Below are 114,131 nucleotides of genomic sequence, written 5' to 3' on the forward strand. Positions count from 1 at the left end.
TCGCCGTACGGCAATCCGATCCCGGGCCTGGAGGAGTTGGGCGAGAAGGACGGCGCGGACCCGTTCCTGGACGAGGGCATGGTGTCGCTCGCCGACCTCGATCCGGGTGCGGAGGGCAAGACGGTGGTCGTCCGCCGCATCGGCGAGCCGATCCAGACGGACGCGCAGTTGATGTACTCGCTGCGCCGGGCGGGAGTGCAGCCCGGTTCGGTGGTGAGCGTCACGGAGTCGGCCGGCGGGGTGCTGGTGGGCAGCGGCGGTGAGGCGGCCGAGCTGGAGTCGGACGTCGCCTCGCACGTGTTCGTCGCCAAGCGTTGAGCGCGGCGCCGGCCGGACGCCGGGCGTCGTTCGACTCCCCTGACCGCCGGTGTCGTCGAGGTGTTCGCCGGTGTCGTCGGATCGGGGATTCCGTGCCTCGAATCGCAGCGCTCCGGCGCTTCGCGTGCCAGTCTGTCGCGTGAGGCATATGACCTGAGGGGGCGGGATGGTGTGCCGCGGACAAGGGAAGGGCCCCGGCGCCGCACGGCGCCGGGGCCTGTCCTCCCCTGTGCTGACCCGGAGCCCCGAGCTCTCAGGGTCATTCCCCTCGGACCGGTTTCCCCGAGCGGTCCGCCTCCTGCTGAAGATCTCCCCTCGGCGGCGGCGATCATTCCTCGCGCATGGTCACTCGAACGAGGGGTGTTGGCGGCGGACGCGCGTTTTTTCGAATAGGCATTCGATAGCCTGCGTGTGACGGCGCCCCGTGGGCGGCGAAGTGCGGTATGACGGATCGTGCGCGTGGCAGTGCGCGCGGGTGACGGACCGCGTGGGTGACGGACCCCCTTGAGGGCATGCGATGAGCGAAGGCAGTGGGCAGCACAGCGGTACGACGGCAGACACGACGCGTGACCGGACCGGCCGGCCCGAGCGGGAGCGAGGGGTCCGGGCGGAGCGAAGGGGGGTGCCAGGACCTGTGGCGCGACGCATCGACGTGACCGGGGTGGGCGGAGTGCGCCTGGCCGCCTGGGAGTTCGGCGACCCGCCCAAGGGCGACCCGTCGGAGAACGGGTCGGAACCCACGATTCCGGCGCAGTCGTCCGGGGCGCGGGCGACGCCGTCCGGGCCCGCCGACCCCGACCGGACCGCCGGCGTCCTGTTACTGCACGGCCTGATGGGCCGGGCCTCGCACTGGGCGTCCACCGCCCGCTGGCTCTCCGGACGGTACCGCGCGGTCGCCCTCGACCAGCGCGGCCACGGCCAGAGCGAGAAACCCCCACAGGCCGCCTTCACGCGCGAGGCCTACGTCGAGGACGCCGAGGCCGCCCTCGAACAGCTCGGCCTCGCCCCCGCCGTCCTCGTCGGCCACGCCATGGGCGCCCTGACCGCCTGGCAGCTCGCCGCCAAGCGCCCCGACCTGGTCTCCGGCGTGGTCATCTGCGACATGCGGGCCTCCCCCCTCGGCGCGGCCTCGCAGCGCGAGTGGGCCGACTGGTTCGCGTCCTGGCCCGTTCCCTTCGCCACCCTCGCCGACGTCCGCAAGTGGTTCGGCGAGGACGACCCGTGGGTGGAGCGCCCGAACCCGGCGCGCGGCGCGTTCTACGCCGAGGTGATGCAGGAGTCCGCCGACGGCTGGCGCCCCGTCTTCGATCCCGAGCAGATGCTGAAGTCCCGCGAGACCTGGGTCCACGACGCGCACTGGGAGGAGCTCGCCCAAGTCCGCTGCCCCGCCCTGGTGGTGCGCGGCCTCGACGGCGAACTCGGCCGCGCCGAGGCCCAGGAGATGGTCCGCGTCCTCCCGCGCGGTGAGTACGCCGAGGTCGCCGACGCCGGCCACTTCGTCCACTACGACCAGCCGGAGGCCTGGCGGGCGGCGATCGAGCCGTTCCTGGAGGGCGCGCTCACGCGGTGAGGGCCACGGCGTGAGGCCACGGGCGGGCGCCCCCGCGTCCGCGTGGCCGCGGCTCGTCGGCGGCTGCGGCCGTGGCCGGGGCCGCGCGCGGTTCCCCGCGCCCCGTCGCGGTGCCGCGGAGCCCCGCGCCGGGCACCGCGTCCCTTCGCGGCCCGGCCCGACCCGGTCGCCGTCGACGAAGCGGTCGTCCCCCCGGCCCCGTGGGACCCGACGAGCCCGTCGAACATCCCCCATGGGCGGGCCGGGACCGGCGCCGCCGCCGGCGGCCCGCCGGCCGAACCGCCTCCCGAGCCGCCGCACGCACGCGGACGGCGGCGACGGCCGCATCAGAGGTCGTGCGCGAACCCCGCGGGACGACAGCCGACCTCGACGGGCGCGCGACCGCCCCGGACGCGTGGCTCCGCCGCGTCGGCGCGACCGGCCGCGCCGACGCCCGCGCCCGCCCGCGCCGGACGGCGACCCGGCGGGACGCGCCCCTACCGGTCCCGCCCGCACGCGTAGGCGAGCGGTGGGATCAACTCCTCCGCGTCCGGCAGCCACCGGTTCGCCGCGGTGGGCCGGCAGACCCACTGCACGGCCCCCCGCGACCCGAACCGCGTGGGCGGCGCGGCCACGTACGCGCCCTCGCCCAGCGCGACGAGATCGAGCGACCCCGGGGACCAGCCGAGCCTGCGGATCAGCTCCGGCGCCTTCACCGACGCACCCGGCAGCACGAAGAACCGCATCCGGCGGTCCGGTGTCAGCGTCACCGGCCCCAGCGTCGACTCCATCCGTTCCATCCGCGCCAGCGCCAGGCACCCCGCCGTCTCCGGCACGGAGATCGCGTCGAACGTCCGGCCGGTGGGCAGCAGGATCGACGCCGTCGGCTGCGCCTGCCACATCCGGCGCGCGACGGCCGCACTGCCCGTCGCCCGCGTCGCCCGGTCCGGCAGCGCGGGATGGGCGCCGGGCTCCGGACACGCCGCGTCGCCGCAGGAGCACCGCTGCACCCCGTCGACGGCTTCCAGCCAGGTGCCGGGGAAGACGTCCCAGTGACGTTCCTCGACGTAGCGAACAGCGGTCTCCAGCAGGGATTCTCCGCGCTGCTTCGGGATCTGGGCGGCTTCGGTGCCCGCGATGGTCTCTTCCACGATGAACACAACTCCGGGCGTCACCAGGGGTTACGCCCGCCCGCGTGCGCGGGGGAGGAGCACCGGTTCCGGGTCCGGGGCGCATGGGTGCACGGGAGGGGGCGCGCAGGGAGAAGGGGCGCGGCAGCGGGTAGTCACGCTTGGGGGTCGGCTTCCGCCTTTACCCCGGCAATCCTCGCATGCCTCGCATTCTCGTCGTATCCGCGGGGCATTGATCTTCACGGCCGGAACTTCCCGGTGGAAGACACGTCGACTCGGTGCGTGGGAAGGCACCGCAGCCACACGGCGGGCGAGCCGAAGGCGAGCCGCCAGGACAAGGGGGTACTGCCCATGGCCGCGAGGCCTCTCGTCGCGCGGCAGCCGAACGAACGGCTGCAGGCGCTCATCCAGGAAGCGGGTTGCTCGAACGCCGGACTCGCCCGCCGCGTCAACATGTGCGGCGCCGAGCACGGCCTCGACCTGCGCTACGACAAGACGTCCGTGGCCCGTTGGCTGCGCGGACAGCAGCCACGGGGACGCGCCCCGGCGATCATCGCCGAGGCCCTGGGCCGCAAGCTCGGCCGTACGGTCACGATCGACGAGATCGGCATGGCCAACGGCAAGAACCTCGCGTCGGGCGTCGGTCTCCAGTTCTCGCCGACGGTGCTGGGGGCCATCGAGCAGGTCTGCGAGCTGTGGCGCAGCGACGTGGGCCGCCGGGACTTCCTCACCGGGTCGTCCGTGGCCGCCTCGGCGCTGGTCGAGCCGAGCCGCGACTGGCTGATCTCCTCGCCCGACGCGCAGGTGGCGCGTTCGGCGGGCCCCCGGGTGGGCCTGTCCGACGTGGCGGCCGTGAACGCGATGACGCGGGCGCTGGTCGACCTCGACCACCAGCACGGCAGCGGGCACGTGCGTCCGGTCGTCGTGCACTACCTCAACAGCGTCGTCTCCGGCCTGCTCGCCGGCTCCTACCGGGAAGCGGTGGGACGCGAACTCTTCGCCTCGGTGGCCCGGTTGACGGAACTGGCCGGCTACATGGCCGTGGACACCGGACAACCGGGCCTCGCCCAGCGCTACTACATCCAGGCGCTGCGCCTCGCCCAGGCGGCCGGTGACCGCGGCTACGGCGGCTACGTCCTCGCCGCCTCCATGAGCCACCTCGCCGCCCAGCTCGGGAACCCGCGCGAGATCGCCCAGTTGGCGCGGGCGGCGCAGGAGGGAGCACGGGGGCGCGTGACACCGCGCGCGGAGGCGATGTTCCACGCGGCCGAGGCGCGCGGACACGCCCTCATGGGCGACGTACGGGCGACGCAGGCGGCGGCCGGGCGGGCGGTGTCGGCGCTGGAGGCGTCCGACGCCTCCGCCGGGGACGACCCGGCGTGGATCGCGCACTTCGACGAGGCCTACCTGGCCGACGAGTTGGCGCACTGTCACCGCGACCTGGGGCAGGCCGAGGCGGCGGCGCGGTACGCGGAGCAGTCCCTGGCCGGGCACCCGGAGAGCCGGGCGCGGCGGCGGGCCATCGGATATGTGCTGTTGGCCACGGCGCAGGTCCAGCAACGCGAGGTGGAACAGGCCTGCACCACCGGCACGAAGGCGGTGGAGCTGCTGGAGACGCTCCGCTCCAACCGGGGCGCGGAGTACCTGGAGGACCTCCAGCAGCGGCTGGAGCCGTTCCGGGAGGAGCCGGTGGTCAGGGAGTTCGGGGCGCGCCTGGATCTGCAGGCCGCCGCCTGACCGGACGGGGCGCCGGATTCCGACGGCCGGGCGGCGGAACGCCGTCGCGCGGCGGGCGGCGGACGCGGCGCGCGGCGCTTCCGTTCCCCCTCTCACCCCGTTGGGAGGGAGGTCACGTCCTGAGCTGCGTGGCACGGGGTTCCGCGGACCCGGTAGCGTGAGCCGACGATTCCGAAGGTCCCCCATTCGTAGGAGTCCCGGTGACGCAGAGCGGACAGGGCGAGGAGCCCTCGGCGCGGCCCGCGCGCGAAGGCATCGTGCTGCCCTCCGACGGCGGGGAGCCCCTGCTGCCGGGCACGACGCACAACGCCTACGGCGGCGGGCCGCAGTACGGACAGCAGGACCCGTCGGCGGCCGCGCCGACGGGCGGGCAGACCTGGGGCGGGCCGTGGGGTCCCGAACAGCAGCAGCCGGCCGGCCAGGGCTGGCCGCCGCCGGCGGACCAGCAGTGGGACGCCCAGCGGCAGACGGCGCCCGACGCGTGGGGCGGCCCGTCCGGCCCCGCCGCCCCGCTGCCCCCCGAGGGCGCCCCGGCCCCGTCGTACGGCTACGGCGTACCGTCCGCGCCGCTGCCGCCGGCCGACGAGGGCGCCACCCAGTACATACCGCCCGTTCCGTCCGCCCCGGTGGACGAGGGCGCCACGCAGTACCTGCCGCCGGTCGCGGCCGCCGCCCCCGTGGACGAGGGCGCGACCCAGTACCTGCCCCCGGTGGCGCCGGGCGCCCTGCCGCCGGAGACCCCGTCGGAGTCGACCCACTTCCTGGGCCACGCCCCGCGGAACGGTCCGGAGCCGATGCCGGGCGCCGGCCCCGTGCCGGGCGCGGGAGCCCCGCCCGGCGCTCCCCACCCGGACGCCGAGGCCACGCAGTACATCCCGCCGGTGACCGGCCAGGCGCCGTACGGCGGGGGAGGCGCGGACCGGCAGCCGCCGGCCGAGTTCGAGAACCTGTTCCGCGGCGGTCCGGGGGACGACGGCCCGGCCGCGTCCACGGCGCAGATGCCGCGGTTCTCGGAGCCGGAGGCCCCCGGCGGGCACGGCGGCCACGGCGGTCACGGCGCCGGACACGGCTACTCCGCCGACCGGCCCTCCTACTCCCCGCCCGGCACCGGCGCGGGCCGACGCGGTGTGCGGGACGACGACCACGGGGGCGGCCGAGGCGGCCGTACCGGGTCGCGGCTGCCGTTGTTCGCCGCGGTCGGCGTGGCCATCGCCGTCGTCGGGATCGGCGCGGGCGCGCTGCTCGCGGGCGGGGGCGGCGGCGACGAGGGCGACGACGGCAAGACCGTCGCCGCGTCCGTGCCCGCCGGCGAGCAGTCCGCCTCGGCGTCCGCCGATCCGGCCGAGCAGCAGGCGGCCGCGCTGGACGAGCTGCTCGCGGACAGCGGCAGCAGCCGGGCCACGGTGATCAGCGCGGTGGCCGACGTGAAGGCGTGCACCGACCTCGCGCAGGCCGCCTCCGACCTGCGGGACGCGGCGAAGCAGCGCAACGAGCTGGTGACCAAGCTGTCCGGCCTGGGCGTCGACAAGCTGCCGAACCACACCGAGCTGACCACCGCCCTCACCAAGGCGTGGCAGGCCTCGGCGTCCGCCGACGACCACTACGCCGCCTGGGCCGACCAGGTCGCCGGCAACAAGAAGCAGAACTGCAAGAAGGGCACCGCCCGCACCACGCAGGAGACGCAGGCCGGCAACCGGGCGAGCGGCACCGCCAGCACCCAGAAGAGCAAGGCCGCCAAGGTGTGGAACGAGATCGCGAAGAAGTACGGCCTGACGGAGCGCCAGCCGACCCAGCTCTGAGCCGGCCGCCCGGGGCGTCCGCGGTCCCGGGCCGTCCGCGGCCCCGGCGCGCCGGGCTCCCCGGTGCCCCGCGGGCTCACTCGACGTCCGCGTTCTCCAGCGTCTGCGTCACGTCGACGAAGCCGGCCTTGGCGGCCGCCAGCCGGCCCTGCTTCACGGTCTGCAACGTTACGTCGGCGTTGACCAGGCGCGGGTAGCCGATGGCGGCCAGCTTGTCGGAGAACCCCCAGCGCAGGGTCGGCGTCAGCCCGCCCGTGCTGATCTCGAGCCCGTCGTCCAGCGCGCCGCGCACGCTGTCGGCGGTCACCCGGCCGCCGCCCAGCGACTCCACGACCCGCTGGAACACGCGGTACGCGATCCAGGTGGTCTGCACACCGGTGTCCGCCGCGTCGATGCGGGTGTCGGAGAAGGCCTGCTCGCTGATGACCTTCTTCATCGCGTCCCAGCGGGAGTCGCTCGCCACCGGGTACCAGCCGGTGACGTACGCCCCCTCGAACGGGCTCGACGTGCCGCCGGTGGAGTTGAGGACCGTCTGGTCCACGCTGCCCAGCACCGTCGCGGTGCGCACGGCGGGGTGGTCCTCGCGGTTGCGGCGGAAGGAGTCCATGAAGGTGCTGGTGCGGTCGCCGAGCGCGGGCACCACGCAGCCCTTGCCGCCGTCGTCGTGGGTCGCCCGCTCCAGGGCCGCCTCGGCCTGCGCCGAGTACTCCGTGGCGTCCTCCGGGGCCAGCTGGTCGGCGGAGGCGTCGTGGCCGCCCGCCTTCAGACCGGCGTCGAGCATGGCGGGCAGGGCGTCGCCGGCGATGGTGTCGGGGCGGACCAGCGAGACGGGCCCGCAGACCGCGGCGAGCTCCTTGCCGAGGCCGGCCAGCAGCGCGGGCTGGCCGCCGTTCACGGGGTAGGACAGCGGGCTGGTGAACTCGGCGTTGGTGACGCCGTAGCCGCCGATGTAGGGGATGCCGGCGCCCTCCAGCGCGGGGAGGAAGGACTCGGAGTGCTGGCTGTACGAGCCGACGACGGCGACCGCGCCCTCCTTGACCGCGCGCCGGGCGCATTTCGCGGCGTTCACGGTGTCGTTGTGGTCGTTGCAGGTCAGCACCGTCAGCTTGCGCCCGCCCAGCCCGCCGTTGGCGTTGACCCAGCGGGCGTAGGCGCGGGCGAAGGCGGGCATGCCGGGCTTGTTGGTGGCGGCCGTGTCCTCGGGCGCCCAGGTCATGACGATGATCGGGTCGTCCCCGGAGCCCCCCGTGGCACCGGGGACGATCCCGCATCCGGCGGCGAGCGACGCACAGGCCGCCAGCGCCGCCGCCGACAGGACGGTGGCTCTGACGGGCCCGGTGCCGCGGAGGAACCTGGGGAGGGAGGTGCTTCGCGCGTGTCGCTCGCCGGTCATGGACACACACGGTTCCGTCACATCACCAACCCTGGAGTGACCTCCGGTGGACGCACGGTGACGTGCGGGTGAATTGCCGGGGCGGGTGAGGCCGCCGGAACGGGGAACGTACGATCGATGACCGTGCAGCAAGGTTCGGAGAACTCTTCCCGTCGCGGCCGTCGCTCCTCCACCATGGGCGGCATGCCACTCAACGACATGCCGTGGTGGCGCTGGCGCAGCAATGTGCGCTCCGCGCTGCACATGCTCTCCGATCCACTGTTCCAGCGGGAGGTCTGGCTGGCCGGCGCCGACGGGTACGGCGACGTCACCGACGCCGTGTACCGCCTGGTCGAGGACACCTGGCTGGACAACTGGTCCGCCGAGAAGTACGTCGGCACGATCTTCCGCGACTCGCAGGAGGCGGCGCTCGTCGACACGGCCGTGCTGCGCGTGCTGCGGATCATGCACCAGGTCGGCCCGGACGCGCCGGTCTCCGCCTACCTCGACCACCAGGCGTGGCCGGAGGCGGTGCGGGCGGCCCGCGACGCCCACGTCCGCATGGCCGCGGCCGACGGGGAGGACCCGGACGCGCCGCCGCGCACGCTCGAGGTGCTGCGGATCCTCACCCGGTCCGCGTAGGTCCGGGGCCGCGTACGCGGCTCGTGGGCCAGGGGGGCGGGGCCCGCAGGGTCCGTCCTGCGGACGGACTTCCCCGGGGCCCGCACCGGCGTGAGACCCTGTGCTGCATGACTGAGCAGTCCACCCGATCCCCGGCGGCGCCCGCCGACCAGTACGTCCTCACGCTCTCCTGCCCCGACAAGCAGGGCATCGTGCACGCCGTGTCGAGCTACCTCTTCATGACCGGCTGCAACATCGAGGACAGCCAGCAGTTCGGCGACCACGACACGGGTCTGTTCTTCATGCGCGTCCACTTCTCGGCCGAGGCGCCGGTGACCGTGGACAAACTGCGGGCGAGCTTCGCGGCGATCGGCGACTCCTTCCACATGGACTGGCAGATCCACCGGGCCGACGAGAAGATGCGCGTCGTGCTGATGGTCAGCAGGTTCGGCCACTGCCTGAACGACCTGCTCTTCCGCGCCCGTACCGGCGCGCTTCCGGTGGAGATCGCGGCGGTGGTGTCCAACCACACCGACTTCGCCGAGCTGGTGGCCTCCTACGACATTCCCTTCCACCACATCCCGGTGACGAGGGACAACAAGGCCGAGGCCGAGGCCCGGCTCCTGGAGATCGTCCGCGGGGAGAACGTCGAGCTGGTCGTCCTCGCCCGCTACATGCAGGTCCTCTCCGACGACCTCTGCAAGCAGCTCAGCGGGCGGATCATCAACATCCACCACTCCTTCCTGCCGAGCTTCAAGGGCGCCAAGCCGTACCACCAGGCGCACGCGCGGGGCGTGAAGCTGATCGGCGCGACGGCGCACTACGTCACCGCCGACCTCGACGAGGGCCCGATCATCGAGCAGGAGGTCGAGCGGGTGGGCCACGACGTCACCCCGGACCAGCTGGTCGCCGTCGGGCGGGACGTGGAGTGCCAGGCGCTGGCGCGGGCCGTGAAGTGGCACGCCGAGCGGAGGATCCTGCTCAACGGCCGGCGGACGGTCGTGTTCGCCTAGCACCCGTCGCCCGTCGCCCGTCCCTGCGTCCGGCCGGCCGGCTACATCCTGCTCAAGGACGCCGCGGCGAGCAGTACGTCGGTGATCGCCGCGCGGTCGCCCTGCCGGCCCGCCGCGGCCTCCTCCGGCGACACGTGCCCGGCCGCCAGCCGGCAGAACTCGACGTCGTCCAGGGCGACATGGGCCACCTCGTGGTCGGCGGAGCCCACCGCGGCGGGGGAGTCCAGGGGGATGAGCCACTCGCCGCCGCCCAGGCCCTCGATCTCCAGCCGCACGCTGCGGCCGGGCCGTCCGGCGGGCGCCAGGTGCCGGCCGGCGGCCGGTGCGGCGAGCCCCGCGCGACGGCGTTCGGCGAGGACGCCCGGCAGCATGCGGGCGGCCAGGTCGATCATGCCGTGGAGGTGGCGCGGCGCGGGCGGCGCGTAGGGGTAGTCGACCGCCTCCGCGATGTCCTCGGCGTGCACCCAGCACTCGAAGGCCCGGTCGAGCAGCGCGTCCCGCAGCGGCAGCTCGAACCCGCCGTACGGCACCGGCAGCGTGCCGTGGCCGCCGCCCGTGAAGGAGAGCGTGCGGACGACGGCGTGGGTCTGCTCCCGCCACGGTCCCCGCACCGAACGCGTCGGCGGGAAGCGCGAGGCCCCCCAGAACGCCTCCGTCCGCTCGGCGGGCGTCCCCGCCGGCCCGTCCCCGGCCAGCGGGTCGTCGAGGCCCAGGGCGACGGCGACGAGCCCGTCCACCGCCAGCAGGTGCGCGATGACCCCGGCCACGGTCGTCCGGCGGCTCGCCCCGCCCTCGTCGCGGAACCAGCGCAGGCGCACGGGCGCGTGCCACTCGGCGTCCCCGAAGTCCTGGAGCAGGGCGTCCAGGCGCGCGGTCTCGGCGTCGTACGCCGCCGCCCACTCGGGCACCGGGACGCGGGGCGGGCGCCGGTCCAGACAGCCCGCCAGGACGCGGGTGCGCAGGCCGGGGTCCAGGTCGAGGCTCTCGGGGCGCTGGAGCAGGCCGACCGCCTCGCGCAGCCGCCGGGCCTCGTCGGCGCAGGTGCCGCAGGCGCCGAGGTGGTCCTCGACGGCGGCGGTCTCCTCGGCCGAGCAGGCGGCCAGCGCCCACGCGCCCAGCAGCGACGTGAGCACCGGGTGCTCCAGCCGGAGGGGCGCGGGCAAGGGCGTGTCCGCGGGCGTCGTCTTCTCCCCGGCGGTGCGCCGGCCGCCGCCGGGGACCGGGCCGTACGCGCCGGGTCCGTCGCCGTACGGCACGGCGTGCCCCGCGTACGGCCGGAGGTGCTCCGCGTCGCTCACGCCGCACCCCCGTAGCCGGGCGGCGCCCCCGGCGCGGCGGCGTCGTGGGCGGTGGCCAGCAGCTGCAGGCCGAGGCGGAGCCGGCGGCGGGCCTCGTCCTCGGTGACGCCGAGGTCGACGGCGGTCTGGCGGTAGTCGCGGCGCTGGAAGTAGGCCAGTTCGAGGGCGGCGCGCAGGGGGGTCGGCAGGGACTGGACGATGTAGTCGGCGCGGGCGGCGACGGAGGCGCGGCGGACCTTGTCCTCCAGTTCCTCGGCGGTGCCGGGGCCGCCGCGGGCGAGGGCGGCGGTCTCGGTGGCGCGCAGCCGCTGGACGGCGAGGCGGTGGGTCAGGGCGGCCATCCAGGTGCGCAGCGGGCCCTGCCCGGGGTCGTAGGCGTCGGGGTGCTCCCAGATCTGCGCGAAGACCTCGCGGGTGATGCCGTCGGCGGCTCGTTCGTCCCCGAGCACGCGGTGGGCGAGGCCGTGCACGAGCGAAGCGAACCGGTCGTAGAGCTCGCCGAGGGCGGCCGCCTCGCCGCGGGCGAGCCGCTGCTGCATCTTGCGGTCCCAGCGGGGCGGTGCGTCCTTCTCCGCCATACGGCCCCCTCACCGTGCTCGTGCCCGTGTACCAGCGTGCGTCCGCCGTCACCTCGAATGTAGTCGGCACGTCCGATGACGCACGCCCCTTTGTGCCAATGTGCGCCCCCCGCGCGTCGGACGGTGGTATGGGGCACCGGTCACCTGGCGCCGGGGCGGAACGGGACGGCTCCGGCTCGAACCTTCCTGATCGACAAGGATCGAACGGGACTGAATGCGACTGGAACAAGCCTCTTTGCTTAAGTTCCGGTTTTGTGTGCGGTGTTTCGGGGCAACGCCGCTGGGCAGCCGCGCTGCAAGGAAGCGAAGGGACGGCTTCCGTTCACGGCGAGCGAAGGGCGTTGTGGTGGCCTTCAAAGTGACCGGCGGCGAGCGGGGCGAGTGGGCCGTGCTCCGGGTGTCGGGCGAGCTGGACCTGGTGACCTCGCCCGTGTTGCGCCAACGGGTGCACGACGTGGTGGCCGAAGGCCGTCACCGTCTCGTCCTCGACCTCTCCGAGGTGTACTTCTGCGACTCCAGCGGCGTCGGCGTCCTGATCGCCGCCCGCCGCCTCATCCGTTCCTGCCGGGGCCGCCTGCGCCTGATCCTGCCGGCGCGCGGCGTCGTGGAGGACTCCCACGTCAACCGGGTCCTGGGCGCGCTGGGCGTGCGCCGGCTCTTCGACGTGTACGGCGACGTCGAGGAGGCCGTGGACGACGGGACGGAGCCCCTGTCGGCGTGACCGGGGCGGCGGCCGGGAGCGTCGTCCGGAGCGAGCGGCACCCGGCGGGCGGCACCGCTGTGAGCTCCCCCGTCGCCGCCCGCCGCGTCCGGCAGTGGATCACATCACGGCCCGGCCACACGCCTGTCCCGAAATTCCCCCGGTCTTGGCACAACGGCCGTCTTCCCGCTGCCGGAGCGTCGCCGGCGTCGTACGCTCCCTGCCGGAAGCACCCCGACGCGACGACGTAAGGCGGACTCAGAGACATGGTCAGCAGCGAGTACGAGCGCAGGATCGCCGGCCGGTTCGCCACCTTCGACCAGGACGGCAACGGCTACATCGACCGTGAGGACTTCGGCGCCGCGGCCAAGGCGCTGCTCGCCGAGTTCGGTACGCCGGCCCGGTCGGACAAGGGGCAGGCCCTGTACGCCGGCGCCGAGGCCTTCTGGCAGGGCATGGCCGGGATCGCGGACCGGGACGGCGACCAGCGCATCACCCGGGACGAGTTCGTCCACGGCGCCGTCAAGCGGCTGCGGGACAACCCGGAACGGTTCGCCGAGATCGCCCGCCCCTTCCTGCACGCCGCGCTGGACGTCGCCGACGCCGACGGGGACGGCCGCGCGACGATCGAGGACACCGTCCGCGTCCTCAAGGCCCTCGGCGCGAACGAGGAGACCGCGCGGGCGGCCGCGGCGGCGCTCGACACGGACGCGGACGGCAAGGTGGGGGAGGCGGAGGTCGTGCCGGCGTTCGCCCGCTACTTCACCGTGCCGGAGTAGCCCGCCCACTCGCCCACTCGCCCGCGCACCCGGCTCGGCCGGCCCGGGGGCCGCCCGCCTCGGGGCCCCTCCCCGCCGAACACCCTTCCCCTGGGCGGTACTTGGACGCTCCCGACGTGCCGTCGACGAGCGGCGCGCTTCACCGCCCCCACCTCCCCCGGACCAAGGAGCCGGTGCCGGCGGGGCGTTCGACCACCGCGCGGACCCGTTCACCGACCGGTCGCCGAAGCGGGCCCGGGTGGGCACCCGTCGCACCGGCGGCGCTACGGAGAGTGACGATCCGATGACGGTGGACCTGTCGACCGGGACCGGACATCGGGGTGCCGGCCTGCGGTGATGGCGGGCCGTCGGGCCCGGTGTCGCGGATCGTGGCATACCGGAATCACGGAGGGTGAAAAACGGTTGTGTCCGGGCCGTGACCCGTCACGGCCCGGAGTCGGGGAGTCGCTCGGGTACCGTCTGTGAGATGCGAGTGGTTCCGAGCGCGAGCCGTGCCGGCGATGCCCCTGGGGCGGTGCCGGTCGCCGTGGTGCACACCCCTGCCGCCAGGGCGGATGCGCGCAGGAGCCCCGTCTGTTCGACTCCCTGGAGTGAGCGTCGCACAGTATGCCGCACGAGTACTCCTTCGCGCTGGAATATGCCCGAAGCGCTTGTTGGGGTGACTGTACGTCAACCAAGCTGTCTCGTAAGGGAATCACGTTCCGTCACCCTGCCTCTGGCCGTTGTTCTGGCCATGCAGAAAATGGCTACGATCGTGGCCCTCGTCGTCATGGTGCTCGCGTGGCTCACGTGGCGCGCGGCCATGTGTCCGCCGGTTCGGATGGTGTGAGCGGTGCAGGTGCTTCAAGTGCAGCTGGAGATCCGGCCCGACCCCGCTGAGGTGGGTCGGGCCCGGAAGTGGGCCCGTTCGCGCCTCGCCGGGTCCGGGATAGGGGCCGACGAGGCGCTCGCCGAGACGCTGGTCCTGCTCGTCTCCGAACTGGTCACCAACGCCGTGGTGCACACCGGCTGTCCCGCCGTGCTGCGGCTCTCCCTGCCGTGCTGCGCGGGTGAGGGGGCCGGGGAGTGCACCGTCCGCCTGGAGGTGGCCGACAGCAGCGACCGCGCGCCCGTCCCCCGGTGTCCGGGCGACGACGCCACGGGCGGCCGGGGCCTGGCCCTCGTCGACGGTCTCGCGGACCGCTGGGGCTGGACCGTCGAGGGCCCCGGCAAGCGGATCTGGTGCGAACTCGACCGCTGCGCGCGGCCGCGCGTGGAGGCGGTGGAGTGCGGGAGCGCGGCGGGCCGCGCGAGCGGGCCCCTTCCCGAGCCGGCGGTGGCGTATCAGGAGCCGACGTACGAGGGGCTCGCGTACGAGGCCGTGTGACGGCGCCCGGGCGAAGGCGGCGGTGCACGGGTGCAGAAAGCCCTGTCGGTCCGTTCCCGTCGGGCGTCGGTGCGCCCGGGCGTGCTTCCGTGCGCGCCCACGATGAGCAGGGTGTAACTGACAAAACGTCGAACGGGTGTTGACGCCGCGTGTCCAGGTGATCACGCTGGTGGTCAGCGAATCGCCGCGAGGGGACGGCGAGGGCTCCGGTGACGGGAGTCCTCGGCGAGTGCGGGTCGCTGATCCGGCGTCGGATCCCCCGGGGTCGAAGAGGACCGGTGGGGATCTCCCCGCTCGAGCACGGCCGGGAGCGGGGTGGGGGTACGCCGAGTCGGATGGTGGCGTGCGGCGCCGTGCTCGGGGCGGACCGCGGCGCGCCACCATCCGGCGTTCCCGCCGCAGCGGAACGGCCGCCGGCACCCGCGGAGTTCGGCCCTGCCGACGGACGGCTGCCGCCACCACCGGAGTTCGGTCCCGTCGGCGAACGGCTGTCGGGGTCGGCGGAGTCCGGTTCCGCCGGTGAACGGCTCGGGTGCCGTCGGCGGTGGGGGCGCGCACCGGCCTTTTTGTCCACAGGCTGTGGACAACTTCTCGGGATTCCCGTCCCGGCCTCGGAGCGTCCGCGTCTCCACCGGGTCGGGCGCGTGCGCGGGCAGCCGTGGGCCACCGGCGGCGGGCGGCGGGTACGCGCGTCCGTCGCCGGGACTGCCGGTGCGCGCCCGGGACCGGTCGAGGGCGTGCGAGGTGACGGCGGTCGCCGACGGCGCCCACCCCTTCGGGACGACCCGGCCCGGAAGGCGGCGGGAGTGCCGGCACCCCGAGGACATCCCGGACTGCCGGGCGGGGCAGAAGAAGTGACGGACCGTCAGCGAAGACGGGAGGGGACCGGCGCGGCGTCCCCGGCCTCGGTCCGGAACGTCCGCCGGTAGGCCGTGGGCGTCACCCCCAGCGCCGCCTGGAGGTGCTGCCGCATCGACTGGGCGGTGCCGAAGCCGGCGTCCCGGGCGACCTGGTCGACGGACAGGCCGGTGGACTCCAGCAGGTGCCGGGCCCGCTCGACGCGCTGCCGGGTGAGCCACTGGCCCGGGCTGACGCCGACCTCCTCGCGGAAGCGGCGGGTGAAGGTGCGCACCGACATGGACTCCCGCGCGGCCATGTCCCGCAGCTGGATCGGCTCGTGCAGCCGGCCCAGCGCCCAGGCCCGCGCCCCCGTCGTGGTGGCCTGCTGCGGATGCGGGACGGGCCGCTCGATGTACTGCGCCTGCCCGCCGTCGCGGTGCGGCGGCACGACCGTGCGGCGGGCGACCTCGTTGGCGACGGCGGTGCCGTGGTCGCGGCGGACCATGTGCAGGCACAGGTCGATGCCGGCGGCGACGCCCGCCGAGGTCAGCACGTCGCCGTCGTCGACGAACAGCACGTCCGGGTCGACGTCGATCCGCGGGAAGAGCCGCTGGAGGCGCGCGGCGTCGGCCCAGTGCGTGGTCGCGGGCCGGCCGTCGAGGAAGCCGGCGGCGGCGAGGACGTAGACGCCGGTGCAGATGGACGCGAGGCGGGTGCCGGGGCGCAGGTGCGCCAGGGCGGCGGCCAGCTCCTCGGTGAGCACGCCCTCCTCGAAGACCGGGCCGAGTTCGTAGGAGGCGGGGACGACCACGGTGTCGGCGGTGGCCAGGGTCTGCGGGCCGTGCTCGACCTGGATGGCGAAGTCGGCGTCCGTCTCGACCGGGCCGGGCGGGCGGACCGAGCAGGTCACGACCTCGTACAGCGGGCGTCCGTCGGGACCCTTGGGGCGGCCGAAGATGCGGTGCGGGATGCCCAGCTCGAACGGGAGCAGTCCGTCGAGGGCCAGGACGACGACGCGGTGCGGGCGCGGGCCGGGGCTCGGTTCCATGGCCCGATCCTAGCGAACAGTGTCCTTCGGGCCACTCGATGGGCGTGTTCCGGTGCCCGAAGCTCTAGGGCGTGAGCCAGACAACCGAAGCCCCAGCAGCCGGCCGGCGGGACGAGCGGCCGACGCGGATCCACCGCGCGTGGTTCGTCGCCGCCGTCACCTTCGTCACGATCATCGGAGCGGCGGCCTTCCGTTCCCTGCCCGGCCTGCTCATCGACCCGCTGCACCAGGAGTTCGGCTGGTCGCGCGGCACGGTCGGCGCGGCCGTCTCCGTCAACCTCGCGCTGTACGGGCTCACCGCGCCGTTCGCGGCCGCGCTGATGGACCGCTTCGGCATCCGCCGGGTCGTGGCCGTCGCGCTGACCGTGATCGCCGTCGGCTCGGGGCTGACGGTGTGGATGACGGCGGCCTGGCAGCTGCTGCTGTACTGGGGCCTGCTGGTCGGCCTGGGCTCGGGTTCCATGGCGCTGGCCTTCGCGGCGACGGTCACCAACCGCTGGTTCACCGAGCGCCGGGGTCTGGTCAGCGGCATCCTCACCGCGGCCTCCGCCTCCGGCCAGCTGATCTTCCTGCCGCTGCTGTCCTGGACGGTCACCCGGTACGACTGGCGCCCCGCGGCCGTGACGGTCGCCCTCGCCGCCCTCACGGTCGTCCCCTTCGTCTGGCTGCTGCTGCGCGACCACCCGGCCGACGTGGGGATGAAGCCGTACGGCGCGCGGGAGTTCGTCCCCAAGCCGCCCCCGGTCACGGGGGCCGCGCGCCGGACGGTCACGGTCCTGCTCTCCGCCCTGCGCACGGGCCCCTTCTGGCTGCTCGCCGGCACCTTCGCGATCTGCGGCGCGTCCACGAACGGCCTGGTCCAGACCCACTTCGTGCCCGCCGCCCACGACCACGGCATGCCCGTCACGGCGGCGGCCTCGCTGCTCGCGGTGATCGGCGTGTTCGATGTCGTCGGCACGATCGCCTCCGGCTGGTTCACCGACCGTTTCGCGCCGCGCCGGCTGCTGGCGGTGTACTACGCGCTGCGGGGGGTCTCGCTCCTCTTCCTGCCGATGCTGCTGGGCCCCTCGGTCCACCCCCCGATGATCTTCTTCATCGTCTTCTACGGCCTCGACTGGGTCGCCACCGTGCCGCCCACCCTCGCCCTGTGCCGGGAGCAGTACGGCGACGACAGCGCCATCGTCTTCGGCTGGGTCCTCGCCGCCCACCAGGTCGGCGCGGCCCTGGTCGCCTTCCTCGGCGGCCTCGCCCGGGACGTCTTCGGCTCCTACGACGTGGTCTGGTACGCGTCCGGGGCGCTGTGCGCGGCGGCGGCGCTGATGGCGCTGGTGATCAGGCGGCGGCCGACGGCACCGGTCCCGGCGCCGGCGATCGCCTAGGACAGGCCCCGGAGCGGGACCGAGGCCCCCGGGGCGGGCCCGGAGGCGAACCGGCCCGGCGGGCCGCGGTCCCGCCGGCGCTTCCTTCCGGCGCCGCACGGAGGCCCGGGACGACGCGCCGGCCGCCACCGGCGCGCGTGCCGCGAGCGGGGGCGTCAGGCGAGCCGGCGGCGCACGGCCTTCGCGATCCGCTCCGCGTCGCGCGCGACCTCCCGCAGCGTGCCGCTGATCGGCGTGGTGAAGCCGGTGAAGTACAGGCCGGGCGCGTCCTTCGGGGCGCGGGCGCCGTGGCCGAGCGGGAGACCGCGGTCGTCGAGGACGCCGAGGTGACCGACCAGGCCCTCCAGGGCGCGCACGTATCCGGTGGCGGCGACGACGGCGTCGGGCGAGATCCGGGTGCCGTCGGCGAGCAGGACCTCGCCGTCCTCGAAGCCCTCCACGGCGGCCACGATCTCGACCTTCCCCTTGCGCACGGCGTCGATCAGACCGACGTCCTGCACGGGGATCGCCCCCTGCCGGACCCGGGTGTACAGGCCGGTGTCGGGGCGCGGCAGGCCGTGCGCCGTCAGGTCGGGCACGCTGACCCCGGCCATCACCCGGCTGAGCCGGTCGACGAGGCCGACCGGCAGCCGGCGCACGAGGATGCCGCTGTACTGGGCGGCCCAGCCGGCGGTCGACCGGCGCACGATGTGCGGGACGGTCCGCACGGCCAGCCGCACCCGCCCGGCCCCGCTCTCCACCAGGTCGACGGCGATCTCCGCGCCCGTGTTGCCGACGCCGACGACCAGGACGTCCCGGCCGGCGTAGGGCGTGCCGTCGCGGTAGGCGCAGGCGTGCGTGAGGTCACCGGACCAGGCCGTGCGGCCCGGCCAGTCCGGCAGGTGCGGGGTGTGGTTGTAGCCGGTGGCGACCACGACCGCCGAGCCGGTCAGCTCGCGCCCGCCGGAGGCGTGCAGCAGCCAGCCGGTGCCGTCGGGGGTGCGGTCGACGCGGGAGACCTCCACGCCGGTGACGAGCTCCAGCTCGTGGTGCTCGGCGTACTTCTCCAGGTACCGCACCACGTCGTCCCGGGCGGGCCACCGTCCGAACCGGCGCGGCATCGCGAGCCCGGGCAGGGCCGACAGGCGCCGGGTGGTGTGCAGGTGCAGCCGGTCGTAGTGGCGCCGCCAGGACGCGCCGACCGTGTCGGCCCGCTCCACCACGACGGCACGTATCCCCCGGGCCTTCAGCGCGTACGCGGCGGCGAGCCCGGCCGGGCCGCCGCCGATGACGTAGACCGGCCGGTCGGCCGGGTTCGCGGTGGTGATCGCGGACGGGTGCGCGGACGGTGTGGAGTCGACCATGTGCGCGAGCGTAATCACGCACCGAGTTGATGGGTCTCGGTCAAGACCGGAATTGGTTGCGGATTGATCACGCTTGGGGGGATGCCGGCTGCGCCGGTGACGTTCCGCACCGGATGCGGCGGGACCGCGACGCCGGGTCCAGGTGCGCTGGAGCCCGGCGTCGCGGGGACGGCGTCGGATTTCATGACGGGAAACGGACGCCGTGATCGGGGGCCCGCCGTCGGGGACGGACGGACCGGGGGCCCGCCGCCGGGGCGGGCGGGCCGGGCTGGTGACCGGGCCGGGGGCTACTTCCCGGACGTGCCCCTGGCCTTGTGGCCCGTCACCTTCGCGATCCACTGGATGAAGTCGCCCGGGTCGGTGTTGGCGCCGTGGCCCTGGTCCCAGTAGTAGAGGTGGCTGACGTCGTCGCCCAGGGCGTGCGCGGCGGCGGCGAGGTTGGCCGACACCGTGTGCGAGGTGTCGGAGTCCTTGGCGCCGAGCCGGATCCACCAGTGCTTGGCGCGGTGCGGGTTGGCCTTCTCGACCAGGAAGTACATCGGGTTCATCAGCCGCAGCAGCTCGGGGATGTCGCTGTCCGGCCGCTTGCCGGTGAGCCCCGTCGTGTCGTTCTTCTGGCCGTACGCCGTGAAGTGGCGGGCGAGGGTCGTGCCCTTGCCGAACTCGTTGTTCTCGCCGGTCGACAGGTCGAACGCGTCGAACGCGGGGGCGGTCTTCTTGCGGGCGCCGACATGGGTCAGGAAGTCGGCCCAGGAGAAGGTCGCCTTGCCGTTCTTCCAGGTGATGGCGGTGTGCGCGGCGAGGTAGGTCGCGCGCTCGGAGTCCGACAGGGCGGCGAGGTAGGCGGTGGCCGACGGCTCCAGGTACTGCTCGAGCAGGTACGCGTCGTAGTTGCGGGCGGTGAGCGTGCCGAAGCCGCCCAGGCCCTTGAGCTTCAGGCCGGCCTGGTACTCGGCGAACTGCGCCCGGAGTTCCTTCGACACCGTCTGGTCGACCTTCGCGCCCGAACCGGTGGCGTTGGAGCCCCAGTTCCACTCGTAGGCGCCGTCGGCGTGCTCCAGGTCCGTGATCGGGCACCAGGCGCCGGTCGCGAAGATCGCGTCACTGGCGTCGGCCGCGCCGATCTCCTCGAGGTACGCGTCGTAGAGCGGGCTGTCGCCGGAGGCGCCGAGCAGCGCGGAGACGGCGCCGCCCGCGCTGGTGCCCGCGGACACGATGCGGTCGGTGTCGCCGGGGATGCGGCCCTTGTTGGCCCGCACGTACCGCACGGCGGCCTTGAGGTCGACGATCACGGCGGGGGCCACGCCGTAGTACTCGCCGGCGGAGTTCTTCAGGGTGCGGCCGCGGGCGCCGGGCTCGACGACGACGTACCCGGCGGCCAGGGCCAGGAGCTGGTTCGTGTTCAGGGCGCCGCCGTTGCCGTTGGTGTTGCCGTTGGCGCCCGGGGCGCCCGGGGCCGCCGAAGCGCCGGGCGCGGGGCTCGCGGAGGCCGAGGCGCCACCGGCGCCGCCCGTGGGAGCGCCGGACGCGCCGATCCCGGTGGCGTCCGCCACCGAGGACGGCATGTACCCGCCGACGGAGTTCGCGAGGAGGATCGGCGCGTCGCTCGCGTCGACCTCCTCGCCGTCGATCCTGACCGGGACGCTGACGTTGAGGCTCTGGTACTTCTCGTCCACCGGCTTGGCGACGTAGGTGATCGCCTTCCAGAAGTGGTACGTCACGGAGTGCTCGGTGCCGTCCGGGTCCGTGACCGTGGTCGTCAGCTCGGTGTAGGCGTCCGGGTCGAAGGCCAGGGAGCCGGCGGAGTCCCGCGACGAGGACGAGGACGCGGTCCCGCCCGCCGCCTGGGCGCTGAGGGCGATGCCGCCCACCGCCGCGACGCCTGCGGTGGCCCCGATGCCGATGACGACCGACCTGCGCTTGACTGCCCTGTGCTTCACGGTTCGACTCCTCGCTGCTTCCGGCTTGCCCGAGTGAACGTAGCCAGGTTGGCGACAAAATTGCCAACAATCCGCGGTCATTCACGGGGGATGCACAGCTTCGCGGCGGACCCACAGCCGTCTCTCATCCGGGACGGCCGGGGCGGGGGAGGTGTTCAATGACCGGATGACCGGCATCGGAGAGTCGCCCGCCCTCCCGTCCGCCCCTGTGCTCCAGGGCCACGGCCTGTGCCTGCGCCCCTGGGACCCCGGCTCCGCCACCGACGTGGACGCGTGGCGGCGCGGGCACACGGACCCCGAGTTCCTGCGCTGGAACACCCCGCTGCGGACCATCACGGACACCGCCGACGCACAGGAGTCGCTGCGGGCGAAGACCGCGGACATGGCGGACGGGAAGTCCCTGACCCTCTGCGTCACGGACGCCGGCGACGGGACGGTCCTCGGGCAGATCGGCCTGAACGCCGTCGACCGCCTGATGAGCTCCGGCAACGTCGGCTACTGGGTCCTCCCCGAGGCCCGCGGCCGCCAGGTGGCCACCCGCGCCCTGCTCCTCACGACCCGCTGGACCTACGACGAACTCGGCCTGCACCGCCTCGAACTGGGCCACGCCCTCGGCCACGAGGCGTCCTGCCGCACCGCCGAGCGGTGCGGCTTCCGGTACGAGGGGACGCTGCGCGGGGCGATGTGGGAGGCGGGCCGCAAGGACGCCTTCCGGGACGTCCACCGGCACGGACGCCTCGCGACGGACCCCGAGCCGGCCTTCGGAGGGCCGCGGTGAGCGCCGCCGACTGGCGTCTCACGCACGACCTGGACGCCTTCCTGGCCCGCGCCGGCGCGTTCCTCGCCTCCGAGCCCGCCCTGCACACCGTCCCCCTGACGGTGACGGACGCCCTGCGCCGCCGGGGCCCGCACGCGTTCGGCCCGGGCGACCCGCTCTTCGGCACGCTGGAACGGGACGGCGCCGTCCGCGCGGTGTTCTTCCGCACGCCCCCGCACTGGATCAACGTCACCCCCCTCACCGCCGAGGACTCCGACGCCCTCGCCGCCCGGCTGGCCGCCGACGGACACACCCTCCCCGGCGTGGCCGCCGCCCGCGACACGGCGGCCGCCTTCGCGGCGGCCTGGCACCGGCACACGGGCGCGGACGTCCGCCTCCGGCAGGAGCAACGCCTCTACCGGCTCGCCGGGTTGACGGTCCCCGAGCCGGTTCCGGCGGGCCGCCCGAGGATCGCCGCCGCGTCCGACCGGGACCGGCTGGTCGCGTGGTTCGAGGAGTTCTACGCGGCCCTCGGCGAAGGCCACGCCCAGGACAGCGGAGCCTGGGCCGACTCCCGCCTCGCCCACGGCGGGGTCACCTTCTGGGAGACCCCCGACGGCACCCCCGTCTCCATGGCCGGCGTGACCCCGGTGGTGGCCGGCCAGGTGCGGGTGGCCCCCGTCCACACGCCGGCCGGACTGCGCGGCCGGGGCTACGCGGGCGCGGTGACGGCCGAGGTCAGCCGGGTCGCCCGGGAGGCCGGCGCCGCGGAGGTGCTCCTCTTCACCGACCTGGCCAACCCGACGAGCAACGGGCTGTACCAGCGCATCGGCTACCGGCCGGTCGCGGACTTCGCGGTCCACGCCTTCCACGGGTAGCCGCCCACGGGCCCGCCGGCCGCCCCGCGCGCGGGGGTTCGGCGCACGGGGTCTCAGCGCGCGGCGAACTGGACCCGGGTCGTCTGCACGGCCTCCGGCCGCAGCGCGATCCCCTCGACGGTCAGCCGTTCCCCGTAGACGTCGGTGAGCCGGATCGCGCCCCCGCACCCGGTGCCCTGCTCGGAGAGGAAGTAGTTGTACTCGGTGCGGGTCAGCGCGGTCCACCCGCCGTCCGTCCGGACCTCGAGCCGCGCCAGCGGATTGCGGTGGCCGAGCGCCTGGATGCCGCACCAGTAGCGGCTGGAGCCCGTCTTGTAGCGGATGGCGACGGTGCCGGACGTGCTCGGGCTGAGCAGGCTCCACGTGATCGCGATCCGGCCGGCCGAGAGGTCGGCGAGCTCGGCGAAGGCCTGCCTGCTGAGGTCGAGCTGGCCGGGGGCGCAGGGCGCGGGGCACTCGTTGGTGATCCGGACCGTGACGGACGCGCCGCCGGCCGCGCGGACCAGGACGTACGCCCCGCACGCCGCGGACGTCTCGTAGTCGGCGGTGTTCATCGCCGCGGTCATGACGTCGTCGGTGGGTCCGTAGGAGCAGGCGCCGTCGCCGTCGCCGACGTCGTAGGAGGTGGCGACCCCCTGGTAGGTGACGCCGGGACGGATCCGTCCCGCCAGGGGCGCGGCCGCGGACGGCGTGCGGGGGCGGCTCGCGGGCGTGGGCCGCGCGGAGGGGGTGGCCGCGGCGGCCGACGGGCCGGCCGTGGCCGTCGTGCTCGGGGACGCCGACGGCGTGGCGGTGGGGGACGGCCTCCCGCTCGTCGCCGCCGGAGCCGGCGCCGTCGGGCCGGCGGCCGCGGCTCCCGCGGCGGGCCGGGCCGCGGTGTCCCGGGTGTCACCCCCGCCGTCGGGCCGCGAGGCGATCACCAGGGACACGAGGAGCGCGACGGCCACCACGGCGGTCGCCACGGTGACGGCGACGGGCGCGGTGCGCCGGTCGCGGCGGGAACGGCGGGAACGGCGGTGCGAGGGGGAGGCCACGGCTGAGTCCTTCACGCGGGTCCGGGAGACACGTCGTCAGCTGGTCGCCGCCGCCCCGGGAAAGGTTGCCGCCGGCCGGTCACGGGGGCGGACCCGCCCCCGTGCCGCTCAGGGCCACAGCAGTTCCGTGACCCAGCCCCCGTCCTCCCGCCGGTACCTGAGCCGCACGTGCCGCCGCCGTTCCTCCCCCTGGAAGAACTCCACCGCCTCCGCCCGCAGCCGGTACAGCGTCCACGTCGGCGCCTCGGCGGACGGGTCCTGCCGGGCCCGCTCCCAGGCGGCCTCGGACGCGGCCGCCAGCTCCGCCGTCGAACCCAGGACCTCGCTCTGCCGCCCGGTCAGCGCGGCCGCCAGCGCCCCCGTCGACCGGACCCGCAGGTCGGTCCGGGCCTCCTCGGGCGGCGCGACGGCGACCGGGCCGCGCACGCGGACCTGGCGGCCCAGCACCGGCCAGTAGAAGGTGAGGGCCGCGTAGGGCCGGGCGGCGAGGGAGCGGCCCTTGCGGCTCGTCGCGTGGGTCGCGAACGCCCAGCCCCGGTCGTCGGCGCCGTGCAGCATCACGACGCGGGCGTCCGGCAGGCCCTCCTCGTCCACCGTGGCCAGCGTCATCGTGTGCGGTTCGCGTTCACCCGCCGCCGCGGCCTGAGCGAACCAGGCCGTGAACAGCTCCAGCGGTTCGGCGGGCGCCGCGTCCGGGTCGAAGGGCGGCAGCTCGGTCACCTCCGGGTCCCACACCCGCAGCGACCGCAGCACTTCGTGAAGGTCCGTTCCCATGGTCCGAGTATCGGCGGTCGGGTCAGGGCCCGGTACTCGTCCGGAGGGTCCACCGGACCGGGCCGCTCGCCCGTCAGGTACGCGACGTGTTCCTCCTCGCTCCACTCGCTCCACGTCATGCCCGCGCCCCTGGCGACGAGGCGCCCGCCGCCGGTCCTAGAACGCCTGCTGGACCAGCAGGAACGCGCCGATGCCGAGCATCGCCGCGCCGGAGGTGCGGGTCACCGCGCGGGCGGCCGCCGGGCGGGCGCCCAGCAGGGAGCGGGCCAGCACGCCCACCGCCAGGTAGACGGCGGCGCAGCACGCCATGTGCAGCAGGCCCAGAGCGGCCGTCTGCGCGGGGACCGGCAGGCGCGCGTCCCGGGTGACGAGGAACTGGGGCAGCACCGAGAGGTAGAGGAGCAGGCCCTTGGGGTTGAGGCCGCTGATCGTGGCCCCGCGCAGGAAGACGCGCCCCCGGCCCTCCTCGACGGTCTCCCCCGCCTCCGGTACGGCGGGCCGCCGCAGCACGCCCCAGCCCAGCCGCACCAGGTACGCCGCCCCCGCCGCCGTCAGCGCGGTGAGCAGCGCGGGCGATCCGGCGACCAGCACGGCGAGACCGGCCGCCGCCAGCGCCGTGTGCAGCGCGTAGCCGCTCACCAGCCCGGCCACCGCGGCGCCCACCGAGCGGCCGCGGAGCCCGGCGGCGATCACGTACGCCCAGTCGGCGCCCGGGACGCAGACCAGCAGCAGGTCCACCGCGAGGAAGGAGATCAGGGTTCCCGTGTCCATGAGGGGGACATTAGGCGCGATGCGGCCGAAAGTGTTCCCGATGTTTTCGCGGAAGCCGCCTTTGCGGGGGAAGATCTTCCCCATGGACGACGTGGACCGGAAAATCCTTGCCGAGCTCCAGCAGGACGGGCGGCTGACCGTGACCGAGCTGGCCGCGCGGGTGCGGCTGAGCGTCTCGCCCTGCCACCGGCGGCTGCGGGAGCTGGAGCGGTCCGGGGCGATCAGCGGTTACCGCGCGGTCGTGGAGCCGGCCGCCGTGGGGCTGACCTTCGAGGCGCTGGTCTTCGTCTCCATGCGGCAGGAGGACCGGGACACGGTGGCCGAGTTCGAGCGGGCCGTCGGCGAGGTGGAGCACGTGCTGGACGCCCAGCGGCTGTTCGGCGAGCCGGACTACCTGCTGCGGGTGGCCACCGCCGACCTCGCGGCCTTCCAGCGCCTCTACGACGAGCGGCTGGCGACCCTGCCGGGCGTGCAGCGGCTGACGTCGACGCTGGTCATGAAGCACGTGGTGAAGGACCGGCCGCTGCCGGCGTGAGGCCGCGGGGCCGACCGCCGCCGGTCCGTGGCCGCAGGACGAACGCCCGCACAGCGCGGCAGGCGGTGGCCCGCCCGGGGAAACCGGGTGGTCCACCGCCTGCCAGACAGGACGCGCGTGTGTGAGCAAAAAAAGGGGGGGCTGCCGCCGGCTATCTGGTCGGCTTCTTGCCGGTGACGCCCAGGTGGACCAACAGCGCCAGGTTGGGCCTCAGTTCGGCCTGCTTGACGCCCTGGAGGCCCTTCTGGTGCGAGGCGACCGCCGCGAGCATCGCGACCAGGGCGCCCGCGACCGCGGCCGGGTTCACGTCCTTGTCGACGCGGCCCTTGCCCTGCAAGCCGGCGACGGCGTCCGCGAGGGAGGCGTTCACCGAGTTGAGGATCTTCAGACGGAGCTTGGCGAAGCGCTTGTCGCCCTCGGCCGCGCCGAGGTCGACGACGCGGAGGATCGCGTCGTTCTTCTTCCAGAATTCCAGGAACCCGTCGACGAGTTCCTGTGCCGTCTGCCAGCCGGCCTTGCCGACCCACGAGCGACCCTCGAGCAGCTCGGTCAACCCGGCGCCCTCGGCGGCCAGTTGCTCGGCGATCTCCAGGACGGCGCCCTCGACGTCCGGGAAGTACTGGTAGAAGGTCGCGGGCGAAGTGCCCGCCTTCCGGGCCACGTCGATGACCTTGACATCCCGGTACGGAGAGGAGCTGAGCATCTCACTGAGACAGTCGAGCAGCTTCTGCCGCGTCGCCTGCCCGCGTCGACCGGCCACGCGGCCGTCGACGGTACGCACTTGTCCTGTCATGTCGTCAGCTTACCGAGGGGTGATGGGAGCGCGATTCGGCCGACTGCAAATGGGGTGCGAGCGGATGGAGAGGCGGGTGTGCCTGGTCTGCGGCCTGCGCGCACCGCCGTTAGGTTGGCTGCATGGCCGAAAACAGGGCATCGGTGCACACGGACGGATACCCCGAGGGCGTCCCCTGCTGGGTGGACGCGCAGCTCCCCGACGCGGACGCGGGCGAGCGGTTCTACGGCGAGCTCTTCGGGTGGACGTTCCGGGCGGCCCCCGGCGCCTCCGTGTGGGCCCTCCTGGACGGCGAACCGGTCGCCGCGCTCGCGCCCAAGACGGACGGCCGGATGCCCACCGTCTGGACGGTGTCCTTCGCGACCCCGGACGCGGAGGCGACCGCCCGCCGGATCCGGGTGGCCGGCGGACAGGTGCTGATCGCCCCGCTGCCGGTGGACGGCCTCGGCGTCGCCGCCCTCGCCACCGATCCCGAGGGCGCCGTCTTCGGACTGTGGCAGGCGGGCGCCCACCCGGGCTTCGCCGTCCGCCACCGGCCCGGCGCCTTCGCCTGGGCGCAGCTCTACGCCCGTGACGTCGCGACCGCCAACACCTTCTACGGCCACCTCTTCCACGACGCCCTGTTCGGCCCCGGCGCCGAGCCCGACTTCGGCCGGGTGCCGGTCACCGACGTCTTCCCCGAGGTCATGCCGCCGCACTTCCTGGTCCACTTCGGGGTCGAGGACTGCGAGGCGGCGCTGGGCGCCGTGAGCCGGCTCGGCGGGCGGGTCCAGGCGGGTCCGTTCACCGCTTCGTACGGGACGGTGGCCGTCGTCACGGACAATCAAGGGGCGTCGTTCGCGGTGCTGGAGCGGTGAGCCGTCTCGGTTGTCTGCATATGAAATGAGACACCCCCATTGTCCCCGGGTTCGCAACCGGTGGTCCGGCCAGGAAGAATCGGGGTGCGTGCCGCCACGGCGGTGCGGTGGTGAGACGCTGCACTTCGGTCGCGTGCACACATGGGTGACGCGGCTCGTACGGGGAGGTGGCAGGCAAGTGGTGGATCAGCTGACGCAGCACGATCCGCGGCGGATCGGGCCGTTCGAGGTGCTGGGACGGCTGGGGGCCGGCGGCATGGGGCTGGTCTATCTGGCGCGCTCGGCGTCGGGCCGGCGCGTGGCGATCAAGACGGTCCGCACCGAACTCGCCGAGGACCAGCTCTTCCGCGTGCGCTTCACGCGCGAGGTGGAGGCGGCCCGGGCGGTCTCCGGCTTCTACACGGCCGCGGTCGTCGACGCCGATCCGCGCGCCGCCGTGCCCTGGCTGGCCACCGCGTACGTGCCCGCGCCCTCCCTCGAGGAGATAGTGAACGAGTGCGGGCCGCTGCCGGCGCAGGCGGTGCGCTGGCTGGCCGCGGGTGTCGCGGAGGCGCTCCAATCCATCCACGGCGCCGGGCTCGTCCACCGCGACCTGAAGCCGTCAAACGTCCTGGTCGTCGAGGACGGCCCGCGGGTGATCGACTTCGGCATCGCGTCCGGCGTGTCGAACACGCGTCTGACGATGACGAACGTCGCCGTCGGCACCCCCGCCTACATGTCCCCGGAGCAGGCCAAGGACTCCCGCAGCGTCACCGGCGCCAGCGACGTGTTCTCCCTCGGCTCCACCCTCGTCTTCGCCGCCACCGGCCACCCCCCGTTCCACGGCGCGAACCCGGTCGAGACGGTCTTCATGCTGCTGCGCGAGGGCCCGGACCTGGAGGGCCTCCCGGACGAGCTGCGCCCGCTCATCGAGTCCTGCATGCAGATGGAGGCCGTGGGCCGCCCCAGCCCCGCCGACCTCCAGGCCCAGCTCGCACCCCACCTCTTCGGCTCCGGCTCCGACGACAGCGGCACGGCGTCGGCGTGGCTGCCCGAGAAGGCGGTCGCCCTCATCGAGTCCCGCCGCGGCGGCCGCCCGGCCGGCAAGCCGGCCCCGCCCGCCGCGGGCCGCGACGGCGCGGGAACGGCCCCCGCGCCGGCCCGCCCGGCCGTGCCGCCCCCGCCCCCGCACGACCCCGTCGTCCCGGCGCCCGCGCCCGTCGCGGTCGGCGCCCCCGACACCGGGCCCGTCCGGCTGCCCGGCGCGGCGGTCCCGATCGGCCCCGGCCCGCGCGTCGCCGACGTCCGCGCCGCCGCGGCCGTCCGGGCGCCCGCGCCCGAGTCCGGCCTGGTCGCCTCCTGGTCCCGGCCCCGCCCCGGCGTCAACGGCGCCGACGCGACCGCCGCGCCGGCCGCCCCGCCGGCGCCCGCGGAGACCCCGGCCGGCTGGCGCCCCTGGCGTTTCCGCATGTCCAACGACGTCTGGGGCACCCCGGCCGTCGACGGCGACCTGGTCTACGTGACCTCCTTCGAGGTGCACGCCCTGGACGTGGCCACCGGCCGCCGCCGCTTCAAGACCCGGGACGTGGCCTGGTCGATGGCGGTCGCGGACGGCCGTGTCCACGCCTCCGACGGACCCACCCTGTACGCCCTGGACGCCCGCGAGGGCACCGACCTGTGGCGGCTGCCGACGGACGCCTGGGTGTACTGCCTCAGGGCCGAGCGGGGCACGGTGGTCACCGGCACCCGCGGCGGCGGCGTCCAGGGCTGGGAGGCCTCCACCGGGCAGAAGCTGTGGGAGGTCACCGGCTGTCAGACCGACTTCGAGTCCCCGGAGGCCGGCCCCGCCCTGCACGACGGCACGGTCTACCTCTGGCAGGACGCGCGCCTGCGGGCCCTGGACGCCCGCACGGGCGACGAGCGCTGGTCGTACCCGATCGGCGACACGGCCTCCTGCGGCGGCGTCCCGGTGCGGGTCACGGCCGCCCCGGACGGCTACGTCTACCTCTCCGCCGGCACCCGGGTCCTCGCCGTCGACGTGGCGAGCGGCATGGTGCGCTGGCACTTCGAGGCCCCGGCGGTGTTCCTCTCCCCGCCCACGTTCGTCCCCGGCCCGGCCGTCACCGGCGGCGGCGTCTACCTCGCCGACTACCTCGGCACCGTGTACGCCCTCGACGCCACCGACGGCCGCGACCGCTGGCGCATCGCCACCGAGGCCCGTTCCTCGGTCGACCCGGTGCTGGTCGCCGGCGGGCACGTCCACGTCGGCAGCGGCAAGGGCCTCTACACCCTGGACGCGGTCACGGGCACGCCCAAGTGGCGCTTCCAGGCGGGCGGCGACATCGTCGGCGCGCCCGCGGTCGCGGAGGGCCGCATCCACTTCGGCTCCACCGACCACCTGCTGTACACCCTGAAGGCCGACGACGGCCGCCTGCGCTGGAAGCTCGCGACCGGCGGCGAGATCACCGGCTCCCCGGTGGTCCGGGACGGCGTCGTGTACGCGTGCAGCAAGGACCGCTGCGTGTACGCGCTGGACGCGGAGAAGGGGACGGGCACGGCGAGGACGGCCTGAGGCCCGGTCCGCCGCGTCCGAGGGCGCCCGACGCGCTCGGGTCCGTGCCGGTCGGGACGGCCGTCGTACCGAGTGCACGGAAGGGGGCGCCGGACGGCGGCCGTCGCTGAGGGAGCGGCCCGTCCACCGCTCTCCCCGCAGACGCTACGCCCCGTACGGGCCGGTCGCCAGGTAGTGACATGCTCGTGACAGGCGGCCCTTAGGGTCGTGACCATGGAGCGACGGGGACACACACGAGGACGCAGGCTCAGACTGACCGCGGTGGCGGCACTGGTGGTGCTGGCCCTCACCGGCTTCTCCACCGGCCGGGGCCACGGCAGCAGCAGCCACGGCGGCGGCGACGGCGGTGGGGGCGGCGGATGCAGCAGCTCCCGCCAGGACCACGACAGCTCGTCGAGCAGCGGCGGATCGTCCTCGTCCGGCACGAGCGGCTCGCACTACGACGACTACGACGACGACTACACCGACGACGACCACGGCGACGGCACCGGCTCCGGTTCCGGCGGGTCGTCCGCGCTCCAGGACGCCGAGGCGGTCCTGGTCGGCTGCGCCGGCGAGGAGACGCCGTACGCGACGGTCGAGGTGACCAACCCCAACGCCGTCGCCGGCACCTTCACGGTGAACGTCGGCTTCTACGACGCCCGGGGCGACACGGTCGTCCTCGGCAGCGCCGACGTCGACGTGCCCGCGAACGGCACCGCGACCGGGCGGGTGGAGGTGGGCGACAGCAAGCTCCTCCCCCGCATCGACGACTGCGAGGTCGACCTGTACGCCCCGCCGGCCACCTGACCCGCTCGGCACCCCGGCCCCGGCCGGCGGACGGCGGACAGCCCCGTCCGGCGGCCGGGGGCGGGTCGCCCGGTGCGACGCGGTACGGCGCGGACCGCTTCTCCGCCCCCCCCGCTCACCGGCCCGGACGAGGACGACACACGGCCGACTCGCCGTGGAACGGTCTGCGCTCGCCCCTGGACACACCTCGGCCGCGGCGGCTCCCCTCCGCGCCGCCGCGGCCGATCGGTCCCCGTGGGGAAGTGGTCTCTACTTGCCGTCCAGGTCCAGGTCCAGGGCGGGCGGAGCGGGCATGGCGTTGTTCAGCGTGGTGATCGTCTCCTTGCCCGCGGGCTCGCTGGGCATGGCGTTGTTCAGCGTGGTGATCGTCTCGTCCGTCGCCGGCGGCGTGGGCATCGCGTTGTTCTTCGAAGAGACGGTCGCGTCCTTCTTCTGGTCGCTCATGGCCTGAGTTCCTCTGCTGTGGTGACGAGTGCGGAACGCCCGCCCGGGAGCTCCCCCGCGGGCTGCCGGACGGGCGCTCGGAGCCGTGCATCAACTGCCGGACTCCTGGCCGGATCGCCTGCCCCCCGACGCGACGCTCCGACTCGTCATACAGTGCCGGACCGCGATAAACAAACACTGAACGCCCCTGCCCGTGCGGGGAGAAGCGTACCGATCAGCACGTGGACGCGGGCGCGAGGAGCGTGCGCACGACCTCCGCCTCCGGTGCGCCGCTCTGCTCGCAGAGGTTCAGCGCCTCACGCCAGCAGGCCTTGGCCCGGTCCACCTGCCCCAGTTCGGCGAGCGCCCGCCCCAGCAGCGTCAGGACGTTCCCCCGCATCCGGTCGCCGCCGATGCAGCCGAGGGTGAGCGCCAGCTCGGCGTGCTGAGCCGCCTGTGCGGGGCGGCACGCGGCGAGGTGCACCTGCGCGATGCGGAAGTGGGTCACTCCCTCCCACAGGCGCTGCCGGTGGGCGTGGAAGATGTCCAGGGCGTCGGAGAACTGGCCGAGCGCCTCGGCATGACGGTCCGCCTGGGTGAGCGCGACCCCCAGGGCGAAGTGGCTGTTGGCGAGGCGCACCGACCGGCCGATCTCGCTGTGCGCGCTCAGACCGCGCCGCGCGATCTCGACCGCCGTGACGGTGTCGCCCATTCCCAGGTACGCGCGGGACAGGTTGCCCAGAGCGGTGGCCTCGAAGGGCCGGTTCCCCGCCGCCCGCAGGCCTTCGAGGGCCTGGTCGAAGAACGCCTTGCCGTCGGCGAACCGGCCCTGGTGCAGGCAGACGAGCCCCCGGTTGTTCGCCACCCAGCTGACGGCGGTGGCGTCCCGGACGCTCCCCGCCAGGTCCATGGCGACCCGGGCCTCGTCCTCCGCCTGCTGGATGCGGCCGGAGACCAGCAGCACATCGCTGAGGACCGTCCGCGCCCTGCCCTCCGCCCGCCCGTCGCCCATCGCCCGGGTGGCGTCGCACGTCGCCCTCGCCGTCATCTCGTACTGGTGGGAGTTGGCTCCCGACTCGGTCAGGTCCTTGGCCGCCCACAACAGGTCGACGGCCCGGCGCAGTCTCTCCGTCCCCGCCGCCTGCCGCACGCAGGCCAGCAGCGGCCCGGCCTCCGTGTACAACCAGTCGAGGGCCGCCGTCGCCTCGGTGAAACGCAGCCCGGGGTAGCGCGTGGGCTCCAGGTCGTCGACCAGCCGGTCCCTGGGGTGCTCGATCGCGTACACCCGGCCCGTCGTCGCCAGGTAGAAGTCCAGCAGCCGTGAGAGCGCGGCCTCCCGCTCACTCGGCGGCCACTCGTCCCTCTCCGCGCACGCACGCGCGTAGAGCCGGACCAGATCGTGGAACCGGTAGCGACCGGGCGCCGCCGATTCCAGCAGGGAGGTGTCCACGAGGGATTCCAGCAGGTCCTCCGTCTCCTCCACCGGAAGGTCCAGCACCGCCGCGGCCGCCGCCAGCGAGATGTCGGGGCCGTCGGCCAGTCCCAGCAGGCGGAACGCGCGGGCCTGGGCCGGCTCCAGCTGGCCGTAGCCGAGTTCGAAGGTCGCCTTGACGGCCAGGTCGCCGGCCTGGAGTTCGTCCAGCCGGCGGCGCTCGTCCCCGAGCTTCGCGGCGAGGACCGACACCGTCCAGGTGCGGCGGGAGGCGAGACGGGACGCGGCGATGCGGATCGCCAGCGGGAGGAAGCCGCAGGCCGCGACGACGTCGAGGGCGGCTTCCCGCTCGGCGGCCACCCGCTCCTCGCCCACGATCCTCGTGAACAGGGTCAGCGCCTCGTCCGGGGACATGACGTCCAGGTCGACCAGGTGGGCCCCGGCCAGGTCCACCATGCGCACCCGGGAGGTGACCAGCGCCGCGCACCCCTCCGTCCCGGGCAGCAGCGGACGGACCTGCGCCGCGTCCTTCGCGTTGTCCAGCAGGACCAGCACCCGGCGTCCGTCCAGCAACGACCGGTACAGCGCCGCCCGTTCCGGCAGGGTGTCCGGGATCGCCGAGTCCGCCGTGCCCAGGGCGCGCAGGAAGGAGCCCAGCACCGTCTCCGGTTCCGCGGGCCGGGCGCCCGCGCCCTGGAGGTCGACGTACAACTGTCCGTCGGGGAAGGCGGTCCGTGCCCGGTGGGCCACGTGCACGGCCAGGGTCGTCTTGCCGACGCCCCCGATGCCCGCCAGCGCCGACACCGCCATCACCCGGCCGGTCCCGGTCGCTCCGGCCCCGGAAGCGCCCGCCAGCACCTCGCTCAGCTCGGTCACGAAGGACGCCCGACCGGTGAAGTCGGGCACGGTGGCCGGGAGCTGTGCCGGCCGTACCCGCGCCGACGGCGGCTCGGCCGCCGGGGCGGACGGTTCCGCCAGGTCCGGGTCGGCCTGGAGGATACGGCGCTGGAGCTCGCGCAGCCCCGGCTGCGGGTCCACCCCCAGGTCCTCCGCCAGCAGCCGCCGCGTGTCGGCGTACACCGCGAGGGCCTCGGCCTGCCGCCCGCCCCGGTAGAGCGCCAGCATCAGCAGCTCCCGGAACCGCTCCCGCAGGGGGTACGCCGCCGTCAGCGCCGTCAGTTCGGAGACGGTCTCCGCGTGGCAGCCGAGCTCCAGGTCCAGGTCGAGGCGGGACTCCAGCAGGCCGAGGCGCCACTCCTCCAGGCGGACCCGCTGGGCTTCCGCGTACGGCCCCGGCACGCCGGCCAGGGCCTCGCCGTCCCACAGGGACAGGGCCCGCTTCAGCGCGTCCCGGGCTCCGGTCAGGTCCCCGGCCACCCGCGCCTTCTCCGCCCGGGCCGCCAGCTCCTGCGCCACCGCCAGGTCCAGCGCGCCGTCCCCCAGCCCCCGCACCGCGTAACCGCCCGCGTCGCTGACCAGGACGCCCGGGTCGAGGACCTTGCGCAGCCTCGACGCGTACGTCCGCACCGCCGCCAGCGCCTGCGACGGCGGCTCCTCGCCCCACAGGGCGTCGATCAGTTCGGCGGCCGTCGCGGTGCGGCCCTCGCGCAGCAACAGGGCGGCGAGCAGCGCGCGTTGCTGGGGAGAGCCGGTCGCCAGCGACTCGTCGCCGCGCCGGGCGCGCACCGGGCCGAGCACGTCGAAGCGCAACGGGACCGGCTCCCCCGAGGAGCCGGGACGTCTCTGCTCCGGCACGCGCGGTACACGGTCGTCCATGGGGGTCCCCCTAGGCATCCTGAACAACCAGTTCAGTTTGCCCTGTCCATGCCGGAAACGTCACCGTGGGAGACGCCGATCACAGGGGGACCTGTGGGAGACGCGCGCCTCGCGCCCCCTCTTCGCACACATCCGCGCGGAGTCCGGCGAACGGCCCGGCGAGGGAACGGCGTTCTCCGCGCGAAAGCTGACGACTCGTCAATCCATGGGCGGTGCGGTGCTCATGAGCGGTGCCGTCCGGGGTCGTTCCGTCCGCGCTCAGTCCGTGAGGTCGACCCGTACCGTCAGCAGTCCCGTGCCGAGGACCCGTACGGCCGCGCTGTTGTAGCGGGGGAGGAGGCGCAGGCGGGCGCGGGGGTCGTCGTCGGGGAGCAGGTGGGCCGTACCGGTGTGCCACCGTCCGCGGATGCGCACCCGCACCCGGGGGTCGGCCCGGATGTTGCGGACGTACTGCGAGCGCTCGCCGAACTCCGACACCAGCCAGAAGGAGTCCCCGACGCGCCGGCCGCCCACCGGCGTCCGGCGGGGCAGACCGGAGACGCGGCCGGTGGTCTCCAGGAGCGTCTGGAGGGGCAGGCGGCGGGTGAGCGGGTTGGCGACATGCCGTTGGAAGGCGGTCGCGGCACGGAAGCGGAGGTCGTCGAGACGGGACATGGTCTGTCGTGCCTTCCGGTAGGGGCGGGCCTGGGACGCGTCGCCCACCTTGCCACCGGCCGGGCGGGTGGGGGCGGGAGAACGCCGGGACGGGGGTGGGCGCGGTGGCCTGGAGTGGCCCTCCCGTCCGGCACCGTGCACGATGTTTCCGGGCAAAAGGTGTGAATCACCGCCCGTCCACCCCGGGAAAGGACCGCATGGCATGAGCGCCGACGCGTCGGAGGCGACGAGACCACCACGACGGACCCGGAGGCGCGCCGCGACCGCGCTCGCCGGGCTGGCCCTGGCCGCCGCGGGCGCGGGGACGCTCGTCTCCTGCGGTTCGGACGACGGTGGCGGCGGCGCTTCGCCCACCCCCCGCCCCACGGCCCCCGACACCGCCGCCTTCAGCGGCACGCCGCCGTCCGCCCTCGCCTCGCTCGGCGAGTCCGTCAAGGAGTCCGCCCGCGCGGCCGCGTCGGCCGCCGCCTCCTCGGCCTCCGCCAGGGCCTCGGAGTTCGAGGCCTCCGTGTCGGCGGAGGTCGCCCGGGCCAACGCGGCCGCCCAGAAGGAGCTGGCGGACGTCGACGGCCGCGGCAACGCCACCGCCGACGTCTCGCTCACGGGCAAGCCGAAGTCCCAGACGGGCGGTCTGCTCGCCGTCGTCGTGAACATCACCAACAGCACGGACGCCACCGCTTCCTACGCCGTCCAGGTCGACTTCCGCGACTCCTCCGGCAAGGTCGTGGAGACCCGCTTCGTCGGCGCCGAGGACCTCGCCCCGGGCAAGAAGGCGCACCCTCTCGCCATCAGCCGCAAACCCCCCGAGCCGCAGCTGACCGCCGTGGTCGCCAAGGCCCAGCGCTACTGACGCCCACCCGGCTCCCGCACCCGGCGCGGGCACCGGACCGCGCGCCGCCGCACCGCGCGCGGTGGCGACCGGGCCGGCGGACCCCACCACCGCCCGAACGCACCCCGAACGTTCCCCGGGCGCACAGGAGTCCGCCCGGTGTGAGGTCCCTGCGGGCGAGGTGTGATCCCCCGCCGGGCGTGCGCCGGCGCGTGTCGGCCTCCCCGCCGGCGTGATCACAGCACGGGGAAAGCGCACGGCGACGGTGCCGGCGCGGGCCGGACGGCCCTGACCGGCGTGGAGGAGGCGTCGCCGAGGGCGAGCCGGTCCCGGCCCCGTCCGGCCCGGTGACGCCGACGGAGCCGGAGCGGATCACGTGCACGGTCACGGTCGAGTGAGGGCCCGCAGGGCAGAGGCGGCCCCGCCCGCCTCACTCCCGCCCGAGGAACACCGGGTTGGTGAACGCCGCCGGCGCCCCCGGCAGCGGTCCCGCCGCCACCTCGTGCCGCACCTCGGCCCGTACGTACGCCGCGTACGAGGGGGTCGTGCGCCACTCCACGACCCCCGCACCCGACACGGGCAGCGGGGCGCTCGTGAACAGCACGCCCTGGTCGGTGACGAAGCGGACCGTGCAGCGCGGGGCGCCCGTCACCTCCAGGCGGACCGTCACCGGTGCGTCGCGCCCCACCTTCAGGCGCTCCCCGATACCGGCCCGCTCGCCCCGGCCGCCCGTCGCCGTGAACGCCAGCGACACCCTGCTCGACTCGGCGACGTACGACCGCCCGGCGCGGATGCCGTCCTGGACCGCCTCCCGGGTCAGGTCGTCGGCCAGGACCACCGTCTGGGGCAGCCCCACCACGTCCGGATCCCGGTGCGCGTCACTGCTGCCCATCGCCGGGAGCCAGTCCTGCCGGCCCTCCCGCACCCCCGCCACCAGCCTCGCGTCCCAGTCCGCCAGGGCCGTCTCGTCGTCGGGCGTGTAGGGCCCGTTCCACACCTCGACCGCGTCCGCCTCCCCGAAGCCGAACTTCCAGCCGCAGCCGACGCAGGTGGCGTGCGGGTGGGCCGGCACCACCAGGCCGCCCGCCCGGCGGATCCGGCGGGCGAACCGGCCGAAGCGGTTGTCGCGGGCCCGGTAGCGCCAGTCGACGAAGGTCCCGGGGTCCGTGCCCACCGCCACGACGTGCCCGTTCCTCGTCGTGACCTCCTCGCCGAGCAGGACCAGCAGGTCGTCCCCGGCCACGTCCGCCCAGTGGGCGTGCGCCGCGTGCGTGTTGTGCTCGGAGGTGTTGATGAAGTCCAGACCCGCCGCCCGCGCCAGCGCCCCGATCCGGGCCGGTGTGCGGCGGCCGTCGGAGTACCAGGAGTGCAGGTGGCAGTCGCCCCGGTACCAGGCCCGGCCCCGGCCCTTCGCCCGCTCCGGCGGATACGCCGGCCGCACGGCCTCACCCGGTTCGCCGTACGTCAGCGTGACCGTCAGCTCGTACGCCAGGCCCTGCGGCGCCACCGTGTAGGGGCCCAGCACCACGTGCCAGGTGCCCTGGCGCACCGGACCCGGGAGGTACCCCGGCGTGGCGTCGTCGGCGCGGAGGAAGAACTCCGTGCGGGCGCCCCCGGACCAGCCCCGGAAGCCCTCCCCGCCCAGCTCGGTGCCGCGTTCGTCGAAGACGCCGATGTCGAGCGCGTTGCCGGCCGTGCCGGCGGGCACGGACGGGCGGTCGTAGGCGTACGCGACCCTCAGTTCCCGTACGCCCGGGGGCACTTCGACGGGTACGTACACGAAGTCCGGTGCCCCCGGGGGCAGCGTGCCCCGGACGGTCCTCGTCTCCCGGTCCCGGCCGTCGGCCGCGGCGAAGCTCACGCCCCCCAAGGTAAGCGCGGCGGCGGCGCCGGTGACGAACAGCGCGCGTCGTGCGATCCCGTTCTCCTGGTCGTCGTCACACATGTCCGGCACTGTCCCGTGCGGTCCTGAACTCCCGTGGACGGGGAGGGGGTCGGCAGGTGTCCGGACGACGGGCGACGTGCTCCGCACATGCTTTCGTCGCGTCGGGGGAAGGTCCGGAACGTGACGTGAGCCGTCGCACCGCCGTACGGGAGGACGTCCGCCCGGCAGACGGCGGGACTCGTCCGGCGGGACCCGGCGCCGTCGGCGGCCGGGGCGGCCGCCCGGACCCGTTCGGTGGAGGTGCGTGTCGATGACCGAGGAACGGCGGCGGAGACGTACTCCGGGCACCTGGTGGGTCAACCGGCGCTTCCGGCACTTCGACCGGCCCGCGTCGCTGACCTGGCCGGAGGCGGAGTGGGGCCTCGCCCACCTGGCGGAGCGGCTGGGGCCCTGGCACGAGGACACCCGCTTCGCCCGTCTGCGGGTCATGGGCTGGCTGAAGCGGGAGGGGGACACCGCCGCCGCCCTGCGGATGGCGCACGAGGACGTCGCGGGCCGCACCGCCGACTTCGGGCCGGACCACCTGGACACGCTGCGGGCGCGCAGCACGGTCGTGTGGTGCCGCCGCGAGGACGGTGACCTGGACGGAGCCGTCGCCGACGCACGGCTCCTCGTCGAGGACATGACCCGGGCGCACGGCCCCGACCACGAGGACACCCACCGGGAGCGGTGGATCCTCGCCGACCTCATCGGCGAGAACGGCGACCCGCCCGAGGCGGTCCGCCGGCTCACCGCCCTGTACGCGGAGTCGCGGGCGCTCGGCCCGCGCCGCACCCGCTGGACCCGCGTGATCCGCACCAGCCTGGTCGGGGCGCTGGAGCGCAACGGCGACCTCGGTGAGGCCCTGGAACTGCTGGACGTGGAGATCGAGGCCGAGCGCGGCACGATCTACGGCGTCGACGAGAACCTCGGCGACCACGAGATGAAGCGCCTCCAGGAGTGGCGCACCCGGCTGGCCGGGGAACTGGCCGCCGAGCGGTACCGGCGGGAGACGGAACGGCGGCGCGGGGAACGGCGCGACCGCCGCCCGTGACACGCCCTTCGTGACACGGCGCCCGTGACACGCCGTCCGTGACACGCCGTCCGTGACACGGCCCACGCGGCCGGTCCCGCGACGGCACCGGCCGGATGCCGACCGGTCGGTATGGACACGTGGACCGTCCCCCGGTACAGATGAGGACGTCACCCGCGAGAGAGGCCCCCGTACCGAAAGGCCCGCCATGCGCATCGCCGTCACCGTCTTCCTCACCGACGAGACGATCACCCCCACCCGCCTCGCCCGTGAGCTGGAGCAGCGCGGCTTCGCCGGGCTCTACCTGCCCGAGCACACGCACATCCCGGTCGAGCGGACCACCCCGTACCCGGCCGGCGGCGACCTGCCCCGCGAGTACGGCCGCACCCTCGACCCCTTCGTCGCCCTCGGCCAGGCGGCGGCGGTGACGCGGACGCTGGGCCTGGGCACCGGCATCACCCTCGTCGCCCAGCACGACCCGATCGACCTGGCCAAGCAGATCGCGACCGTGGACCACCTGTCCGGCGGGCGGTTCACCCTCGGCCTGGGCTACGGCTGGAACGTCGAGGAGGCCGCCGACCACGGCGTCGCGTGGCGCACCCGGCGCGAACTGGTCCGCGACCGGATGGCGCTGATGCGCGCCCTGTGGGCGCAGGAGCCCACCGCCCACGAGGGCCCCTTCGGCTCCGTCCGGGCCAGCGAGGCCCACCCCAAGCCCGTCCAGAAGCCGCGCGGACCGGTCGTCGGCCCCCGCACCCTGATCGGCGGGGCGGCCGGCCCCAAGCTCTTCGCCCACATCTGCGAGTACGCCGACGGCTGGCTGCCCATCGGCGGGCGCGGGCTGTCGGAGTCCCTGCCGCTGCTGCGCGCCGCCTGGGCCGACGCGGGCCGCGAACCGTCCGCCCTCCAGGTCGTGCCGTACGCCGTCCACCCGAGCCCGGGCAAGCTCGCGCACTACGCGGACCTCGGCATCGAGGAGATCGTGGTGCAGCTGCCCCCGGCGGGGGAGGCGGAGGCGCTGCGGGCGCTGGACGCGTTCGCGCCGTACCTCTGAGCCGCCGCGGGCCCGCGCGTCCGGCAGGAGGGCCCCCTAGGCCGCCGGGGGCCCGAAGACCGGCGGCCGGAGGCCGTCCCCGGTGGGCTCGTCGTCGCCCTGCCGCCACGCGGGGTCCAGGGCGCAGGGCGTGGAGGCGCCGCCGGTGAAGTAGCGGCGGTCCGCGAAGTAGTGGAAGGACACCCGCTCGTCCCCGTCCGAGCGGGAGGCGAACAGGGACCAGTCCCCGGACGCGTCCTTGCGGTACGACGAGACGTCCCAGCCGCTGTCCTTCAGGTGCGCGTGCAGCCGGCGCAGGCCGGGGACCGCCTGCCCGGCGGGCACGTCGTCGAGCGCCCAGCCGTGGCTCACGCGGTAGACGCCGTCGACGGTCTCGTCGGTGAGGCCGCCCCGGTAGCAGGAGTCGGACGCGAGCGTGTTCTCGGGCGAGACGCCCACCTCCTCGACGCCGGGCTCGATGACGCGGGTGAACCCCAGCACCCCGTACGCCTCCTGGGAGCGCTCGACGGCGCGGCCCGCCATCTCCTCGGGCGCGACGCGCGGGAAGTCCGACGGGTCCTTCGTCACCACGGCGATCCACCCGACGAGGGCGAGGACGAGGAGCAGCGGTACGGCGACGAGCGCGGCGCATCCGATGCCGACGGCCCGCGCGGCGCCGCTGCGGTCCGGGACGGAGGGGACGGTGATCTCCTGGGGCATGGGGGAACCGTAGGGCGGCGGGGCCGACCGGCGTATCGGTGCCGCCGCGCAGGCGGAGTGGGCGCCCCTACTCAGAACCTCCGGGGAAATACGTGATCGTATGCTCGGAGAATGACGACTTCCGCGACCTCCGGAACCGGCCCCACCGACCGCCCCGGCGGCGGCACCGGCCCGACCGAGAACTCCCTGCGTCGCGCCCTCAAACGTGCCCGTGACGGCGTCGCCCTCGACGTCTTTGAGGCGGCGGTCCTGCTCCAGGCGCGCGGCGAACACCTGGAGGACCTCGCCGCGTCCGCCGCGCGGGTGCGCGACGCGGGCCTGGAGGCGGCCGGCCGCCCCGGCGTCATCACCTACTCCAAGAGCGTCTTCGTCCCCCTGACCAGACTGTGCCGGGACAAGTGCCACTACTGCACCTTCGTCACCGTCCCCGGCAAGCTGCGGCGCGCCGGGCACGGGATGTTCATGTCCCCGGACGAGGTCCTCGACATCGCCCGCAAGGGCGCGGCCCTCGGCTGCAAGGAAGCCCTCATCACCCTCGGCGACAAGCCCGAGGACCGCTGGCCCGAGGCGCGCGAGTGGCTCGACGCGCACGGCTACGACGACACCCTCGCCTACGTCCGGGCCGTCTCCATCCGGATCCTGGAGGAGACGGGCCTGCTGCCCCACCTCAACCCGGGCGTCATGAGCTGGACCGACTTCCAGCGCCTCAAGCCCGTCGCGCCCAGCATGGGCATGATGCTGGAGACCACGGCCACCCGCCTGTGGTCCGAGCCCGGCGGCCCCCACCACGGCTCCCCGGACAAGGAGCCCGCCGTCCGCCTGCGCGTCCTCGAGGACGCCGGCCGCTCCTCCGTCCCCTTCACCTCCGGGATCCTCATCGGCATCGGCGAGACCCACGAGGAGCGCGCGGAGTCGCTGTTCGCGCTGCGGAAGGTCTCGCGCGCCTACCACGGCGTCCAGGAACTGATCATCCAGAACTTCCGCGCCAAGCCGGACACCGCGATGCGCGGCATGCCCGACGCCGAACTGGACGAACTCGTCGCCACGGTGGCGGTCGCCCGCCACATCATGGGCCCGTCCGCCTGCCTCCAGGCCCCGCCGAACCTCGTCGACAGCGAGTACGAACGGCTCATCGGCGCCGGCATCGACGACTGGGGCGGGGTCTCCCCGCTCACCATCGACCACGTCAACCCCGAGCGCCCCTGGCCGCAGATCGAGGAACTGGCCCGGCGGTCCCGCGCCGCCGGCTTCGAGCTGCGCGAACGGCTCTGCGTGTACCCGGAGTTCGTGCGCCGCGGCGAACCCTGGCTGGACCCCCGGCTCCTCCCGCACGTCCGCGCGCTCGCCGACCCGGAGACCGGGCTGGCGGTGCCGGACGCCGTGGTCGAGGGCCGCCCCTGGCAGGAGCCGGAGGAGGCGTTCACCGCCTCCGGCCGCACCGACCTGCACACCGCCATCGACACCGACGGCCGCACCTCCGACCGGCGCGACGACTTCGACGAGGTGTACGGCGACTGGGACGCCCTGCGCGAGGCCGCCGCCCCGGGCATGGCCCCGGAGCGCATCGACACCGACGTCCGCCAGGCCCTGCGCACGGCGGCCGACGACCCCACCCGGCTCACCGACGCCGAGGCGCTCGCGCTGCTGCACGCGGACGGTCCCGCGCTCGACGCCCTCACCCGGATCGCGGACGACGTCCGCAGGGCGGCGGTCGGCGACGACGTGACCTACATCGTCACCCGCAACATCAACTTCACCAACGTCTGCTACACCGGCTGCCGTTTCTGCGCCTTCGCCCAGCGCCGCACGGACGCCGACGCCTACACCCTCTCCCTGGAGCAGGTCGCCGACCGCGCCCAGCAGGCCTGGGACGTCGGCGCGGTGGAGGTGTGCATGCAGGGCGGCATCCACCCCGACCTGCCCGGCACGGCGTACTTCGACATCGCGAAGGCGGTGAAGTCCCGCGTCCCCGGCATGCACGTGCACGCCTTCTCGCCCATGGAGGTCGTCAACGGCGCGACCCGCACGGGGATGCCGGTCCGCGAGTGGCTGGCGGCGGCCAAGGAGGCCGGCCTGGACTCCGTCCCCGGCACGGCCGCGGAGATCCTCGACGACGAGGTCCGCTGGGTGCTGACGAAGGGCAAGCTGCCGACGGCGACCTGGATCGAGGTGATCACGGCCGCCCACGAGCTGGGCATCCGCTCCTCCTCGACGATGATGTACGGCCACGTCGACCAGCCCCGCCACTGGCTCGGCCACCTGCGCACCCTGTCCCGCATCCAGCAGCAGACGGGCGGGTTCACGGAGTTCGTGACGCTCCCCTTCATCCACACCAACGCCCCGGTGTACCTCGCGGGCATCGCCCGCCCCGGCCCGACCACCCGCGACAACCGCGCGGTCACCGCCATGGCCCGGCTCCTGCTGCACCCGCACATCCCCAACATCCAGACCAGCTGGGTGAAGCTGGGCACGGAGGGCGCGGCCGAGATGCTCCGCTCCGGCGCCAACGACCTCGGCGGCACGCTGATGGAGGAGACCATCTCCCGCATGGCGGGCTCCTCCTACGGCTCCTACAAGTCCGTCAAGGACCTGATCGCGGTCGCGGACGCGGCCGGCCGCCCCGCGAAGCCGCGCACGACGCTCTACGGCGAGGTCCCGGAGGAACGGCAGCGGGCGGCCCGGGCCTCGGACGGGCACCTGCCGGAGCTGCTGCCGGTGCTGGACTGAGGACCGGGGGACAGGAGCCTCACAGTAGGATGATCCGATCCCCGGGTCTCGGGGCTGGATACTGAGGAGAGGCGTGCCCGTGGCTGCCCGACGGCTTCCCTCGTGGGCCTGGGTCACCGGTCTGACGGCCGGTGCGATCGTCGTGGTCGGTGCTCTGACGGTACGGGCCGAGGAGGGCCCGCACCCGACGGCGTCGGCGGCGGCCAAGCCCTCGGCGTCGGCCTCGGCGGGGGCGAAGCCCGCCGCCTCGCCGTCCGCGGTCCCGACGGCGGCACCCGTGCCGGACGGCTCCGGCACGGGCCGCCGCGTCGTCTACTCGCTGGGGCAGCGCCGGGTGTGGCTGGTCGACGCGGACGAGGAGGCCCGCCGCAGCTTCACGGTGTGGCCGGGCACGGTCGACCCCGACCCCGGCCGCTACACCGTGTCCCTGCGCAAGGACGCCACCACGGGCTCCGACGGCGTGAAGATCGAGCACATCGTCTACTTCTCGGCCAAGTCGGGCGTCAACATCGCCTTCTCCAACGCCGTCGACGGCTCCTCCCCGCCGCCCGCCTCCGGCGGGCAGACCGGCGGCATCCGCATGGCGAAGGCCGACGGGTCGGCGCTGTGGGCCTTCGGGGCGACGGGGACGACGGTGCGGGTCGTCGAGTAGCCGGCGACCGCGGCGGCATCCGACGGCCGGCGCCGGGGTCGCCGGGCGGGGTCAGTCGGTGCTCCCGGGCGTCCGCCCGAACGGCAGGTACTGGACGAGCAGCACGACCCCGCTGAGGACGAACACCCGGGTCGCCGCGTCCAGCCCGTTCCAGTCGCCGGACTGCCACATCGCGAACCACTCCCCGCCTATCGCGATGAACCCGCCGCCGAACAGCAGCATCAGCATGAGCAGCCCGTAGGTGGAGACGCGCCGGGCGCGGTCCTCGTCCCGCCGTGCCCAGAACCACGTGCCGGCGATCAGCACCAGCGCGGCGACGGTCTCCCAGGCGATGATCGCGACGTAGGCGGCGTCCTGAAGTCCCTCACTGGTGACGGCCCGCCACATCAGGTCGTCGTCCTTGAAGGTCGTGTCCATCGCGAGGACGTGCCGCACGAACTGCTGGTTGGTCCCGAAATCGGTGATGTTCCCGAAGGCGACGAGGGCCGTGTAGAGGGCCACGGCCGCGGTGAGGAGGGTGGCGGTGAGGGTGAGCGCGCGTGAAGTGGACTTCGTCATGCCGGTCATCTTCCCCACGGGGCCCGCGCGGCCCGTGCGCATTGAGCCACCGTCACGGACGGACCCCCGCCTCGTCCCGTCTTCCGCCTCCCCCGACAGACCGCCCCCAGCCGGGTCATAGCGCCCGCCGTGCCGGCGGTCGGCCCGATCGGTCCTCAACGCCGCGTTCTGGCTCGATTACAGTGACGAGCGTCGTACGTACGGACGGTGCCGGGGAGGACTTGGTGGGTGCGACAGCCGGCGCCGTCTGGGGCCGTACCGAACAGCAGGACTTCCGCAGCAGGGTGCGCGGCACGCTGCTGGGCGCGGCCGTCGGGGACGCGCTGGGCGCGCCCGTCGACGGGCTCGGCCTGGAGGAGATCCGGCAGGCGCACGGCCCCGAGGGGCTCGCCGACCTCGCCCCCGCCCACGGGCGGCGCGGCGCCGTCACCCACCTCACCCAGCTGACCCTCTTCACCGTCGACGGCCTGATCCGCGCCCAGGTCCGCCGTGACACCGGTGCCTGGCACCCGCCGACCGACCTGCACCGGGCGTACCTGAGATGGGCGGCCACCCAGCACGACTGGGGCCCCGACCTGCGCCGCGAGGACAACGGCTGGCTGGCCCGCGAGGAGTGGCTGTACGCCCGCCGCGCCCCCTCCCGCGCCCTGCTGCTCGGACTCGGCGACGACACGATGGGCACCCTGGAGGCGCCCAAGAACGCCGGCGAGACCGGCCCGGAGGCCACCGTCCGCTCCGCGCCCTTCGGACTGCTCGTCGGCTGGGAGCCGCAGCTCGTCGCCCAGCTCGCCGTCGAGTGCGCGGCCCAGACCCACGGTCACCCCGTGGCCTGCCTGTCGGCGGGCGCGTACGCGGTCACCGTGCACGCGCTGGCCCGCGGCGACAGCCTCGACGGCGCGGTGCAGAGGGCGCTCGCCCTGCTGGCCGGCCGGCCGGGGCACGAGCCGGTGTCGGAGGCGCTGCAGCGCGCGCTGGGCGCCGTGCGGCAGGGGCTGCCCGGGCCCGCCCGGGTGGAGGAACTGGCCGGGGCGGGAACGGCCCCGGCGGTGCTGGCCGCCGCCGTCTACTGCGCCCTCGTCGCGGAGGACGTCCGCCACGGCCTGCGCCTCGCGGTGAACCAGGGCGCCCCGTCGGCGGCGACCGGCGCCCTGGCCGGCGGGCTGCTCGGCGCCCTGCACGGCGAGACGGCCCTCCCGCCGGCCTGGCTGGCCGAGCTGGAGGGCCGTCCCACGATCCTGGAGCTGGCCGACGACTTCGCGATGGAGATGACCCAGGGACCGGCCCTCCACACCCCGTCCGGCGCCGCCCCGGGCTGGCTCGCCCGCTACCCGCGGGGTGCCTAGTCCTTCACGGGCGACGGCACCGTGTCCCGGGGCTCCGGCACCGCCGCCGCGCCCGCCGTGTCGTCGTCGTCCGAGTTGATCCGGTCGATGAGGGCGAGCCGCTCCGGGGTGTCCTCCGGCTTCAGGTAGCCGATCAGGACGTACAGCACCAGCGACACCGCCAGCGGCACGGAGACCTGGTACTGCAACGGCACCCCGCCGTCGACGTTCCAGCTGATCGGGTAGTTGACCAGCCAGAAGGCGAGCAGTCCCAGCGACCAGCTGGTCAGCGCCGCCGTGGGCCCGGACCGCCGGAACGGCCGCAGCAGGCCGAGCATCATCGGGATCGCCATCGGGCCCATCAGCCCCGCCACCCACTTGATCACGACGGTGATGATGTCCTTGAACGTGGGCGAGTTGACCTGTGTGGCGGCCGCCATGGACAGCCCGAGGAAGACGACCGTCGCGATCCGGGCCACCCGCAGCCCCTGTCCCTCGCTCCAGGTCCGCGCCCTGCGCCACAGCACCGGCGCGCAGTCCCGGGTGAAGACGGCGGCGATGGCGTTGGCGTCGGAGGAGCACATGGCCATCGTGTGGGAGAAGAAGCCGACGATGACGAGCCCCAGCAGCCCGTGCGGCAGCAGCTGTTCGGTCATCAGCGCGTACGCGTCCGACCCGTCCGGCTTCTGCGACTCGACCAGCAGCGGCGACATCCACATGGGGAAGAACAGGACGAGCGGCCACACGAGCCACAGCACCGCCGACAGCCGCGCCGACCGTTCGGCCTCCTTCGCGTTCGGCGTGGCCATGTAGCGCTGGGCCTGGTTGAGCATGCCGCCGTTGTACTCGAAGAGCTTGATGAAGAGGAACGCCAGCAGGAACACCGTGCCGTACGGTCCGACCAGCGGCTTCTCGTGCCCGTGGAGCGCCGGTTCGTCCCAGGCGCTGACGATGCCGAGGCCCTTGTCGCCGAGTTCCATCACGACCGCGACGAACATCGCGACGCCGGCGAGGAGCTGGATGACGAACTGGCCCAGCTCGGTCAGCGCGTCCGCCCACAGGCCGCCGATCGTGCAGTAGACGGCCGTGATCGCGCCGGTGATGAGGATGCCCTGGTTCAGCGAGATGCCGGTGAACACGGACAGCAGGGTCGCGATGGCGGCCCACTTGGCGCCCACGTCCACGATCTTCAGCAGCATCCCGGACCAGGCCAGCGCCTGCTGCGTCTTCAGGTCGTACCGGTTCTTCAGGTACTCCAGCGGGGAAGCGACGCGCAGGCGTGAGCGGAGCCGGTTGATGCGGGGGGCGAACAGCCTGGACCCGATGGCGATGCCGAGGGCGATGGGGAAGGACCAGGTGATGAAGGAGGTGACGCCGTACGTGTAGGCGATGCCGGCGTACCCGGTGAACATCACCGCGCTGTAGCCGGACATGTGGTGCGAGATGCCGGACAGCCACCACGGCATCTTGCCGCCGGCGGTGAAGAAGTCGCTGACGTTGTCGACCCGTTTGTGGGACCAGACGCCGATGGCGACCATCACACCGAAGTAGCCGATGAGCACGGCCCAGTCGAGACCGTTCATGTGCCCCCTTCCAGGGTCCGCCGCCAGGGTCAGGCATGTGAACTCTGAGTTCGGTGGCATGCCCGCGGCAAGCGAGCGGAAGGTCAAGAGCACGTAAAAAAGTTCTTCTTGATGACCTGTGTTTACATATCTGAACGATCTGGGCGGTCGGCGAGAGACGATCTTGGCCGGAAGTCGTCGGCCGCGACGGTGAGGGGAACGGCCGGCCGTCCCCCCGCGGACCTGGGCGGAGCGAGGTCGGGGCCGGGGCCGGAGCCGAGGCCGGGCGGGGCGGAACCGGCCGCCCCGTTCATCCCGACGGCGCCGGGACCGGACCGGTGCGCCGGCCGGCTCCGGTGGTCACTTCAACTCGTCGGGACACGGCGTGCCCCGGCGGAACTGGTACGGCGCCGCCAGCCGGTACGTCCCCGCCTTCGGCGCGACCAGCATCGTCCACCGGTCGCCGTCCGCGTTCTCCTCCGTCTCGAACAGGCAGCCGTGGACGTTGTCGTACGTCTTCGGCTCGCCCTCGGACCGGTTCCTGGACGCCTCCGTCTCCTGCGGCGGCTTCAGGCTCTTGCCGTCCGCGTCGACGATGCCCAGCCACGGCGAGTACGGGATCCGGATCAGGATCCGCCCCGCCTCGCGCACGTCGATCGTCATCTCGCCCTGCGCCGCCAGCCGCACCTCCGCGTTCGGCTCGGCGAGCGGCGCCGGGTCGTTGACCTGGAACAGCTGCCAGTTGGCGTCGCCCCAGATCTGCTTCAGGTACGGCAGCCCCCGCTGCACCAGCTCCCGCTCCCGCTGCCCGCCGTCCCCGTCGGGCTCGTCCTTGGGCACCACCACGAAGTGCACGGCCCACCGCTGGAGCCACTCGTGGTAGTTCGCGGAGTTGAGGGTGTCGTCGTAGAAGAGCGGGTTGCGCCCCATGTCGGCCTGCCGGTTCCAGCCGCGGGCCAGGTTGACGTAGGGCGCGAGCGCCGACGCCTCGCGGTGCGAGCGGGCCGGCACGACCTCCACCCGGCCCTTCTCCGCGCCGACCTCCTGCAACTCGTTGACCAGCGGCGCCAGCTCACGCGCCCAGGACGCCGCCGGCGTCGTGCGGACGATGTCGTCGACCGACTTGAAGCCGATCCAGCCGACGAAGACGAGCGAGGAGAGCACGATCGTGTACCACTTGACGCTGCGCGGCGCCGCGAACGGCAGCGCCGCCATCAGCACCACGCCCGCGAACACCATCGCCAGCCGGGTGATGTTGGACCCGATCTGCGAGCTGACGACCCACACCACCAGCACCGCGAGCCCGTACACCGCCGACGTGATCCGCACGGTCTTCCAGTCGCGCGGCACCACGGCGAAGACGATCACCGAGAACAGCAGCGGCAACGACGCCGAGCCGACGGACATCGGCTGGGTGCCGGAGAAGGGGAACAGCAGCGCCGAGACCGCGACGACCACGCTCGGGGCGAGCCCCAGCGCCCACGCGCCCGGCCGCCGCTTCTGGAGGAACAGCGCCACCGCCACCAGACCGACGAACAGACCGGCGACCGGCGACCCCATCGTGGCGAGCGCGGCGAGCGGCGCCGCGCACAGCGCCTTCGCCCACCGCTTGTAGCGCCAGCGGTGCGGCCAGCAGAACACGACGGCGACCGCGCCCAGCGCGAACATGGTGCCGAGCCCGAACGTCACCCGTCCCGAAGCCGCGTTGCACAGCAGCGCGAAGACGCCCGCCAGCGCCGGCCACATCGGGTCCCGCACCGGCCGGCAGCGCAGCAGGATCAGCGTCAGCAGCCCCGCCGACAGCGTCCCGGCGACCATCATCGTCGTCCGGACGCCGAGGACGGACATCAGGTACGGCGACACCACGCTGTACGACACCGGGTGCATGCCGCCGTACCAGGCGAGGTTGTACGCGGAGTCGGGGTGCCGGCCGACGAACTCGGCCCACGCGTCCTGCGCCGCCAGGTCCCCGCCGCTGTTCGCGAACGTGAAGAACCAGACGAGGTGCAGCACCCCGGACAGCGCCGTCACCGAGAGCACCGGATGACGCCGGAGCCACCCGCCGGCCCGGCGGGTGACGGCCCTCACACGGGACTCCGGGGGCTCGCCGGCGCCGGCTTCGCGCCGGTCCGCCCCGCCGCCGTCGTCATGGCCGCGTGCCGGGTCCCGGTCGGGGCCGTCCTCATGGTCCCGGTCGTGGTCCCGGTCGGGGCCGTCCTCATGGTCCCGGTCGTGACCGTCGGCCCGGGCCGGGTCGTGACCGCCGTCGTGGTCGCGGTCATGGGTGCCCGACTGCGGCGCGGGCAGGTGCACCCGCGGGCCGCCGTCCGGGTCCGGACCGGTGTCGTCGGCGCGTGTCGGCTCCGCAGTGGCCACCTGAAGGCACTCCCCGTGTCCCGTCTTCCGCTCTCGGCCGCACCGCCCCGTCCGCGCCCGCGTCACGGCCGCGTCGTCGTGACCGCCGACCTGTCCCGTTTCGTGACGCTAGCACGCACCCCGCCGGGCGGCTGCCCTGGCGGGGTGCGGGAGGGGGCGCGGACGGCGTACGGCTCAGCCGATGCGCGTCAGCTTGTCCGAGAAGCCCGGCTCGGCCAGGTCGCTCCGCAGGGCGACCGGAACCTTCACCGCGCCGCTGGTGCCGTCCCCGACGGTGAGCGTGCCCACCTGCGTGCCGGCCTTCGCCGTGTGCGGCACCTCGTCGGCGGCGAACTCCAGCTTCACCGTCAGACCGGCCCAGCCGACCGCCGTGACGTCCTTGGTGACGACCACGGGGGTGTGGCCGCCGAGCTTGTCGTCCACGTACCCGACGACGTCGCCCTTCTTCAGGATCTTCGCGGAGACCAGCCCGTCCTTGGCGGCGGCCAGGGCCGTCTTGCTGACGTCGTTGACCGTCTTGAGGATGGTCGGCTTGTGCTGGCCGAGGACCGCGCCGACGAGGGTGACCGTCTGGCCGCCGACCTCCTTGCGGGCGGCGAAGAGGAGGTTGCCGCCGGCCGCGGTGGTGGAGCCGGTCTTGATGCCGATCGCGCCCATGCGGTAGGGGAGTTCGTTGTAGTTCGACCAGTTGCGCCCGTAGGGGTCCGTCCAGCTGGCCGCGCTGGTGATCGCCACGAGCGCCGGGATCTTCACGACCGCGTTGCCGAGCTTCACCTGGTCCTCGGCCGTGGAGACGGTGGTCTCCTTCAGCCCGGAGGGGTCGGTGTACGTCGTGTGCGTCATCCCGAGTTCCTTGGCGGCGGCGTTCATCTTCTCGACGAACGCGGCCTCCGAGCCCGCGTCCCAGCGGGCCAGCAGCCGGGCGATGTTGTTCGCCGACGGGATCATGACAGCCGAGAGGGCCTGCTGCAGCGTGAGCTTGTCGCCGGCCTTGACGCTGTTGAGGGTGGACTCGCCGGCCTGGTCGTAGCCGCCCTCCTTCTCGGCGGTGGCGTCGACGGTGATGCTCGGGCCGTCCTCGCCCTCCTTGAGGGCGTGGCCCTTGAGGACGACGTACGCGGTCATCGTCTTGGCCACCGAGCCGATGGCGACGGGCTTCTGCTCGCCGAAGCCGCCCATCGTGCCGACGCCGTCGACGTCCATCCAGCCCTGGCCCTCGTCCGGCCACGGCAGCGCGAGCTTGCCGCCCTCGAAGGTGTACGAGTCCTTCGCGGTGAGCGTCAGCGCGGTCGCCGGCAGCGGGCGGACGGCCTGCACGACTGCGAACACGACCACCAGCAGGAGGACCAGCGGCGTCCAGATCTTGACCCGGCGGGCCAGCGTGCGCAGCGGAGTCGGCGGGGGCGGCGGGGTGTTCGTCAGCTCGGCGAGCAGGTCCAGCGGCGGCTTCGGCGGCAGCGGCTGCTGGGTGGTCCGCTCGGGGCCGATCTGCGGGACGACGGCGGTGGCCTCGGCCGGCGCGGCCGGCTCCGCGGGACGGGGCTTGCGGGTCGCGGGGTCGTCGAGGGGCTTGAGCGCGACGAACTTGCTGGTCCGCTCGGCCTCGGCCTCGGACGCGGGCCGGGACGCCGGCTCGGGCGCAGGCTTGGACGTCGGCTCGGCCGCGGGCTCGGACGTCGGGGCGGCGCCGGTGGCGGCCTCGGCCCCGGCCTTCCCGGGGGCCTTCGCCGTGCCCTTGCCGCCCTTGTCGTCCCTGTCGCCCTTGTCGTCCTTCTTGTCCGCCTCCCCCTTCTTGTCCGCCGCCGGGGAGGCGGCCCCGGCGGCCCCGCCCAGCTTCAGCATCGTCGTCGGCTGGTCGACGGCGGGCTCGGCGGGCCGAACGGCCTTGAAGACGGCCGTGGGCTGGTCGACGGGGGAACCGGAGGCGTCAGCGGGGGAGTCGGAGGCGTCGGCCTCGGCGTCCGCGCCGGACGCGGGCTCGTCACCGGGCTCGTCCGACTCGGCGTCGGCCCCGGCGTCGGCCCCGGCCTTGGTCTCGGCGTCGGCCCCGGCCCCGGTCGCGGTGCCGGTCCTGCCGGACTTCGGCCGGTCGTCCTCGTCCTCGCCGGCGTTCGCGTCGGCGTCCTTCGCCGCGGCCTTCTCGGCGTCCGCGTCGGCGGCGTCCTCCGCGTCCTCGCCGGAGTCGACGGCCCACTTCGGCGCGGTCTTCGGCGCGGACCCGGCCGCGGCCGCGGTCTCCCGGCCGGCCTCCGGCGCGGTCCCGCCGTCGGCGGAGCCCTCGGCGTCGCTCTCCGCGCCGGCCTTCCCGGCGTCGCTCTCCTCGGGGTCGTCCGCGTCCGGCTTCTCGTCCGCGGAGGCCACCCACCGGGCCACGGCGGACCGCAGCCGCCCGTCGCCGCCCTCGGACGCGCCGGCGCCCTTCGAGGGGCTCTTCGCGCCGTCGGGGCCGTCGGAGTCCGCGGACGCCTCCGAGGCGTCCTGGACGGCCTCCTCGCGCTCCTCGTCCTCGTCGACGGGGGCCTCGGCCGCGTCCTCGGCCGGGTCCTCGGTCTTCACGTCCCGGACGGAGAACACCCGAGTGGCCGTGTCCACCCCGCCCCGGGACGAGGACGACGCCGAAGTCTCGCTCTCCCGCGCCATCGTGACCCGCGGATCCCGTGCCTCGGGAACCGCGCCCGCGCTCCCCGACGTCGGTTCTGCCGACGACTCGCGCTGCTTCGACCTGTCGGGGGACTCGCCCGCCACCGATGCCTCCTCCATGTGCCGCACGCCACCGGCGTGCTTGTCGAACCGTGAACCGCCGCCCGGGACACCGCTTCACGGCGCTGTCCGAAGCCTCTACCAGTGTCCTGTGCAGAGGGCTTGGCTCCTGCGGTAGACGAGAACGACATACTTACTGGTTCCACTACGAACCGGTCACGCACCCTCGACAGATGAATGTGAGAGGGGTCACCCTGTCTCTCATCCACGCGGGGAGGCATGGATGGGCAGGAGCCGCAGAACACTTCCGGAGGAGCTTCTGCTGCTGGCACTGGACCCGACCACGGGTACCACTGCGCAGCCGCAGTCGCTCGACCTTGGTCTGGCCGGAGCACAGCTAGTGGAGCTGGCGCTGGCCGGACGGATAGCCCCAGACGGGGATCGTATCGCCGTGGTGTCCCCACGGCCGACTGGAGATCCGACACTGGACTGCGCGTTGGAGCTGCTGCGAAGGCGCGGCGCTCCGGTTCGGGCCGTCCACTGGATCGGCGGGCCGCGTCTCGGGCTCCGCCAGACCTACCTCTCGCATCTGGAGCGGTGCGGCATGGTGCATGCCGTGGCGGGCCAGATGTGCGGGGTGCTGCCGACGACTCGCTACCAGGCGACGGACACCGACATCAGCCGGGAGATCAGGGCCCGGCTGGACTCCGCGATCCGCACCGGCGTTCCGCCGGACCCGCGGACCGCGGCGCTCGCGGCGCTCGCGCACGCGGTCGGCCTCGGCAAGCACCTGTACCCGGGGAACGAAGGACGCTCGTCCCGTTCCCGGTTGCGGGACCTGATCCGGCACGACCCCATGGGCGGCCTCGTGGCGCACGCCGTGATGGACGTTCAGAACGGCGCCGCGGCCCAGCCGCGCCGCGGCCCCGCCCAGGCCGGCCGTCAGGCCGGACCGGGAGCGAGGACCGCTCCGGAACCCGCCCGTGGTGTCCCGGCGCAGCCCCGCCGAGGCCCCATGGCGCGCGTCGTGGCCCACTGAGCCGCAGTCCCGCGACACGCACCCGTACCACCCGTACGTCCGCCGCGAAGGCGACCCGCGAGGTCCCGGCCGGCCCCGTACGACCCGTGAGGGACGCGAACCACCGGTCCCCCGCGTCCCGTGACACCCGTCATACCCGCAAGGCCCGTTGGACCCGTTCGGGAGCCGCGCGTCCGCGCGGGGCGGTGCGGAGCCGTACGTCCTCGGGGACGTACGGTGCCACCGCCCCGCGCGGACGCATGCCCGGAGCCGGCCGAAGGGGCCGGACGGGAGAGGAGCCGGAGCGCCGGGGCGCGGCCGGGGGACCGGGACCGGGCACGCGTCGGAGCCGTTGGCGGACGCGAAGGGGCGAAGGGCGGCCGCGGACGGACGCGGAAGCGCCGGACCGGCGGCACCGGCCGCATGTCCACCGTTTTCCAGCGGTGGTGAGCGCCTTGGTGGCAGTCTGCTGAACAGCAGATACGCAAAGTGTCGACGACAGGCATGCAGCCGGAGGTGCACGTCCCGTGGCGTCCAATGTCAATCCCACCGTCCGGCGGCGCCGGCTGGGCCAGGAACTGCGCAAGCTCCGCGAGGACAAGGGCATGACGGCCGAACAGGTCGCCGACCGCCTGCTCGTGTCCCAGTCGAAGATCAGCCGCCTGGAGAACGGCCGCCGCAGCATCAGCCAGCGCGACGTGCGCGACCTGTGCGGGGTCTACGAGGTCGAGGACCAGCGGATCGTCGACTCGCTGATGCAGATGGCCAAGGACTCCCGGCAGCAGGGCTGGTGGCACGCCTTCGGGGACGTCCCTTACAGCGTCTACATCGGTCTGGAGACGGACGCGGCGAGCCTGCGCGTGTACGACCCGCAGGTCGTGCCGGGCCTGCTGCAGACCCGTCAGTACGCCGAGACCCTGATCTCGGGGGCGTTGCCGGAGACGGCGCCCACCGAGATCGAGAAGCGCGTGCAGGTGCGCATGCGGCGGCAGGAACGCATCAGCGCCGAGGAGAACCCGCTGCGCCTGTGGACGGTCATGGACGAGGCGGCCCTGCGCCGGGTGGTGGGCGACAGGTCCCTGATGCGGGATCAGCTGGAGCACCTCGTCGAGCAGTCCCAGCTGCCGCACGTCACCGTGCAGGTGATCCCCTTCGACATGGGCGCGCACCCTGGTCTGAACGGCCAGTACGCGATCCTGGAGTTCCCCGACGCGTCCGACTCCAGCGTGGTGTACATCGAGGGCGTCACCAGCGACCTCTACCTGGAGAAGCCGAACGACGTCCAGAAGTACAGCGTGATGTACGAGCACCTGCGGGCGCAGGCCCTGAACGTGGACCAGTCCCGTCAGTTCATCGCCGACATCGCGAAGGAGTACGCGCGTTAGGGGCCTTCGGGAGGCCGTGGAAGACCTTCCGGTCGGGAAAGTGCCGCACCATACACCTCTGTGCGGCGGGGATGGAAGACCACCTGGAATATGCCAACCGGTCGAGTGAATAGTCGCTTCGCAGGCCGATGCCGGCGAGTAGCGTCGATCACGCCAGCGGGCAACACCACTGGCGCAAACCGTGCCGTGGGCCCGCAGTCGTGCCCCGCGTACGGCGACAGCGACTCCTCACTGCAATACGGAGCAGAAATGGCAATCCGTCAGGGCATCACGGACACGTGGACCAAGTCCTCCTACTCGACCGGCAACGGCGCGTGCGTCGAGGTCAAGTCGCCGGTCGTGGCGGCCATGGCCGTGCGGGACTCCAAGGTCGAGGACGGGCCCGTGCTGGACTTCCCCGCCGACGCGTGGAACCTCTTCGTCGCCTCGGTCAAGGCCTAGGACGAGGATCCGCCGGTCCTCGGCCCCGAGCCGGGGCCGACCGCCTCACACGCACCACCGAGAGCCCTCTCGACGAGCTCGCCGTCCTTGCCGAGGGGGCTCGGCCGGATCCCGGCCGGGGCCGTCCGGCGACCGGCCGGTCACCGGCCGCCGCGCCCCGGCCGTCCGGCCGCCGGCCGTCCGGTCACCGGCCGCCCGTCACCGCACGGGGAACGCCACGTCGCACACCGGGTCCTGCGGGCCCGCCGCGTCCCAGTCGGCGAAGTAGACCTCCCGGCACGGGCCGTCGTACTCCAGGCCCTCCCGCTTCATCCACGCCTCCACCGCCTCGAACGCGGCGAGGATCTGGGGATGGGCGACCTGTGCCTTGGTGATCCGCGTGCGGGCCAGCCGCCTGGCCGGCTCCACCCGGACCGAGACGCCCCGGCCCCGGCCCGGCCCGGCCGCCCACGCCCGGGCCGCCGCCTCGTCGGCGACCGGCACGCACGACTCGGCGGGCCCGTCGCTCTCCATGGACACCTCGGAGTGGTACACGACGAACGGCGCCCCGGTGATCCCGCCGCAGGCCGCCGCGCCCTCCTCCAGCCGGCCCAGGGACGCGCCGATCCAGGCGGGCAGCTCGTCCGCCAGCGTGTGCCGCTTCTCGGCGATCACCACCTGTGCGGGCACCTCGACCGTCTCGACCTCGAACGTTCCGTGCATCTCGGAGCTCCTCCCCGACAGTCGTCCACGGAGGTACTCGGCGAGCGTCCGCTGGGCCGCGAGCCGCGCCTCGACGTCCGCCCAGTAGGCGGCGAGCCGCTCGGCGGCCTGGGCGGGGTCGGCCGCGCCGACCACCTCGGCGACCCGGGCGAGCGGCATGTCCAGCTGGCGCAGCATGGCCACGAGACGCGCCCGCTCCACCTGCCCGGCACGGTAGTACCGGTAGCCGCTGGCCTCGTCGACGTGGGCCGGGGCCAGCAGCCCCAGCCGGTCGTACAGCCGCAGCGCCTTGGCCGACAGGCGGGCCCGCGCCGCGAACGCGCCGATGGTGAGTAACTCGTCGTCCCGTACGTCCACCACGCCATCCTCCGTCGCCGGGCGGCCTTCTCCGCCCGGCGGACAGGACGCTCCCGCTTGCCCCAGGGGCAAGGTCAAGCGGGGTGGGGCGGGGCTCAGCCCAGCTGGCCCTCGATGGCGGCGACGACCTCCGCGGACTCCGGCTCGGTCTGCGGCGAGAACCGCGCCACGACGCTGCCGTCCCGGCCGACCAGGAACTTCTCGAAGTTCCAGCGGATGTCGCCGGCGTGGCCCTCCGCGTCCGCGAAGCCGACGAGGCGCTCGTACAGCGCGTGCCGCCCGTCCCCGTTCACCTCGACCTTCTCGGTCAGCGGGAACGTCACGCCGTAGGTGGCCGAGCAGAACTCGGCGATCTCCTCGGCGGTGCCGGGCTCCTGCCCGAGGAACTGGTTGCAGGGCACCCCGAGCACGGTGAACCCCTTCTCGGCGTACCGCTCCTGGAGCCGCTCCAGGCCCGTGTACTGCGGGGTCAGGCCGCACTTGGAGGCGACGTTGACGATGAGGACGGCCCGGCCCGCGTACCGCGACAGCTCCGCGGAACCGCCCTGGAGGGCACCGATCTCGACAGCGAGGGGAGAAGTACCGGCATCTGTGGTCATGCCCGGATGCTAGCCGCGGCGGGTGACGCCACCCGCCGCCGGGGCCGTACGCGTCCCCCGGTGTCGGCCGCGCGCCGCGGCGGACGGCCCCGTTCCCGCCGGGCCGGCTCCGCCGTCCGGTGCCGGCCGCGCGCCGTGGCGGGTGACCTCACCTCCTGCCGGGGCCGTCGGCGTCCGCCGGTGTCGGCCGCGCGCCGCGGCGGACGGCCCCGTTCCCGCCGGGCCGGCTCCGCCGTCCGGTGCTGGCCGCGCGCCGTGGCGGGTGACCTCACCTCCTGCCGGGGCCGTCGGCGTCCGCCGGTGTCGGCCGCGCGCCGCGGCGGACGGCCTCACCTCCTGCCGGGCCGGCTCCGTCGTCCGGTGCCGGCCGCGTGCCGTGGCGGGTGACCTCACCTCCTGCCGGGGCCGTCGGCGTCCGCCGGTGTCGGCCGCGTGCCGCGACGGGCGGCCCCGTTCCCGCCGGGCCGGCTCCGTCGTCCGGTGTCGGCCGCGCGCCGTGGCGGGTGACCTCTCCTCCTGCCGGGCCGGCTCCGCCGTCCGGTGCCGGACGCGCCCGGGCCAGCGTCTCGCCCGCCCCCGTGCGCGAGTACAGCACCGACCGGCCCGCCCGCCGCCGCTCCACCAGCCCCGCGTCCCGCAGCACCCGCAGGTGCCGCCCCACCGACCCGAGCCCCTGCCCGGTCAGCGCGACCAGCTGGGTCGTGCTCAGCGGGCCCTCGCCGAGCAGCACCAGGACCGCGGCCCGGCCCGGGCCCAGCAGCGCGCTCAGCGCGGCCGGCACCGACCGCGCCGGAGGGTCCTCGGCGAGGACTCCCGTACAGGGGTAGACGACGGCGTACCGCTCCCGCCCCTCCCACGACACCCACCCGGTCCGCGGGGTCACCGGCACGAAGAGCAGCTCGGCGCCGGCGATCTCGCGGGGCGGGTACTCGTGCGCGTTGACCTGGAACCGGCTCTCCCCGAGCCACCGCGTCCCCGGCCGCAGCGAGTCCAGCACGGCGGCCCAGCCGCCCCGGCTCACCTGCGCGGTCCGCGCGACGACGTCGGCCTCCAGGACGCGCCGCCGCCGCTCCCAGTACGGCCGTACGGCCGCCTCCCACACGTACTCCAGCAGGGCGGCCGCCCGCTCGGGCAGGTCGTCGCGGTCCAGGCCGGCGGGCAGCGGACCGGCGAGGGAGGTCCGCAGGTGCGCACGGGCCTCGGCGGGACGGGCCGCGCGCACCCGGGCGGCGGTCCCGGCGAAGTCCTCCCCGGCCCGGGGCGTGGGCGTGAGGAAGTCGGCGATCCAGTCCCGGCCGAGCCCGGCCCGCACGAGCGACGCGGTCACCGGGTCGGCGGCCAGCCGCTCCCGGTACCCCGGCAGATGCGCCCGCAGCCACGCCCCCTCCCCGGGATGCGCGGCCCCTCCCGCGTGCAGCAGCTTCAGGCACGCGAAGGTCTCCGCGAACTCCGAGACCAGGAACCGGCTCCCCGCCAGCGTGTCGGCGTTCACCTGCCACCAGCCCATACCGGCCCCCCACGACCTTTCGCGCGTCCGCGAAACAATAACCACCGCGCCCGGCCCGCCCGAGACTCCCGGCATGACCGGCTACCGACAGCTCCTGCGCACCCCGGAGTTCACCCCCCTCCTCCTCTCCTCCGCCGCCCACACCGCCGCGCAGACGGCCGCGGGCCTCGCCCTGGGCACCCTGGTCCACCGCGCGACGGGCTCCCCGCTCCTCGCCGCGGTCAGCATGTTCGGCCCCTCGCTCGCGCAGGTCCTCGGCGCGACCCTCTTCCTCTCGGGCGCCGACCGCATTCCGCCGAGGGCGGCCCTCGCCGGCCTCTCCCTCGCCTTCGCCGCCGGCACGGCCGTCCTGGCCGTCCCCGGCCTGCCGGTCGCCGCCGTCCTCGCCGTCGTCCTCGTCCAGGGCCTGGTCGCCGCCCTCGGCGGCGGGGTCCGCTGGGGACTGCTGAACGAGATCCTCCCCGAGGACGGCTACCTGCGCGGCCGGTCGGTCTTCAACATGACGCACGGGCTCATGCAGGTCACCGGCTACGCCACCGGCGGCGCCCTGGTCGCCGCGCTCTCCCCGCACCGGGTCCTCCTGCTGGCCGCCCTCCTGTACGCGGGCGCCGGTGCCGGCGCCCGCCTGGGCCTGACCGCCCGCCCGCCCCGCGCCCCGGGCCGCCCCTCGGCCGCGGCGACCCGGCGCACCAACGCCCTCCTGTGGTCCTCCCGCCCGCGCCGCCTGGTCTACCTGGGCCTGTGGCTCCCCAACGGCCTGGTCGTCGGCTGCGAGGCCCTCTTCGTGCCGTACGACCCGGCCGCCGCGGGCACCCTGTTCGCGTGCGCGGCGCTGGGCATGCTGGCCGGCGACCTCACCGTCGGCCGCCTGCTCCCGCCCACCGTGCGCCGGCACGCGGCCACCCCCCTCCTGCTGCTCCTGGCCGGGCCGTACGTCGTCTTCGCCCTGCGCCCGCCGCTGCCCCTCGCCGCGTTCTGCGCCGCCCTCGCCTCCGTCGGCTTCGGCGCGAGCCTGGTCCAGCAGGAACGCCTGATGGCCCTCACCCCGCCCGAACTCGCCGGCCACGCGCTGGGCCTGCACTCCGCCGGAATGCTCACCCTGCAGGGCGTGAGCGCGGCCGTCGCCGGCACGGCGGCGCAACTCACCTCGCCCGCCACGGCGATGACGCTCATGGCGCTCGCCTCCCTCACGGTGACCCTGGCCCTGACGGCGGCGGGGCGCCGCCCCGGCCGGGACGCCGACGGGGTTCCCGTCCCGCACCGGGCGTAGCGGCCGTTCCCGCGCGCACGGCACGTCCCGCGGACCGTCCGGATTGCACGGTCCCGGGGCCGGCGGGACGCTGGTCATGTCAGCACCGGGGCGTCGTCCGGTCGTGGGCGGACACCGGCGCTGGCCGCCAACCCCACACCGGCAGTCCGGCCCCGGCGGGAACGGGACGTTCTCCTTGTCCTCGAGCGGCTGTCCTCACGTCTCGAGCGGCTGTCCTCGATCACCCCGAGCGGTCGTCCCCGAGCGGTCGTCCCCGAGCGGTCGTCCCCGAGTGATCGCTTCGAATGATCGCCCTCGAGTGATCATCCTCAGACGGTCCTCCTCGAGTGGTCGTCCTCGGACGGCCGAGGACCGGCACGCCCCGGAAAGCCCTCCGACGCCGGACGGCCCGGTGGAAACGCCGCGGCGCGGCGGGCTCACCATCCCCGGGAGATTTCATGGACACCTCAACCTTGGACGCGATGAGGTCCGCGCTGCGCGGGTCCGTCACCGGGCCCCAGGACCCCGACTACGACCAGGCCCGCAAGGTCTACAACGCCATGATCGACAAACGTCCCGCCGCCATCGCCCGCTGCGTCGACGCCGGGGACGTCATGGCCGCCCTCCGGTTCGTCCGCGACCAGGGGCTGGAACTGGCCGTCCGGGGAGGGGGCCACAGCGGACCCGGCCTCTGCCTGGTGGACGGCGGGGTCACCCTCGACCTGTCCCCGATGCGCTGGGTGCGGGTCGACCCCGCCGCGCGGACCGCCCAGGTCGGCGGCGGGACCCAGATCGGCGACCTCGACCACGCCACGCACGCCTTCGGGCTCGCCACGCCCACGGGCATCATCTCGATGACGGGCGTCGGGGGCCTGACGCTGGGCGGCGGCCACGGCTACCTCACCCGCAAGTACGGCCTCACGGTGGACAACCTGCTCGCGGCGGACGTCGTGCTGGCCGACGGCAGCTTCGTCACGGCGAGCGAGACCGAGCACCCGGACCTGTTCTGGGCCCTGCGCGGGGGCGGCGGCAACTTCGGGGTGGCGACCTCGTTCACGTACCGCCTGCACCCGGTGCACACGATCGGGTTCGGGGTCACCGTGTGGCCGGTCGACCACACCCGCGAGGTGCTGACCTGGTACCGCGACTTCCTCCCGCAGGCGCCCGAGGACGTCTACGGCTTCCTCAACCTGTTCACCGTCCCGCCGGCCCCGCCGTTCCCCGAGGAGATCCACCACCGGAAGGTGTGCGGTGTCGTGTGGTGCCACACCGGTGACCTCGACGGCTTCGAGAAGGACCTGGCGGCGGTGCGGGAAGCGGGCCCGCCGGCCTTCCACTTCACGTCACCGATGCCGTACCCCGTGCTGCAGAGCGCCTTCGACGAGCTGATCCCGACCGGCTACCAGTGGTACTGGCGCGGTGACTTCTTCGACAGCATCCCGGACGCCGCCGTCGACGTTCTCCTCAAGTACGGAGAGAACCTCCCCACCCCGCTCTCGCTGATGCACCTGTACCCGGTCGACGGCGCCGCCCACCGGGTCGGCCCCGACGACACCGCCTGGTCGTACCGGGACGCCGTCTGGTCCGGCGTCTTCGCCGGCGTCGACCCCGACCCGGCCAACGCCGAGGCCATCAGGCGGTGGTGCGTCGACTTCTGGGAGGAGACGCACCCGTACTCCATGGGCGGCTCGTACGTGAACTTCCTGGGCGAGGCCGAGGCCCCGGACCGCGTCCGCGCCACGTACCGCGGCCACTACGACCGCCTCGCCCAGATCAAGCAGACCTACGACCCGGACAACGTCTTCCACGCCACCCAGAACATCCGCCCGGCCGCACCACAGCCCCAGTGACCAGCGGACTGAAACCCCCTCACCTACGCTGACCCGGTGCCGCGCCGAACCCCCGAACAGGATCCCCGCACCGGCGGAGACCGGCACCGCCGGCGAACCCGGCGGTGCGGACGCCCTCGTCGCGGGGACGACGAGCCCGTCATCGCCATGGCCGGCCGGTGGATCGGGTACGTGGGGCTCGCCCCGGTCCTGGGCTGGGCGGTGTGGACGGCGGCGACCGTGCTCATCGTGTTCGGCGCGCGGGCGGGGGAGTGAGCCGGTCGCTCGTCCGTGGGCCCGGGAGCCCGTGCACCGCTCGGAGCGATGACTTCCGCTCGTGCCGTCGGTCATAGGGGTGACGACATCGACGCGAGGAAGGCCCGGCCATGACCCACACGCTCAGCGCACCCCAGCGGACCACCCCCGTCGCGACCCCGGCGCGACCGCCGGTGCGGTGGGCTCTGGTCGGCGGGGTGGTGGCGGGTCCGCTGTTCCTCGTGCTCGGTGTCGGCCAGGGCCTCGCACGGGACGGCTTCGACTTCACCCGCAACGCCCTCAGCCAGCTCGCCCTCGGCGAGGCGGGCTGGGTCCAGACGGTGAACTTCCTGCTCACCGGGGCGCTGCTGATCGCGGCCGCGACCGGTCTGCGCCGCACGCTCGGGGGCGGGGCGGGCGGCACCTGGGGGCCGGTCCTGATCGGCGTGTTCGGCGCCTCGTTCTGGGCCGCCGCGGCCTTCCCGGCCGACGCGGGGGCCGGCTTCCCCGCCGGCACGCCCGACACGACCACGCTGAGCGGACACGGTGCCGTGCACATGACGGCCGGGATGGTCGGTTACCTCGCCCTGTGCGCGGCGTTCGTCGTCCTGGCCCGTCCGCTCGCCGCCGGGGGGCACCACCGCTGGGCCGTCGTCTCGCGCCTCGTGCCCGTGGCCGTCCTGGCCGGCTTCACGGCCTCCGCCACCGCCGTAGCGGCCTTCACCGTGGGCGCCGGCCTCGGCCTGGTGTGGCTGGCCGCGGTGACGGCCCGCCTGGTCACCGCCCCGGCGGACCGCCGGCCGCCCGCGGCTCCGGCGGACCGCTAGCCCACCGCGTCTCCGACGGCGCTGTCGGGAGGAAGCGCGGCCGCCCGGTCGCCGAACCGGCGGGTGACCGGGCGGCGCGTTCAGGCCACCCGGTCCGGCAGGCCGAAGAGCGGGAAGAGGCGCTCGGTGTCGCGGAAAGCGGTGATGCCGGCGATGCGGTCGCCGGAGAACTCGACGACCTGGAGGGCCCACGGCGCGTAACCGGTGCCGGCGCCGGCGGCGTCCGGCCGGTACTGGCCGAAGGCGGGGGTGCCGTTCGCCACGGTCGGGACCAGACGGGAGCCGCGGCAGCCGACGGCGGGGCCGGTCAGCCACGCCTGGATGTCCGGGACCCCGCGCATCCACTTCGCGTACGGCGGCAGGCACAGGGTCGCGTCGACGTGGAGCAGCATGTGCAGCTCCTCCATGTCGTAGCGGGAGAAGGCCGTGGCGTACCGCTCGGCGAGCGCCCGGCGGACGTCGTCGGACGGCCGGGGGCCGGCGCCGTCGGGGGAGCCGTGGTGCGCGGCCAGCGTGGCGCGGGCCCGCTGGAGAGCGCTGTTGGCCGAGGCGACGGTCGAGCCGTGCAGCTCGGCGACCTCACGGGCCGAGAAGGCCAGGACGTCCCGGAGGATCAGGGTGGCCCGCTGCTTGGGCGGCAGGTGCTGGAGCGCGGCGACGAACGCCAGCCGTACCGACTCACCCGTCGCCACGGCCGCCGCGGGATCGTCGCCGGGGCAGGGCTCGATCCACACGGCGGCGTCCTCCGGCGCCCCCGGTGGCGTGGCCCCGGGCGACGGGCCGGTGAGGTCCATCGGCAGGGCCCGCCGCCGTCCGGCGGCCAGGGCGTCCAGACACACGTGGGTGGCGATGCGGTAGACCCACGACCGCAACGACGAACGCCCCTCGAACCGTTCGACGCTCCGCCAGGCCCGGACCATCGCCTCCTGCACGGCGTCCTCGGCCTCGGCGTACGAGCCGAGCATCCGGTAGCAGTACCCGGTCAGCTCCCCCCGGTACTCCTCGATCCCGTCCGCCGCCCTCTGTGCCGCGGTGTCCCGCACCCGCGCACCTCCCCCTCCGCACGAAGTCGCACACGGTTCCTGATCAGACGTCAGTATCCGTCCGTGGAAAGCCGCTTGGGCGGACCGCCCGACGCGCCGGAAGTCTACGGGTCCACGAGCCGCGGGGGAGCGGACGGCTCCGCGGCGCCGTCCGGGTCGGCGCGGCCGCCTCCCGATCGACCGCCGCCCCGAACCACCCGGGACAGGCCCTCGTCGGCATCGCCGGCGCCCTCGTCCGTCACCGCCGCCGCACCAACTGGGGCCTGCCCTAATTTGTTTGCCACCGGCGAGCCCGGCCGGATAGGAAGCTCGCATGCTACGAGGCGGCAAGGTCGGGCTGAGGGCCCGGCACGAGGACGACATCCCGGTCCTGCGGGCCGAGCTCTACGACGACGTGGTCAACTCCTCGCGGGCCGAGGGCGGACCGTGGCGGCCGATCACTCCCGGCTCGAAGGACCCGCGGCTCGTGGTGGACGACAAGGAGCAGGGGCACGTCCCGTTCTCCGTCGTGGAGTTGGACGGCGGCACGCTGGTCGGCACCGCGACGCTGTGGGGCATCGACAACCACAACCGGTCCGCGCACATCGGCCTCGGACTGCTGCCGTCCTGCCGCGGCAAGGGCTACGGCACCGATGTGGTCGCGGTCCTGTGCCACTACGGCTTCGTCGTGCGCGGCCTGCACCGGCTGCAGATCGAGACGCTGGCGGACAACGCCGCGATGCTGCGCTCCGCCGAGCGCAACGGCTTCGTCCGCGAGGGCGTGCTGCGCTCCTCGGCCTGGGTGATGGGCGAGTTCCTGGACGAGGTGCTGCTCGGGCTCCTCGCCCGGGACTGGAAGCGGGACGCGAAGGCCTAGGCCGCCGTCCGGCCGCCGAGGGAGGCCGCGGAGCGGGCGGGGACGAGGGCGGGGACGGCCGGAGCGCCCCGAGGCGGACCGGACGCCCACGTGATCACGCCCCTCTTGCACGATCTGTGCCGCCCCCATAAGTTACCGACCGGTAGCCCGAAGGGGGCTGCGCCGCGCTCCGGCGTCGGGAAGGCGGCGGTGTGGACGGGTGAAGCCGGTCCCCGGCACCCGGACCCCGCCCCTTCCGGCAGCTCCACCCGTCCACCCGAAGGAGTCGCCATGCCCTCGCTCGACCGTCAGGACAACGTCTTCGTCCTGGACCTGGGGGACGGGGAGAACCGTTTCCACCCCGACTGGATCGCCGCTGTCGGCGCCGCCCTGGAGGAGGTCGAGAAAGCGGAGGGCCCCCGCGCCCTGGTCACCGCCGCCACGGGCAAGTTCTACTCCAACGGCCTCGACCTGGACTGGCTGTTCGCCCACGCCGACCAGTACCACGACTACGTCGTCTCCGTGCACGAACTGTTCGCGCGGCTGCTGTCGCTGCCGGTCGTCACCGTGGCCGCGCTGCAGGGGCACACCTTCGCCGCCGGCGCGATGTTCTCCCTCGCCCACGACTTCCGCGTCATGCGCGCCGACCGGGGCTTCTGGTGCCTGCCCGAGGCGGACATCGACATCCCCTTCACCCCCGGGATGGCCGCCCTCATCCAGTCCCGCCTGGCGCCGCAGACGGCGCACGAGGCCATGGTCACCGCCCGCCGCTACGGCGGCGCGGACGCGGCGGCCGCCGGCATCGTCGACCGGGCGGTCGCCGAGGACGCGGTGCGCTCCACCGCCGTCGAGATCGCCCGGGCGCAGGCGGGCAAGGCCGGCGGCACCCTCGCCACCATCAAGGCCCGCATGTACGCCCCGACCCTGGCCACCCTCCACGACACCGCCGCCCCCCTCGGCTGAACCGCTCCGGGGCTGCGGGAGGCTCGATTCCCCGGGAGGGGACCGTCGCCCCGCAGCCCGGGAATGCCGTCCCGGCAAACGCCCCTGACTCACCGTAGGAAGGCCGCACCACCGCCGCGCGACAGGCGCAGCCATCGATCCCACACGTGATCTTCACCTGACCCCCGCAACTGGTTCACTCTTTGACCACTTCCCGGATATGCTCCTGGCGCTCCGTTCGCACCACTGAGGGGGGAATTCCTCATGCGCATGCGCCACGCACTCGCCGCCACCGCCGCGGCCGGAACGATCGCCGTCATCACCGCCGCCCCGGCCCAGGCCACCGAGTACTCCTCGGCGTTGAAGGTCAAGGGCGTCCAGTACGACGCGCCGGGCAGCGACTCCAACCGCTGCTCGGGCGGCAACACCAAGGACGAGTACCTGACGGTCAAGAACTACTCGCGGACCGCGACGGTCGACCTCAAGGGCTACGTCGTCAAGGACGCCGCCGGGAACAGGTTCACCTTCCCCGCCAGCCACAAGCTCGAGCCCGGCGACTACGTCAAGCTGCGCGGCGGCCGCGGCACCGACTCCGACGCCAAGAACGTGGTCTACCGCCAGAACTGCAACTTCATATGGAACAACGACAAGGACACCATCTACCTGATCAAGCCCAACGGCTCCCGCGCCGACGTCCACTCCTACACCAAGCGCGCCAACGACGCGGACGGCAACGGCTACATCACCTACCACGGCTGACCACGCCGCATCCGGCCGCCGCCCCGACAGGGGCTCGGCAGCTCCATATACCGCCGTGGCGTACCTGGCGCGGCCAAGCACGACTTCGACGTGACCAGGCGGGGGAGGAGCCCCGGCCAGGGGATGCGAACTCCGCACGGGCCCCAGTGACACGCGTGCGGCACGACGAAGGGCCGGCCCAGGAGGAAACCCCTCCTGATCCGGCCCTCCTGCCTGCGCCCCGGCAGATTCGAATCTGCGACACCCGCTATCACGCACCAACTCGTAAGAAGGGGAGGCGTAGGGACTTCGGCTCGGTCCGGCAGCTTCCGTCCGGCCGTTGGCAGGTCCGCTACCGGGACCCGGAGACGGGGCAACTGCGTCCGGCGGAGAAGACGTACGCGACCAAGACCGATGCCCAAGTTGCCCTGACTCACATCGAGTCGGACATCGCGCGCGGGCAGTGGTCGGACCCGGACGCCGGGGCAGTGAACTTCGCCGAGTACGCCACCGCGTGGCTGCGGGACCGCAAGCTCGCCGACCGCACCCGCGAGCGGAACGAGTCGGTGATGCGGCTGCACATCCTGCCCACCTTCGGGGCCGGGAGCGTGGCCGACGTGACGACGGCCCGAGTGCGGAGCTGGCGCGGCAAGCTCCTCGCGGCCGGCGTCGGTGAGCCGTCGGTCGTCAAGGCGTACCAGCTGCTGCGCGCCCTGATGAACACGGCCGTGGACGACGAGCTGATCCGGCGCAACCCGTGCCGCATCAAGGGCGCGGACCGCTACGACGTGCCCGAGCGGCCGGTCCTCACGGTGGCGGAGGTCTTCGCCGTCGCCGACTCCATCGCACCGCGCTACCGGCTGCTCGTGCTCCTGGCGGCCTTCACCACCCTGCGGTTCGGGGAGCTGGCGGCCCTGCGGCGCCGGGACATCGACCTGGAAGGGCTGACCGTCACCGTGCGCCGCGCTCAGGCCGAGCTGCAGGACGGCCGGCTCTTCGACAAGGCGCCGAAATCCGCGGCCGGGGTCCGCTCCGTCTCCTTCCCGGCGGAACTGCTCGACACGGTCACGCACCACTTGGAGCACTTCACCGCTCCCGGCCGTGACGGGCACGTCTTCGTCGGGCCGCAGGGCGGACAGCTGCGGCGCAGCAACTTCCGCGACGACTGGGTCAAGGCCCGGAAGGCCGCGGGCGTCATGGCCGAGCTGCACTTCCACGACCTTCGGCACACGGGCAACACGCTGGCCTCGAAGCCGGGGCCAGCACGCGGGAGCTGATGACCCGCATGGGGCACAGCAGCTCCCGGGCCGCGCTGATCTACCAGCACATGACCAGCGATCGGGACCGGGCCATTGCCGACCGGCTCGGAGCCATGATCCGCGAAGGTGGGGGAGAGGAAGCTCCTGGCTGAGTGCCTGTGCCTGAACCTCCTTCTGGGCTGGTCAGGGTCTGTTCCGGCACTTTGGGCGTGAGGGCCTGCCCTTCGGCAACCGGTCGCAGTGACCGGTTGCCGAAGGGCTCATCGGTCGGGACGGCCACGAGCTGCCGCAGCCGAAGCGGCTGGTCCGGGCAGCCCCGGACCAGCCGCTTCACAGCAGGGGTCGGCACAGTGGCGGTCGCTGTCCTGCTTGCGTGCGGCAGAAGACCGGCGGCTGGCGGTGCCGCACAGGCCAGGTCAGTTGAAGGCTGTGGCCACCGCGTCCGCGAGCTGGTTCAGTACGTCCCGCGAGAGTTGCACCGAGCCGGTGAACGAGAGGAAGCCGTGAACGGCTCCTTCGACCGGGAGGTGCTGGACCGGCACGCCGGCGTCGGCCAGCTTGCGGGCATAGTGGGCGCTCTGGTCGCGCAGGGGGTCGTTCTCGGCGGTGGCGATGACGGCAGGAGCAAGTCCGGCCAGTTCCTGGGAGCGTGCCGGCGAGACCCGCGGGTCGGCGCCCTGGTCCGGGGTGCTGAGGTAGGCACCCCAGAACCACTCGAGGTAGGAACGGGAGAGGACCGGGCCCGCCATGCTCTCGTACATCGAGGGGCTGTCGTCGAACCGGTCGACCGCCGGGTAGGCGAGCACCTGAAGCATGATGCGAGGTCCCCCGCGGCGCAGGGATTCCTGTGCGAGCACCGCGGCAAGGTTCCCGCCGGCGCTCTCGCCGAACACGGCGATGCGCTCTCCGTCGCCCCCGAAGCCGGGGGCGTTGTCCGCAACCCAGGTCAGCGCGGCGCAGGCGTCGTCGACCGCGGCCGGGAAGCGGTGCTCGGGTGCCAGCCGGTAGTCGACGGAGACCACGATCGTGCCGGAGCGGCTGGTCACGGTGCGGGCCATGTTGTCCTGAGTGTCCAGGTCGCCGAAGACCCATCCGCCGCCGTGGAAGAAGAGCGTTATGGGCAGTGGCCCGGCGCCCGGCTGAGTGAAGGGTCGGTAGATGCGGACGGGTATGTCGCGGCCGTCGGCAGGCACCGTGGTGTCCCGGACGTCGGCGACCGGTACGGGATCGCCGGCCAGGGCGCCGAAGGCGCGCCCGAACGCCCGGTTCTCCGCCACCGTCAGGGTTTCGGGGGCCGGTCCGCCTCCCGCGGCCACTTTCTTGAGCAGGGTCTCGATCTGGGGGTCGAGGGGCATGGCACTCACCTGTCCGAAGAGACGGCCACCCGGTATGGAATGACCTTTCCAGGATCATTGGTGGAGCATAGTTGGAATGTCAATTCCAATTTGGGTAGCGTGGGCATATGAGCGCACCAGCGAAGGCCGGAGAGTCGAAGGGGCAGCGGCTCACCAAGGGCGGCCGCAAGACCCGCGAACGCATCATCGAGGCCGCCGCGGGACTGATGTTCCACCGCGGCGTGGGAGGCACGAGCATCCCGGACATCCAGGCGGCCGCCGGGGTCAGCGCGTCGCAGATCTACCACTACTTCGGCGACAAGCAGGGCCTGGTCCTGGCGGTCATCGACCACCAGACGGACACCCGGCTCGCCCAGCAGCGTCCGCTGCTGGACAACCTGGACAGCATCGAGGCCCTGCGCGAGTGGTGCGACAGGGCAGGGAGCCGGCAAGACGCGAGAGGATGCGAAGGCGGCTGCGAGATCGGCTCGCTCGCCGGCGAACTCGCCGACAGTGATCAGTCGGCGCGGACCAGACTCGTCTCCGCCTTCGACCGGTGGGAAGGCCCCATCAGGTCCGGGCTCGCACGCATGCAGGCGCGGGGCGAGCTGAGCGAGCGCGCCGATACCGCCGCGCTCGCCACCGCTCTGCTGGCCGCCATCCAGGGCGGCATGCTGCTGTCCCAGGTCCGCCGGTCGAGCACCGCCTACCGGCAGGCCGTGTCAGCGGTGATCGACCATATCGAGAGCTACCTCGTCCGGTAGCGGCTCGCGGGCGCCAGCTCACCACTAACACCCTTTGACCTGCTGATACAGCGTCCAGAAACAGGCACTAAGACGTATTCGAGCGATCCTCGCGGAGTCCTCAGTCCCCTGGCACCGGTAGATATCCGGCTGTCAGGGGCTGATCGCGTGGGATGGAAACGGTCGCATGGACGCCGCGGTGCTTGAACAGATGTTGGACGAGATCTTCGATCACGCCGTCGTCCACCACGGATACACCAGCTACATGCGCGACTACGAGGTCATCGTCTACGTGACGGCGGATCCCCGCACCGGTGTCGAGCCGGCGTATCTGCGGTATCTCTTCCGGTACTGCGTCGAGGCCCGGTGCGAGTCGTCCGTGCTGCCGGAGACCTGGAGTGTCTCTTTGGACGACCGTCTCATCGATCATGAGGCCGGCGTCGACCTCGACGGATGCGTCTGGGGTGTGAAGTGGCACTGCTTGTATCCAGGTGCGAAGGTCCTCCCGCCGTCGGAAGTGACCCGCCGTTGGGCGCAAGCTGTGGGGATCGACTTCCATGAGGTCTGCATCGAGACCAACGCACACCGTCTCACCCTGCTCTTCTCGGACTTGCAGGTCAGTGAGGTGGCGATCGGGTATGCGCCTTTCGTCGCGGAGTAGCGGGTATCCCTTCCCCCCTCTGACGAGCCGCCGAACGGGCGTAGTGGCACGCCTGTGGCACGGCCCTTGGAACGACGAAGGGCCAGCCTGGGAGGAAACCCCTCCTGAGCTGGCCCTTCTGCCTGTGCCCCCGGCAGGATTCGAACCTGCGACACCCGCTTTAGGAGAGCGGTGCTCTATCCCCTGAGCTACGAAGGCAGGGCTTGCTGGTCGCCCCTGAGGGCGGTTCCAACAGGTTAGCGGATGGGAGGGGGGAGTGGGGGCGGGGGTTGTCGGTGAGGCGGAGGGGTCTCGTAGAGGGGGCGGTTGCCGTGGGGGCCGGGGGTGGGCGGGTGTCGTTCGTCATGGGGTCGGCGCCGGCTGTTGCCTGTGGGAGGCGTGGGGCGGGTGGGGGCCGTGTGGTGAGGGTGGGTGCTGCTTGACCTCAAGTGGACTTGAGATTTTACGTTCGTCGCACGGGCCCGGCGGAGGGGCCTGATCTCAAGTCCATTGTGATGAGGGGGAGTTGGGCGTGAAGGCTGTCGCGTTCCGTGGTTTCGGGGGGCCCGAGGTCCTCGAGGTGATGGAGGTTCCCGTTCCCGGGGTGGGGGCGGGGGAGGTGCGGGTGCGGGTGAAGGCGGCCGGGGCCCAGCCCACCGACTGCGCGGTGCGGCGGGGCTGGAGCCCGCCCGGGTTCACCGTCACCTTCCCGCACATCACCGGCGGCGACTTCGCCGGCGTGGTGGACGCGGTCGGTGACGGCGTCACCGCGTTCTCCGCCGGTGACGAGGTACTGGGCTACCGCACGCAGCTCACCTACGCCGAGTACGTCGTGGCGCCCGCCGAGCAGCTCGTGGCCAAGCCCGCCGCGCTGTCCTGGGCGGTGGCCGGCGGTCTGTCCGCCTCCGGCCAGACCGCGCACACCGCGATCGAGGTCCTGGGCGTGGCGGAGGGCGAGACCGTCCTGGTCAACGGCGCCGCGGGCGGTGTCGGCACGATCGCCGTACAGCTCGCGGTGCTGCGCGGCGCCAAGGTGATCGCCACCGCCCGCGAGGAGAACCACGCCTACCTGCGCGAGCTGGGCGCCGTCCCCGTCACCTACGGTGCGGGCCTGGCCGACCGGGTGCGCGCGGCGGCCCCCGAGGGCGTGGACGTGGCCCTGGACACCGCGAGCGCCGACGGCCTGCGGGTGGCGGCCGAACTGGTCGGGGACAGGGACCGGGTCGGCACGATCTTCGCCCACGACGTCCACGAGGAGCTCGGCGTGCGCTGGATCCGCAGCCGGCGCTCGGCGGCGCGGCTCGCCGAACTGGCCTCCCTGGTGGCCGACGGCAGGCTCGAGGTCCACGTCCGCAGGACCCTCCCGCTGGCACGGGCCTCCGAGGCGCACCGCGAACTGGAGACCGGCCACGGCCGCGGAAAGATCGTCCTGCTGGTCGACTGAGCCGCCCGGCGGGGCGGGGTGGCGGGGCGGCGACGTGGGGAGCGCCGCGGTCGTGCGTCCCTCCCCCGGGCCGCGTCCGCCGTCTCGCTGCCGTTCCTCCTCTTCTGCCTCGCTCCCTTCCTTTCCTTCGTCCTTTCCGGTTTCCCTTCGGCTCTCCGAAACGAGGACCCCGCATGTCCCAGACCCCGCTCAAGATCGGCATCGTCATCGGCAGCGTGCGCACCGGCCGGCTGGCCGACACGGTCGCGCAGTGGTTCCTGTCCGAGATCCGCCGGCGCGACGACATGGAGACCCACGTCATCGACCTGTCCGAACCCGCCCTCGTCGACGAGCTCAAGCTCACCCTGGAGCAGTCGCCCGCCTCGGACGGCGCCCCGACCCTGGCCGAGCGCATCGGCGGGCTCGACGGCTTCGTCGTCGTCACGCCCGAGTACAACCACGGCTACCCGGCCTCCCTGAAGCTGGCCATCGACTACGTCTACCGCGAGTGGCGGGCGAAGCCGGTCGCCTTCGTCTCCTACGGCGGCATGGCCGGCGGCCACCGGGCCGTGGAGCAGCTCCGCCAGGTCTTCGCGGAGATGCACGCCGTCACGCTGCGCGACACCGTCAGCTTCCCCATGGTCTGGGAGAAGTTCGACGACGAGGGTCGCCCGCACGACGAGGACGGCGCCGGCAAGGCGGCCGCCGTGCTCCTGGACCAGCTCGCCTGGTGGGGCCTGACCCTGCGCGAGGGCCGTGCGGCCCGGCCGTACGACGGCTGAGGCGGGAGCGCGCGATCCGTGGCGGCCGGGCCGGGACATCCGGGCACCACCTCGGTGCGCGAGTCCCGCCACCGCCACGGCGTGCCGCCCGGCGCGCCGCGGCCCCGGGGGCGGGGGCCGCGTCGGGTCAGGCCGGCGGGACCCGGGTGAACCGTGCCGCCACGGACAGCTCGCCCTCGATCCGCGCGGCCGTGCGGACCAGCTCCGGCAGCACCTCCCGCACGCACTCCTCCACCGACCGCCGCGCCGCGTGCATCGCGACGTCCACCGCGGCCACCGCCCGGCCCGTGCGGTCCCGCACCGGTACCGCGACCGACCGCAGCCCCGCCTCCAGCTCCTCGTCGACCAGGGCGTATCCCCGCTCCCTGACCTCGGTGAGGGTCCGCGCCAGGGCCGAGGGGGCCGTGACCGTGCGGGGCGTGAGCGCCGCCCGCTCGCCCCACGCGAGGTCCTCGTCCGGGAGGTCGGCCAGGAGCACCCGCCCCAGCGACGTCGCGTACGCGGGCAGCCGCGTGCCGATCGTGATGTCGGCGCTCATGACCCGCCTCGTGGCCGCGCGCGCCGTGTACTGGATCTCCTCCCGGGACGGCGTCAGCACCGCCAGCGACGCCGACTCGTGCACCCGGGCGGACAGTTCCGCCAGATGCGGTTCGGCGATCCGCGTCAGCGACGTCCGGGACAGCGGCGGGAAGCCGAGGGAGAGGACGCGCGGGGTGGGGGTGAAGGTGCGGTCGGCGTTCGGGACCACCAGGCCCAGGTGGTCGTAGGTGATCAGGGCCCGCCGGGCCGTGGCCCGGGCCAGGCCCGTCGCCTTCGCCACCTCGGCCAGGGTCAGGGCCGACCGGCCCTCGCCGAACGCCGTCAGGACGGTCAGGCCGCGGGCGAGGGATTCGACGAACTCCCGGCCCAGCTCCTGCTTCGAGGCGCCGGTCCACACCGCCAGGCCCGCGGGCGGCGGGCCCGGCTCGGCGGGCGGGGCCTGGAGCAGGTCCTCCTCCATCGCGGCCACCGCCGTCCGCAGCCGCGGCAGCAGCGCGCCGCGCAGGCCGTCGGCCGAGTGGCGGCTGGTGTGGCTGACGACGTTCGCCACGCACGCGATCCGGGAGGTGCGGGGGTCGCGCACCGGCGCCGAGACCGCCACCAGGCCCGGTTCGATCAGCTGGTCGTCCAGCGCCCAGCCCTCCGCCGCCGCGAGAGCGGTCCGCCGAGCGAAGTCCCCGTCGCCCCCGTCGCCCCCGTCGCCCCCGTCGCCCCCGTCGGCCTCGTCGGCCTCGTCGGCCCCGTCGTTCCTGTGATTCCCGTCGTGTCCGCCGTTCCCGTCGTTCCCGGCCGCTCCGCGCGGTTCGCGCGGGGGGACCGCCGGGAAGTCCAGGTCCCGGGGGTCCGCGGCCCGGCGGGCGCGCCAGCGCTCCCAGTCCGTGTCCGTCCACTCCGTGGCGAACAGGGGGCCCGGCGCGGTGCGTTCGGCGGGGAGCAGGTCGCCGATGCGGAAGCTGAGGGACATCGCGCGGCGGCGGGTCGCCTGGTGGATGAAACGGATGCCGTCCCGGTCGGCGACCGCGAGGGAGACGGACTCGTCGAGTTCGTCGGCGAGGGCGTCGGCCCGCGCCGACAGCAGGGCGGGCAGCCGCAGGGCCGCCAGGTACGCGTTGCCCAGCTCCATCACGGGCGGTGCGAGGACGGCGTCACGGCCGTCGAGGCGCACGTACCCCATGCGGGCCAGGGTCGCGGCGATGCGGTCGACCGTGGAACGGGCGAGGCCGGTGGCGCGTTCCAGGCCGCTCAGGCTCATCGTGCCGCCCGCCGCCGTCAGCTGCGTCAGCACGGCGACCCCACGGATCAGCGGGGTGACCGCCTCGTCCGGGACGGGCGGCACAACGGTCGTCTCCCGGGCGGGCGTGGTCGTCTTCGCGGACATCGGCTCTCCGTACGGCGGTCGCGGCAGGCCTACGGTAATCCGCCCGCCCGCCCCCACGGCCGCCCCGCCCGCCTTCGCGGCCGCCCCGCCCGCCTTCGCGACCGTCCCGGCCGCCCCGCCCGCCGGCGCACCGCCCAGCGCGCCCTGCCCACCGGGTCCGCCCGCCGCCCCGCCCCCGTCCCCGGCGCGCACCCGGCCCGCGGCCGCTACCGTCGTGTCACCCGGACCCGGTACGTGCCCTCCAGGTCGGCCGCGGTGACCGAGATCTGCACGCCGCGCCCGGGGTCCTTGAAGGTCTCGCCGGGGACGAAGGGGGCGTCGGAGAGTTCCGCGTGGACGTTGGGGCTGCGGGTGCAGCCGCCGCTGTCGCGCTGGGAGTCGTAGACGGTGACCGGGCCCATGCCGGTGTCGACGTCCGCGTCGACCCGGTAGACGAGGATGCCGGGACGGCACACCGCCTCGTCGTTGCCGCCGCGGGTGCGCAGCTCGACGGCGTACCCGGTGCGGCGGTCGAGCGGGACGAACAGCAGCTTGGGGCCGCCCGGCCGGGACAGGGGGGTGAGGGGGTACTCGGCCGTGCCGCGGCCGGCGGCGCAGTGGAGCTGGCCGGCGCCCAGCCAGCCCAGCTTCCACTTGTGCCAGCCGAGCAGGTCGTTGTTGGCGCCCCAGTCCTCGCTCATGATGTCCCAGTGCCCGACGGCGCCCCCGCCCTCCTGGGTGTAGAGGTCGGGCAGGCCGAAGACGTGGCCGTTCTCGTGCGGCAGGACGCGGTAGCCGGTGTCCGCGTAGGAGCCGGAGCCGTCGTCCTGGCGGGAGTAGACGAAGGAGGCGTTGGAGACGGCGACCCCGTCGGCCACGGGGGCCTCGGCGTTGCCGGCGAACGTCACGGACAGGACGGTGTCCAGCGCGGAGGGCCCGGCGTTCGGGGTGACCAGCACGTTCAGCAGGTCGTACGACCGGAAGTCCACGGCCGGGTCGGCGGCGGCCACGATGTCCTGGACCAGCTCGCGGTAGCCGGGCTCGAAGGGCGCGCCGCGCTCTATGCCGTACGCCTTGAACGACCTGGGCATGCGCAGCCAGCGCGGCACGGGTGCTTCGGGCCGGTAGTCGAGGCGGCCGTAGGAGGCGGTGGCGAACCACTTGCGGGTCTGCGGGAGGAACTCGCGGAAGCGGTCCCGCGCGTCGCCCCGGCCCGGCGCGTCCGAGAAGTCGATCATCAGGGTGAGGGCGCGGACGGTGCCCGTGGAGCGCACGTAGCCGCCGGGCGTCGGCACGCCCTCCGACATCTGGACGGACGAGTCGCCGTTGATCATGCAGGGGGCGAGGGCCGCGGAGCGGGCCAGCGGGACGGGTCCCGCGCCGGCCGGCGCCGGACCCGGGTGCGGGCCCTGGGAGCCGGCCGAGGTGCTGACCGCGAGGATCAGCGCCGTCACGGACGCGAGAGCGGCCGTGCGGCGCGGGCGTATCCGACGGTGGAGCGGCTCCGGAGGCGTGCCCTGGTGGGCTTCCCCGGGGCGCTCGGGCTGCGGCTGCATGCAGGAACCTCTCGCTCCGGGCAGCCGCCGTCACCGACTGCACCCTTGCGATCACCCTCGGTCGGAGCCGGGCGGAACGCGCGCTGGGGCGGCCGATCGTGGGACGGGGGATAGTCGCAGGTGGGCGCGGGTGTGAGGGTGTGTGAGCCAGGTCACACGAAAAGACGCGCTCCCGGGGAAATAACCGGGGACCGCATCCCCGTTTGATCAGGTGTCACAGCGAAACGGGGACAGCGTCCCCGGATCGGTTCCCTTCCCTTCCGAGGAGTACGCCGTGCAGACCGCAGCCCCCGCGCAGCGCAGGACGACCCGGCCGCGCGCCGACGCCCTGCGCAACCGGGAGCGGATCGTCACCGCCGCCCGCGAGATGTTCGTCGAACTCGGCCCCGACGTGCCGCTCGACGACATCGCCCGCCGGGCCGGCGTCGGCAACGCCACGGTGTACCGCCACTTCCCCGACCGGGACGCGCTGGTCCGCGAGGTCGTCTGCGCCGTCATGGACCGGACGGCCGAGGCGGCCCTGCAGGCGCTCGACGAGACGGGCGACGCCTTCGGCGCCCTGGAGCGCTTCGTGCACGTGGCCGCCGACGAGCGGGTCAGCGCCCTGTGCCCGATGGTCGCCAGCACGTTCGACGAGGAGCACCCGGATCTCGTGGCCGCCCGGCTGCGCGCCGAGCGGCTCGTCGAGGAGCTCATGGAGCGCGCCCGGCAGGCCGGGCAGCTCCGCGGGGACGTCGGCGTCGGGGACCTGATGGTCGCCGTGGCCCAGCTCAGCCGGCCGCCGGCGGGCACCGGCTGCCCGATCGTCGACCGCTTCGCCCACCGTCATCTGCAACTGTTCCTGGACGGACTGCGGGCGCCCGCCCGGTCCGTCCTGACGGGCACGGCCGTGACCATGGAGGACCTGCGCCAGGCCTGACCGAGCGGGCCGGCCCGGCCCACCCCGACCCGATGCCCCGGCCGTCGCCGTGGACGAGCCGTCCCTTCACCGCACTTTTTCTGCTTTCTGCGCTGTTTTTCTGATTCTTCACGTTTTTCCGTCACGAAGTCCCGAAGTGGGTACCCCCATGTCTGAAACAGCCACCAAGGCGCCCGGCGCCCTCCAGCCCGATCCGGGGCGCTGGAAGGCGCTCGTCTTCATCGCCCTCGCCCAGCTGATGGTCGTCCTCGACGCGACCATCGTGAACATCGCCCTGCCCTCCGCCCAGCAGGACCTCGGCATCTCCGACGGCAACCGCCAGTGGGTCGTCACGGCGTACGCCCTCGCCTTCGGCGGACTCCTCCTCTTCGGCGGCCGCATCGCCGACCTGTGGGGCCGCAAGCGCGCCTTCGTCGTCGGCCTGGCCGGCTTCGCCGCGGCCTCCGCGCTGGGCGGCGCGGCGACCAACGAGGCGATGATGTTCGGCGCCCGCGCCCTCCAGGGCGTCTTCGGCGCGCTGCTCGCGCCCGCCGCGCTCTCGCTGCTCGCCGTGACGTTCACGGACGCCAAGGAGCGCGCCAAGGCGTTCGGCATCTACGGCGCGATCGCCGGCGGCGGCGGTGCCGTCGGCCTGATCCTCGGCGGCTTCCTCACCGAGTACCTGGACTGGCGCTGGACGTTCTTCGTGAACATCCCGTTCGCCGTCGTGGCCGCGGCCGGCGCCTACTTCGTCATCCGTGAGCCGGAGGGCGGCCGCAACCGCTCGCCGCTCGACATCCCGGGCGTGATCCTGTCCACCCTGGGCCTGGTGGCCCTCGTCTACGGCTTCACCCGCGCCGAGTCCGAGGGCTGGAGCGACTCCCTGACCGTCGGCATGTTCGTCGCCTCCGGCGTCCTGCTGCTCGCCTTCGTGCTCGTCGAGTCCAAGGTCAAGGCCCCGCTGCTGCCCCTGCGCGTGGTCACCGAGCGCAACCGCGGCGGCGTCTACCTCTCCCTCGGCCTCGCGATCATCGCGATGTTCGGCCTGTTCCTCTTCCTGACCTACTACCTGCAGGTCGTGAAGGGCTACACGCCGGTGAAGACCGGCTTCGCGTTCCTGCCGATGGTGGCGGGCATGATCACCGGTTCCACCCAGATCGGCACCCGGCTGATGACCCGGGTCGCCCCGCGCCTGCTGATGGGCCCGGGCTTCCTGGTCGCCGCGCTCGGCATGCTGCTGCTGACCCGCATGGAGATCGGCTCCTCGTACGCGGGCGTGCTGCTGCCGGGGATGGTGCTGCTGGGTCTCGGCATGGGCACGGCGTTCATGCCGGCCATGTCCCTGTCCACCCAGGGCGTGCAGCCGCGGGACGCCGGTGTCGCCTCCGCGATGGTCAACACCTCGCAGCAGGTGGGCGGCGCGATCGGCACCGCCCTGCTGAACACGGTCGCCGCCTCCGCGACGACGTCCTACATCAAGGACCACCTCGCCTCCGCCGGCTCCCGGCCGCAGCAGCAGCTGGTCCAGCTGGAGGGCATGGTCCACGGCTACACCAGCGCGATCTGGTTCGCCGTCGGCATCCTGGTGGCCGCCGCCGTCATCGTCCTGACCCTCGTCAACGCCGGCAAGCCGGACATGGGCGTGGTGAGCGGCTCGGGCGCCCGGGACGGCGAGGCCGCCGAGGACGCGGTGCCGGTGCCCGTGATCGCCCACTGATCCCGGAGCCCCTCGGCCCACCGGCCGGCTGACGTACGGACCGGCGTGCCGGCCGGGGGGCGTGCGGGTGCCGGCCTAGCGCAGCCAGGGCAGGTCGGCGCCTGCTTCGTTGGGCTGGAGTCCCTCGGCGACGATCTCCATGATCTCGCCGAGGGACTTCTGCTGTTCGGGGGTGAGCCGGTCGAAGAGCGCGTTGCGCACGGCGGTCACGTGGCCCGGCGCGGCGGCCTTCAGCACCTCCATGCCCTGGTCGGTGAGGACCGCGAACTGGCCCCGCTTGTCCGAGGGGCAGTCCTCGCGCCGCACCCATCCGTTCTTCTCCAGACGGGCGACGGCGTGGGAGAGGCGGGAGCGGGTGATCTTGGCGTGCATGGCCAGCTCGGTCATGCGCAGACGCCGGCGGGGGGACTCGGCGAGCTTGACGAGGAGACCGTAGTAGACGTGGGGCATGCCCGCGTCGCGTTGGAGCTGGCGGTCCATGTGGTCCTCGAGCAGGTAGGTGGCGTGCAGGTAGGAGCGCCAGATGCGCTGCTCCTCCGCGGTGAGCCACTGGGGCTCGTCAGGGGATGCGGCTGCCTTCGTCATGGATCCCACTGTACGGGGCCTGTCCTTGAATTTTAAACAAGTGGTGCCTACAGTGAGGGTGTCAGGAAATTTAGAGTTCAAACAATGATGGACACGAGGACCTGTCGAGAGGGCCTCGGAGGGAGCCGCCGTCATGTCCGCCACCGCCCCGGAGCGTGCCGTCCCCCAGGTGCGCATGCCCGCCCTCTACCTCAGCCACGGCGCCCCGCCGCTCGCGGACGACCCCGTCTGGCCCGGCCAGCTCGCCGCCTGGTCCGCCGGCCTGCCCCGCCCCAAGGCGATCCTCATGGTCTCCGCCCACTGGGAGGAGGCCCCGCTCGCCCTCGGCGCCGTCGAGACGGTCCCCCTGGTCCACGACTTCTGGGGCTTCCCCGAGCACTACTACCGGGTGACGTACGAGGCCCCCGGCGCGCCGGAGCTCGCCGAATCCGTGCGCAAGCTGCTGCGCGCCCCCGGCACGCCCGTGCAGGACATCCCCGACCGCGGCCTCGACCACGGCGCCTACGTCCCGCTCGTCGAGATGTTCCCCGAGGCCGACATCCCGGTCCTCCAGATCTCCATGCCGACCCTCGACCCGGTCAGGCTGATGGAGATCGGCCGCAGGCTCGCCCCGCTGCGCGACGAGGGCGTCCTGATCGTCGGCTCCGGCTTCTTCACCCACAACCTGGCCGCGCTGCGGCACACCGGCCCGGGAGTGCCCACCTGGTCGGCGGAGTTCGACGACTGGGGCCGCCGCGCCCTGGAGACCCGCGACTGGGACGCCCTGCTGGACTTCCTGCACAAGGCTCCGGCGGGCCGCTACGCCCACCCGCGCACCGAGCACTTCGCCCCGCTGTTCGTGACCATGGGGGCGGCGGAGGCCGCCGGTGAGCTGGGTGCGCAGAAGTCGGTGATCGACGGGTTCTGGATGGGGCTGGCGAAGCGTTCGGTGCAGTTCGGCTGAGCGACGGGGGCGGCCGGCCGTGCCGCTCGGTCGGTCCGGTGGGGTTCGGCTGGGCGACGGGGCCGGCCGGGGCGAGGCGGGGGACGGGGGCGGTTCGCGGGGGCGGAGGGCGGCGAGGGAGCGGTGCTCCGGGCGGGAGGTCCCTGGGAATCCGCTGTGAGTTCCGTCGTGGGCCGCCCTCCCGGCAACCTTCGGCGGGCGCGGGTCGTCTTCAGGGGTGGGAGAGCGGTCGAGGGCGACGCCCTCCCGAGGGAAATCGCCGTGTCCCCGCTGTGAAGGGCATCTCACCGACGGAGTGGCCGCAGAGGCCACCGAGGCCCGTGAGACCGCCAGGACGCACGGCCTGACCTGCGGATCTGCCCGCTCCGGGGTCCTGCTCCGCTCCGTGCGGCGGACAGGGTACTGCAAGGTCAGAGAAAAAGTGGGGCGGCTTGGGAATTCTGTCCTGATTCCAGTCGTTGTTTCCATCGGATGCAGGGCACCCGAGGAGAGTCCCGAGGAGAGTCCCGGGAGGACCCGAGCGGTTGCCCGGTGTCCACGGACCACCCGCTGACCCACCATCGCAAGGGAGCACGCATGGCAACCCGTGCCGTCGCCCGTCGTCAGTCCGCCACCGGCGAGACGGCCGACGCGGCAAGCAGCGTTCGCGTCCACGGCGGCGAGATCGCCGACCGCGATCTGGTCGGCATGTACCTCGACGAAATCGCGCGCACGCCCCTGCTCGACGCGGCCAAGGAGGTCGAGCTGTCGCAGATCATCGAGGCGGGTGTGTTCGCGCAGCAGGTCCTCGACGGGTACGAGGAGTCCAAGGCGGACGCCTCCCGCGAGGAGCTCGAGGCGCTCGTCGCCGAGGCGGAGCACGCCAAGGACGTCTTCATCCGTTCCAACCTGCGTCTGGTCGTCGCGGTCGCCCGCCGCTACCCCCGCAGCGGTCTGCCCCTGCTCGACCTGATCCAGGAGGGCAACGCCGGCCTGGTCCGCGCGGTCGAGAAGTTCGACTACCGCAAGGGCTTCAAGTTCTCCACGTACGCGACGTGGTGGATCCGCCAGGCGATCACCCGCTCGATAGCGGACCAGTCGCGCACGATCCGGCTGCCCGTCCACCTGGTGGAGGAGCTGGGCCGTATCCGCCGCGTCCAGCGCGAGTTCAACCGGGAGCACGGCCGCGAGCCGGAGCCCGCCGAGATCGCCACCGAGCTCGGTTCCACGCCGGAGCGCGTCATCGACGTCCTCGACTGGGCCCGTGACCCGGTCTCGCTGAACATGTCGGTCGACGACGAGGGCGAGACCCAGTTCGGCGACCTGCTCGAGGACACCTCCGCCGTCTCCCCGGAGCAGTCCGTGCTCACGCTGCTGCGCAGCGAGGAGCTGGACGGCCTGATCGACCGCCTCGAACCGCGCACCGCCTCGATCATCAAGATGCGGTACGGCATCGAGGACGGCCGGGAGCGCACCCTGACCGAGGTCGGCAAGGAGCACGGCCTCACCCGCGAGCGGATCCGGCAGATCGAGAAGCACGCGCTGCTGGAGCTGAAGAAGCTGGCCCGCGACACCGGGTTCGAGGCGGCGGCGTAGGCGACGCGGGGCGGACCGGGCGCTGCCGCGGACGCGAGTGGGCCCGCGGCCGGCGTGACGTGGCCGACGGGGAGCCGCGGCGGGCTCACGCCACCGGCGTGCGCCGGGTGGCGAAAGTCCGCGCAAGGATGGCGCTACAACGCCGCTTCAACCGGGGGGACCGGGGGAACAAGACTTCTGGGCACGGGAGTTCGGATCCCTCGGACCCCGCAGTCCTTCGCGAGAGCTTCGTTTCCGCACTGCGCCGTTCCGTCCACGCACCGCTCGGCACCCACCCGAAACCGCTCCGCACGACCCCCGGACCACGTCCCGACGCACTCCCCCCGGCGCCGGGACTTCCCCGAGCCGGGCCTGGCGCCTGTCCCCCCGGGCGCCGGGGCCCGGCTCCTTCCGCTCCCGGAGCGCCCGATCCGTGGGCGCGCACGCTGAAGGGGGCGGGGCACCCCGTACCTGAACCCCGGGGTGGCCCGCCCGGATGGCAGATTCTGCCACATGGGCATAGCCTGCCGACGTGAGCAGCTCCACCCCCGCACCACCGCCCTCGTCCGGCACGCCCGCCCCCACGTCGCTGACCGAGCGACGCAAAGCGGCGACGAGGATGGAGATCGCCCGAGCGGCGGCCGGCCTCTTCGTGCGCCGGGGCCTGAAGGCCACCCGTGCCGAGGACATCGCCCAGGCCGCCGGCGTCGCCCCGCGCACCTTCTACCGGTACTTCGCCACCAAGGAGGAGGCCGTCGCCCCCCTCTACACGGCCGGCGCCCAGCGCTGGGCCGAGGCGGTGCGCGACGCCCCGCCCGACCTGCCGGTGCCGGAGGCGCTCGAACACGCCGTACGGCACACGCTGACGCCCGGCGCCGCCGTCTCGGCGGCCTCCTGGGAGTGGGCCCGCACCCTGATCCGCCTGGCGGCGAGCAGTCCGGCGCTGAGCAAGGTCTGGGCCGAGGTCTGCCGCACGTCGGAGGGGGTGCTCGCGGAGATCCTCGCGGCGCGCTCGGCCCGGCCCGACAACGTTGCCGAGCCGGCTCCCGCCGACCCCGCCGCCCCCCGCCCCGAGGACGTTCCCGCGCCCCCTCCCACCGCCCACGAGCGTTTCACCGCGGCGGTCGCGGACGCCGCGGTGAGGGTGGCCGTGGAGAGCTGGGCCATGACCGACAGCCCGGCGAGCGGACCGGAGGGACCGGCCGCCCTGGCCCTGCGGAACCTCGAGGCGCTGCGGGGCTTCCGGTGGACGGACGCAGAGGGCGGGGGCCGAGAGGACCGGTGAAGGAGAAGGGCGGGTGGTCTACTCGGCCTCGCCGCAACCCCCCGCCCTCGTCAGCCTCGCGCCCAGTCCCCTCACGCACTCCACCAGTTCGCCCGGCCCCCGTACGGAGAACTCGCACCCCAGCATCGCCAGCCGCACCGCGAGCCACTCCACCGGATCGCCGGTGACCTCGTGGAGCACGCACTCGCCCGGGGCGTCCTCCCTCTCCACCGGCCGCCCGTACCACGCCGGCAACCGCCCCGCCACGAAGTCCGCCGGCGCCGCGAAGGCGACCTCGAACGGGTACGTCTCCTGCCGGCGCTGGATGGACTGCCGCAGGTACTCCGCCGCGTCCCCCTCCGGCACCTCCCGCGGCGCGAACCGGGCCCCGGTGGCGAACGGCTCGCGCACCCGGTCCACGCGGAACGTCCGCCAGTCCTGCCGTTCGAGGTCGTAGGCGACGAGGTACCAGCGCCGTCCGGTCGACACCAGCCGGTACGGCTCGGTCAGCCGGCGCGACTCGGTTCCGTCCTTCGCGCGGTAGGCGAACCGCAGCCGCTCCCGGCCGGCCACCGTGGACGCCATGACGGTGAGCGTCTCGGGCGCGATGCTCGCCCCGTCCCCGCTGGTCAGCGGTGTGGTGGCGGCCTGGAGGGTGGAGACCCGGTGCCGCAGCCGGGAGGGCAGCACCTGCTCGAGCTTGGCCAGTGCCCGCACCGACGCCTCGTCCACCCCCTCCACCGCGTGTCCGGCGCCCGCGCGCAGGCCGACCGCGATCGCCACCGCCTCCTCGTCGTCGAGGACCAGCGGCGGCATGGCCTTGCCCGCGACCAGCCGGTATCCGCCGTCCGAGCCTTTGGTCGCCTGTACGGGATAGCCCAGTTCGCGCAGCCGGTCGATGTCCCGCCGGACCGTGCGGCGGGACACCCGGAGCCGGTCGGCGAGCTCGCCGCCGGGCCATTCGCGGGGCGTCTGGAGGAGCGAGAGGAGCTGCAGCAGCCGTGCCGGAGTGTCCGTCGTCATGGGGACGAGAATGCCCCACCAATAGGACACGATCCGGCCTATTGCCTTCCTACTGTCATGGCATGACCTCCACCGAAGCCACCCCCGCGCCCCGGGGCGCCGCGGGCGACCGCCGCCGCTGGTTCGCCCTCGCGATCGTGATGACCGCGGCCTTCATGGACCTCGTCGACGTCACGATCGTCAACATCGCCATCCCCGCCATCCGGCGGGACGCGGGCGCCTCCTTCAGCCAGATCCAGTGGATCACCGCCGGCTACGCCCTCGCCTTCGCCGCCGGTCTCATCACCGGGGGCCGGCTCGGCGACATCCACGGCCGCAAGCGGGTGTTCCTCGTCGGCATCGGCGGCTTCACCCTCGCCTCCGCGCTGTGCGGCTTCGCCGCCGGCCCCGAGATGCTGGTCGCCTCGCGCGTCCTCCAGGGCGGCATGGCCGCGCTGATGGTGCCGCAGGTCCTGTCGATCGTGCACGCCACCTTCCCGGCGCACGAGCGCGGGAAGGTGTTCGGGCTCTTCGGCGCGATCGTCGGGCTGGGCGCCGTCTCCGGGCCGCTGCTCGGCGCGCTGCTGACGGAGTGGAACCTGTTCGGGCTGGAGTGGCGGCCCATCTTCCTGATCAACCTGCCCGTCGGCGTCGCCGGCCTGGTCCTCGGCAGCCGCTTCATCACCGAGTCCCGCGCGCCGAAGGCGCTCAGGCTGGACCTCGTCGGCGTCGCGCTCGTCACCCTGGGCCTGCTGATGCTGCTCTACCCGCTCACCCGCGGTCGTGAGCTGGGCTGGCCGCTGTGGGGGTACGCGTCGATGGCCGGCGCGCTCGGCGTCTTCGCGGCGCTCGTCGCGTACGAGCGGCGCAAGGGCGCGCGGGACGGTTCGCCGCTGATCGAGCTCTCCCTGTTCCGGGTGAAGAGCTTCGCGGCCGGGATCGCGGTGCAGACGGTCTTCGGCATCGGCCTCGGCATCTTCTTCCTGGTCTGGACGCTGTACATGCAGGACGGCCTGGGCTGGAGCGCGCTGCGCGCCGGGCTGACCGGCATCCCGTTCTCCCTCGCCGTCTCGACGGCCGCCGGGCTGTCCGTCCAGAAGCTGGTCCCGCGCTTCGGCCGCAAGGTGCTCCAGGCCGGCGCGCTGAGCATGGCCGCGGGTGTCCTGCTCTACCTGTGGGAGGCCGAGCGGTACGGCCTCGGCATCACCTCCTGGCAGATGGCGCTGCCGCTGGTCGTGATGGGCGTCGGGATGGGGCTGATCGTCGCCCCGCTGACGGACGCGGTGCTGTCGGAGGTGCCGCGCGCCCACGCCGGTTCGGCGTCCGGGCTCATCAACACCGTGCAGCAGATGGGCAACGCGCTCGGGCTCGGCCTGGTGTCCGTGGTCTTCTTCGGACGGATCGGCGACCGGCTGCGGCCGGCCGAGGTGGGCCCGGAGTTCGTCGCGGCCTTCCAGTACGCCCTCGGGTGGGTGGCCGCGGTGATGGGCGCCATCTTCCTGATCATGTTCGCCCTGCCGAAGCGTCCGGCCCAGCACGTGGAAGGAGCGGTGGACGAGGAGCCGCCGGCGGACGGGGAGCCCCTCGCGGGCGCGGGGCGGCGGACGCCCGCGTCCGGTGCGCAGCCGGAGCGGGAGCTCGTGGGCTGACCACCGGAGCCGACGGGGTCCTCCGGCACGGGCCCGGCACCCGGACGGGTGCCGGGCCCGGGGCCCGTGCCCCCGGCCCGGCCGGTCGCGGCCCCGCGGGACGGGGCTGCGACCGGCCGCTCGTCCGTTTGGCGGCGCTTCACTGCACTTGGGCCGCATGCGAGATGCGTCACGGTACGGGGCCGAAGTCCCGGGCCGTGAGGTCTACTGTGCGCATGCCTGAGGACCTCTCGATCTCCCGGCTGGCCGCCGTGACCCTGCTCGCCCTGGTCTGCGCTGCCCTGCTGACCGGCCTGCGCCACGTCCTGCGCCGCGGCCGTCGCGCCGCGGCCGTGCGGCGTCCCGCGGCGGGCCCGGGCTCCTACCGGACCTCGCAGGACGTCCTTCCCGCCGTCCCGGGCCGGCGCCGGATCGGTCCGTCCCTGGAGGCCGTGGACCTCACCCCGGCGGAGCGGGACGCCTTCGAGCGGCTCGCCCGCCGCCTCGACGGCGGACGCTGAGCGCCCGCCTGCGGGACCGCGCGGCGCCGACCCCGTGACCCGCCGTCAGGAGACCTGGGCCGCGCGCCGCTCCATCGCCTCCCGGGCCGCCGCCTCCGACGGATACACCTCGCACATGTGCCGCCCGTCCGGCGTCGCCGTGTGCTCGACCTCCCACAGGGAGATCTCCCGGCCGTCGCGGAGCAGGAACGCGTGCTCGTAGAGGGCGAAGCCCAGCCCGGCGCGGCCCGCGCGGCACGGGCGCCCGAAGGCCTGGGTGATCTGGTGCGCGAACGCCGTCCGCAGCAGCGTGGCCGTGTCGGCGCCGGGCCGGTCGGGGTTCTCCGCGCGGCGCAGCAGCCGGCGCGCGTGGTCCGCCGAGTCGTCCGGCACGTACACGTGCCGCGGCGCGGGGACCGGCGACAGCTGCACCAGCACCGGCAGCTCGAAGTCGGGCCCCTCCGGCGGCAGCGGCAGCCGGGCCGTGGCGGCCCGCAGCTCCTCCTCGTCGACGTACACCTCGTGCTGCGGCTCGCTGCCGGGCTCGGGGTTGTGGACGAGCTCCCACAGGGTGAGCGCGGAGCCGTCGGCCAGCAGCCAGGTGTGCCGGTACGTCTCGCGGTGCAGTCCCGCGCTGTGGTGCGCGGAGTGCAGTGAGCTGTCGTGCGCGAGCGCGCAGTCGAGCTGCCGCAGACACTCGTCGGGCAGCTCGAACGAGTTCAGGGCGCGGCCGAGGAGCCGCGCGAGGTGCTCCTCCGGAGTCTCGGGCGACTCGGCTGGTCCGTGCGCTGCCGTCTCGTACGGAACGCTCAAGGTCTCTCCCGGCGTCGCTGCATGTCACCTTGTGGGTGCATACCGTAGCCCCTCGGTCGGACATCATGTCCGGGAACCGAGAAAACGTACGCCGGGAAAACGACCGGGCCGCGCGAGATGTTCCCGCACGGCCCGATGGACTGTCGGAAAGCGCCGGTCACAGGCTTGTTCCGCCGAAGCGGGGACCTCCTGGCGCCCGGGGCGGGCGCGCCGTCAGCCGGCGCCGCCGGCGGTCCACTCGCTCCACGCCATGTTCCACCCGTTGAGCCCGTTGTCCGGGGTCACCGTCTTGTCGGGGGAGTTCTTGACGATCACCACGTCGCCGATGAGCGAGTTGTCGTAGAACCACTTGGCGGAGGTGTCGCCCTGCGCGCCCCGCACGTCCGCCAGCCCGACGCAGCCGTGGCTCGTGCCCTCGCGCCCGAACGGCGGATTGCCGCGGTTGTACCAGTAGTTGCCGTGGATGAACGTCCCGGACGTCGTCAGCCGCATCGCGTGCGGCACGTCCCGGATGTCGTACTCCCCGCCCAGGCCGACCGTCCGGCTGTTCATGCGGGTCTGGGTGAACTTCTCCGAGATCACCATCTGCCCGTTGTACGTGGTGTGCTGCGCGCTGCCCGACGAGATCGGCACCGTCCTCAGCGTCCTGCCGTCCCGCACCACCGTCATGGTCTGCGTGTCGACGTCGACCGTGGACACCTGCGAGCGCCCGACGGTGAACGTCACCGTCTTCTTCTGCACGCCGCGGACGCCGTTCGCGCCCTGCACGCCGTCCAGGTCGATCTTCATCGTGACCTCGGAGCCGGCCTTCCAGTACTCCTTGGGCCGGAAGTCGAGCCGCTGCGACCCGAACCAGTGCCCGACCACCTGCTGACCGCTGCTGGAGGTGACCGTGATGTGCGACTGCACGGCCTCGCGGTCGGTGATCGCCTTGTCGAAGGTGAACGACACCGGCATCCCGACGCCGACCGTCGTGCCGTTGTCCGGCGTGTACGTGCCGATGAAGCTGCCCGCCGAACTGACGGTGGTGAAGATGGAGTTGGCGGCGGACGTCCGGCCGTCCGCGTCCTTCGCGGTCGCCGCTATCTCGTACTTCGTCCCCCGCTCCAGCTGCTCCTTCGGCTTCCAGCTGCGGCCGTCGGCCGACAGCGCCCCCGCCACGGCCTCCCCGGTCCCCGCGACCGTCATCCTCACCTCGGTGAGCGTGCCGTCGCTCACCTTCACGCCGGTCGTGTTGATCGACGCGCCCGTCGACCCGTCCTCGGCCGAGATGACGATCTCCGCGGCCGACGTCGTCCCGGCGCCCTTTCCGCCCTTGTCGCCCTTGCCCTCGTTCCCGGCGTCGGCGCTGCCGCCGCAGGCGGTCAGGGTCAGGGCGCCGACCACCAGGGCGGCACAGGCCCCCAGTACGCGCCGCGCTGCTATGTCCGGCGTTGTCACGGGCTGCTCCATCTTCATGTCATGTGCGCGATCCGTTCCCGTACGTGAGGGAAGAGGACGCCGCGCCCGGGGAGGTTCCCCCCGTGCGCCCTGGACGCCACCACGTGACAGAACCGGGACAATCCCGCACCGCCCGAGGTCCCACCCCCGCCACCCCCGCTACGCCCGCCCGTACAGCTCCCCGTACGACGGCCACGTCCCGCCCGCGGTCTCCACGGTCCGCGCGGCGCGCACCGCGCGGACGATCGCGCGGGTCACCATGTCCGCGCCCGCGGCGAGGACGTCGTTCAGAGCGAGCGGGTCGGGGGCGAGCGGACGGGCGCCGGTCGCCAGGGCGAACACCGTGTCCCCGTCGTGGAGCAGGTGCACCGGCCGCACGGCGCGGGCGATGCCGTCGTGCGCCGTGCCCGCCAGCTTCTGCGCCTGGGCCTTCGTGAGGTCCGCGTCGGTGGCGACCACCGCCAGCGTCGTGTTGAGCGGCGCGGGCGCGTTCCTCGCCGCGCACTGCGCGAGGCGCCGGCGCGCGGCGTCGTGCAGCGGCGCGCTCGGATGCTCCACCCGCCCCTGCAGCAGCTCCCCGTACAGCGCGCCCGTCCCGGGTTCCAGCACCGACCCCACCGCGTTGGCCACGACCAGCGCGGCCACCGTGATCCCCGCGTCGAGCACCACGCTCGCCGTGCCGACCCCGCCCTTCATCGCGCCGACCGCCGCGCCCGTGCCGGCGCCCACGCACCCCTGGGGCACGCGCGTGCCCGGTGCGCTCGCCGCGGCCGCCTCGACCGCGGCCCGGCCGGTGGCCGCGTCCGGGCGGGCCCGGAAGTCGCCGCCGCGGCCCAGGTCGAAGACACAGGCGGCGGGCACCACCGGCACGACGTGCGCCGGGTCCGGACCGACGGGCACCCCGCGCCCCCGCTCCTCCAGCCAGGCCATCACCCCGGACGCCGCGTCGAGCCCGTACGCGCTGCCGCCGGTCAGCACGATCGCGTCGACCCGCTGCACCACGTTGCGCGGGTCGAGGGCGTCGGTCTCCTTCGTGCCGGGGCCGCCGCCGCGCACGTCCACCGCGGCGACCGCCCCGCCCTCCGGAGCGAGGACGACCGTGGTGCCGGTGAGCCAACCGTCGCCGGTGCGCGTGGCGTGGCCCACCCGCACACCGGCGACGTCCGTCAGAGCGTCGACTGTCATGGGAGCCAGTCTCGCCCAGCGTGCCGCGGGGGCCGTGGCGTCACACCGAGGCGTTCGAAGCCGGCGGCGCGGCCTTCCGTGCGCCTCCGCGCACGGTGCCGCGCGCCGTCAGCGTCGTTCCGGTCGCCCCTGCCGCAGCCGCAGCCGCAGCCGCAGCCGCAGCTCCCGCCGCTGCCGGCGCCGGGACCGGGCCGGCCGCGGGGACCGCCTGCTCGGGCCCCGTCCCCGTCACCTCCGGGGCCGTACCCTGGGGGGCATGAGCACCCCCTCCGCCCCCGAGCCGCGTGAAGCGCGCGACCCGCGCGAGCCGAAAGCCGCGCTGATCTTCGACGACCCGCTGGACCAGCAGTCCTCGGACGACACGGACCGCGGGTGGGGCGAGCGGCCGGCGGCCGGCGGCGACAGCGCGGCCGACCTCAGGCGCTTCCTCGACGAGAAGCCGCCCCACCACCTGTGACCTACGGCTGGTCGCGTCCCGGGGCCCGCTGGGCGACCAGGGCGTCGCGGATCTCCTTGAGCACCTCCAGCTCGGTCACCTCGATGACCTCGTGCGTGCCCTCCCGCGCCTTCCGGCGCGCCTCCAGCCGCGCCAGGTACTTCGCCATGGGCAGCACCATCAGGAAGTAGACCACCGCCGCGGTGATCAGGAAGGTGAGCGTGGCGCCGAGGACGGAGCCCCACAGGATCCGCACGCCCGTCGCGCTGTCGCCCGTGCCGGTGCAGGGACCCTTGAGGCAGGAGCTGTAGCTGTCCAGGTTCTGGGTGCCGAAGGCCCCGACCAGGGGGTTGATGATTCCCTTCACCACCGAGTTGACGATGTTCGTGAAGGCCGCGCCGATCACCACCGCCACGGCCAGGTCGACGACGTTCCCGCGCATCAGGAAGGACTTGAAGCCCTGCCAGATGTTGGGTTCCTTCTTGTTGCCGCTCACCTAGGGGACACTCCTCGTCTGCACAGGTTGGGGAACGAACAGCTCCGCAACCTACGGCAGGGTGAGGCGAACATGTCCAGTGCGGGGGTGTGAACGAGGGGATCGGTACCGGTTCGCGCGGGCCACGGACGCTGGAAGTCACCACAGCGTCACCGCCAGCCGGGCCGTCGCGCTCGCGCCGGCCAGGCGCGCCGCGGTCGAGCGGGGCACCGACAGCACGACCAGCGCGCCGCCGTCCGGACCGTCCGCGTGGGCCGTCCCGTCCAGCGGTCGCGGCACCTTCGTCACGAGCGCCCCGCGCGCGACCACCCGGGCCTCGCCGCCCGCCGCCGTCTGCTCGGCGGCGATGACGTCGACCCGGTCACCGGGCCGCAGCAGCCGCACGGTGGCCGCGTCGGCGATCCGGACCGGCGCCCGGACGGTCTCGGCGGCGGGCCGGCGTCGTACGGGACCGTCGCTCGAGGCGCGCGCACGGGCGGGCGTGTCCCCGACGGGATGCCCGCGCGCCTGGTCGTCCGCGTCGCCCGGGACCGCCGCCACGAGGGTGGCGGCGGTGACGGCGAGACCGAACGCCAGGGCCCGCCGCCGGCTGAGCGGGAGCCGCCGCAGCGGGTGGCGCCCGCCACGGACCCGCACGGGAGCGAACTGCGGCACCTCGCACGGGGCGGGGACGTCCGCGCCGGGCGGGCGCGGCGGAGACGGGAGGAGGGAAGAGGAAGACCGAGCGGACGGAGGGGACAGCGGGGACGTCGGGGAGAGAGGGGACAGCGGGGAGGGAGGGGACACGGGGGACGGCGACATGCGGTTCACCACCTGCGACGAGGGATCGGCCTGGGGAGCCACGATGCGCCTTCGCGCCGCCGCCCGCCGGGCCCGGTGGACCATCACGAGGTTGTGGACAACTGCCTCACCCGAACGAGAGGCTCCGCCGTGCCTCCCGCCTCTCCCCGTGCCTCCCGCCTCTCCCCGTGCCTCCCGGCCTCAGCCCCGCCCCGTCTCGGGCCTCCCCCACCCCGCCTACGGCAGCTCGAACCCCGGGTTCAGCCCGCCCAGCGCGCTCGTGCACAGGCAGTCGCGGTCGTCGTTCGCCGGCAGTGCGGCCACCGCGTCGAACAGGACGCCGCGCAGCCGGTCGACGTTGGCCGCGAACACCTGCAGCACCTCGTCGTGGGAGACGCCCTCGCCGGTCTCGGCGCCCGCGTCCAGGTCGGTGACCAGGGTCAGCGACGTGTAGCAGAGCTCCAGCTCGCGGGCGAGCGCCGCCTCGGGGTGGCCGGTCATGCCGACCACCGACCAGCCCTGCGCCTGGTGCCACACCGATTCCGCACGGGTGGAGAACCGCGGGCCCTCGATCACGACGAGCGTCCCGCCGTCCACGGGCTCCCAGTCCCGGCCGCGCGCCGCCTTCAGCGCCGCCGAGCGTCCGGCGGGGCAGTAGGGGTCGGCCAGCGACACGTGCACCACGTTGGGCACCGAGCCGTCGGGCAGCGGCAGCCCGTCGAAGTACGTCCCCACGCGCGACTTCGTGCGGTCGACCAGCTGATCGGGCACGAGCAGCGTGCCGGGCCCGAACTCCGGGCGCAGGCCGCCCACCGCGCAGGGGCCGAGGATCTGGCGGGCGCCGACCGACCGCAGGGCCCACAGGTTGGCCCGGTAGTTGATGCGGTGCGGCGGCAGATGGTGGCCGCGTCCGTGCCGGGGCAGGAAGGCGACCCGCCGGCCGGCGATCTCGCCGAGGAAGAGGGAGTCGCTGGGCGATCCGTACGGGGTGTCCACCTGGATCTCGGTCACGTCGTCGAGGAACGAGTAGAAGCCCGAGCCGCCGATTACGCCGATCTCTGCGTTCGCCATGACCAGCACACTAGCCGGAATCGAACACGCCTTGTCCCGGCTTCGCCGAACACGACGGACGCTCCCGCTGCGGGCGACGGAGAACGCCGAGGACCCGGCCGTCGAACGACGGCCGGGTCCCGGTGGAGCGGTCCTACGCGGCGGAGGTGCTGCCGGCGGAGCTCGACGACTTCGTGTCCGAGGACGACGAGGAGGAGGACGACGTGTCCGAGGAGGACGACGACGTCGAGGACGACGACTTGGACGACGCCGGCGAGCTGCTCGACGAGGAGCCGCGGCTGTCGTTGCGGTAGAAGCCGGAGCCCTTGAAGACGATGCCGACCGCGGAGAACACCTTCTTGAGGCGGCCGTTGCAGCTGGGGCACTCGGTCAGGGCGTCGTCGGTGAACTTCTGCACCGCCTCGAGGCCCTCGCCGCACTCGGTGCACTGGTACTGGTAGGTCGGCACTGTCTTCCTCCTGGCACTCTCACTCAATGAGTGCTAACGACGATCCATACTGACGTATTCCTGGGCGTCAGTCCACTGTCACCGGCACGCGGTGACCGACGCCACGTGCGACGGTACGGCCCCCGGGGTGGGCCACCAGCCGGGAGCGCAGGGCCACCAGGACGGCCAGGGCCAGCACGGTGCCGGCCATCGGCACCAGGAATCCGGCGCCGCTTTGGAGCCGGTCCTCCAGCTGTCCGGCGACGGTGACGGCGGCCGCCTGGCCGAGGGCCACCGCACCGGTCAGCCAGGTGAACGCCTCGGTGCGCGCCCCGGCCGGGACCAGGTCCTCCACCAGCGTGTAACCGGTGATCAGCGCGGGCGCGATGCACATGCCGACCAGCAGGCCGAGGCCGCCCAGCACGAGCACCGAGTGCGCGGCCCACAGGCCGGAGGCCGCCAGCGCCAGCGCGGCGTACCCGACGACCAGGCGGTGCCGTGGGGCCGCCTTCCAGGCGACGGCGCCGCAGACCAGGCCGGAGAGCATGTTGCCGGCGGCGAAGACGCCGTACAGGACGCCGTTCAGGCCGGGCTCGCCGATGGACTCGGTGAACGCCGCCAGCGACACCTGCATGCCGCCGAAGACGGAGCCGATGCCCAGGAAGGTCACGATCAGCACGCGCACGCCGGGGACGCGCAGGGCCGAGGAGTGCGCCACGCGCGCGTGCCGGTCGGCGGCGACCGGGGGCTGGCTGCCCTTCCGTGCTGCGAAGAGCAGACCGCCGAGCAGGGTCAGCGAGGCCTCGGTCACCAGGCCGGCGGCCGGGTTCACGGTGGTGCACAGGGCGGTCGCCAGCAGCGGGCCGACGACGAAGGTGAGCTCGTCGGTGACGGACTCGAAGGCCGCCGCGGTGGTCATCAGGGGCGAGCCCTTCAGCTTCACGCCCCAGCGGGCCCGCACCATGGGCCCGACCTGCGGGACCGAGGCGCCCGTCGGCACGGCCGCCGCGAACAGCGCCCACAGCGGGGCGTGGGCGAGGGCGAGCGCCGTCAGGGCCAGGCCCGACACGGCGTGCAGCAGCACGCCGGGGATCAGCACCGCGCGCTGTCCGTAGCGGTCGGCGAGGCGCCCGCTGTAGGGGGCGCACAGGGCCATCGAGACGCCGGTGACGGCCGCGGCGGCGCCCGCCGCGCCGTACGAGCCGGTGGTGTGCTGCACGAGCAGCACGATGGAGAGGGTGAGCATCGCGAACGGCTGACGTGCCGCGAAACCGGGCAGCAGGAACGTCCATGCCCCTCGGGTGCGCAGCAGCTGCCCGTATCCCGGGCGGGAGGATGCCGACGAGTCCTTCGACGGCTCGGTGGTGACCGTGGACGCCACGGCCCGTGCCTTTCTGCCGCCTGGTAGCGCGGCCCCTTCGGTGCGTCGTGCGGGGGCGCCGAGGGCTGTCCTCTTGCGCGGACTGCGGTAGATGCCGGCGCCCACTGCGGGGGGCGTCGCGGCCGCCATACGGTCGCGCCAGCCCTGCGTCAGGCAGAGTTGGTTCGATCAACGTGCGCCTTCATCGTACAGGGATCACCGTCCGTGGCGCCTGTGAAAACGGGCACCACGGGCGGTGATCGCCTCCGAATGAAGGGGGTGTGAACGGTACGAAACACGCACTTAACGCGCGTCGCCGCCCGTGCCCAGCCAGCCGGCCAGCTTGCCGCCGCGTCCCACGGCGCGCAGACGGCGTTCGGCCGCGTCGCGGACGGGGTCGGTGGCGACGACGAGGAGCTCGTCGCCGCGCCGCAGCACGGTCGCGGGCAGCGGCACGAACGAGGTGCCCCCGCGCACGACGAGCGTGACGGCGGCCCCCGCGGGCAGGCGCAGCTCGTTGACCTCCACGCCGTGCATCCTCGACCCCTCGGGGATCTCGACGGACAGCAGGTGGCCGCGCAGCCGCTCCAGCGGCGCCGACTCGATGCCGAGGTCGGCGGCCTCGGCGTCGTCGCCCAGGCGCAGCTTGCGGGCGACCCAGGGGAGCGTCGGCCCCTGGATGAGGGTGTAGACGACGACCAGGACGAAGACGATGTTGAAGATGCGGCGGCTGGCCTCGACGCCCTCCACCATGGGGATCGTCGCCAGGATGATGGGCACGGCGCCGCGCAGCCCGGCCCAGGACAGCAGCGCCTGCTCCGGCCACGGCATCCGGAACGGCGTCAGGCAGAGCACGACGCCGAGCGGACGCGCCACCATCGTCAGCACCAGGCCGATGACGAGCGCGGGCCACACGTCGTCGCCCAGCTCGTGCGGGGTGACCAGCAGGCCCAGCATGACGAACATGCCGATCTGGGCGATCCAGCCCAGGCCCTCGGCGAAACCGCGGGTGGCGGGCCAGTGCGGCAGCTTGGCGTTGCCCATCACCATCGAGGCCAGGTACACGCCCAGGAAGCCGCTGCCGTGCGCCAGGGAGCCCGCCGCGTACGCGACGACGGCGATGGCCATGACGGCGATCGGGTAGAGGCCGGAGGCGGGCAGGGCGACGTGCCGCAGTCCCCAGGAGCCCAGCCAGCCCACCGCGAGGCCGATCGCGGCGCCGATGGCGAGCTCCAGCAGTATCTCGCCGACCAGCACGTACCAGTGCTCGACGGGTCCGGCCGTGGAGAAGGCGACGACCAGGATGACCACCGGGGCGTCGTTGAAGCCGGACTCGGCCTCCAGCGCGCCCGTCACGCGCGCGGGCAGGGGGATGCGGCGCAGGACGGAGAAGACCGCCGCCGCGTCCGTGGAGGACACCACCGCTCCGATGATGAGCGCCTGCCGCCACTCCAGCCCCGTCAGGTAGTGCGCGCCCGCCGCCGTGACCCCGACGCTCACCGCGACCCCGGCCAGCGCCAGCACGGTGGCGGCCGGGAGCACCGGTTTGATCTCCTTCCACTTCGTGCCGAGACCGCCCTCGGCCAGGATCACGACCAGGGCCGCGTATCCGATGACCTGGGTCAGTTCGGCGTTGTCGAAGTGGATGTCGCCGATGCCGTCCTGGCCCATGAGGACACCGATGCCCAGGTAGACGAGGAGGCTGGGGAGCCCGCTGCGCGAGGAGATCCGGACCGCTGCGACGGCGACGAGCAGGACGAGCGAGCAGACGAGCAGGAGCTGGTTGAGGTGGTGGACAGTCAGCGGCGTTCCCTTTCCTGGCGCGCACGTCCCGCGCGCGGGCACACACGTACATCGGACACGAAGCGGGGCGTCGGGGCCCCAACTACTTCGTTACCTTACCTAACTCTTGACGATTTCTTGACGCTCGGCGGGCCGAGATCGAACGCTCATGCGCGCCCGTAGCCCACTCCGCGTCAAGTGCCGTGGAGCCCTGCGCCTATGGTTGCTCCAGCGTTCATTCACAGTCACAGCCCGACCTGCCGCTCTCGTTAGGACAGCAAGGACAGCGATGCCCCCCAACACCACCGCCACAACGGGTGACAAGCCCGGCAAGTCCGGCAGGAAGAAGGGACGAAAAGCCCGACTCCTCGTGCTCGTCCTGGTGCTGGCCGTCATCGGTGGCATCGCCTTCGGCGCCTACTGGTCCATCAGTACCGTGCGCGCCTCCTTCCCGCAGACCAAGGGCTCCCTCACGCTCCAGGGCCTGTCCGGCCCGGTCGACGTGAAGCGGGACGGCTACGGCATCCCGCAGATCTACGCCTCCACGGACGAGGACCTGTTCATGGCGCAGGGCTACGTCCAGGCGCAGGACCGGTTCTACGAGATGGACGTGCGCCGGCACATGACCTCCGGGCGCCTGTCGGAGATGTTCGGCAAGAGCCAGATCGACAACGACGAGTTCCTGCGCACCCTCGGCTGGGACCGGGTCGCCGAGGAGGAGTACGAGACCGAGCTGTCGGACTCCACCAAGAAGTACCTCCAGGCGTACGCCAAGGGTGTCAACGCCTACCTCGCGGGCAAGGGCGCCGAGGAGATCTCCCTGGAGTACGCCGCCCTCGGGTTCACCAACGACTACGAGCCCGCGCAGTGGACCCCCGTCGACTCGGTCTCCTGGCTGAAGGCGATGGCCTGGGACCTGCGCGGCAACATGCAGGACGAGATCGACCGCGCCCTGCTGACCAGCCGCCTCGGCCCGCAGCAGATCGCCGAGCTCTACCCGCAGTACCCGTACGACCGCAACCAGGCGATCGTCCAGGACGGCCAGTACGACGAGCTGAGCGAGGCGTTCGAGCAGAGCGGCGGCTCGGGCGACTCCGACGCGTCCTCCTCGGACGGCTCCACGGACGGCTCGGGCACCTCCGGCGACTCCGGCGAGTCCTCCTCGGACGGTTCCACGGACGGTTCGGGCACGTCCACGGGGGAGGAGGGGTCGGCCCTGCAGAGCCAGCTCTCGGGCCTCTACGACGCCCTGGACGACCTGCCCACGGCCGTCGGCGTGAACGGCAACGGCATCGGCTCCAACTCCTGGGTCGTCGCCGGGAAGCACACGATCAGCGGCAAGCCGCTGCTGGCCAACGACCCGCACCTGTCGGCCTCGCTGCCGTCCGTCTGGTACCAGATGGGCCTGCACTGCCGCACGGTGTCCGCCAAGTGCCAGTACGACGTGGCGGGCTACACCTTCGCCGGCCTGCCCGGAGTCATAATCGGCCACAACAAGGACATCGCCTGGGGCATGACCAACTCCGGCGTCGACGTCACCGACCTCTACCTGGAGAAGCTCTCCGGCGACGGCTACGAGTACGACAACAAGGTCAAGCCCTTCACCACGCGCGAGGAGACCATCGAGGTCGCCGGCGGCACGTCCAAGAAGATCGTGGTCCGGCAGACCGAGGACGGGATGCCCCTGCTGTCCGACCGCGACGACGAACTCGTGCAGGTCGGCAAGAAGGCCACCGTCACCTCGGCCCCCGACCGCGGCGACGGTTACGCCGTCGCGCTGAAGTGGACCGCGCTGGAGCCGGGCACCACCATGGACGCCGTCTTCGCGATGGACAGGGCGGCCGACTGGGACGACTTCCGCGCCGCGGCCGAGAAGTTCGACGTGCCCTCGCAGAACCTGGTCTACGCGGACACCAAGAACCACATCGGCTACCAGCTGCCCGGGAAGATCCCCACGCGCGCGAAGGGCCTCGACGGCTCCGTCCCGGCGCCGGGCTGGAAGTCCAGCGCCCGGTGGACCGGCTACATCGACTTCGACGAGCTGCCCTACGAGTACGACCCGGAGCGCGGCTACATCGTCACGGCCAACCAGGCCGTGATCGACCCGGACGAGTACCCCTACACGCTCACCACGGACTGGGGCTACGGCACCCGCAGTCAGCGCATCACCGACCTGATCAAGCAGAAGATCAAGGGCGGCGGCAAGATCTCCACCGACGACATGCGCCAGATGCAGATGGACAACACCAGCGAGATCGCCAACGAGCTGGTGCCGACGCTGCTGAAGATCAACCTGGACGACCCGAACGTCCGCGAGGCGCAGGAACTGCTCCAGGGCTGGGACCGCACCCAGGACGCCGACTCGGCCGCGGCCGCCTACTTCAACGCGGTCTGGCGCAACATCCTGAAGCTGGCCTTCGGCAACAAGCTGCCCAAGGAGCTGCGGGTCGAGGGCCAGTGCCTGTGGGTCGACCCGGTCAACAGCACCGGGCCGGTCGACGAGACGGGCAAGGTCCGCGAGTGCGGCCGGCGCGACGCCGCCCAGGCGCAGCCGGACGGCGGCGACCGCTGGTTCGAGGTCGTGCGCAACCTCATGGAGAAGCCGGACAGCGACTGGTGGACGACGCCCAAGTCGGCCAGCGGCCGCCTCGGCGCCGACCACGACATGAACAAGCTGTTCGAGCGCGCCATGATCGACGCCCGCTGGGAGCTGACCGCCAAGCTCGGCAAGGACATCGACACCTGGAGCTGGGGCCGGCTGCACCGCCTGTTCCTGAAGAACCAGACCCTGGGCACCAGCGGCCCCGGCTTCCTCCAGTACATCCTCAACCGCGGCCCGTGGAAGCTCGGCGGCGGCGAGGCGGCGGTGAACGCGACCGGCTGGAACGCCGCCGGCGGCTACGAGGTCGTGTGGGTGCCGTCCATGCGGATGGTGGTCAACCTCGACGACCTCGACAAGTCGAAGTGGATCAACCTCACCGGCGCCTCGGGACACGCCTTCAGCGCCCACTACACCGACCAGACGGGCAAGTGGGCCGACGGCGAGCTGCTCGACTGGTCCTTCTCGGCCGAGGCGGTCGACCGGAGCACCGGCGACACCCTGGTGCTCAAGCCCTGAGTCACGGACGATCGACCGGAAGGGGCCCCGCACGCGCGCGTGCGGGGCCCCTTCCGCGTCGCGGCCGGGCGGGGTCAGGTGAAGCGGCGCACCCCCGACGGCGTCACCACCGCGTGCACCGGCCGGTCGTGCGCCTCGGCCGGGACGTGCCCGACCACCTCGGCGTCGTACAGGAGCACCACCAGCGCGGGACGGGCCCCGGCGCGTTCCAGCCGCGCCAGCACCCGGTCGTAGGAACCGCCGCCGCGCCCCAGGCGCATGCCGCGCGCGTCGACCGCGAGGCCCGGCAGCAGCACCACGTCGGCCTCCGTCACGGCCGCGGGGCCGAGACGCTCGCCGGCGGGCTCGAAGAGGGCCATCTTCCCGCCGTGCTGGACGCGCGCGAGGGAGCCCTCGCCGGCGTAGGCGCCCCAGTCGAGGTCGTTGTCGGGCAGCAGCGCGGGGAGCAGGACGCGCACGCCCCGCGCGAGCAGCGCGTCCAGCAGTGCGAGCGTCCCGGGCTCGTTGCCCACCGAGACGTACGCCGCGACCGTCCTCGCGTGGGCCAACTCCGGCAGTTCCAGGGCGTGCTCCGCGAGGCTTTCGGCCGCGTCGCGCACGTCATCCGTCGTCAATGTGTTTCTCACCGTCAGGAGCTCCCGCCGCAACATATGTTTGTCAGGCTCTGCTCCGCCTCGGAGATGGTCCACGTGTCGCTCCCCGTACTGTTCCAATGGGTTCATATGATCACGAATTAACCGGAGCTACAGATTCCTCACAAACCCACCGGATAAGGTTTCCGCCATGACGCAGTCGCACCCCAGGATCAGCAAGGCTGTCATCCCCGCGGCCGGACTCGGCACCCGGTTCCTGCCGGCGACCAAGGCCACTCCCAAGGAGATGCTGCCGGTCGTGGACAAGCCGGCGATCCAGTACGTGGTCGAAGAGGCCGCCTCCGCGGGGCTCGACGACGTCCTCATGATCACGGGCCGCAACAAGCGCCCCCTCGAGGACCACTTCGACCGCAACTACGAGCTCGAGTCGGCGTTGGAGAAGAAGGGCGACGCCCAGCGGCTCGCCAAGGTGCAGCAGCCCAGCGACCTCGCCACCATGCACTACGTGCGACAGGGCGACCCCAAGGGCCTCGGCCACGCCGTCCTGTGCGCGGCCCCGCACATCGGGCAGGAGCCGTTCGCCGTCCTCCTCGGCGACGACCTGATCGACCCCCGCGACCCGCTGCTGCGGCGGATGATCGAGGTCCAGGAGCTGTACGGCGGCAGTGTCGTGGCGCTCATGGAGGTCGCCCCCGAGCAGATCCACCTCTACGGCTGCGCGGCCGTGGAGGCCACCCTGGACAGCGACGTCGTCAAGGTCACCGGCCTGGTCGAGAAGCCGGACCCGGCGGACGCCCCCTCGTCCTACGCGATCATCGGCCGCTACGTCCTCGATCCGGGCGTCTTCGACGTCCTGCGCCGGACCGAACCGGGCCGCGGCGGCGAGATCCAGCTCACCGACGCCCTCCAGCAGCTCGCCCAGGACGAGAAGGTCGGCGGACCGGTGCACGGCGTCGTCTTCAAGGGCCGCCGCTACGACACCGGCGACCGCGGCGACTATCTGCGTGCCATTGTCAGACTCGCGTGCGAACGTGAGGATCTGGGTCCGGACTTCCGGACCTGGCTCCGCCGTTACGTCACCGAGGAGATGCAGCAACGTTGAGCACCGCCGCGCCCCGCCCCGTCGGCCAGGACCACCTGTGGTCGGTGGACGAGCACCTGGAGGACATCCTCGCCACCGTCCGCCCCCTGGAACCCATCGAGCTGCAACTGCCCGACGCCCAGGGCTGCGTGCTCGTCGAGGACGTCACGGCGGCCGTCTCGCTGCCGCCGTTCGACAACAGCTCGATGGACGGGTACGCGGTGCGGGTCACCGACGTCGCGGGCGCGAGCGAGGAGTTCCCGGCGGTCCTCGAGGTCGTCGGGGACGTCGCGGCCGGGCAGGCCGCCGACCTGCTCCAGGTGGGGCCCGGGCAGGCCGCCCGGATCATGACCGGCGCCCCGCTGCCGGCCGGCGCCGAGACCGTCGTCCCCGTGGAGTGGACCGACGGGGGTCTCGGGGAGGGCCCGGTCGACGGGATGCGCGCCCGCAGCCTCGCCCCGGAGCAGGCCACGGGCCACGTGCGCGTGCACCGGCCCGCCGGGGCACGCGCGCACGTACGCGCGAAGGGCAGCGACGTGAAGGCCGGGGACCGCGCCCTGGAGGCGGGGACGGTCCTGGGCCCGCCGCAGATCGCCCTGCTCGCCGCGATCGGCCGCGGCACGGTACGCGTCCGCCCGCGCCCGCGCGTGGTCGTCCTGTCCACCGGCAGCGAACTCGTCCAGCCCGGCGAGGACCTGGGCAGCGGCCAGATCTACGACTCCAACAGCTTCGCCCTCACCGCGGCCGCCCGGGACGCCGGCGCCATCGCCTACCGGGTCGGCGCGGTCGCCGACGACGCCGACACCCTCCGCTCCACCATCGAGGACCAGCTCGTGCGCGCCGACCTCGTCGTCACCACCGGCGGCGTCAGCGTCGGCGCGTACGACGTCGTCAAGGAGGCGCTGGCGCACGTCGGGGACGAGGACGAGGCGGGCAGCGGCGTCGAGTTCCGCAAGCTCGCCATGCAGCCCGGAAAGCCGCAGGGCTTCGGCTCCATCGGCCCCGACCACATTCCCCTGCTGGCCCTGCCCGGCAACCCCGTGTCGTCGTACGTCTCCTTCGAGCTGTTCGTGCGCCCCGCGATCCGCACCCTGATGGGCCTCGAGGACGTCCACCGGCCCACCACGCGCGCGACGCTCACCGCCGACAAGGCGCTGACCTCGCCGAAGGGACGCCGGCAGTTCCTGCGCGGGACGTACGCCGACGGCGCCGTGCGCCCGGTCGGCGGCGCCGGCTCCCACCTGATCGCCGCCCTCGCGCACGCCGACGCGCTGATCGTCCTCCCCGAGGACGTGGAGTCCGTCGAGCCGGGCGCCGAGGTCGAGGTGGTCCTCCTCGGCTGAGCACTCCCGGTTGGGGGTACCGTGTCGCGCACAACAGGCCCGGACCGGGAGCGCCGCACGACCATGAGTACGCAGGACCGACTGACGCACATCGACGACGCGGGCGCCGCCCGCATGGTCGACGTATCCGACAAGGACGTCACCGCGCGCACCGCGCGCGCCAGCGGACGCGTCCTCGTCTCGCCCCGCGTGGTCGAGCTGCTGCGCGGCGAGGGCGTCCCCAAGGGGGACGCGCTGGCCACCGCGCGGATCGCGGGGATCATGGGCGCCAAACGCACCCCGGACCTGATCCCGCTCTGTCACCCCCTGTCGGTCTCCGGTGTGAAACTGGACCTGTCGGTCGCGGACGACGCCGTGGAGATCACCGCCACGGTGAGGACGACGGACCGCACGGGCGTCGAGATGGAGGCGCTCACCGCGGTCTCCGTCGCCGCGCTCACCGTGATCGACATGGTGAAGGCGGTCGACAAGGGAGCGGTCATCACGGACGTGCGCGTGGAGGAGAAGACGGGCGGCAAGTCGGGCGACTGGAGCCGGACGTGACGGCGGACGCGGACGCCGGGTACCGGGCGCTCGTCGTGACGGCCTCCAACCGGGCCGCGGTCGGCGTCTACGAGGACAAGGGCGGCCCGCTGGTCGCCGAGGGGCTCAGAGGCCTCGGGTTCGCCGTCGACGGGCCGCAGGTGGTGCCGGACGGCGACCCGGTGGAGGCGGCGCTGCGGGCGGGCGCCGAGGCCGGCTACGACGTGATCGTCACCACCGGCGGCACGGGCGTCTCGCCCACCGACCGCACCCCCGAGGCGACCCGTCGCGTGATCGACCACGAGGTGCCCGGCATCGCCGAGGCCATCCGCGCGTACGGCCGGGAGAAGGTGCCCACGGCCGTGCTGTCCCGGGGGCTCGCGGGGGTCGCGGGCCGGACGCTGATCGTCAACCTGCCGGGCTCCACCGGCGGAGTGAAGGACGGCCTCGCGGTCCTCCGGCCCCTGCTGCGGCACGCCGTGGACCAGCTCCGGGGCGGGGACCACCCCAGACCCGCCGCCGGTACGGGAGGTGCGAGCTGAACGGCGCATCCTGGCCCGTCGAACTCGCGGAGGGCGAGGTCGTCCTGCGGCCGATAAAGCTGCGCGACCAGCGGGCGTGGCGTGAGGTCAACCGGCGCAACCGGGACTGGCTGCGCCCCTGGGAGGCGACCATTCCGCCGCCCGCGCCCAGCGGGCCGATCGCGCACCGGCCGACCTACCGGCAGATGGTCCGGCACCTGCGGTCCGAGGCGAACGCCGGGCGGATGCTGCCGTTCGTCATCGAGTACCAGGGCCGGCTCGTGGGGCAGCTGACGGTCGCCGGGATCACCTGGGGATCCATGTGCTCGGGGCACGTCGGCTACTGGGTCGACGAGGCGGTGGCCGGGCGCGGGGTGATGCCGACGGCCGTGGCGCTCGCCGTGGACCACTGTTTCCGGACCGTCGGACTGCACCGCGTCGAGGTCTGCATTCGGCCCGAGAACGGGCCCAGCCGCCGGGTCGTGGAGAAACTCGGATTCCGCGAGGAGGGGCTGCGGCCGCGTTATCTCCACATCGACGGGGCCTGGCGCGACCACCTCGTCTTCGCGCTCACGGCGGAGGAAGTGCCCGAGGGACTGCTGACCCGCTGGCGGCGCACCAGGCGCCGCGGCGTGCCGGGCGGTCCGGGGAGCACCCTGAGCGACCCGCAGAACACCCGGGGGAATCACGCCGGCCCGGGAAATTGAATATATGTTCGAAAATGATCGCGTGACGGTCATCCCGAGGCACTGAATTCGCGGCTCCGGTGGTCAGCCGATCGCATCGGTCGCAAAAAAAGTTCGAAATATCAGCCAGATCGTGCGACACACCGGCCCAATTGGCGGATGGCCTCCGGCAAACCCCTCTACGGTGTGAGATGTGAGCAGCAGCGGCCTCATCTACGCAGTCATTGTCGGGGCCTGGGCCGCCTACTTGGTGCCGATGTGGCTCCGTAGGCAGGACGAGCTGAACGAGGCCCGTCCGACGGAGCGCTTCAGCACCGCCATCCGGTTGCTGTCCGGACGGGCGGGCATGGAGCGCCGGTACGCCAAGGACCTGCGGGCGCGCTCCACCGAGGAGGGGGAGCCCGGCGCCGGCGCTCCGGACGCGGTCACCGAGTCGGTGGACGTCCGGGCCTTCGCCGTGCCCCCGACCCGTCCGCAGGCCAGGTCCGCGGTCCCGGAGCAGGAGCACCCGGAGGCGGCGCGCGATCCCGCGCCCCAGCCCGCGCACGAACCGGCGGCCGCGCCGGCGCACGCCCGTGTGCCCGAGGCGCGGAGCACGCCCTCCGCCGCGGCACCCCCCGCCGCGGCCGCCGCGGCCGCCGCGCAGGCGGCCGCGGCACGGGCCCGGCGCACCAAGGTGCTCGCGCGCCGCCGGCGCACCACGGTGATGCTCTTCCTCGCCTTCACCCTGGGCGCGATCGTCGCCGCCGTCGGAGGGCTCGCGTTCCTGTGGGCGCCCGGCGTGCCCGCCGTCCTGCTCAGCGCGTACATCGCCTACCTGCGCTCCCAGGAGCGCCGCCGCTTCGCCTACCAGATGGACCGCAGACAGGCCGAGGCCGCCGCGCAGCGGCTGCGCGAGCGCCAGCCGCGCCGGCGGGCCTCCGCCTCCGGTCCGGCCGACGGCGGCCTGGAGCCCGGCGCGGAGGAGCCGCACGCGGGAGCCGAGCCGGAGACCGACCCGGGACTGCTGGCGCTCGCCGCGGACCGCAGGGCGCTCGTCGAGCAGACCGACCACGCGGAGTGGGTCGACCAGCAGCGCGAGCGGCAGCGGCGGCCGGGCCACGGCGACAGCTGGGACCCGGTGCCGGTGCCGCTGCCGACGTATGTGACCGCCCCGGTCGCGCCGCGCGCCACCGCCGACGTGGACCTCGGCGCCCCGGACGCCTGGAGCTCGGCCCGCTCGAGCTCCGTCGCGCCCGAGCAGGAGGCGGCGGACCAGGCGCGCGACCGGGACGCCGCTTTGCCCGACGCGACGGCCGGCGCCGCCGGGACGGCCGGGGGGCCGGGGGAGCCGGCCAGGGCCGAGGCCGACGACGAGCGCAGCGACGCGCGGCGCGCCGCGTCCGCCCGGCGGTCGCGGGAGCGGGGCCGTACGCCGCTGTTCGACCAGTACGAGGACGGCGAGCGGCCGCGGGCCGCCAACGAGTGACCGGCCCCGCGACGGCGCGGCCGGCCGGGCGGGGAACGGATTTCCAAGCAGCCCGATGGGGGTGCTAGAGTTTCACTCGTTGCAAGGGCCTGTGGCGCAGTCCGGTAGCGCACCTCGTTCGCATCGAGGGGGCCAGGGGTTCAAATCCCCTCAGGTCCACGCAGCATAGGGGCCCGTTCCTGATATTAGGGACGGGCCCCTTGCCATGTCGTGTGACGGACAACGGAAGGGAGCCCCGGCCGGGGACCGGCGGGGGCTCCCTTCCGCGGTGACGGGGGTCAGCCGTGCTGGGGCGGGCGGCTCGGCCAGCGGGTCGTCTCGCCGAAGAAGCCGTCGATCGGGACGGCTTCGCCGGCCGCGCGGGCCTCGCGGTAGACGTGCAGGCCGACCGCGAGGTCGAGGACGCCCAGACCGAACGGGGAGAAGATCACCGGCTTGTCGGCGCCGGTGGCCACCTGGCCGCGGATGTGCTGGGCGAGGGTGCCGGTGATGAAGTCGCGGTGGCCGTACTTCTGTTCCGCGAGGTGGGGCGAGGTGTTGGCCTTCAGGCAGTGGTCGACGTCGTCCAGGATGTTGTACGCGTCGTTGACCAGCTCCGGGCCGATGTCGCGCAGGGAGATGTTCAACACCAGCTGGCCGGGGGCGAAGGCGCCCGCGTCCAGCACGTACGGCTCCGCCGCCGTCGTCGCGAAGACCACGATGTCGGCCTTGAGCAGGGCGACTTCGAGGCTCGCGGTGGTCGACGCGCGGTAGCCCAGGCGGTCGCTCGCGTGGGCGGCGAGGGCCTCGGCGTACTCGGGGACCTGGTCGTGGACGGTGATGCCGCCGAACTTCCAGCCCTGCGCGGCGAAGAACTCCAGGATGTTGCGGGCGATGATGCCGCCGCCGATCACCGACAGGTGGCCGGCGGTGCGGTGGGCGGAGCCGGACAGCTGCTCGGCGGCCAGCACCGCCGAGGCGGCCGTACGGGCGGCGCTGATCTGGGAGGCCTCCAGCAGGGCGAACGGGTAGCCGGTGGCGTAGTCGTTGAGCAGCAGGGCCGCGCTGGCCCGGGGGATGCCCTCGGTGATGTTCTGGGGGAACGAGCCGATCCACTTGATGCCGGCGACGTCGTGCTCGCCGCCGAGGTAGGCGGGGAGCGCGATGATGCGGGCGTCGGGCTTGTCGGGGAAGCGCAGGAAGTAGCTGTCGGGGTTGACCGAGTCGCCGTCGTCGTGGGCCAGGTAGGTGGAGCGGACCTCGCGCACGATCTCGGGGCGGGTGCGGTCGATGACGGCGCGGGCCGTGGTGCCGCCGACCACGCTGAACTCGAACACGGGGTTCCTCTCCGTCGAAGGGGTGTGCCGGGGGGTGCTCATCGGCCTGCCGCCGCGTGCTCCGGGGACGACGGCGCCGGGGCGGGGCCCGGGGCGCCGGCGCCGTCCGGGCGGGACTTGCGCAGGAAGGCGGGGGCCGCCCAGTTGGCCTTGCCGAGCATGAGCATCACCGAGGGCAGCAGGACCGCGCGGACCACGGTGGCGTCCAGCAGGACGGCGACCGCGAGGCCGACGCCGAGCTGCTTGAAGTCCTGCATGTCCAGGGTGCCGAAGACCGCGAAGACGGCGACCATGATCAGACCGGCGCTGGTGACGACGCCCGCGGTGGAGCGGATGCCGTGCGCGATGGCGTCCCGGGTGGTGGCGCCGCGGTCGTAGGCCTCGCGGATCCGGGAGACCACGAACACGTGGTAGTCCATGGACAGGCCGAACAGGACCACGAAGACGAACAGCGGCATCCAGGACTCGACCGCGCCGATGCCCTCCGTGCCGACCAGGGACGCGCCCCAGCCGTGCTGGAAGACGGCCGTCATCACACCGTAGGCGGCGCCCACCGAGAGCAGGTTGAGGACGATCGAGGTGAGGGCGATGACGGGGGAGCGGAAGGAGAACAGCATCAGCAGGAAGGTCACGCCGAGGACGAAGGCGAAGACCGGCAGGATGCTCTTCTTCAGCTGGTCGTTGTAGTCGACGGAGAAGGCGAGGTCGCCGCGGACGAGGGCGGTGGTGCCGTCGACCTTGCCGAAGGTGTCGGGGACGAGCGTCTCGCGCAGCGTGGTGAGGGCCTTCTTGGAGGTGTCGTCGGAGCCGTTGCCGGCCAGCGGGACGCTCAGCTCGGCGATGTTCTCCTTCGCGTGGACGGTGACGTCGATGGACTTGCCGGTCTGTCCGGAGGCCACGGCCTTCGCCTGGAAGTCGGTGATGGCCCGCTTCATCGCCGCCGAGTCGATGTCGGCGGCCCGCACGACGACGCTCGCGGGGGCCGGGGAGCCGGGGAAGTCCTTCTCGATCTGCTGGGAGACCTTCACCGTCGGGTCGTCGGCCGGCAGCAGCTTGTCGGTGCCGAGCTTCTCGGTCTTCATGCCGAGCGCGGGCGCGGCCAGGGCGAGCAGGAGGGCGGCGGCGAGCAGGGCGAAGACGCCGGGGCGGGCGAGGACGCCGCGCAGCAGCAGGCTGTTGCGCCGCGGGGTGCCGGCCGCGGCGCGGCGGGCGCGACGACGGCCCAGGAACGGGATGCGGCCGGCGCCGATCCGGTCACCGAGCATCGCCATCAGCGCGGGCAGGACGGTCATGGAGCCGAGCACGGCGATGACGACGACCTCGATGGTGGCGATGGCGAAGCCCTCGAAGACGGTCAGGCCGGAGAGGAACATGCCGGCCATGGCGACGCAGACGGTGATGCCGGAGATCAGCACGGAGTGGCCGGAGGTCGCGGCGGCGACCTGCAGCGCGGTGGCGTTGTCGCGGCCCGCCTCGCGCTCCTCGCGCTGGCGGCGCAGGTAGAACAGGCAGTAGTCGACGCCGACGGCGAGGCCCATCAGGAACATCATGGAGTTGGTCATGCCGTCGACCGGGACCAGGTGGCTGGTCAGGGCGAGCAGACCCATCGCGCCGACGCAGGCGGTCACCGCGAGCGCGATCGGCAGCAGGGCGGCGACCAGCGCGCCGAAGACGGCGAGCAGGATGCCCAGGGAGACCGGCAGGGCGGTGTACTCGGCGCGCACGAAGTCCTCGCCGAGGCTGTCGTTGATGGCCTTCAGGCCGGTGCCGGCGCCGTACTGACCGAGCGTCACGTCCGGGTGGGCGTCGTCCGTCTTCTGCACCGCGTCGATGACCGGCTGGATGCGGTCGGCGGCGGTGTCCGGGTCGCCCTTGACGTCGTACGTGATGAGGACGGCGTGCTTGTCGGCGGAGACCAGGTTCGTGGTCTCGGGGGTACGGACGCGGGTGGCGAGGCCGGTGGCCTCGACGGCGTCCACGGTGTCGCTGACGGCCTTGGTGAACTGAGGGCTGTCTGCGGTGAGTTCGTCGCTGCGGACGTAGATCAGCTCGGCGGCGGGCTCGGTCAGGCCGGCGTCCTGGAGGATGCGCTCGGCGCGGCCCGAGTCGCCGGTGCCGTAGTCGGCCTCGGTGAGGTTGACCTGGCCCGCGGCGCTGCCCAGCGTCATCACCAGAACGACCAGGACGAGCCAGCCGAACACCGCGGTCTTCCGGTGTTCGGCACTCCACCTGCCGAGTGCGGCTGCGAGGTTCCGTTTGGCTGCCATTCGCTTCTTCTCTCCTGCGGCATGGGGGGTGCGGGGTTTCTTCTCCAAAACGCTAGGCGTGGGTTCCGGGGCATTCGTAGGCCTCCCGGAGGCAGCATGCTGCGCCTGCAGAGTGCTGCCATGCCATAACGGGCAAAACGGGCACCTGGCCGGTATTTATCCTGCTACCTTCCAGCGTCGGAAAGGGATTACACACACATCGGGAAAGATCCACAGAGGGCGGGGAGGGGCATGGAATTCGCCATTCAAGCCGAAGGGTTGAAAAAGAGATTCGGTGATCACGAAGTGCTGGCCGGCGTCGACCTTTCCGTGCCGCCGGGAACGGTGCTCGGGCTGCTCGGGCCGAACGGCGCCGGCAAGACGACCACCGTCCGCACGCTGGCCACACTGCTCGCGCCGGACGGCGGCCGGGCCACGGTGGCGGGCTACGACGTGGTCCGCCGGCCCCGCGAGGTGCGCCGCCGGATCGGGCTCGCCGGGCAGTACGCGGCCGTCGACGGACTGCTGACCGGCCGTGAGAATCTGGTCATGATCGGCCGGCTGATGGGACTGGGCCAGCGCGGCGCCCGGACACGGGCCGAGGAACTGCTCGACGGCTTCGGCCTCCAGCACGCGGCCGGCCGGCCCTCGAAGACGTACTCCGGCGGAATGCGGCGGCGACTGGATCTTGCCGCCTGTCTCGTCGCCTCGCCGCAGGTGCTGTTCCTCGACGAGCCGACCACCGGGCTGGACCCGGCGAGCCGGATCACGCTCTGGCAGCAGGTGCGCGAGCAGATCGCGCGGGGCGTCACGGTGCTGCTGACCACGCAGTACCTGGAGGAGGCGGACTTCCTCGCCGACCGGATCACCGTGTTCGGCTCCGGCCGGGTGATCGCCGAGGGCACCGCCGACGAGCTCAAGCGCAAGGTGGGCGAGGAGCGGCTGGAGGTCGCCGTCGAGGGCGTCGAGTCGCTCGAACCGGCCGCGGCGGCACTGGGCCGGGCGGTGTCCGAGGCGCCGGTGGTGGACCGGGAGACGCGCCGCATCGCGGTCCGGCTCGCGGACGGCATCGGGGGCGTGGCCCGCGCGGCCGCCGAACTCGAGCGGTCCGGGGTGCCGGTCACCGACTTCGCCGTGCGGCGGCCGTCGCTCGACGAGGTGTTCCTGCAACTGACGGGGGCGGGAGCCCAGGTGAAGGAGAGCGGCGATGAGTGAGGTCCTGTCCCTGACGGGGCGGCAGATGACGCATCTGCGGCGGACCCCGGAGAAGATCATCGCGGTGTCGCTCACCCCCGTCGCGATGGTGGTGATCCTCGGCTACCTCTTCGCCAGCGTGATCACCGTCGAGGGCGGCGCGTACCACGACTACGTGATGGCGGGCGTCTTCGCCCAGGTGGGGCTGGCCTGTGTGGGCTCCACCGCGATCGGGGTCGCGTCGGACCTGCAGACGGGGCTGACCGACCGGTTCCGTTCGATGCCCATCTCCCGGGCCTCGGTGCTCTTCGCGTACACGGTGGCGGACCTGGTCACCGCGGTCGCCGCGATGGGTGCGGTGGCCGGGGTCGGCCTGCTGGTCGGGTGGCGGATCCACGGAGGGCTCCTGGAGTCGCTCGCGGCCGTGGGGCTGATCCTCGGGTTCACGTACACGATGCTCTGGCTGGGGGTGCTGATCGGGCTGGTGATGCGCAACCTCGAGGCCATCAACGGCATCACCGCGCTCGCGCTCGTCGTGTTCTCGTTCCTGTCCAACTCGTTCATGCCGCTGCGCGGGCTGCCCGACTGGCTGCGCACGGTGGCCGAGTGGAACCCCGTCAGCTCGGTGGCCGAGGCCTGCCGGGTGCTGTGGCACAACGCGCCCGCCTCCGAGGGGGCGAGCCTGCCGGTCCGCCACCCCGAGCTGGCGTCGCTGCTCACGCTGGGCGTGCTGCTGGCGGTCATCGTGCCGCTGGCGCTGCGGGCGTTCCGCACGGCCGCGGCGCGGTGAGGGGTGGGTGTCGTGGCGCCCGGAGACACGGCTGCGGCACCCGCCCCGTCCGCCCCGCCGCGGTGTCCCGCCCCACCCGCGTCGCCGTCCCGGCCCTCCGCGTCCGCGCAGGTCGGGTGCCGTGCGTCTCCGCTGCCGCGGGAGTGGCCGATCTTCGCCCCGCCGCTACGACGGCCTGCCGCACCCGCGTCGCGCGTGCGAGCCGCCTCAGCCGCGCGGTCGGGCCGGCCCGGCACGTCGGTGCCGAGGCGATGGCTTGTTCTCGGCGTGTCGCCCCGGCGGGCTGTCTTGCTTCCGTCGCCGCGCCGGGCTGTCCCGGTCGCGAGGACACGACGCGTCGACGCAGCCGTGTCGCCGGGGCGGGCCGTCACGTCCGTGCGGGTGAGGCGGGCTGTTCCGTCGCTGCCGCTGTCACCGGGGGGCGTCACTCCACCCGTGTCGCCGGGGCGGACAGCCTTGCTCGTGTCGCCGGGGCGGACAGCCTTGCTCATGTCGCCGGGGTGGGCTGCCTTGCCTGTGTCGCCGGGGCGGGCTGTTCTGTCCGTACCGTCCGGGGGCGTCGCCCTGCTCGTGTCCTCGGGGCGGGTTGCCTCGACCGTGTCGTCGAGGAGAGCTGTCTCGGCCGTTTCGCCGGGGTGGGGTGCTTCGACCGTTTCGCCGGGGCGGGCTGTCCTGCTCGTGTCGCCGGGGCGGGCTGTTCTGTCCGTACCGTCCGGGGACGTCGTCCTGCTCGTGTCACCAGGGCGGGCTGTTCGGCCTGTACCGTCCGGGGGCGTCGCCCTGCTCGTGTCCTCGGGGCGGGCTGCTTCGGCCGTTTCGCCGGGGTGGGCTGTCCTGCTCGTGTCACCAGGGCGGGCTGTTCTGTCCGTACCGTCCGGGGGCGTCGCCCTGCTCGTGTCCTCGGGGCGGGCTGCCTCGACCGTGTCGTCGGGGTGGGCTGTCTCGGCCGTTTCGCCGGGGTGGGCTGTATCGGTCGGGGCGGTGTGGCGGGTCGTCCTGTCGGGGGCGTCGGGGGGAGTCCCCTCGCCCGCGTCGCCGCGACCCGTCTCGCGTCTTTCCTGCCGCGCGCCGGCGTGGACGCCCGTGGCGTCCGGGTGGTCCGGGGTGGTGGGGTGTCCCGGGTTCAGGCCGTCGGTGCCGCCGCGGCCGGGTTCAGCTCGGCCCGCCCTCCGCCGTCGCCCCGCGCAGCCAGCCGCGTTCACCGGCGAGGACGCCGGCCTGGAAGCGGCTGCGGGCGCCGAGCTGGCTCATCAGTTCGGCCGTGATCCGGCGCGAGGTGCGTACGGAGACCCCGATCTTGCGGGCCACGACGTCGTCCGTGTAGCCCTGGGCGAGCAGGCTGAGGATCGCGCGGGCCTGGCTGGACAGTCCGGTACGGCTGTCCATGATCGGCTCCTGGCCGTACGGGGTCGCGGCCTCCCAGACGTGTTCGAACAGCGAGCACAGGGCGGAGACCAGGCCCTTGCCGCGCAGCAGCAGGGCGCCGGACGCGGTGTTCTCCGGGTCGGAGGGCACCATGGCGACACGCCGGTCGAAGATGATCAGCCGCAGGGGCAGGGTGGCCACCGTGCGCACCCGGCCGCCGAGGTCGGTCAGCCAGTCGAAGTGCGTGGTCATGTCCGGGTCACTGAGGGAGCCCTGGAGATAGATGCTGCGCATGTGGACCCCGCGGCCCAGCAGGTTCTCGTCGAGCGGGCGGACCGCGCGGCGGGAGTCGGCCGGCTGCCGGCTGAGCGGGATGAACGCGCTCAGCTCCTCGGCGCACTCCTGGGAGAGCTCCTCCAGGCGGGCCCGGATCATCTCCAGGCCGGTGATGCGCTCCACCTCCAGCCCGCGCTGGTTGCGGACGGCGTTGTGGTAGCTGTCGATGATCTCCGTGACCGCCTGGCGGCTGTTGGCGATCTCCTGCTGGCGCTCGGCCAGCCGGACCTCCTCCTGGGTGAGCAGGGCGGTCAGTCGCAGCTCGGGGTTGACGACGAGCAGCTCGCCCGGGGAGTCGCCCGAGGGGCGGACCAGGGCGAGCCGGGCCAGTTCGTCGAGGGTGTGCCGGACCCGTTCGACGGGCCACTCCAGGTGAGCGGCGAGCCCCGGCACGTCCAGATGGGGTTCGCCGATCATGGCTCGATACAGACTCTCGGCATCCGAAGCCAACCCGAGTATCCGCAACACTCTTCGCCCCCTATGTACGTATTGGACCACGCACCGGTCTCCCTGCGGTCCCGCCCCCGCGGGCTAGGTAGATCGTCAGTGACAGCCAGGGGCTGGCCTACCGGAATGAGACACCTGTGGCGTGAATGCGGCCCAAGTTGACCGATTGTCGGCCAAGCCGGGAGAACTTCCTATGTACACGATCAAGAGCACGCTATGTACATGATCAACGTGCGCCTGGCCCGAGGTCTCCGGTCGCTGGACGACGGCGAGCTGCGCCGGTCCGTGCGGGAGGTGGCGGGCGCCCAGGACGGTCTCCAGCACGTGTACGCGGAGGTCGGTGTCGACGGCGCCGACCTCGTGCTCTTCTTCACCGCGGCGACGCAGGCCGCCGCCCACGCGGCCGCCCGCCGCGTGGTGATGCGGTCCCTGAGGGGGGAGTCGCTGCGCGGCTGGGTGATCCGGGAGTCCGTCCCGGACTGAACCGGCCCGGTGGACCTCGTGTCCCCCGCCCGCGGGCCGGCGTCGACGAGGGCGCCGGCTCCGTGGATTCCCGGAATGCCGGGCTCCTTTTGGCCCGCACCCTCACACGTTGTTCAGGGAATCGACAATTCCCTTTTCCCGCTGCCCCGGAAAACAATCTGGCATGACGTTGTCACGGCAGGACCCTGACAGCGAAAAGCCTTAACCAGCGGGTGACGCGACGTAAGAATCGTTCCATCGGACGAGATGCCCCGGATTACCGCAGGGAAACTCCGAGCGGGCGCCTCCGAAATTTTCCCACGAGTTGAATCGAGGAATTGCCATGCGGTCTACGCTCCGAATTGCAGCCTGCACCGCCGTCGTCCTCTCCGCGTTCTCGTTCGGCGCCGCCTCGGCCTCCGCCCAGGTGCTCGCCGGGCCGGCGGACACCGGGACCGTGAACGGCGTGAGAGCCGATGCCGCCACCACGGACGCCGGAGCCGCGGTCGGCGTCGCGGTCCAGGACCTCACCTCGTTCCTCGGGTCCCTCCCGGTGCTGGCGGGGCTGTGCGGCGAACCCGAGTGGTCCTGACGGAGCGGACGGGGGAGGGCGGGCACGGTGCCCATCATCGGTACCCCGCAGGAGTTCCACGAAGAGGACCTCTTCGTAGACCTGCGGCAGTTGTACGGATGGCCGCTCTATCTGAAGTGCGAGGCCTTCAACTTCGCCGGTTCGGTGAAGCTCAAGGCCGCCGCCTCCATGATCGACGCGGCCGAGCGAAGCGGCGCGCTGGGACCGGACTCCGTTCTGGTGGAGTCCTCGTCGGGCAATCTGGGCCTGGCGCTCAGCATGATCGCCGCGGCCAAGGGCTATCGCTTCATCTGCGTCGTGGACGCCCGGACGAACCTGACGACCAGGCAGGCCATCGAGTCGCTCGGCGGTGAGGTGCACGTCATCACCGAGGCCACCGGCGCGGGCGGGTTCCTGGGCGCCCGGCTGGACCACGTGCGGGCGCTGTGTTCCGAGGACGAGCGGGTGCTGTGGCTCAACCAGCACGCCAACGCCAACAACTGGATGGCGCACTACCGCACCACCGCGCCGGCCATCGAGAAGCAGTTCCCCGGACTGGA

General features: G+C 73.6%; 96 protein-coding genes, 2 tRNA genes and 2 pseudogenes (2 of these 100 cut by a window edge). 57 read left to right on the top strand and 43 right to left on the bottom strand.

Annotation, left to right across the window (positions count from 1 at the left end; translation table 11 throughout):
• On the top strand, positions 1–318 hold the 3' end of the coding sequence (locus ACH4F6_RS12685; protein ID WP_397960043.1) for a metal-dependent transcriptional regulator. 375 nt of this gene lie to the left of the window's left edge; the window shows 318 of its 693 coding nt (coding positions 376–693); its start codon lies beyond the left edge, outside the window; the stop codon is at positions 316–318.
• Between the two features lie 634 nt (positions 319–952).
• Positions 953–1,888 carry an alpha/beta fold hydrolase gene (locus ACH4F6_RS12690; RefSeq protein ID WP_397960045.1) on the top strand — a complete coding sequence of 312 codons (936 nt, stop codon included), beginning with the start codon at positions 953–955 and terminating at the stop codon, positions 1,886–1,888.
• 476 nt (positions 1,889–2,364) lie between these two features.
• On the opposite strand, the gene ACH4F6_RS12695 is transcribed toward ACH4F6_RS12690, so the two are convergent.
• The gene (locus ACH4F6_RS12695; protein ID WP_397960047.1) at positions 2,365–3,027 is read right to left on the bottom strand and encodes a bifunctional DNA primase/polymerase; all 663 of its coding nucleotides are present in this window, start codon (positions 3,025–3,027) and stop codon (positions 2,365–2,367) included.
• A 321-nt stretch (positions 3,028–3,348) separates the two neighbouring features.
• Here ACH4F6_RS12695 and ACH4F6_RS12700 point away from each other — a divergent pair, with 321 nt between their 5' ends.
• Together ACH4F6_RS12700 and ACH4F6_RS12705 are read left to right on the top strand one after the other, a co-directional pair.
• Positions 3,349–4,734: a transcriptional regulator gene (locus ACH4F6_RS12700; RefSeq protein WP_397960049.1), complete on the top strand. Its 1,386-nt coding sequence runs from the start codon at positions 3,349–3,351 to the stop codon at positions 4,732–4,734.
• Positions 4,735–4,934: 200 nt separating this feature from the next.
• Positions 4,935–6,533 carry a hypothetical protein gene (locus ACH4F6_RS12705; RefSeq protein WP_397960051.1) on the top strand — a complete coding sequence of 533 codons (1,599 nt, stop codon included), beginning with the start codon at positions 4,935–4,937 and terminating at the stop codon, positions 6,531–6,533.
• Positions 6,534–6,609: 76 nt separating this feature from the next.
• Here ACH4F6_RS12705 and ACH4F6_RS12710 read toward each other — a convergent pair whose 3' ends face one another.
• Positions 6,610–7,926, bottom strand: coding sequence for an ABC transporter substrate-binding protein (locus ACH4F6_RS12710; protein WP_397960053.1), 1,317 nt, complete (start codon positions 7,924–7,926; stop codon positions 6,610–6,612).
• Between the two features lie 117 nt (positions 7,927–8,043).
• Here ACH4F6_RS12710 and ACH4F6_RS12715 point away from each other — a divergent pair, with 117 nt between their 5' ends.
• Positions 8,044–8,547: a hypothetical protein gene (locus tag ACH4F6_RS12715; RefSeq protein ID WP_397960055.1), complete on the top strand. Its 504-nt coding sequence runs from the start codon at positions 8,044–8,046 to the stop codon at positions 8,545–8,547.
• A 107-nt stretch (positions 8,548–8,654) separates the two neighbouring features.
• Positions 8,655–9,539, top strand: coding sequence for a formyltetrahydrofolate deformylase (purU, locus tag ACH4F6_RS12720; protein WP_397960057.1), 885 nt, complete (start codon positions 8,655–8,657; stop codon positions 9,537–9,539).
• 41 nt (positions 9,540–9,580) lie between these two features.
• Here the strand turns inward: purU and ACH4F6_RS12725 are convergent, their stop codons facing one another.
• Positions 9,581–10,837: a maleylpyruvate isomerase N-terminal domain-containing protein gene (locus ACH4F6_RS12725; protein ID WP_397960059.1), complete on the bottom strand. Its 1,257-nt coding sequence runs from the start codon at positions 10,835–10,837 to the stop codon at positions 9,581–9,583.
• Positions 10,834–11,415 carry a sigma-70 family RNA polymerase sigma factor gene (locus tag ACH4F6_RS12730; protein WP_397960061.1) on the bottom strand — a complete coding sequence of 194 codons (582 nt, stop codon included), beginning with the start codon at positions 11,413–11,415 and terminating at the stop codon, positions 10,834–10,836. Before ACH4F6_RS12730 ends, ACH4F6_RS12725 begins: the two co-directional genes overlap by 4 nt.
• Positions 11,416–11,761: 346 nt before the next feature.
• Here ACH4F6_RS12730 and ACH4F6_RS12735 point away from each other — a divergent pair, with 346 nt between their 5' ends.
• The 3 genes from ACH4F6_RS12735 (at position 11,762) to ACH4F6_RS12745 (ending at position 14,260) form a co-directional block, all read left to right on the top strand.
• On the top strand, positions 11,762–12,136 hold the full coding sequence (locus tag ACH4F6_RS12735) for an STAS domain-containing protein (RefSeq protein ID WP_397960063.1): 375 nt from the start codon (positions 11,762–11,764) through the stop codon (positions 12,134–12,136).
• 245 nt (positions 12,137–12,381) lie between these two features.
• Complete coding sequence (locus tag ACH4F6_RS12740; protein WP_397960065.1) at positions 12,382–12,894, top strand: EF-hand domain-containing protein; 513 nt, start codon at positions 12,382–12,384, stop codon at positions 12,892–12,894.
• Between the two features lie 847 nt (positions 12,895–13,741).
• Positions 13,742–14,260 (top strand): ATP-binding protein, encoded by a 519-nt coding sequence (locus tag ACH4F6_RS12745; protein WP_397960343.1) that lies wholly within the window; start codon positions 13,742–13,744, stop codon positions 14,258–14,260.
• 865 nt (positions 14,261–15,125) lie between these two features.
• Here the strand turns inward: ACH4F6_RS12745 and ACH4F6_RS12750 are convergent.
• Entirely contained in the window at positions 15,126–16,148 is a 1,023-nt protein-coding gene (locus ACH4F6_RS12750; protein ID WP_397960067.1) for a GlxA family transcriptional regulator, read from the bottom strand.
• Positions 16,149–16,219: 71 nt separating this feature from the next.
• Here ACH4F6_RS12750 and ACH4F6_RS12755 point away from each other — a divergent pair, with 71 nt between their 5' ends.
• On the top strand, positions 16,220–17,527 hold the full coding sequence (locus tag ACH4F6_RS12755) for an MFS transporter (protein WP_397960069.1): 1,308 nt from the start codon (positions 16,220–16,222) through the stop codon (positions 17,525–17,527).
• 155 nt (positions 17,528–17,682) lie between these two features.
• Here the strand turns inward: ACH4F6_RS12755 and ACH4F6_RS12760 are convergent, their stop codons facing one another.
• Both ACH4F6_RS12760 and ACH4F6_RS12765 read right to left on the bottom strand, forming a co-directional pair.
• On the bottom strand, positions 17,683–18,870 hold the full coding sequence (locus ACH4F6_RS12760) for a flavin-containing monooxygenase (protein ID WP_397960071.1): 1,188 nt from the start codon (positions 18,868–18,870) through the stop codon (positions 17,683–17,685).
• Positions 18,871–19,157: 287 nt separating this feature from the next.
• Positions 19,158–20,891, bottom strand: coding sequence for a subtype B tannase (locus ACH4F6_RS12765; protein WP_397960073.1), 1,734 nt, complete (start codon positions 20,889–20,891; stop codon positions 19,158–19,160).
• Positions 20,892–20,976: 85 nt separating this feature from the next.
• On the opposite strand from ACH4F6_RS12765, the gene ACH4F6_RS12770 reads away from it, so the two are divergent.
• A complete protein-coding gene (locus ACH4F6_RS12770) occupies positions 20,977–21,588 on the top strand; it encodes a GNAT family N-acetyltransferase (protein WP_397960075.1) in 612 nt (203 codons plus the stop codon).
• Complete coding sequence (locus tag ACH4F6_RS12775; protein ID WP_397960077.1) at positions 21,585–22,445, top strand: GNAT family N-acetyltransferase; 861 nt, start codon at positions 21,585–21,587, stop codon at positions 22,443–22,445. The genes ACH4F6_RS12770 and ACH4F6_RS12775 overlap by 4 nt, the downstream gene beginning before the upstream one ends.
• Positions 22,446–22,498: 53 nt before the next feature.
• Here the strand turns inward: ACH4F6_RS12775 and ACH4F6_RS12780 are convergent, their stop codons facing one another.
• The 3 genes from ACH4F6_RS12780 to ACH4F6_RS12790 form a co-directional block, all read right to left on the bottom strand.
• Complete coding sequence (locus tag ACH4F6_RS12780) at positions 22,499–23,479, bottom strand: expansin EXLX1 family cellulose-binding protein (protein WP_397960079.1); 981 nt, start codon at positions 23,477–23,479, stop codon at positions 22,499–22,501.
• 108 nt (positions 23,480–23,587) lie between these two features.
• Positions 23,588–24,253, bottom strand: coding sequence for a pyridoxal 5'-phosphate synthase (locus ACH4F6_RS12785; protein WP_397960081.1), 666 nt, complete (start codon positions 24,251–24,253; stop codon positions 23,588–23,590).
• A 156-nt stretch (positions 24,254–24,409) separates the two neighbouring features.
• Positions 24,410–25,024 carry a LysE family translocator gene (locus tag ACH4F6_RS12790; protein ID WP_397960083.1) on the bottom strand — a complete coding sequence of 205 codons (615 nt, stop codon included), beginning with the start codon at positions 25,022–25,024 and terminating at the stop codon, positions 24,410–24,412.
• A gap of 82 nt (positions 25,025–25,106) precedes the next feature.
• On the opposite strand from ACH4F6_RS12790, the gene ACH4F6_RS12795 reads away from it, so the two are divergent.
• Entirely contained in the window at positions 25,107–25,559 is a 453-nt protein-coding gene (locus ACH4F6_RS12795; RefSeq protein WP_390660360.1) for an Lrp/AsnC family transcriptional regulator, read from the top strand.
• 151 nt (positions 25,560–25,710) lie between these two features.
• Here ACH4F6_RS12795 and ACH4F6_RS12800 read toward each other — a convergent pair whose 3' ends face one another.
• Complete coding sequence (locus tag ACH4F6_RS12800; protein WP_397960344.1) at positions 25,711–26,340, bottom strand: TetR family transcriptional regulator; 630 nt, start codon at positions 26,338–26,340, stop codon at positions 25,711–25,713.
• A gap of 134 nt (positions 26,341–26,474) precedes the next feature.
• On the opposite strand from ACH4F6_RS12800, the gene ACH4F6_RS12805 reads away from it, so the two are divergent.
• From ACH4F6_RS12805 to ACH4F6_RS12815, 3 genes are all read left to right on the top strand, one after another.
• On the top strand, positions 26,475–27,209 hold the full coding sequence (locus tag ACH4F6_RS12805; RefSeq protein ID WP_397960086.1) for a VOC family protein: 735 nt from the start codon (positions 26,475–26,477) through the stop codon (positions 27,207–27,209).
• A gap of 178 nt (positions 27,210–27,387) precedes the next feature.
• Positions 27,388–29,760 (top strand): PQQ-binding-like beta-propeller repeat protein, encoded by a 2,373-nt coding sequence (locus ACH4F6_RS12810; protein ID WP_397960088.1) that lies wholly within the window; start codon positions 27,388–27,390, stop codon positions 29,758–29,760.
• Between the two features lie 213 nt (positions 29,761–29,973).
• Positions 29,974–30,549 (top strand): hypothetical protein, encoded by a 576-nt coding sequence (locus ACH4F6_RS12815; RefSeq protein ID WP_397960090.1) that lies wholly within the window; start codon positions 29,974–29,976, stop codon positions 30,547–30,549.
• Between the two features lie 249 nt (positions 30,550–30,798).
• Here ACH4F6_RS12815 and ACH4F6_RS12820 read toward each other — a convergent pair whose 3' ends face one another.
• From ACH4F6_RS12820 to ACH4F6_RS12830, 3 genes are all read right to left on the bottom strand, one after another.
• Positions 30,799–30,993: a hypothetical protein gene (locus ACH4F6_RS12820; protein WP_397960092.1), complete on the bottom strand. Its 195-nt coding sequence runs from the start codon at positions 30,991–30,993 to the stop codon at positions 30,799–30,801.
• Positions 30,994–31,207: 214 nt separating this feature from the next.
• A complete protein-coding gene (locus ACH4F6_RS12825) occupies positions 31,208–34,180 on the bottom strand; it encodes a BTAD domain-containing putative transcriptional regulator (RefSeq protein WP_397960094.1) in 2,973 nt (990 codons plus the stop codon).
• A gap of 258 nt (positions 34,181–34,438) precedes the next feature.
• Positions 34,439–34,834 carry a nitroreductase/quinone reductase family protein gene (locus ACH4F6_RS12830; protein WP_397960096.1) on the bottom strand — a complete coding sequence of 132 codons (396 nt, stop codon included), beginning with the start codon at positions 34,832–34,834 and terminating at the stop codon, positions 34,439–34,441.
• Between the two features lie 202 nt (positions 34,835–35,036).
• Here ACH4F6_RS12830 and ACH4F6_RS12835 point away from each other — a divergent pair, with 202 nt between their 5' ends.
• The gene (locus ACH4F6_RS12835) at positions 35,037–35,684 is read left to right on the top strand and encodes a hypothetical protein (protein WP_397960098.1); all 648 of its coding nucleotides are present in this window, start codon (positions 35,037–35,039) and stop codon (positions 35,682–35,684) included.
• 409 nt (positions 35,685–36,093) lie between these two features.
• On the opposite strand, the gene ACH4F6_RS12840 is transcribed toward ACH4F6_RS12835, so the two are convergent.
• Entirely contained in the window at positions 36,094–37,608 is a 1,515-nt protein-coding gene (locus ACH4F6_RS12840; RefSeq protein WP_397960100.1) for a CehA/McbA family metallohydrolase, read from the bottom strand.
• Positions 37,609–37,858: 250 nt separating this feature from the next.
• On the opposite strand from ACH4F6_RS12840, the gene ACH4F6_RS12845 reads away from it, so the two are divergent.
• Both ACH4F6_RS12845 and ACH4F6_RS12850 read left to right on the top strand, forming a co-directional pair.
• On the top strand, positions 37,859–38,641 hold the full coding sequence (locus ACH4F6_RS12845; RefSeq protein WP_397960102.1) for a hypothetical protein: 783 nt from the start codon (positions 37,859–37,861) through the stop codon (positions 38,639–38,641).
• Positions 38,642–38,828: 187 nt separating this feature from the next.
• Positions 38,829–39,674, top strand: a complete 846-nt coding sequence (locus ACH4F6_RS12850) for an LLM class F420-dependent oxidoreductase (RefSeq protein WP_397960104.1) — start codon at positions 38,829–38,831, stop codon at positions 39,672–39,674.
• A 36-nt stretch (positions 39,675–39,710) separates the two neighbouring features.
• Here ACH4F6_RS12850 and ACH4F6_RS12855 read toward each other — a convergent pair whose 3' ends face one another.
• Positions 39,711–40,373 (bottom strand): hypothetical protein, encoded by a 663-nt coding sequence (locus tag ACH4F6_RS12855; protein ID WP_397960106.1) that lies wholly within the window; start codon positions 40,371–40,373, stop codon positions 39,711–39,713.
• A 111-nt stretch (positions 40,374–40,484) separates the two neighbouring features.
• Here ACH4F6_RS12855 and ACH4F6_RS12860 point away from each other — a divergent pair, with 111 nt between their 5' ends.
• Both ACH4F6_RS12860 and ACH4F6_RS12865 read left to right on the top strand, forming a co-directional pair.
• The gene (locus ACH4F6_RS12860; protein WP_397960108.1) at positions 40,485–43,100 is read left to right on the top strand and encodes a bifunctional FO biosynthesis protein CofGH; all 2,616 of its coding nucleotides are present in this window, start codon (positions 40,485–40,487) and stop codon (positions 43,098–43,100) included.
• A 73-nt stretch (positions 43,101–43,173) separates the two neighbouring features.
• The gene (locus tag ACH4F6_RS12865; protein ID WP_397960110.1) at positions 43,174–43,752 is read left to right on the top strand and encodes a hypothetical protein; all 579 of its coding nucleotides are present in this window, start codon (positions 43,174–43,176) and stop codon (positions 43,750–43,752) included.
• A gap of 51 nt (positions 43,753–43,803) precedes the next feature.
• Here the strand turns inward: ACH4F6_RS12865 and ACH4F6_RS12870 are convergent, their stop codons facing one another.
• Positions 43,804–44,310: a DUF2165 domain-containing protein gene (locus ACH4F6_RS12870; RefSeq protein WP_397960112.1), complete on the bottom strand. Its 507-nt coding sequence runs from the start codon at positions 44,308–44,310 to the stop codon at positions 43,804–43,806.
• 224 nt (positions 44,311–44,534) lie between these two features.
• Between ACH4F6_RS12870 and ACH4F6_RS12875 the strand changes: the two genes are divergently transcribed.
• Positions 44,535–45,653: an ADP-ribosylglycohydrolase family protein gene (locus tag ACH4F6_RS12875; protein WP_397960114.1), complete on the top strand. Its 1,119-nt coding sequence runs from the start codon at positions 44,535–44,537 to the stop codon at positions 45,651–45,653.
• On the opposite strand, the gene ACH4F6_RS12880 is transcribed toward ACH4F6_RS12875, so the two are convergent.
• The 3 genes from ACH4F6_RS12880 to ACH4F6_RS12890 form a co-directional block, all read right to left on the bottom strand.
• Positions 45,650–47,215 carry a sodium:solute symporter family protein gene (locus tag ACH4F6_RS12880; protein ID WP_397960116.1) on the bottom strand — a complete coding sequence of 522 codons (1,566 nt, stop codon included), beginning with the start codon at positions 47,213–47,215 and terminating at the stop codon, positions 45,650–45,652. The genes ACH4F6_RS12875 and ACH4F6_RS12880 overlap by 4 nt on opposite strands.
• A 339-nt stretch (positions 47,216–47,554) precedes the next feature.
• The gene (locus tag ACH4F6_RS12885) at positions 47,555–49,570 is read right to left on the bottom strand and encodes a glycosyltransferase family 87 protein (protein WP_397960118.1); all 2,016 of its coding nucleotides are present in this window, start codon (positions 49,568–49,570) and stop codon (positions 47,555–47,557) included.
• A 174-nt stretch (positions 49,571–49,744) separates the two neighbouring features.
• A complete protein-coding gene (locus ACH4F6_RS12890) occupies positions 49,745–52,330 on the bottom strand; it encodes a serine hydrolase (RefSeq protein ID WP_397960120.1) in 2,586 nt (861 codons plus the stop codon).
• A 223-nt stretch (positions 52,331–52,553) separates the two neighbouring features.
• On the opposite strand from ACH4F6_RS12890, the gene ACH4F6_RS12895 reads away from it, so the two are divergent.
• The 3 genes from ACH4F6_RS12895 to ACH4F6_RS12905 all read left to right on the top strand — a co-directional run bounded on the left by ACH4F6_RS12895 (position 52,554) and on the right by ACH4F6_RS12905 (position 55,114).
• Positions 52,554–53,309, top strand: coding sequence for a GPP34 family phosphoprotein (locus ACH4F6_RS12895; RefSeq protein ID WP_397960122.1), 756 nt, complete (start codon positions 52,554–52,556; stop codon positions 53,307–53,309).
• Positions 53,310–53,815: 506 nt separating this feature from the next.
• On the top strand, positions 53,816–54,673 hold the full coding sequence (locus ACH4F6_RS12900; RefSeq protein WP_397960124.1) for a helix-turn-helix domain-containing protein: 858 nt from the start codon (positions 53,816–53,818) through the stop codon (positions 54,671–54,673).
• 249 nt (positions 54,674–54,922) lie between these two features.
• The gene (locus ACH4F6_RS12905) at positions 54,923–55,114 is read left to right on the top strand and encodes a DUF397 domain-containing protein (RefSeq protein WP_397960126.1); all 192 of its coding nucleotides are present in this window, start codon (positions 54,923–54,925) and stop codon (positions 55,112–55,114) included.
• Positions 55,115–55,312: 198 nt separating this feature from the next.
• Here ACH4F6_RS12905 and ACH4F6_RS12910 read toward each other — a convergent pair whose 3' ends face one another.
• From ACH4F6_RS12910 to ACH4F6_RS12920, 3 genes and pseudogenes are all read right to left on the bottom strand, one after another.
• Positions 55,313–56,173 (bottom strand): MerR family transcriptional regulator, encoded by an 861-nt coding sequence (locus ACH4F6_RS12910; RefSeq protein WP_397960346.1) that lies wholly within the window; start codon positions 56,171–56,173, stop codon positions 55,313–55,315.
• A 95-nt stretch (positions 56,174–56,268) separates the two neighbouring features.
• Positions 56,269–56,772 carry a glutathione peroxidase gene (locus tag ACH4F6_RS12915; protein ID WP_397960128.1) on the bottom strand — a complete coding sequence of 168 codons (504 nt, stop codon included), beginning with the start codon at positions 56,770–56,772 and terminating at the stop codon, positions 56,269–56,271.
• Positions 56,773–57,286: 514 nt separating this feature from the next.
• Positions 57,287–58,279: pseudogene (locus ACH4F6_RS12920) on the bottom strand (ArsR/SmtB family transcription factor); the annotation flags it as partial.
• Positions 58,280–58,352: 73 nt separating this feature from the next.
• Between ACH4F6_RS12920 and ACH4F6_RS12925 the strand changes: the two are divergent.
• The 3 genes from ACH4F6_RS12925 (at position 58,353) to ACH4F6_RS12935 (ending at position 62,439) form a co-directional block, all read left to right on the top strand.
• Positions 58,353–59,549, top strand: a complete 1,197-nt coding sequence (locus ACH4F6_RS12925; protein WP_397960130.1) for an MFS transporter — start codon at positions 58,353–58,355, stop codon at positions 59,547–59,549.
• A 437-nt stretch (positions 59,550–59,986) separates the two neighbouring features.
• Entirely contained in the window at positions 59,987–61,378 is a 1,392-nt protein-coding gene (locus tag ACH4F6_RS12930) for an FAD-binding oxidoreductase (protein WP_397960132.1), read from the top strand.
• Positions 61,379–61,743: 365 nt separating this feature from the next.
• The gene (locus tag ACH4F6_RS12935; RefSeq protein WP_397960134.1) at positions 61,744–62,439 is read left to right on the top strand and encodes a DUF998 domain-containing protein; all 696 of its coding nucleotides are present in this window, start codon (positions 61,744–61,746) and stop codon (positions 62,437–62,439) included.
• Between the two features lie 80 nt (positions 62,440–62,519).
• Here the strand turns inward: ACH4F6_RS12935 and ACH4F6_RS12940 are convergent, their stop codons facing one another.
• A complete protein-coding gene (locus ACH4F6_RS12940) occupies positions 62,520–63,482 on the bottom strand; it encodes a sigma-70 family RNA polymerase sigma factor (protein WP_397960136.1) in 963 nt (320 codons plus the stop codon).
• A 313-nt stretch (positions 63,483–63,795) separates the two neighbouring features.
• On the opposite strand from ACH4F6_RS12940, the gene ACH4F6_RS12945 reads away from it, so the two are divergent.
• The 4 genes and pseudogenes from ACH4F6_RS12945 to ACH4F6_RS12960 all read left to right on the top strand — a co-directional run bounded on the left by ACH4F6_RS12945 (position 63,796) and on the right by ACH4F6_RS12960 (position 67,408).
• Complete coding sequence (locus ACH4F6_RS12945; RefSeq protein ID WP_397960138.1) at positions 63,796–64,338, top strand: GNAT family N-acetyltransferase; 543 nt, start codon at positions 63,796–63,798, stop codon at positions 64,336–64,338.
• Between the two features lie 270 nt (positions 64,339–64,608).
• Positions 64,609–65,280: an enoyl-CoA hydratase-related protein gene (locus tag ACH4F6_RS12950; protein ID WP_397960140.1), complete on the top strand. Its 672-nt coding sequence runs from the start codon at positions 64,609–64,611 to the stop codon at positions 65,278–65,280.
• Between the two features lie 243 nt (positions 65,281–65,523).
• Complete coding sequence (locus ACH4F6_RS12955; protein WP_397960142.1) at positions 65,524–66,018, top strand: lamin tail domain-containing protein; 495 nt, start codon at positions 65,524–65,526, stop codon at positions 66,016–66,018.
• Positions 66,019–66,251: 233 nt separating this feature from the next.
• Positions 66,252–67,408: pseudogene (locus ACH4F6_RS12960) on the top strand (tyrosine-type recombinase/integrase).
• Positions 67,409–67,672: 264 nt separating this feature from the next.
• Here ACH4F6_RS12960 and ACH4F6_RS12965 read toward each other — a convergent pair.
• The gene (locus ACH4F6_RS12965) at positions 67,673–68,611 is read right to left on the bottom strand and encodes an alpha/beta hydrolase (protein WP_397960144.1); all 939 of its coding nucleotides are present in this window, start codon (positions 68,609–68,611) and stop codon (positions 67,673–67,675) included.
• A gap of 107 nt (positions 68,612–68,718) precedes the next feature.
• Between ACH4F6_RS12965 and ACH4F6_RS12970 the strand changes: the two genes are divergently transcribed.
• Both ACH4F6_RS12970 and ACH4F6_RS12975 read left to right on the top strand, forming a co-directional pair.
• The gene (locus ACH4F6_RS12970; protein ID WP_397960146.1) at positions 68,719–69,354 is read left to right on the top strand and encodes a TetR/AcrR family transcriptional regulator; all 636 of its coding nucleotides are present in this window, start codon (positions 68,719–68,721) and stop codon (positions 69,352–69,354) included.
• A 166-nt stretch (positions 69,355–69,520) separates the two neighbouring features.
• Positions 69,521–69,994, top strand: coding sequence for a hypothetical protein (locus ACH4F6_RS12975; protein WP_397960148.1), 474 nt, complete (start codon positions 69,521–69,523; stop codon positions 69,992–69,994).
• A gap of 125 nt (positions 69,995–70,119) precedes the next feature.
• On the opposite strand, the gene ACH4F6_RS12980 is transcribed toward ACH4F6_RS12975, so the two are convergent.
• Positions 70,120–70,192 (bottom strand) — tRNA-Arg (locus tag ACH4F6_RS12980).
• Positions 70,193–70,505: 313 nt separating this feature from the next.
• Here ACH4F6_RS12980 and ACH4F6_RS12985 point away from each other — a divergent pair.
• Positions 70,506–71,417, top strand: a complete 912-nt coding sequence (locus ACH4F6_RS12985) for an NADP-dependent oxidoreductase (protein WP_397960150.1) — start codon at positions 70,506–70,508, stop codon at positions 71,415–71,417.
• Between the two features lie 173 nt (positions 71,418–71,590).
• Positions 71,591–72,178 (top strand): NADPH-dependent FMN reductase, encoded by a 588-nt coding sequence (locus ACH4F6_RS12990; RefSeq protein WP_397960152.1) that lies wholly within the window; start codon positions 71,591–71,593, stop codon positions 72,176–72,178.
• 127 nt (positions 72,179–72,305) lie between these two features.
• On the opposite strand, the gene ACH4F6_RS12995 is transcribed toward ACH4F6_RS12990, so the two are convergent.
• Both ACH4F6_RS12995 and ACH4F6_RS13000 read right to left on the bottom strand, forming a co-directional pair.
• The gene (locus ACH4F6_RS12995) at positions 72,306–74,096 is read right to left on the bottom strand and encodes an IclR family transcriptional regulator C-terminal domain-containing protein (RefSeq protein ID WP_397960154.1); all 1,791 of its coding nucleotides are present in this window, start codon (positions 74,094–74,096) and stop codon (positions 72,306–72,308) included.
• A gap of 206 nt (positions 74,097–74,302) precedes the next feature.
• Complete coding sequence (locus ACH4F6_RS13000) at positions 74,303–75,631, bottom strand: M6 family metalloprotease domain-containing protein (RefSeq protein ID WP_397960155.1); 1,329 nt, start codon at positions 75,629–75,631, stop codon at positions 74,303–74,305.
• Positions 75,632–75,905: 274 nt separating this feature from the next.
• On the opposite strand from ACH4F6_RS13000, the gene ACH4F6_RS13005 reads away from it, so the two are divergent.
• Together ACH4F6_RS13005 and ACH4F6_RS13010 are read left to right on the top strand one after the other, a co-directional pair.
• Positions 75,906–76,550, top strand: coding sequence for a TetR/AcrR family transcriptional regulator (locus ACH4F6_RS13005; RefSeq protein ID WP_397960156.1), 645 nt, complete (start codon positions 75,906–75,908; stop codon positions 76,548–76,550).
• A gap of 148 nt (positions 76,551–76,698) precedes the next feature.
• A complete protein-coding gene (locus ACH4F6_RS13010; protein WP_397960157.1) occupies positions 76,699–78,246 on the top strand; it encodes an MFS transporter in 1,548 nt (515 codons plus the stop codon).
• Between the two features lie 75 nt (positions 78,247–78,321).
• Here the strand turns inward: ACH4F6_RS13010 and ACH4F6_RS13015 are convergent, their stop codons facing one another.
• On the bottom strand, positions 78,322–78,831 hold the full coding sequence (locus tag ACH4F6_RS13015) for a MarR family winged helix-turn-helix transcriptional regulator (protein WP_397960158.1): 510 nt from the start codon (positions 78,829–78,831) through the stop codon (positions 78,322–78,324).
• Between the two features lie 133 nt (positions 78,832–78,964).
• Between ACH4F6_RS13015 and ACH4F6_RS13020 the strand changes: the two genes are divergently transcribed.
• The 3 genes from ACH4F6_RS13020 to ACH4F6_RS13030 all read left to right on the top strand — a co-directional run bounded on the left by ACH4F6_RS13020 (position 78,965) and on the right by ACH4F6_RS13030 (position 82,613).
• Positions 78,965–79,774, top strand: coding sequence for a dioxygenase (locus ACH4F6_RS13020; protein WP_397960159.1), 810 nt, complete (start codon positions 78,965–78,967; stop codon positions 79,772–79,774).
• A 576-nt stretch (positions 79,775–80,350) separates the two neighbouring features.
• Positions 80,351–81,349 (top strand): RNA polymerase sigma factor RpoD/SigA, encoded by a 999-nt coding sequence (locus ACH4F6_RS13025; protein WP_397960160.1) that lies wholly within the window; start codon positions 80,351–80,353, stop codon positions 81,347–81,349.
• A gap of 511 nt (positions 81,350–81,860) precedes the next feature.
• Positions 81,861–82,613, top strand: coding sequence for a TetR/AcrR family transcriptional regulator (locus tag ACH4F6_RS13030; RefSeq protein WP_397960161.1), 753 nt, complete (start codon positions 81,861–81,863; stop codon positions 82,611–82,613).
• Positions 82,614–82,631: 18 nt separating this feature from the next.
• On the opposite strand, the gene ACH4F6_RS13035 is transcribed toward ACH4F6_RS13030, so the two are convergent.
• Positions 82,632–83,615 (bottom strand): helix-turn-helix transcriptional regulator, encoded by a 984-nt coding sequence (locus ACH4F6_RS13035; protein ID WP_397960162.1) that lies wholly within the window; start codon positions 83,613–83,615, stop codon positions 82,632–82,634.
• A 62-nt stretch (positions 83,616–83,677) separates the two neighbouring features.
• On the opposite strand from ACH4F6_RS13035, the gene ACH4F6_RS13040 reads away from it, so the two are divergent.
• Both ACH4F6_RS13040 and ACH4F6_RS13045 read left to right on the top strand, forming a co-directional pair.
• Positions 83,678–85,243, top strand: a complete 1,566-nt coding sequence (locus ACH4F6_RS13040) for an MFS transporter (RefSeq protein ID WP_397960163.1) — start codon at positions 83,678–83,680, stop codon at positions 85,241–85,243.
• A gap of 215 nt (positions 85,244–85,458) precedes the next feature.
• Positions 85,459–85,743 (top strand): hypothetical protein, encoded by a 285-nt coding sequence (locus ACH4F6_RS13045; protein ID WP_397960164.1) that lies wholly within the window; start codon positions 85,459–85,461, stop codon positions 85,741–85,743.
• Between the two features lie 45 nt (positions 85,744–85,788).
• Here the strand turns inward: ACH4F6_RS13045 and ACH4F6_RS13050 are convergent, their stop codons facing one another.
• The 3 genes from ACH4F6_RS13050 to ACH4F6_RS13060 all read right to left on the bottom strand — a co-directional run bounded on the left by ACH4F6_RS13050 (position 85,789) and on the right by ACH4F6_RS13060 (position 89,160).
• Positions 85,789–86,535: a DUF6227 family protein gene (locus ACH4F6_RS13050; RefSeq protein WP_397960165.1), complete on the bottom strand. Its 747-nt coding sequence runs from the start codon at positions 86,533–86,535 to the stop codon at positions 85,789–85,791.
• A gap of 213 nt (positions 86,536–86,748) precedes the next feature.
• Positions 86,749–87,975 (bottom strand): Ig-like domain-containing protein, encoded by a 1,227-nt coding sequence (locus ACH4F6_RS13055; RefSeq protein ID WP_397960167.1) that lies wholly within the window; start codon positions 87,973–87,975, stop codon positions 86,749–86,751.
• A 159-nt stretch (positions 87,976–88,134) separates the two neighbouring features.
• Complete coding sequence (locus ACH4F6_RS13060; protein WP_397960168.1) at positions 88,135–89,160, bottom strand: P1 family peptidase; 1,026 nt, start codon at positions 89,158–89,160, stop codon at positions 88,135–88,137.
• A gap of 256 nt (positions 89,161–89,416) precedes the next feature.
• Between ACH4F6_RS13060 and ACH4F6_RS13065 the strand changes: the two genes are divergently transcribed.
• Positions 89,417–89,617, top strand: coding sequence for a hypothetical protein (locus ACH4F6_RS13065; protein ID WP_397960169.1), 201 nt, complete (start codon positions 89,417–89,419; stop codon positions 89,615–89,617).
• 1 nt (position 89,618) lies between these two features.
• On the opposite strand, the gene mscL is transcribed toward ACH4F6_RS13065, so the two are convergent.
• The 6 genes from mscL to ACH4F6_RS13095 form a co-directional block, all read right to left on the bottom strand.
• Positions 89,619–90,092: a large conductance mechanosensitive channel protein MscL gene (gene mscL / locus ACH4F6_RS13070; protein ID WP_397960170.1), complete on the bottom strand. Its 474-nt coding sequence runs from the start codon at positions 90,090–90,092 to the stop codon at positions 89,619–89,621.
• A 138-nt stretch (positions 90,093–90,230) separates the two neighbouring features.
• Entirely contained in the window at positions 90,231–90,728 is a 498-nt protein-coding gene (locus tag ACH4F6_RS13075; protein ID WP_397960171.1) for an RcpC/CpaB family pilus assembly protein, read from the bottom strand.
• Between the two features lie 381 nt (positions 90,729–91,109).
• On the bottom strand, positions 91,110–91,943 hold the full coding sequence (locus ACH4F6_RS13080) for an S-methyl-5'-thioadenosine phosphorylase (protein WP_397960172.1): 834 nt from the start codon (positions 91,941–91,943) through the stop codon (positions 91,110–91,112).
• 133 nt (positions 91,944–92,076) lie between these two features.
• Positions 92,077–92,391, bottom strand: a complete 315-nt coding sequence (locus ACH4F6_RS13085) for an FmdB family zinc ribbon protein (protein ID WP_397960173.1) — start codon at positions 92,389–92,391, stop codon at positions 92,077–92,079.
• Between the two features lie 67 nt (positions 92,392–92,458).
• Positions 92,459–93,751 carry an MFS transporter gene (locus ACH4F6_RS13090; protein WP_397960175.1) on the bottom strand — a complete coding sequence of 431 codons (1,293 nt, stop codon included), beginning with the start codon at positions 93,749–93,751 and terminating at the stop codon, positions 92,459–92,461.
• 282 nt (positions 93,752–94,033) lie between these two features.
• On the bottom strand, positions 94,034–95,575 hold the full coding sequence (locus ACH4F6_RS13095; RefSeq protein ID WP_397960176.1) for a potassium/proton antiporter: 1,542 nt from the start codon (positions 95,573–95,575) through the stop codon (positions 94,034–94,036).
• 226 nt (positions 95,576–95,801) lie between these two features.
• Between ACH4F6_RS13095 and ACH4F6_RS13100 the strand changes: the two genes are divergently transcribed.
• Positions 95,802–98,630 carry a penicillin acylase family protein gene (locus ACH4F6_RS13100; RefSeq protein ID WP_397960177.1) on the top strand — a complete coding sequence of 943 codons (2,829 nt, stop codon included), beginning with the start codon at positions 95,802–95,804 and terminating at the stop codon, positions 98,628–98,630.
• A gap of 74 nt (positions 98,631–98,704) precedes the next feature.
• On the opposite strand, the gene ACH4F6_RS13105 is transcribed toward ACH4F6_RS13100, so the two are convergent.
• Positions 98,705–99,280, bottom strand: coding sequence for a 5-formyltetrahydrofolate cyclo-ligase (locus ACH4F6_RS13105; protein ID WP_397960178.1), 576 nt, complete (start codon positions 99,278–99,280; stop codon positions 98,705–98,707).
• A 133-nt stretch (positions 99,281–99,413) separates the two neighbouring features.
• Here ACH4F6_RS13105 and galU point away from each other — a divergent pair, with 133 nt between their 5' ends.
• The 7 genes from galU to ACH4F6_RS13140 all read left to right on the top strand — a co-directional run bounded on the left by galU (position 99,414) and on the right by ACH4F6_RS13140 (position 105,003).
• Positions 99,414–100,325 carry a UTP--glucose-1-phosphate uridylyltransferase GalU gene (gene galU, locus ACH4F6_RS13110; RefSeq protein ID WP_397960179.1) on the top strand — a complete coding sequence of 304 codons (912 nt, stop codon included), beginning with the start codon at positions 99,414–99,416 and terminating at the stop codon, positions 100,323–100,325.
• Positions 100,322–101,647 carry a gephyrin-like molybdotransferase Glp gene (gene glp / locus ACH4F6_RS13115; RefSeq protein ID WP_397960180.1) on the top strand — a complete coding sequence of 442 codons (1,326 nt, stop codon included), beginning with the start codon at positions 100,322–100,324 and terminating at the stop codon, positions 101,645–101,647. Before galU ends, glp begins: the two co-directional genes overlap by 4 nt.
• Before the next feature lie 63 nt (positions 101,648–101,710).
• Entirely contained in the window at positions 101,711–102,190 is a 480-nt protein-coding gene (gene moaC, locus ACH4F6_RS13120) for a cyclic pyranopterin monophosphate synthase MoaC (protein ID WP_397960181.1), read from the top strand.
• Positions 102,187–102,711, top strand: a complete 525-nt coding sequence (locus tag ACH4F6_RS13125) for a molybdenum cofactor biosynthesis protein B (RefSeq protein ID WP_397960182.1) — start codon at positions 102,187–102,189, stop codon at positions 102,709–102,711. Before moaC ends, ACH4F6_RS13125 begins: the two co-directional genes overlap by 4 nt.
• Positions 102,708–103,397 (top strand): GNAT family N-acetyltransferase, encoded by a 690-nt coding sequence (locus ACH4F6_RS13130; protein ID WP_397960347.1) that lies wholly within the window; start codon positions 102,708–102,710, stop codon positions 103,395–103,397. The genes ACH4F6_RS13125 and ACH4F6_RS13130 overlap by 4 nt, the downstream gene beginning before the upstream one ends.
• Before the next feature lie 172 nt (positions 103,398–103,569).
• A complete protein-coding gene (gene glpR, locus ACH4F6_RS13135) occupies positions 103,570–104,844 on the top strand; it encodes a gephyrin-like molybdotransferase receptor GlpR (RefSeq protein WP_397960183.1) in 1,275 nt (424 codons plus the stop codon).
• 85 nt (positions 104,845–104,929) lie between these two features.
• Positions 104,930–105,003 (top strand) — tRNA-Ala (locus ACH4F6_RS13140).
• A gap of 119 nt (positions 105,004–105,122) precedes the next feature.
• Here ACH4F6_RS13140 and sbnB read toward each other — a convergent pair.
• Complete coding sequence (gene sbnB / locus ACH4F6_RS13145) at positions 105,123–106,160, bottom strand: 2,3-diaminopropionate biosynthesis protein SbnB (protein ID WP_397960184.1); 1,038 nt, start codon at positions 106,158–106,160, stop codon at positions 105,123–105,125.
• A 38-nt stretch (positions 106,161–106,198) separates the two neighbouring features.
• Positions 106,199–108,427 carry an MMPL family transporter gene (locus ACH4F6_RS13150; protein ID WP_397960185.1) on the bottom strand — a complete coding sequence of 743 codons (2,229 nt, stop codon included), beginning with the start codon at positions 108,425–108,427 and terminating at the stop codon, positions 106,199–106,201.
• Positions 108,428–108,658: 231 nt separating this feature from the next.
• Here ACH4F6_RS13150 and ACH4F6_RS13155 point away from each other — a divergent pair, with 231 nt between their 5' ends.
• Both ACH4F6_RS13155 and ACH4F6_RS13160 read left to right on the top strand, forming a co-directional pair.
• A complete protein-coding gene (locus ACH4F6_RS13155; RefSeq protein WP_397960186.1) occupies positions 108,659–109,621 on the top strand; it encodes an ATP-binding cassette domain-containing protein in 963 nt (320 codons plus the stop codon).
• On the top strand, positions 109,614–110,390 hold the full coding sequence (locus ACH4F6_RS13160; protein WP_397960187.1) for an ABC transporter permease: 777 nt from the start codon (positions 109,614–109,616) through the stop codon (positions 110,388–110,390). Before ACH4F6_RS13155 ends, ACH4F6_RS13160 begins: the two co-directional genes overlap by 8 nt.
• 1,152 nt (positions 110,391–111,542) lie before the next feature.
• On the opposite strand, the gene ACH4F6_RS13165 is transcribed toward ACH4F6_RS13160, so the two are convergent.
• Positions 111,543–112,508 carry a LuxR family transcriptional regulator gene (locus tag ACH4F6_RS13165; protein WP_397960188.1) on the bottom strand — a complete coding sequence of 322 codons (966 nt, stop codon included), beginning with the start codon at positions 112,506–112,508 and terminating at the stop codon, positions 111,543–111,545.
• Positions 112,509–112,760: 252 nt separating this feature from the next.
• On the opposite strand from ACH4F6_RS13165, the gene ACH4F6_RS13170 reads away from it, so the two are divergent.
• The 3 genes from ACH4F6_RS13170 to sbnA form a co-directional block, all read left to right on the top strand.
• Positions 112,761–113,021, top strand: a complete 261-nt coding sequence (locus ACH4F6_RS13170) for a hypothetical protein (RefSeq protein WP_397960189.1) — start codon at positions 112,761–112,763, stop codon at positions 113,019–113,021.
• 322 nt (positions 113,022–113,343) lie between these two features.
• Complete coding sequence (locus ACH4F6_RS13175; RefSeq protein WP_397960190.1) at positions 113,344–113,592, top strand: hypothetical protein; 249 nt, start codon at positions 113,344–113,346, stop codon at positions 113,590–113,592.
• 27 nt (positions 113,593–113,619) lie between these two features.
• Positions 113,620–114,131 carry the 5' portion of a 2,3-diaminopropionate biosynthesis protein SbnA gene (gene sbnA, locus ACH4F6_RS13180; protein ID WP_397960191.1) on the top strand. The gene runs 493 nt beyond the window's last position, so 512 of the gene's 1,005 nt are visible here — the first part of the coding sequence; its start codon is at positions 113,620–113,622; the stop codon falls past the right edge of the window.

The sequence above is a fragment of the Streptomyces sp. NPDC017936 genome (assembly GCF_044328485.1).
GTDB lineage: Bacteria > Actinomycetota > Actinomycetes > Streptomycetales > Streptomycetaceae > Streptomyces.

Bases quoted from the DNA above. Each gene is read 5' to 3' on its own strand.
- ACH4F6_RS12830 (WP_397960096.1), bottom strand. From the start codon at position 34,834: ATGTCCCGTCTCGACGACCTCCGCTTCCGTGCCGCGACCGCCTTCCAA.
- ACH4F6_RS13000 (WP_397960155.1), bottom strand. From the start codon at position 75,631: ATGCAGCCGCAGCCCGAGCGCCCCGGGGAAGCCCACCAGGGCACGCCT.
- ACH4F6_RS13015 (WP_397960158.1), bottom strand. From the start codon at position 78,831: ATGACGAAGGCAGCCGCATCCCCTGACGAGCCCCAGTGGCTCACCGCG.
- ACH4F6_RS12995 (WP_397960154.1), bottom strand. From the start codon at position 74,096: ATGTCCGCGAAGACGACCACGCCCGCCCGGGAGACGACCGTTGTGCCG.
- ACH4F6_RS12925 (WP_397960130.1), top strand. From the start codon at position 58,353: ATGACCGGCTACCGACAGCTCCTGCGCACCCCGGAGTTCACCCCCCTC.
- ACH4F6_RS12850 (WP_397960104.1), top strand. From the start codon at position 38,829: ATGCGCATCGCCGTCACCGTCTTCCTCACCGACGAGACGATCACCCCC.
- ACH4F6_RS12845 (WP_397960102.1), top strand. From the start codon at position 37,859: ATGACCGAGGAACGGCGGCGGAGACGTACTCCGGGCACCTGGTGGGTC.
- ACH4F6_RS12840 (WP_397960100.1), bottom strand. From the start codon at position 37,608: ATGTGTGACGACGACCAGGAGAACGGGATCGCACGACGCGCGCTGTTC.
- ACH4F6_RS12795 (WP_390660360.1), top strand. From the start codon at position 25,107: ATGGACGACGTGGACCGGAAAATCCTTGCCGAGCTCCAGCAGGACGGG.
- ACH4F6_RS13020 (WP_397960159.1), top strand. From the start codon at position 78,965: ATGTCCGCCACCGCCCCGGAGCGTGCCGTCCCCCAGGTGCGCATGCCC.
- ACH4F6_RS13160 (WP_397960187.1), top strand. From the start codon at position 109,614: ATGAGTGAGGTCCTGTCCCTGACGGGGCGGCAGATGACGCATCTGCGG.
- ACH4F6_RS12990 (WP_397960152.1), top strand. From the start codon at position 71,591: ATGTCCCAGACCCCGCTCAAGATCGGCATCGTCATCGGCAGCGTGCGC.
- ACH4F6_RS12815 (WP_397960090.1), top strand. From the start codon at position 29,974: ATGGAGCGACGGGGACACACACGAGGACGCAGGCTCAGACTGACCGCG.
- ACH4F6_RS13040 (WP_397960163.1), top strand. From the start codon at position 83,678: ATGACCTCCACCGAAGCCACCCCCGCGCCCCGGGGCGCCGCGGGCGAC.
- ACH4F6_RS12955 (WP_397960142.1), top strand. From the start codon at position 65,524: ATGCGCATGCGCCACGCACTCGCCGCCACCGCCGCGGCCGGAACGATC.
- ACH4F6_RS12805 (WP_397960086.1), top strand. From the start codon at position 26,475: ATGGCCGAAAACAGGGCATCGGTGCACACGGACGGATACCCCGAGGGC.
- ACH4F6_RS13155 (WP_397960186.1), top strand. From the start codon at position 108,659: ATGGAATTCGCCATTCAAGCCGAAGGGTTGAAAAAGAGATTCGGTGAT.
- ACH4F6_RS12770 (WP_397960075.1), top strand. From the start codon at position 20,977: ATGACCGGCATCGGAGAGTCGCCCGCCCTCCCGTCCGCCCCTGTGCTC.
- ACH4F6_RS12930 (WP_397960132.1), top strand. From the start codon at position 59,987: ATGGACACCTCAACCTTGGACGCGATGAGGTCCGCGCTGCGCGGGTCC.
- ACH4F6_RS13170 (WP_397960189.1), top strand. From the start codon at position 112,761: ATGATCAACGTGCGCCTGGCCCGAGGTCTCCGGTCGCTGGACGACGGC.
- ACH4F6_RS12700 (WP_397960049.1), top strand. From the start codon at position 3,349: ATGGCCGCGAGGCCTCTCGTCGCGCGGCAGCCGAACGAACGGCTGCAG.
- ACH4F6_RS12970 (WP_397960146.1), top strand. From the start codon at position 68,719: ATGAGCGCACCAGCGAAGGCCGGAGAGTCGAAGGGGCAGCGGCTCACC.
- ACH4F6_RS13035 (WP_397960162.1), bottom strand. From the start codon at position 83,615: ATGACGACGGACACTCCGGCACGGCTGCTGCAGCTCCTCTCGCTCCTC.
- ACH4F6_RS12880 (WP_397960116.1), bottom strand. From the start codon at position 47,215: ATGAACGGTCTCGACTGGGCCGTGCTCATCGGCTACTTCGGTGTGATG.
- ACH4F6_RS12895 (WP_397960122.1), top strand. From the start codon at position 52,554: ATGGGCAGGAGCCGCAGAACACTTCCGGAGGAGCTTCTGCTGCTGGCA.
- ACH4F6_RS13175 (WP_397960190.1), top strand. From the start codon at position 113,344: ATGCGGTCTACGCTCCGAATTGCAGCCTGCACCGCCGTCGTCCTCTCC.
- purU (WP_397960057.1), top strand. From the start codon at position 8,655: ATGACTGAGCAGTCCACCCGATCCCCGGCGGCGCCCGCCGACCAGTAC.
- ACH4F6_RS12870 (WP_397960112.1), bottom strand. From the start codon at position 44,310: ATGACGAAGTCCACTTCACGCGCGCTCACCCTCACCGCCACCCTCCTC.
- ACH4F6_RS12855 (WP_397960106.1), bottom strand. From the start codon at position 40,373: ATGCCCCAGGAGATCACCGTCCCCTCCGTCCCGGACCGCAGCGGCGCC.
- ACH4F6_RS12710 (WP_397960053.1), bottom strand. From the start codon at position 7,926: ATGACCGGCGAGCGACACGCGCGAAGCACCTCCCTCCCCAGGTTCCTC.
- ACH4F6_RS12950 (WP_397960140.1), top strand. From the start codon at position 64,609: ATGCCCTCGCTCGACCGTCAGGACAACGTCTTCGTCCTGGACCTGGGG.
- ACH4F6_RS12965 (WP_397960144.1), bottom strand. From the start codon at position 68,611: ATGCCCCTCGACCCCCAGATCGAGACCCTGCTCAAGAAAGTGGCCGCG.
- ACH4F6_RS12975 (WP_397960148.1), top strand. From the start codon at position 69,521: ATGGACGCCGCGGTGCTTGAACAGATGTTGGACGAGATCTTCGATCAC.
- ACH4F6_RS12905 (WP_397960126.1), top strand. From the start codon at position 54,923: ATGGCAATCCGTCAGGGCATCACGGACACGTGGACCAAGTCCTCCTAC.
- ACH4F6_RS12825 (WP_397960094.1), bottom strand. From the start codon at position 34,180: ATGGACGACCGTGTACCGCGCGTGCCGGAGCAGAGACGTCCCGGCTCC.
- ACH4F6_RS13100 (WP_397960177.1), top strand. From the start codon at position 95,802: ATGCCCCCCAACACCACCGCCACAACGGGTGACAAGCCCGGCAAGTCC.
- ACH4F6_RS13105 (WP_397960178.1), bottom strand. From the start codon at position 99,280: ATGTTGCGGCGGGAGCTCCTGACGGTGAGAAACACATTGACGACGGAT.
- ACH4F6_RS12740 (WP_397960065.1), top strand. From the start codon at position 12,382: ATGGTCAGCAGCGAGTACGAGCGCAGGATCGCCGGCCGGTTCGCCACC.
- ACH4F6_RS12750 (WP_397960067.1), bottom strand. From the start codon at position 16,148: ATGGAACCGAGCCCCGGCCCGCGCCCGCACCGCGTCGTCGTCCTGGCC.
- moaC (WP_397960181.1), top strand. From the start codon at position 101,711: ATGAGTACGCAGGACCGACTGACGCACATCGACGACGCGGGCGCCGCC.
- galU (WP_397960179.1), top strand. From the start codon at position 99,414: ATGACGCAGTCGCACCCCAGGATCAGCAAGGCTGTCATCCCCGCGGCC.
- ACH4F6_RS13010 (WP_397960157.1), top strand. From the start codon at position 76,699: ATGTCTGAAACAGCCACCAAGGCGCCCGGCGCCCTCCAGCCCGATCCG.
- ACH4F6_RS12890 (WP_397960120.1), bottom strand. From the start codon at position 52,330: ATGGAGGAGGCATCGGTGGCGGGCGAGTCCCCCGACAGGTCGAAGCAG.
- ACH4F6_RS13045 (WP_397960164.1), top strand. From the start codon at position 85,459: ATGCCTGAGGACCTCTCGATCTCCCGGCTGGCCGCCGTGACCCTGCTC.
- ACH4F6_RS12765 (WP_397960073.1), bottom strand. From the start codon at position 20,891: ATGACCGCGGATTGTTGGCAATTTTGTCGCCAACCTGGCTACGTTCAC.
- ACH4F6_RS13165 (WP_397960188.1), bottom strand. From the start codon at position 112,508: ATGATCGGCGAACCCCATCTGGACGTGCCGGGGCTCGCCGCTCACCTG.
- ACH4F6_RS12915 (WP_397960128.1), bottom strand. From the start codon at position 56,772: ATGACCACAGATGCCGGTACTTCTCCCCTCGCTGTCGAGATCGGTGCC.
- ACH4F6_RS12820 (WP_397960092.1), bottom strand. From the start codon at position 30,993: ATGAGCGACCAGAAGAAGGACGCGACCGTCTCTTCGAAGAACAACGCG.
- ACH4F6_RS12790 (WP_397960083.1), bottom strand. From the start codon at position 25,024: ATGGACACGGGAACCCTGATCTCCTTCCTCGCGGTGGACCTGCTGCTG.
- ACH4F6_RS13150 (WP_397960185.1), bottom strand. From the start codon at position 108,427: ATGGCAGCCAAACGGAACCTCGCAGCCGCACTCGGCAGGTGGAGTGCC.
- ACH4F6_RS12835 (WP_397960098.1), top strand. From the start codon at position 35,037: ATGAGCGCCGACGCGTCGGAGGCGACGAGACCACCACGACGGACCCGG.
- ACH4F6_RS12730 (WP_397960061.1), bottom strand. From the start codon at position 11,415: ATGGCGGAGAAGGACGCACCGCCCCGCTGGGACCGCAAGATGCAGCAG.
- ACH4F6_RS13060 (WP_397960168.1), bottom strand. From the start codon at position 89,160: ATGACAGTCGACGCTCTGACGGACGTCGCCGGTGTGCGGGTGGGCCAC.
- ACH4F6_RS13025 (WP_397960160.1), top strand. From the start codon at position 80,351: ATGGCAACCCGTGCCGTCGCCCGTCGTCAGTCCGCCACCGGCGAGACG.
- ACH4F6_RS12935 (WP_397960134.1), top strand. From the start codon at position 61,744: ATGACCCACACGCTCAGCGCACCCCAGCGGACCACCCCCGTCGCGACC.
- ACH4F6_RS13065 (WP_397960169.1), top strand. From the start codon at position 89,417: ATGAGCACCCCCTCCGCCCCCGAGCCGCGTGAAGCGCGCGACCCGCGC.
- ACH4F6_RS12785 (WP_397960081.1), bottom strand. From the start codon at position 24,253: ATGGGAACGGACCTTCACGAAGTGCTGCGGTCGCTGCGGGTGTGGGAC.
- ACH4F6_RS12860 (WP_397960108.1), top strand. From the start codon at position 40,485: ATGACGACTTCCGCGACCTCCGGAACCGGCCCCACCGACCGCCCCGGC.
- ACH4F6_RS12760 (WP_397960071.1), bottom strand. From the start codon at position 18,870: ATGGTCGACTCCACACCGTCCGCGCACCCGTCCGCGATCACCACCGCG.
- ACH4F6_RS12715 (WP_397960055.1), top strand. From the start codon at position 8,044: ATGACCGTGCAGCAAGGTTCGGAGAACTCTTCCCGTCGCGGCCGTCGC.
- ACH4F6_RS13080 (WP_397960172.1), bottom strand. From the start codon at position 91,943: ATGGCGAACGCAGAGATCGGCGTAATCGGCGGCTCGGGCTTCTACTCG.
- ACH4F6_RS12945 (WP_397960138.1), top strand. From the start codon at position 63,796: ATGCTACGAGGCGGCAAGGTCGGGCTGAGGGCCCGGCACGAGGACGAC.